The organism is Sporosarcina sp. OR05 (assembly GCF_041414805.1).
Lineage (GTDB): Bacteria > Bacillota > Bacilli > Bacillales_A > Planococcaceae > Sporosarcina > Sporosarcina saromensis.
Genome location: NZ_JANKJL010000002.1, coordinates 229733 through 345075, shown reverse-complemented (window position 1 = coordinate 345075; position 115343 = coordinate 229733). Strand labels below are relative to the sequence as shown.

Genomic DNA, 115343 nt, shown 5'->3' with positions numbered 1-115343 from the left:
CAATTTTTTTTGTTTCGTCGTAAAGGACAACACCGACGCAAGAGCCTAAACCGGATGTTCTAATCGTATGTGGTGTTTTGGCAATATTCATGTCGGCAATGCCTACTCTTATAACGTTTTTTAACATGTTCATGTTATAGCACACCTAACGAGCGGAAAATTGTCACATACGATTCAGGATCAGGCAACAGGAAGAAATGACCATCTACTGTTGAAGTTTTTTCATCTGCGTCATCATTTATGCGTGTATCGATAACGATAACATCATCACTGTAATGCGATACTTCTATGAGCCCAAAACTGACAATTGCGCCGACCATATCAACACTTAAGGACGGTACCGTCGGGTGTATATGTAAACCCGTAAAATCTGATAGAGCAGATAAATAGGAACCTGACAAAATATTTCCCAATTCCTGCATAGCTGAAATCCCCATAGCCGCTATCGGATTCGCATGAAAATCAAACGTATCATCATGAATTAATTTGCGAATGAAATGATTAGCGGAGTCCACTGGCAAGACGAAAAACATGCTACCTGATAGATCCCCTTGTATACGTAGAAAAATGCCCGCAACAATCTTTTCTGCACCACCCGCCAATTCAAACATCTCGTCAAAAGACACAAGTTTGACATCCGGGACGAGCATGTCAATTTTTCTACCTAACAATTGAGATAGAGCAGTTGCTGCATGCGCTGCACCAATGTTGCCAATTTCTTTTAGTACATCTAAATGCATATCCGAAATATGCTGATCAGAACTCATCTGTCGTCACTCGTTTCAACGGCTCTAACACTTTTTCAAGATTCAACATGACTAACAATCGTTTTTCTAGTTTCGCGACGCCTGCAATGAATTCTGATTCAATCGCACCTACAACTTCTGGTTGAGGCTCGATTGCTGTAATCGGAATGTCAATCACATCATTTGCGTTGTCCACGATAATTCCCACTTCATAATCGTCCAACGAAACGATGATAATACTGCTCGTCTCATCAAAAGGTTTTAGTTCTAAACCGAAACGCTCACGAAGATCCACAATCGGCGTCACGACTCCTCGCAAATTTATAACACCGTACACATATGAAGGAGTTCTTGGTACTTTTGTAATTGACAATACTTTTTCAATCGATTCAACACAGTTAATATCGATTGCATATTCTTTGTCCATCAGTTGAAAGGCAATCACTTTCGTTGCTTCTTCGGAATTTAAACTATTTACACTAGCCATCTGTATTCCTCCTCAATTACTTAATCAATGAATTGCAGTCGACAATTAACGCAACTTGTCCATTACCAAGTATAGTAGCTCCCGAAATGGCAAATACGCTCTGTAAATAGTTCCCTAATGATTTCAAGACAATTTCTTGTTGACCAATGAAAGAATCAACTAGAAGTCCCGCCAGTTTGTCACCTTTTCTAACAATGACGACTGATTGAAATTCGTCGATTGTCTGTGCATTTTCCATTTCAAAAATAGTTTTCAAATTGACAATTGGGACAATGTTCCCTCTAAAATCAATCACTTGCTGATTATGAGCTTGCAATATGTCGGATTTCTTAATAATCGCTGTTTCAATAATCGATGAAAGTGGGATTGCATAAATATCTTTTTCAAGATTCACAAGCATAACCGAAATAATGGACAACGTAAGTGGCAATTGTACTTGGAATAAAGAACCTTTGCCTTCTTTTGAATCAATTGAAATGTAACCACCAAGAGATTCAATCGTACTCTTTACGACATCCAATCCGACTCCTCGGCCGGATACATCCGTAATCTTCTCAGCGGTCGAGAAGCCTGAAGCCAAAATAAGTTCTGCGACTTGCTTATCAGTCATCGTCGGAACCATGTCTTCAGTAATGATGCCCCTATCCAATGCTTTTTTGAGCACGCGCTCTTTATTAACCCCTGCTCCATCATCTTCAAGTTCAATAAATACATGGTTTCCTGAATGATACGCTCTTAACGTAACCGTACCTGTTTCTGGCTTTCCTTTTGCAACCCGTTCAGCTGGAGTTTCAATTCCGTGATCCAAGGCATTTCGGATTAGATGAACAAGTGGATCTCCGATTTCATCAATAACCGTTCGATCCAATTCAGTTTCTGCCCCAATGATTTCAAGGTTAATTTTCTTGTCCAAATCTCTTGCAAGTTGGCGAACCATCTTAGGGAATCGATTAAACACTGTTTCAACAGGGATCATTCGCATATTTAGAATAATGTTCTGTAAGTCACCGGATACCCGCGTCATCCGTTCAACCGTTTCGTTCAAATCTGGATTATGTAATTCTGTCGCAATCGATTGTAAACGACCACGATCGATAACAAGTTCTTCAAACAGATTCATCAAAACGTCTAATCGATCAATATTGACACGAATCGTCTTATTGGCATGTTGTCCATTACTCGTCCGTTTGTTCTTATCAGCGGCTTTGTCGTTTTTATCATTTACTGCTTTTTCGGATGGAGAAGCTACTTTCGTTTCAACAACTTCTTCAGCGCGTTTATTTGCTAAGAGCGACTCATCTGTTAGTGATGATACTTGAACTCTGTCCACTTCAGATACTTTTAGCACTTTCGCTTCAATCGTATTCGCTTCTTCATTCGTTAAAAGAACGACCGTAAATTGTGAATCAAATTCTTCATTTTCAAGTAATTCGACACTTGGTTTTGTTTTAATGATTTCGCCTGACTTCTCTAGGATTTCAAAGACCATAAAGACACGAGCCGCTTTCAACAGACAATCTTCTCTCAAGCTTACCGACACTTCAAACGCATTAAATCCTTGCTCTTTCGATTGGCTAATAACTGTCATCTCATAATCATCATACGTCAGCATTACTTCAGAATGAGTAGGAGCAAGGGAGGCATGTTCTACAGTTGCAGCGGATTCCACTGATTGTAATGGAACGATGCCGTGTCCAGCTTCAATTTGATTTAATAATGAAACCAGTTGTTGGACGTCTTTTTTCCCTGATCCACCTGCTTCAATATCCATCACCATTTCTTCCAGTTCATCCACTGCTTTGAAGACTACATCTAAAAGTTCAGTCGTAACCCGGATCTTAGCATTTCGAATTGCATCAAGCACGTTCTCCATCTTATGTGTCAAGTCGGCAATATCTTCATATCCCATCGTCGCAGACATGCCTTTTAACGTATGAGCGGAACGAAAAACTTCATTCACAATTGCCAAGTCTTCCGGATTCTTTTCGAGTTTCAGTAAAAACTCGTTACAAGATTGGAGGTGCTCTTTACTTTCGTCTAAAAACATTTCAAGGTATTGATTTGTATCCATACTTATGACGCCTCCTTAGGAATGTAAACTATTCATGATTACGGTTGGAATTTCTTCCAAATCAACGACTTGGTCAGCGAGACCAGCATCTCGGATCGCTTTCGGCATACCATATACAATTGAAGTGCGTTCTGATTCCGCGATGGCAATTGTGTTGCATGAGGCTTTTAATGTTTGTAAGCCTTCTTTACCATCGTGCCCCATTCCTGTCATGATGACCGAAAGAAATTGTATAGCTGGGAAATTTGAAGCTGACTCCAACAATACGTCTACAGCTGGACGATGACCTTTGCGAGGGGGTTCTATTTCATCTAGCCGCACATTATACCCATTCGAACCAGCATCGATTATCAAATGTTTTCCCCCAGGTGCGATATAGGCAGTACCATTAACAAATGGTTCCCCGTCTTCTGCTTCCTTTACATGAATCTCACTTAGGCCATCTAGTCTTTGTGCAAGAGATTTAGTAAAGCCTGGAGGCATATGTTGGACGACGAGAATAGGCGCAGGGATCGATTTAGGTAGTTCTGTTAGCACAGCTTGTAGCGCTCGTGGTCCCCCTGTCGATGTACCTATTATAACAAATGAAGTGAGTTGTTTGGACATTTTTTTTCCGCTACCGTAAAAGGGTTGAAAGTCTTGTTTCATCGATTGCTTTCGTTGCTGACGCACATTCATATTGAATTGAGGTGAAGAATTTTTTTGGACCTCTCGTTTCTTTGTTAACGCGGCAACTTTAATTGTTGAAGCTTGTACAACCTTTTGGACGATTTCTGCTTCTACATCAGAAAGATTTAATGAAATTGGACCACCTGGTTTTGCAACAAAATCGACGGCACCATACTCCATCGCAAGCATCGTGTTTTTGGCTCCGATTTCGGTCGTACTTGATAACATGACAATCGGTGTCGGGGTTGTTTTCATGATTTGTTGCAATGCTTCTAATCCATTCATTACTGGCATTTCTATATCCATCGTAATAACGTCTGGACAGAGCTGTTCAACTTTTGCAAGGGCATCTTGACCATTTCGAGCAGTCGCAACGACAGTAAGAGATGAATGGTTGGAAAGCATATCCGAAATAAGCTTTCGCATAAATGCAGAATCATCGACGACTAGCACTTTTTTACGTTGTATGTCTGGCGACAAGTCAATCACGCCCTTTCAAAAATATCCCCTTAAGTTTTTGTATGAATTTCGTCTTTTCGATTGGTTCCAATTGATTATCAGTAACATACATATCTGCGATTGCCAACAGTCGTTTGGATATTAACGCATTTGGATATTCGAGTATGAACGGCTTTTGGGCAATGACCGATTTATGAACAACAGCGTCTTCAGGTAGAAAACCTAGCAGTGTTGTTTCTTTTGCTAGAAACTTTTTCATGGCATACTGTAATCTTGTAGCGGATTCATTGCCATCCTGACCTTTTGAAACACGATTTGTCACAATGCTAAATTTCTTGTCAGCGTCTTGTAAACAGATGAATTTCATCATCGAATAAGCATCTGTAATAGATGTAGGTTCCGTCGTAGAGATGACAATGACCTCATCGACCGCAACAATCAAATCGATAGAGCGCTGTGTTGCGCCTGCACCCATATCAAACAAAATCACATCATAATCCTGTTGAAGACGTTCAAACGCTAAAAGCAAGCGCTCAAACATTGGCTCAGTCCAATCAAGAATTGTATCAAGTCCAGACCCGCCAGATATGAATGCCAATCCATGCATGTCACGATTCAATACGGCATCCAACGATTGCTCCCCTAACAAATAATCTTTTAAACTATATCGAGGCGTCACTCCTAATAAAATATGGATATTGCCCATCCCTAAATCCATATCCACTACAATGACTTTCTTCCCTTTCAACTGTAAGGAATAGGCGAAGTTTGTGGAGAAGTTGGACTTACCGACTCCTCCTTTTCCACTGACGATAGCAATGGACTTTGCAAGTCGACCTTGACCTTTCAACATTTTCAGCCTAAGTTCTTCTGCTTGGTCACGCATCGTCAACACCTGCCAGTAGTCGGTCAATTAACAATTTTACAGTTGCTTCTGTTAGATCTTCAGGTACTTCTTGTCCATCTGTGAAATAGGCGGCTCCAATTTGGAATTGTTTCATCAAGTTAAACATGGGCCCGATGGAACTTGTTTCATCCACTTTTGTAAAGATGAATTTTTCAATTGGAAAGGAAGTAAATTTCTCAACGACGGCCTTCATATCATCTTCTTTCGCTGTCACAGATAATACAAGAAACGTTTCCATATCGAGCGAGAAGTCAATTAACTGTTTAACATCTTCTACATACTTTGTTTCTTTATAGTTCCTGCCCGCTGTATCGATGAAAACAAGATCTACGTCTTTCAACTTATCAATAGCCACCTTGAAATCTTCACGATTATACGCGATTTCGACTGGGGCTTGAAGTAGATTTGCATAGGTACGAAGTTGTTCGATTGCCGCAATTCTGTATGTATCTGTTGTAATGAATCCGACCTTCTTTTTGTTTTCCAACAATGCTCTTGCTGCGATTTTTGCAATTGTTGTCGTTTTGCCGACACCGGTTGGACCTAATACGTTAATATATTTTTTGGTCGTATCAATTCCACCAAACGGTAAGTCGGCAAACAACTCTGCTAGCACTGCTGCTGCTTTTTGTTTTTGTTCAACCGTCGTTAAATCTTTTTTGTCTTCTTTCATCGTTGTAAATAGTAGATTTCCAATGTGATAGATTGTTTCTTTCGATAATCCTTGTGCCTCCAATGTCGTTAACAATGGGGAAAGACTATCCGGAAAGTTCGCAAAAGAAGTAGCCTGTTTCATTTCTTGCAACAATTTCTTCATGTCATGCATTTCTTTTTTCAGATCGGATTCGATAGGACTAATTTGTGCTGCTTCCTTTTCAAACAAAGTCGTTTTTTGAATTTTCGATTGTGGAGGTTCATCAAAACCTGCTACAACTTCGACCATTTTTCGCTTGAACAATCCAAGGAAACCCGTAGTTTTCACTACATTTGAACTTAGAATGACAGCATCATCTCCGAAGTCAGAGCGAACTTTCTTCATCGCTTCTACCATCGTATCAGCTGTATATTTTTTCATCTTCATCAACTATCCACCACCCCGACACTTTGTACTTCAATTGAAGCTTCAAGTTCATTGTAAGATAACACAGGGATTTGAGGGAAATACCGTTCTGTTATTTGCCGTAAGTACATACGTATTGCTGGAGAACATAAGAGTATTGGAGACTGATCCAATAAAGCGACTCTCTCGACTTCTTTTGCAATCGATTCTAAAATTGCTTGTGAATCATTAGGATCAATGGATAAATAGCTCCCTTGTTCCGTTTGTTGGATATGATCAGCAATCAGTTTTTCCACTCTTCCTGAAACCGTTAGTACTTTTAAAGAATCTACACTTGAAGAATACTGTGCCGTGATTTGTCTTGCTAGCGATTGACGTACATATTCCGTGAGCAAATCGATATCGGACGAGTATTTTGAGTAGTCTGCGAGTGTTTCAAAAATGACAGGCAAGTTTCTGATTGATACATTTTCACTAAGCAACTTCGCAAGAACTTTCTGAATCTCACCAATCGATAATGGTGTCGGAGTTAATTCGTCGACTAATATTGGATACGTTTCTCGAACATGATCGACGAGTTGTTTTGTTTCCTGACGACCAATTAAGTCAGATGCGTTGGCACGGATTACTTCTGTTAAATGAGTAGAGACCACACTCGGCGGGTCTACAACTGTATACCCCATAATTTCCGCATCTTCTTTCACGTCTTCTGTAATCCATTTTGCCGGAAGACCAAATGACGGTTCTACCGTATCAATGCCTATAATTGAATCTTCTCCCCCAGGACTCATGGCAAGGTAATGATCAAGCAACAGCTCACCACGTGCAAGTTCACTTCCTTTAATTTTGATTCGGTACTCGTTTGGCTGAAGTTGGATATTATCCCTGATGCGCACGACTGGAATGACAAGGCCTAATTCCAACGCAAGTTGTCTACGAATCATAACGACGCGATCTAGCAAATCTCCTCCTTGCTGTGCATCTACAAGTGGAATAAGGCCATAGCCAAATTCAAATTCAATAGGGTCTACATTGAGCAAGTTCACGACATTTTCGGGACTCTTCATCCCTTCTGTTTCAACCTCTTCCTCCATTTCCATTAGTTCATGAGGATCTTCTTCCGATTTACGACTCATGACGTATGCACCTGTAGCAAGAGCAATCGCTACAGGTACTGTTAGGATGTCATTAATCGGTGTGAATAAGCCTAATAGAAATACAGTAGCTGCAGCGACATATAACAGTTTCGGTTGACCTAATAGTTGCTTTGTAATATCTGTCCCAAGATTTCCTTCAGATGCTGCACGTGTGACAACGATTCCAGTGGCTGTCGAAATGAGCAGTGCAGGGATTTGAGAAACAATTCCATCACCGACTGTCAACATTGAGAACTTTGTTGCAGCTTCAGCAAAAGGTAAATCCATTTGAACAACACCGATGATCATTCCCACGAGGAGATTGATCATAACAATGATAATACCGGCAATTGCATCCCCTTTGACAAATTTTGTCGCCCCATCCATTGCACCATAAAAATCCGCTTCATTACTCACTTTTTCTCGTCGAACTCGTGCTTCCGTTTCAGAAATCATACCAGCGTTCAAATCTGCGTCAATACTCATTTGCTTTCCGGGCATTGCGTCAAGTGTAAAGCGGGCTGCTACTTCGGAAACACGTTCAGACCCTTTTGTGATGACGATGAACTGGATAATGATAAGGATGACGAATACAACAAGACCGACGACAATGTTCCCACCTGTTACAAACGTACCGAACGTTTCGACAACTCCCCCAGCATCCCCTTTGGAAAGAATTGCACGCGTCGTGGAAACATTCAATCCAAGTCTGAACAACGTAAGAAGCAGTAGCAATGATGGAAAAATCGAAAATTGCAGTGCTTCTTGCATATTCATAGACGTTAACAACACCATCAAAGCCAGTGTAATGTTAATAATGATCAAAAAGCTCAACAACCATGGCGGTAATGGGATGACGAGCATCGCGACAATCATGATGACAGATGCTAATACACCTATATCCCTAAATTGCATGTCATCCCTTCTTTCTCATTTTTTCTTAAATCTTTTTTTGAATCCGATAAACATACGCTAAAATTTCAGCGACGGTTTTAAAGAATTGGTCAGGAATCCTATCCCCGATTTCAACCTCATCATATAACGCACGAGCTAGTGGTCTATTCTCCACCATGACAATGTCGTGTTCTTTGGCAATCAATTTAATCTTTTGAGCGACAAAGTCTGCACCTTTTGCCAGAACAATCGGCGCATCCATTTTTTCATCGTCATATTTCAAGGCAATCGCAAAATGGGTTGGATTTGTAATGACTACATCCGCTTGGGGCACTTCTTGCATCATCCGCCTCATTGCCATTTCCCGTTGACGTTGTTTAATACGGGATTTAATGATTGGATCCCCTTCAGTGTTTTTATATTCATCCTTAATATCCTGTTTGGACATCCGCAGGTTTTTTTCATAATCATATTTCTGATAAAAATAATCCAAAATTGATATACATAAAAGTACAAGAGATGCTATGATCCCCATGATAGCGACCAATTGTCCAACGATTACGAGCGTATCATGTGGTGTTTTAAAAGCTAAACCGAGTACTTTTTCGATATTCATGACAAGAATAATGGTTGTCACGGAACCGATGAAAGAGATTTTTAATAAAGATTTCATCAATTCCACTAATGCACGAACTGAAAAGATTCTTTTCAATCCTTTGATCGGATCAATTTTTTTCAAGTCAAATTTTAATGGTTCAGTCGTAAAGAGCAGACCGAACTGAAATAGATTGCCGGCTATTCCGGCAATGACCGCAATCACCATGATTGGAAGCAAGATGAAAGCCATTTCGGCTACCATCGTTCGATACATCTCCATCGTTGTATGAATATCTAATACATCTTTTGAGAAGTATTCAGTGAACGAGTGGGTAAAGAAAACAAAAAAGCGATCTTTCATAAAACCAGAAGCAAAATAGAGAAATAGGAACACAACAAGCATAACAATGGCACTTGTAACATCTTGACTTTTTAACACTTGTCCTTTTTTTCGTGAATCAAGTCTTTTCTTCGGGGTGGCTTTTTCAGTTTTTTCACCTGCGAAAAACTGTAAGTCCAACGTTAACCTCATATTAGCCACCCCCTAAGATGATCATCAAGTCTCTCATTGCTGCTAGCATGATCTCAAAAAGTTTCTGCATCATCGCAATCATGACCGTAAACGTCGTCACGAGGACGAGGAAGCTAACGCCGATTTTTATCGGAAAACCAACAACAAATATATTTAATTGCGGAACAGTCCTAGCTGTAATACCGAGTGCTAAATCGACAAGAAATAATGTCGCAACAATTGGAATCGACATTTGAAAAGCAATCGCAAAAGTTGCCATAAATGTTTTTGCTATGAATTCGACCAATCGCTCTTCTCCAAAAGATGGCCATAGTACATCGATTGGTACAAAACGATAGCTATAGAAAATACCATCTAACAACATGTGATGAGCATTTAATGTTAATAACAACAATAGAGCGAGAACATTAAAAAATTGACCTAATAGTGGTGATTGTGCACCTGTTTGAGGATCAATCACATTGGCAATGGCAAAGCCCATTTGAAAATCGATAAAGCCTCCTGCAATCTGAATTGCTGACATGACAATATAAGCAATAAGACCAATAAACAAACCGACAGTTGCTTCTTTTAACACCAAAAGTATGTATGTACCATCTATCTCAAGGGTTGGTGCTTCAATCGTGTAGACCATCACCCATGCTAGTATTGCAGCAAAAATGACTCTTTGAGTAGTCGGGATTGTGCGATATGAAAAGAACGGAACAGTGACAATAAATGCCGTCACTCTCGTCAACACAAGTAAATAGACGGCCATTGATGGGATTAATGCTTCCATTCATTCACCCAATATACCGGACAAGATTATCAAAAATATCGGATGCATAGGCAGTGACTTTTGAAAGCATCCAAGGTCCAAAGAATACAATCGCAACAAGTACAGCAACAATCTTTGGTACGAATGCTAATGTCTGTTCTTGGATTTGTGTAGTTGCTTGAAATATACTAACAAGCAAACCTGATACTAATGCGACAATCAACAACGGTCCGGATGCTAATAAAATGACCCATACTGCCCGTTCAGCAATCGAGATGACTACTTCACCTGTCATGTTTTACCACTCCTAAATTGGAAAATACCACTTTGCTCATAAAGAATACCTATAAACTTTCGCTAAAAACTTTGTAACAATGATTTCATGATGAGGTACCAACCATCCACCAAAACGAATAGCAGGATTTTAAATGGCAATGAAATCATGACCGGCGGCAACATCATCATCCCCATTGACATCAATACACTTGCGACAATCATATCGATGACGAGAAATGGGATGAAAATCATAAAGCCCATTTGAAAAGCTGTTTTAATCTCACTTAACGCGAACGCAGGTACAAGCATCGTCAAAGGAATATCCTCTAACGATTCCGGTCGTTCTGCTTCGTTGTACCGAAGAAACAATTCCAAGTCTTTTTGTCTCGTATGTTTGCTCATGAACTCCTTAAAGGGCATACTTGCTTCCTCATATGCTTGTTCAAGTGAAATTTCTTCAGCGAACAACGGTGTCAGCGCTTTTTCATTTACCTCTTGAAAAGTTGGGGCCATAATGAAAAATGTTAAAAACAGAGCAAGACCGACAATTACTTGATTCGGTGGCATTTGTTGTGTCGCGAGCGCTGTTCGAACAAACGAAAGCACAATTACAATACGAGCAAACGAAGTCATCAGAATTAGAATTGCAGGAGCAAGTGATAACACTGTTAGTAGCAGCAGTAATTTGATAGATGTTGAGACATTCGTTGCGTCGCTGTCCGAAAAAAACTGGACGAAATCATTCATCTTGTCTGCGCTCCTTTTCTTCCAATCTTCTTAAATGTTTCTTTCGTTCCTCTTTAAGCTCGTTAATTTTGTCTTTAAAGAGATGGCCGAATTCTACCTGCTCTTCTGTTTTCTCAAGTGAGCGATTCGGATTGACATATTTCGAAACAACTTTAGCGACAAGGCCAGCCGGTGGTTGAATGTCACCTTCTCGAATATAGTCTTCTAGTTTCGCAATTTCATTTGCATCGGTTATTTCTTTTAATAGTTGTACTTCATTGCCAACACCAACCAAGTAATAGGAGTTTCCTATATGGACGAGTTGAATGGACTTTTGTTGACCGAGTGATAGTCCGCCGATATTTTTCATGAGACGATGTTGGTCAAACATTCGATTACGACGGTTCAAAAATTTTAATAGCGCAAGTAAAAGCCCGATGACAAACAGAAAGGCTAAAATCATCCGAATATAGTCACCAAAAGAAGAACTCCCAGCTGTCAATTCCTTTGAAGGTTCAACAGCCGGTTGGTTTTGTTCTTTGTCAGGTGTTTCTTCTTTCACATCTTTTCCCGGTTTTAAATTATCGATGACATACGTGTTCGGGTCGGTTTCAGCTGTAACCACTTGTGTGCATACTGTAATAGCTAACATGCTGACAACTACAAGCAACATCCATTTTCTTACACTAGTTATTCCGATCATCCGCTTACCCTAGTGCTTTTTGAATTGCTTCAACAACTCGATCTGCTTGGAACGGCTTTACGATGAAATCTTTTGCACCTGCTTGAATGGCATCAATCACCATTGCCTGTTGGCCCATTGCCGAGCACATAATAATCGTCGCAGATGGATCTTTTGCTTTAATTGACTTCAGTGCTGCAATACCATCCATTTCCGGCATTGTAATGTCCATTGTTACTAAATCCGGTTTCAGCTCGAAATACTTTTCGACTGCTTGTGCACCATCAGCAGCTTCTCCTACTACTTCAAAATTGTTTTTAGTTAAAATGTCCTTGATCATCATGCGCATAAATGCTGCGTCGTCTACAATTAAAATTCTTTTTCCCATTTCCTTTTTACCTCCTGGATACTAGCGTAAATTGTTTAGTCGTTCTTTTTGACTTAAAATGTCTGTAATTCGCACACCGAAATTCTCATCGATGACGACAACTTCTCCTCTGGCAATATGTCGATTATTTACTAGAATATCGACAGGTTCACCTGCCAGCTTATCCAATTCTATAATTGAACCACTCGACATTTCAAGAATTTCTTTTACGGAACGTTTTGTCCGACCGAGTTCCACCGTCACTTGCAAAGGGATGTCCAGCAACATATTCAAATTGTTGGACTCTGCTTTGTTCAAAGATGGACTATCAAAACTCGCAAACTTCGCTTCTTGAACGTGCACAGTTGGTCGCTGTTGTCTAGGTGGCAATTGCTGTGTTATAGGTTGGTCCCAAGCCGTTTGTTGTTGGTCGTTCATGGATGCATATGGATCTTGATGAACGGACTCATTATGACTCTGATCATAAGCAAATGTTGAAGTAGGTTCACTCTTTGTTGGAGCTTCCATCGTGACAGCCGCTTCCTCTTCTGCCCCCATGCCCATTAATGAAGTGACGAGATTCTTTCCGAACTGCAACGGAAACAATTGCATAATATTTGAGTCGATGAGTTCGCCGACTTTCAGTTCAAATGATACTTTAATCATTAATTCGTCGTTAGGTATCTGTTCTGTATGGCCTTCGTTTTGTAAATCCATTAGATCGATAGAAGGTGGAGAGATATCCACTTTCTTATTGAAGACGGTTGACATGGACGTCGCTGCAGACCCCATCATTTGGTTCATTGCTTCTTGGACAGCACTTAAATGGATTTCATTCAATGCTTCACTTGGCGCAAGGCCATCTCCGCCTAGCATTAAATCCGCAATAATCGCTGCATCACTTTGTTTAATGACAAGTAAGTTCGTACCATTCAGCCCTTCTGTATATTCCACTTGGACCGCTACATAAGGATGTATGAATTCCGTTTCCAACAAGCTACGGTCAACAACAGTTATTGCAGGAGTAGTGATTTCAACCTTCTGTCCAAGCAAGGACGAAAGAGCTGTCGCAGAACTTCCAAATGAAATATTTCCTACTTCACCAAGTGCGTCTTTTTCCATTTCACTTAAGTGATTATCTAAATCTTCTTTCTCAGAAGAGGATGTAGCGGGTTCATCAACAGACAGCGGTTCCCCACGCAATAAAGCTTCAATTTCTTCCTGAGACAACACATTATCACTCATCATCTTCATCCTCTCCGTTCATGATATCGAGTATTTGAACAGCCATTCGATTTCTAAGATGCCCTGGCTGAGCTGTGAATTTTGGGACATCCCCTACTTTAACTATGAGTGGATCTTCAATTTTCCGGTCAATAGGGATCACATCTCCAACTTGCAAATATAAGAAGTCTTCCACGGACATGAAACCTTGTCCTAATTCGGCCGTGATTGGCAAAGTTGCTTTCTTCAAGCGTTTCTCTAACACGACACTCTGTTCAGGAGAAGGCTCTTTTTTATTCGTTTGCATCCAATAACGAACAGATAAGTTTGGCACAATCGGTTCAAGAACGACATGCGGAATACAAATATTGATCATTCCGCTCGACTCACCGATAACAATATTAAATGAGATAACGACTACTGTTTCATTCGGTGAAATCATTTGCAAAAACTGCGGATTCACTTCCATTTCAGATAAAAATGGATCGATCTCGATAATGCCTGACCATGCTTCCCGTAAATTATCAAATGATCGTTCAAAAAGATTTGTCAATATTTTCGTTTCAATCTCAGTCATATTGTCCACTTTTCCGGGGCCATCTCCACCGCCACCCATTAGACGATCAAGCATGGAATAGGCGACATTTGGATTTACTTCCATAATTATGTTACCTTCGAGTGGTGGAACTTCAAAAATATTAAGCAAAGTCATATTCGGAATCGAACGTAAAAACTCCTCAAACGGAATCTGGTCGACCGATGCGACGTTAATTTGTACATAAGTCCGTAACTGAGCAGAGAAATAAGTCGTTAACAATCTAGCAAAGTTTTCATGAATTCGTGTCAAACTTCGAATCTGGTCTTTTGAAAAACGGAGAGCCCGTTTGAAATCATATACTTTTACTTTCCGGGTCTCTTCTTCTTTTTTCATATCATCTGCAGACATCTCACCTGTTGACAAGGCGGATAACAATGCATCTATTTCATTTTGGGATAAAATATCTCCCGACATAAGGTCACCTCCCGAACGGTTTAGTACTTCGCGCCGTCATTATTGAATGATATAAGAAACGATATACACTTTCTCAATTTCACCCTCTTGCATGAGCGGATTCAATTGTGCTTTAATCGATTCTTCAAATGCCTGCTTACCGGCTTTTCCTTCAAAATCTTCTGCAGTCATTTCAGATAGCTCCTGAATGACGATGTTATTAATTTGAAAATCTCTTTTTGCTAATTCTTCTGCTGCTTTTTTATCATCTGTTTGGATTTTTAAAGATAGTTTAATATATTGTCGGCCCGATAAGTTTGTCATAATTTCAGGAACATCTACCGACGCTTCAAGAATTTCGTCAATTGTTGGTTCGGTATCTCCTACATTCCCTTTGAACTGCAAAGATAGAATGAGTACGACAATTCCTACTAACGTTAATGAAACAACTGTTATTAATGCAATCGTCAAAGCTTTATTCTTCATTTTCTTCACCTCGAATATGCGGATTCGATAATAATTGGATGGAGCGATAAAAATCGATAATTTGTTTTTGTACGTCTTCAACATCCTCTAAAACGACGTATTTTGTCCCAGTTGTCAACGTAATCGTCGTATCAGGGAATGATTCAACTTTCTCTATGTAAAGTGCATTCAGTATGAATACCGTACCATTGAGACGTTTAACTTTAATCATATGTAAGGGGCCGGGCACAGAGCCGGCCCGACCCTCCTTTGCAATAACAATTCTTACTATAAGATGTTTACCAAGTTGGCGATCTGGGTAACTATGATTGTGTGCGTGAAAAAGTATGCGAGTAACCTTATCGTTTTAAGTTAACCAGTTCCTGCAAGATTTCATCTGATGTCGTAATAATACGCGTGTTCGCTTGGAATCCACGTTGTGCAACGATCATATCCGTAAACTCTTCGGATAAATCGACGTTGGACATTTCAAGGAAGCCTGATTCGACGGAAGCTAATCCCTCTTTTGTTGCAACTTGGATTAATGGATCACCGGAGTTCGCAGTTGATTGGAAGTAGTTCCCTCCAACTTTCCCTAAACCACCCGGATTTGAGAATTTCGCTAACACAAGTTGCCCTGCCCACTTCAATGTTCCTTCACCATCAACAAACGTAACGGTACCGTCTTGTCCGATACTCATAGATTGTGCGTTTTTAGGGATTCGGATTGGTGTATAGCTTGCTTGTTGTCCCCCATCAATTATGACTGGATCTTCATCTGCGACACCATTATTATCAGAATCAAGATTACCTGTTGCTGCTGGATTACCTGATACAGCATTAGCATTCGGATAATCTGTTGATACCGAAGCTGGATCGCCATCCCATCCAGTTACCGCATAACCAACAAGAAACTTCCCATCTGAATTTACTAAGTAGCCATTGTTATCCATATAGAAATTACCAGCTCTTGTATACAGTGTATTGGTAAATGTTCCTGCCCCGGTTGCTGGATCTACACCTAGACCGTCCGCAACTTGGAAAAAGCCGTCACCAGACAATGCAAGGTCCAACGTATTACCTGTAAACTGGGATGCTCCACCACTTTGAATGACGTCGATTGCTGCTAATTGAGAGCCTAAACCGACTTGCTTCGGATTTACACCGCCTCGCACATCGCTTGAACCGGATGCACCCGCAACGGTCTGGGATACTAAGTCTTTAAAAATCGTCCGGCTCTTTTTGAAACCGTACGTATTCACATTCGAAATATTATTCCCAATGACATCTAACTTTGTTTGGAAGTTTTTCAACCCTGAAATTCCTGCGTACATAGAACGTAACATATTTATTTTCCCCTCTCGGATAATGAGTGTATCTGCCTCTGTCAGTCGGCAGTACGTTGGCATCCTCTTTTAGAGGTCCTGCCTATTCAACTTAAAATGATTGTTCCGTCGATATTTGTAAATAACTGATCTTTCATTTCTTTGCGATCCATCGCTGTTATGACTGTCGAGTTTTTAACGCTGACAATCAAGGCAGCTTGATCCAAAAGTACAAGCGACTCTTTGATCCCTTTCACTTTAGCCTCATTCACCTTATCAAATATACGCGTCCATTCATGTTCGGTAATTTGAATTTTTCGCTCTCTCAATCGACCGGATGCATGTTTACTGATTTTCAATTGCGTCGGCATCATTGCCTGATTCAGTTGCTCCGAAAATGATTGCGGAATACTTGGCGACGTTTTAGCCTGTTGTCCGTGACGTATGAATGGTTGCGATGGAACGCGATGTATGTTCAATTGCTCCATACATTTCGCCCCTTTTCTTCGTTACTGACTAATCGATGTAAATGATTTGCCGTCGATTCTTGTGCCATCCTCTAACACATATTCCAGCTTCCCATCTTTATTTGAAACAGAAACAACTTTACCGCTTTTCTCTTCCTCTCCGTCCATATAGCCAACAGTTTTACCGATGAGCATACTTGCTTCTAGCAAACTGTTCGTGTTGCCTGTGCCAGCTAATACTTCCGAAATGTTGCCTGGTGTCAGTTCTTTGCCGTCTTCCATAATAAAAATTACAGATCCATCGACAAACTTCGCAGCTTTAATGACGCCTGTTCCTTCATGAATGACCGGTTTGCCGTCTTCACCTTTTTCATCCGTCACTTCATGCCAACGGACATTTTTTCCAACAAATTGATTATATTGAATTAACTGCGTCTGATTTTGAGCAATAGCGAATTTTTCAAATGCGTTCGCTAGATTCATTGTCTGTTCCAAAGAAGAAAACTGCGCCATTTGTGCAATGAATTCGTTGTCTTTCATCGGATTTGTCGGATCTTGGTTTTGCAGTTGTGCAATGAGAATTTTCATGAAAGCGTCTTTTCCCATCGTATCGGGCCCAGTTTTACGTTGTTCCCGTTGCTTATTAAGCAAAAACATCGATTCCGTTATCGGTTTTTGGCTTTCTACCAATTGCCTACACCTCTAATTCAATTAAATATTCTTCAAAAGAAGTTTCATCTTCTCGAGTATTGTTCTGTTGTTGTTCACTAGGCTGTTGCCTTTGTCTAAATTGCTCATTGAACGATTGTTCCCGATCACTACGTGAAGGATCTTGAATGGACTGTGAAATATCAATACGGTCAACTTGCAAATTCTGTTGGGTGAACGCGTGTCTGAGCTGATGCAATTGGCTATCTAACATCCCTTTTGCAAGTGAAGTGGAGGCCAGTATTCTTGCGGACAATACCCCATTTGCTTCATGTAACTCAATACGTATTTGCCCTAAATGTTCAGGGTACAACTTGATCAGCATCCTCGTTGACCCACCTACTTGTCCGAAGTTCGAGCGTTTCAACAGTAGTTGCATTTCTCGCATTAACGTTTCACTTCTATTTGAAGTGTTTGGTTCTTGAGACAACGAAAATTCCGTTTTTATTGATGCATGCGTCGTCGACGAAACATTTCCTTGAGATGTCGTATCCGGTTGTTTACTAGATGACCCATTGTCAGTAGATGAAGACTCATTCGACCGAACGATTTGTACATTTACTTTATCTTGCAACAACTGCATGTACCCCTGTTTACTTATAGGCGTAGTTTGCAATCTTGTCTGCAACTGTTCCAATGTCAGCTGATACATGGTTGTGAAACTAGACAATTTCTGTTCCATTGTGACGGTCATATCCGAATGAGCAGCGAGAAACTCTACCATTTTAAGGAAAGATACAACAGATACCTTTTCGTTAGGAGTTAGGTTCTTATCCATCGTCTCGCCTAGTTTTTCATAAAATGCAACTCCAACCTCTTCTAGAAAACCGATCATTGTCCAAACATCAACCGTCTCTAACTGATGATTGAATTCTTCTTCAGGAAGTCCAGCTTCTACGAACAATTTTTTTAAGTCGTCAAGAAACTGTTCTGGTTCCACCATAAGTGTAGCGAGGATTTCTTCGACACTCGATGCACTTGTTAACGAATTGATTGTTTCTGTCAATTCCGTTGAATCAAAACCTGGTATTGCGCTTAGTGCTTCTTTCAAATCTTCCAACGTATTCGCCTGTAGTACATCTTTCAAATAGTGCACGTCAATATTTCCACTTGATTGGCTACCAGACGAGTCTTTAGGTGTAGCCATCATCTGGCCAAATACTGATCCAAAGGATTTTGTAGAAGAACTTGATTGTTCATTCCCCAACTTTACGGTCGTTTGATTTCCAATAACGAGTGACTGTAGTGCGCTGATGTTCAATTTTTCACCCCCTTTCAATGTGTAAACTACTCAACTATTTCGTCATAAGGCTCGTATATTTTGCAGCATCTTCAGCAGACATCTTCTCTAAAATAGGCGCTAGCACTTCAGGTTTTAATGCAGTAAGGATTTGTATCGCTTCAGCATCATTCATATTCGTAATGACGGGTGCTGCAGATTTAGCAGACATTTTCTCGAACGTCGAAATAATTTCCTTTACATCCCTTTTGTTATCTTCTTTCGCACGTTGCAAAGCTTCAATTTGACGTTGAAGATTTTCTTGTTCAGTTAACCATGCGTTCTTTTCGTCTTTGAACTGCTCCAGTTCTTCTTGTAACTTGTACACTTGTGACTCTTTTTCTTTGATTTCGGCTTGTAAAGATACAACGCGTTCTTCTATATCTGCAGCTAGTTCTTCATCATCCTCAGACTTCTTCTCAGTAGAGAATGGAAGAGAGGACGACATTTTTTTCATTTCGTCCAACACATTAATGTCTGCTACAAATGCAATGATTAATAGAACCATTGTTGTGAATAATAAAGGAATGAGTGTCCACATTAAGAGTGTTTGAAAAAGATTCGCTTTTTTAGCACCTTTTTCTACTTCATTCTTTGCTGCTAATTGTTTCGGTTTATTTACCACATTACCACCCTGTTTCTTTTCTATGGAACTTCATAGTCGACAATTCATCCAACAAGCTAGCTTCCACTTGTTCCAGTTCAGCTTGATAATGTTCTTGATCTTTTTCTTTCATTTTTTCAAATTTCTTTACTTCTATCGATCGCTCAAGCAGTTTCTCTTCAAACCATTTCATTTTTGAACGAGCTTTCATAACGGTCATTTGAAGACTGGCTATGCGTTTTTCAAGCGTATCGATGAATCGCACATAATGATGCACCTCGTTTATCATAAAACCTTGCTTCATTTTTTCTTGGTGCGCTTCGGAAACATCTTCTTTCTTCTTAAGCAGTTCATAAAGTTCAGTCGCAACTTTCTCAAACGATTCAACTGCTTTTTTATATTCGATTTCCGTTTCCGTTTTCTCCTGCTCCCGAAAACTGAGCACTTTGTCAAATCGATAGACATAAGGTTTCATCGTGTACCTCCTCCTGTTGCAAGTGAGATCAATTCCCCGATACTGTCTTCCATTCGAATATTATCTTTGTAACTCTGTTTCAAATAGGTCGTTATACGAGGTTCAAAGTCAATCGCATCATCGATTTCTTTTGACGTACCCCGTTTATAAGCACCAATATTAATGAGGTCTTCGGATTTATTGAATGTATAGTATAATTCCCTCAATTTTTCAGCGGCTCTCACATGTTCTGGTGAAGCGATATGGTTCATAAGTCGGCTGACACTTTTTAACACGTTGATTGCTGGGTATTGTCCTTTATTTGCTAACGTACGATCTAATACGATATGACCATCGAGAATACCACGAACAGCGTCTGCAATCGGTTCATTCATATCATCGCCGTCGACAAGAACGGTGTAAAAAGCTGTAATGGCTCCCACTTCATTTGTCCCAGTACGCTCAAGAAGCTTTGGCAATATTGAAAAGACGGAGGGTGTATATCCTCTTGTCGCAGGTGGCTCACCAACTGCTAAACCAATTTCCCTCTGAGCCATTGCTACACGTGTAACAGAATCCATCATCAGCATGACATTCATGCCTTTGTCACGAAAATATTCCGCGATAGCTGTCGCAGTCAGCGCGCCTTTTATGCGCATTAACGCGGGTTGGTCGGATGTTGCTGCTACAACAATTGTGCGACTGAGTCCTTCAGGTCCCAAGTCCCTCTCAATGAATTCGCGAACTTCCCTTCCACGTTCACCAATGAGTGCAATCACATTTAAATCTGCTGTCGTATTGCGGGCAATCATGCCTAGCAACGTACTTTTCCCGACACCAGAGCCTGCAAATATCCCTACCCTTTGTCCATTCCCTACCGTTAACATGCCATCAATTGCCTTTACACCTACTGCAAGCTGATCTTGAATCGGCAATCGGGACAAGACACTCGGCGGATCCTGTTCCGTTCTTACAGAAGTTAAACCTTTAGGCAGTGGATACTGATCGATTGGATTGCCCATCGAATCGACGACCCTACCAATCAGCTCCATTCCAACCTTCACTTCAAGCGGTTTCCCTGTGCATTCAACTAAACACCCACTTGAAATATCACTAATTTTCGTGTAGGGCATTAAAATGACAATTTCTTCACGAAAACCGACGACTTCCGCCAAAATCGTGTCGTTTTTCCGCTCATTGTTTAAGTGGATGCGACAAACATCACCTATGGCACTTACCGGTCCTTGTGATTCGATCATGAGACCAACAACACGGACAACTCGTCCGAACTTCTTGAAAGTATGTAATTGCGGTATGACTTCAAGCAATTCTTCGGCTTTTTTCATCATCAGTCACCACTTTCCAACAGTTCGACAAGCTTTTCTTTCAGTTCGGATAATTGGTCTTTCACACTCGCAACAATTCGCCCTTGATTCGTTTCAATCATGCAATCATTACTTTGCAAATCTTCATCAGCAAAGATGAAAAACGGTATATCAGGTGGAAAAATTGCCATTAGTTCTGTACGATTTGACGATACAAGTTCAAAGTCTTCGAGCGAAACGAATAGCTTAATTTCTTTTGACTCTCTCGCTTCTTTTAATCCTTTTTTTACAATTGATAAAAATGATTCGTGATCTTCTTCTAGTACCCTTCCAAGAATTCGGCTTGCTGAGCGGATTGCTAGTTCCAGTATGAGTCTTTCTTGGGAGGCTAAATATTTCTGTGCATTTTCCTTGGAAGTCATCGTCACTTCATTCGCAATTTCGACAGCCGCATGCATATCCGAAAGGGCTTTGTTGCGCCCTTCTTCAAACCCTAATTGGAAAGCTTCCTCATAAGCTTGTTGCTGTAGTGCATTCTTTTCATGTTCCCACGCTTCTTTAAGTGCGTCGATTTCCTGTTGTACAATACGTTTTTGCTCAAACCATTCATTTTGCTCATTTTCGATTGTCTGTCGAGCTTCTTTCAACAATCGATCCCGTTCAACGAAAAGGACTTCCTTCGTTAATGGCTCTTCTTCTATTTCTGACAGTGGATTGTGCAAGTTTCTTATTGTAATTTCTCTAGGGTTGCTATTCGTTGCAACCGTTTGAGAAGGACGAAAGATTTTAGACAATTACATCATCTCCCCCACCACGGGCTATAATGATTTCTCCAGAGTCTTCTAGTCTTCGAATGATGGAAACAATTCTTGCTTGCGCCTCTTCTACATCGCGCAATCGAACAGGACCCATGACTTCCATTTCCTCTTGGAATGATTCCGCCATACGTTGGGACATGTTTTTGAAGAGAATATTCCGTACTTCTTCACTTGATACTTTCATTGACAGAATAAGATCTTCGTTTTCACATTCACGTACAATACGCTGAATGGATCGATTGTCGAGTGTAACGATATCTTCAAATACAAACATTCTTTTTCGAATTTCTTCTGCAAGCTCTGGGTCTTGAATTTCAAGTGCATCGAGAATGGTTTTTTCCGTCGCACGATCAACACCATTCAATACTTGAACAACTGCGTCAACGCCGCCTGTTTCAGTAAAGTCTTGTGTTACCGTCGATGACAGTTTTCGTTCAAGTACCGCTTCAATTTCACTAATGACTTCCGGTGAAGTCGATTCCATCGTGGCAATTCTTTTTGCAATGTCTGCCTGTACTTCTTGTGGAAGCGACGATAAAATCATTCCGGCTTGTTCTGCTTCTAAATAGGACAAGATTAATGCAATTGTTTGCGGGTGTTCGTTCTGGATGAAATTTAATATTTGACCAGGATCTGCTCTTCGTGCAAAGTCAAACGGGCGCACTTGCAATGAAGATGTAAGTCGATTAATAATAGCTTGCGCGTGGTCTTTTCCGAGCGCTTTTTCAAGAACCGTCTTGGCATAGCCAATCCCTCCTTGAGAAATATAATCCTGCGCAAGTGCAATATTATGAAATTCCTCAATGATTTCATCTTTAATCGTTGCATCCACTTTTTTCACACTGGAAATTTCAAGTGTTAACCGCTCGATCTCCTCTTCCGTCAAATGTTTGTAAACTGCCGCTGAAACTTCAGGACCTAAAGAAATAAGGAGGAGTGCAGCTTTTTGTTTGCCATTCATACCTTTGTCTTTTTTTACCACTGTATTTCCTCCTTAATCCTCTGCAATCCAAGTACGTAATAATTTCGCAAATTCCTCAGGTTTGTCTTTCGCCATCTTCTCAAGCTGTTTTTTGCGTAAAGAAGATTCCGTTTCTTGTTCTTTATTAATATCTTCCACTTGTAGCGCTTCTCGTTGTTCTTCCATAATCAACTCATCTTCCATTGCACGTTCCTGCTTTTTGTTACGGAAATAAGCGATTAACAGGAAGACGATTACGATTATTAGGACTGCACCAATTGCATAAACCCACCAAGGAATAGCTGGCGAAGTCGATTGTGGAACATTTGCCATTTTCCCATTAAACACTTGTGTTGAGATGGCGATTTTACTGTCCCAATACTCATCTGTCACATCTTGAGGTACGTAACTTTTGTCGATGGACGTCCGGACGATTGTTTCTAGAATTGATGTGATGTCATCTTCCACTTCTGGTGTTAACGAAGAAAGATCATTAACGTTTGGTGGTTCAACCATGACTTGGATGCCAATGTCCCTTATCTTGTAAGGACTTTCCACAATATCTTTATGAATTCTGTTTACTTCGTTGTTAATGGTTTCTTCTAATCGTTCATAATCTCCATTTGCTGTATCCCCTTCTACATAAGAAGTTCGGTTATCTGATGGGTCTTCGCCCTCAGGCACACCGCCAGCAATCACTCCGTTCCCGGTAAACGATTCGGTAATTCTTTGGACACTAATCGCTAAACTGTCTAAATCTTCATCGACACGCTCTACTAAATCTTCTTGTCGTTTTTCTTGTTTAAAGTCGATATCTGTCGTTACAGAAACGACGACTTTATCTTGACCGACCATTGTACCAAGCATCGTCTGAACTTTTCTTTGCAAATCCCGTTCAAGTGTTTTCTTTAATTCCATTTGATCCACAACTACTGTTCCTGTCGATTCAGGTTGTAAATCAAAATACTCAGAGTACTGATTCATAATTGAAATATCTTCAGTCGATAAGTTTGGTATACTTTTTGACACCAAGTTATACAACGCTTTTATTTGTGCTTCTGTAAATTGGTGACCAGGTTCGGTATTCAACATAATGGCGGCACTAGCGTTTTGAACTGATTCATTGAGGAATACACTTTGTGTAGGCAGTGTAAGCATGACATTTGCATCCTTAACGCCTTCTACGCCTTTGATCAAATTGGCGAGTTCCGTTTGCATTGAAGCGAGCTTGATCATATTAAACTCGTTATCTGTCGTCCCGAAACCAGCGTTTTGAGAGAAAAAGGAATAGTCGATTTTCCCTGTATTCGGATAGCCTTCAGCAGCAAGTGTAACGAGCAAATCGTCTACACGATTTTTCGGGACAAGTATGGACGTCCCTCCAGGAGCAATTTTACTTGGCACCCCTAATACGTCCAACTCCTCTTTGATTCTGCCAATTTCAGCTCTGGAAACATCAGAATAGAGCGCGGCATATTCAGTCCTTGATAAGAAATAGGTTAGAACTGCGGCTAATGCGATGATTACAACTGCAGAGCCGATATAAGTCGTTTTTTGTCTTTTTGTGCGACTTGACCAGAACTGTTTGAGATCAGTTCCAATTTTCGTCATTCGTTCTTTCATTCTAATCCTCCGGTCTGCTTACTTAGTCAATAAATCCTTCATGAGTAAACGGGTTGTATTATACAGGCATCCGGATGATTTCCTGATAGGCTTCTACAACTTTGTTCCGCACTTCCATTGTTGCATTTAATGCAATTGAAGCTTTCTGAGCAGTGATCATCACATTGTGTAAATCGACATTTTCACCACGAATCAGTTTTTGTGTCATCCCGTCCGACTCGATTTGTTTTGTATTCACATCTTGTATTGCATTCTTTAAATATGTACCAAAGCTTTGTTGCGCTTCGAATGGTGTCTGTTGAACAGGTTGAAACGATTTAACTTGGCTTGCAAGGTTCCCTGTACTAAGTATTGATTGGATTGACATATGCACCGCTTCCTTTCTACTTCGTTATTTTCCAATTTCAAGAGCTTTCATTAACATCGATTTATTCGCATTGAGCACAGTGACGTTCGCTTCATAAGATCTCGTTGCAGACATGAGGTCAATCATTTCCCTTAAAGGATCAACATTCGGCATTTGGACATACCCTTCTTCGTTAGCATCAGGATGTGTTGGATCGAAAACAAGTTTAAAAGGCGTTTCACGGTCCTCCTTAATACTTGTGATCGTAACGCCGTTCCCAATTGACCTGCTCCTGTGATCGCGGCTTCCCATTGCTACATTCAACATGGAAGAGAACGCATTCTCTTGCGGCTTAAAACTAACCATTTTTCTACGGTATGGCTCCCATTCGCCATCTACCATTTTCCCGCGTGTTGTTTCGACATTCGCCATATTGGAAGATATGACATCCATACGAAGACGCTGTGCCGTCAAAGCTGAAGCAGACGTATTCAGACTATGAAAAATTGACACTTTTAACGGCCTCCTTTAATGACATTTTGCAATGAATTAAATTTGCTGTTAATGCGGTCGACCAAAGCATTGTAGTAAATTTGATTCGCTGCTAAATCCGCCTGTTCCTTATCCATATCCACACCATTGCCGTCTTGTCGATACTTTAGGCTAGATAATTTTGATACACCAGGTTGATATACTTTTGTTGAGAAATTAATATGACGTTCATTAGTCCGATAGGCATGAATCGGTTCGCTTTGTGCATTCTTTAGAACTTCATTGAAGCTTACTGTTTTCGCCCTGTAATTCGGCGTGTCGATATTTGCGCTATTTTGCGCGATCATTTTCCCTTTGGTGGAGGAGTAATCTAATCCCTTCTCAAGCATCGAAATGGTTGAGCCGTACATATTCATCTGTTTTCACCTCATAGTTTCATAGAATGAACCTACTATTAATCTCGCAATTTTTTTCTTCATTCATTAAATCATATATCCTATTGTAGCGGATTTTGCCGAACTTTGTCTATCTTATATAGTAAGTTTCATTAGTTCAAAACAACCTTTTTATATCCATAAAAAATCCTTGTAACTAGTATTTAGGACTAAATACATAATCTTGAGTTTTGAATTATTTAATTATCATGATATCCAAGATTCCTTCTCAAAAAAATAACACTCCAACCAAAAATGGTTGAAGTGTTATTTTCACGAGCATAATCAGTTCTTTTGGTTTTCTAATTCCTCTAAGAACTTGCTGTTTAGTACCTTAATGTACGTTCCTTTCATACCAAGGGAACGCGACTCAATTACGCCTGCACTTTCAAGTTTACGTAGTGCGTTGACAATTACCGAACGAGTGATTCCAACACGATCAGCAATTTTTGAAGCTACTAATAGACCTTCGTTGCCATCAAGTTCTTTGAAGATGTGCTCAATTGCTTCATGCTCACTGTATGATAATGAATTAATCGCCATTTGAACAACCGCTTTGCTGCGTGCTTCCATTTCGATTTCTTCAGCACGCTCACGAAGGATTTCCATGCCAACTACAGTTGCTCCGTACTCAGCAAGGATTAAATCGTCTTCTGTGAACTTTTGTTGCAAACGTGCTAGCACAAGTGTTCCAAGACGTTCTCCACCACCGATGATCGGAACGATTGTCGTTAAGCCTTCTTTGAAGATTTCGCGCTCTTCTTCTGGGAATACTGTGTAATCGCTATATACATCGATATTCGAAGAAGTTTCATTCACTTCCGCTAATTTACGTGTATAGTCTTCAGGGAATTTACGGTCTTCAAACATTTTTTTCATACGCTCGTTTTCGATTTGCTGGTGGATTTCTAAACCAAGCAACTTACCTTTTCGACTAACGATAAACGCATTACACTCGATAACTGAACTTAATTTTTCAGCCATTTCTTTGAAGTTAACCGGTTTCCCTGCTGTTTCTTGTAACATTGCATTGATTTTTCTTGTTTTCGCTAATAGTGCCATGACTATTTCCTCCTCTAAATTTCAAATGTGTTTAAGAATATTCTAAAGCTTTTCAATCATTAAATAAACCAAAATGTCTCATTTACAAGATAAAATGTGACAAATTTTTGTTCTTTGCGATTGTTTTCAACTTCTCATCGACATATGTCAACGTTATGGTAATCGACGTTGGACCAATTTCAGCCGCCTCATAAGAAAGTTCTTCTAACAATTTTTCTAAAATAGTATGCAACCGTCGAGCACCAATATTTTCTGTATTGTCATTTACATCAAAAGCAATTTCAGCAATTCTTTCAATTGCTTCATCTGTAAACTCTATACGTACATCTTCTGTAGCTAACAACTTTTTATACTGTGTTAGCAACGAAAAATCAGGTTCTTTCAAGATTCGAACAAAATCCTCTTTCGTAAGCTTATCCAATTCTACCCGAATCGGGAAACGCCCTTGCAACTCAGGTATGATATCAGATGGCTTTGACATATGAAAAGCCCCAGCCGCAATGAAAAGAATATAATCGGTTTTGACAGTACCGTATTTCGTCGTCACAGAAGAGCCTTCCACTATCGGTAAAATATCTCTTTGCACACCTTCTCGGGAAACATCTGCAGAAGAAGAACCACCATTCGAGCGACTCGCAATCTTATCCATTTCGTCAATGAAGATAATACCTGATTGCTCCGTAAGTTCAACTGCTCTTCTCGCAATTTCCTCTTGGTCAATCAATTTGTCCGCCTCTTCTGCTTGCAAATGCTTTCTTGCATCTTTTACACGCATTTTCCGCTTCACTGTTTTCTTCGGCATGAAGGATGAAAACGCGTCTTGCATACTTGCGCCCATCTGTTCCATACCCGAACCTTGCAAAGCATCAAACATGGAAGGCTGCTGGGAAGTGACTTCAATCGTAATCATTTCCTCTTCCAATTCACCTGCAGCGAGTCTACGAGCAATTTCCGATCGTTTACGACTCAACTCTTGCTTGTCAGAATCATCGCTAACATCCTCATCCGCCTTTTGACCAAACAGCATCTCAAACGGATTTTGCATGTTCCCTTTTCGTTTCTTCTCTGGAACTAAATATTCGACTAATCGTTCTTCTGCAAGGCCCTCCGCCTGTCCTTTTACGGATTCACGCATTTCCTCGCGAACGATACGGACTCCTGCTTCAGTCAAATCCCTAATCATCGATTCGACATCTCTACCGACGTATCCGACTTCAGTAAATTTTGTCGCTTCCACTTTAACAAAAGGGGCATTCACCAACTTTGCAATCCTTCTTGCAATTTCAGTCTTCCCAACACCGGTAGGTCCAATCATTAAAATGTTTTTAGGAATAATTTCACTTTTCTCTTCATGTGTCAAAAGACTCCTGCGGTACCGGTTACGCATCGCTACCGCAACAGCTCTTTTTGCTGCATGTTGGCCAACAATGTACCGATCGAGAAACATCGTCAGTTCTCGAGGTGACATCTCCTGTTTCTTGTTCATGAAAGCACCTCCACAATAATTCTGTCATTTGTGTACACACACAATTCAGAAGCAGTTTCAAGTGCCGCTTTTGCAATTTGCTCAGCCGTGAGAGCATTACCACTGTACTTCTTTAACGCACGGCCAGCAGCTAAGGCATAATTGCCACCGGAACCAATTGCTAATATGCCATCATCCGGTTCAATCACTTCCCCAGTTCCTGAAACAAGTAATAGGCGCTCTTTATCCATGACAAGTAGCATCGCTTCCAACTTTCTTAAAATACGGTCTCCGCGCCATTCCTTCGCAAGTTCCACGGAAGCACGCTCCAAATTCCCATTGAACTCCGCTAATTTCCCCTCGAACAGTTCAAACAGCGTAAAAGCGTCAGCTACCGAACCAGCGAATCCAGCAAGTATCTTATCATTGTAAAGTCTTCTTACTTTTTTAGCAGAATGTTTCATGACAACCGCTTCACCCATTGTCACTTGTCCATCACCTGACATTGCACATTCACCATTATGTCGAATGGCAAATATCGTCGTTGCGTGAAATTTCATATATCCATCCTCCTACGCTCGCGGATGAGTGTTCATATACGTTTTCCGCAAGTGTTCTTTTGTGATATGTGTATAAACTTGTGTCGAAGATAACTGACTATGTCCAAGAAGCTCCTGTACCGTTCTCATATCAGCGCCATTTGCCAATAAATGCGTGGCAAATGAATGGCGTATCATATGCGGGTATACCTTACCTTGTATAGCGGCATCCTTCATCACACTATCCAATACATGGCGAATTCCCCGAGCTGTAATTGGATCGCCTCGCAAATTGACAAACAAAGAGTAGTGCTTTTTTTGTTTCATCAATAAAGGACGACTGATTTCCAAATAGGATTCAAGAGCTTGTTGTGCAAAACTGCCAAATGGGATATAACGTTCTTTTCGACCTTTTCCCATAACTTTGACAATTCCCAATCCATTATCAATATCACCAAGTTTAATGGAAACTAATTCACTAACACGGACACCTGTCGCATAAAGCATTTCAAGAATCGCTTTATCTCTAACAGATTTCGGATGATCGCCTTCGCAAGCTGCAAAAAGTGCATCAAGTTCTTTCTCATAAAAAAAAGCCGGAAGCCGCTGTTCCTTCTTTGGATGGTGCAATAATCGGAAAGCATGATCTTTCATACCATACCGAGCGTTGCAAAACTTGTATAAAGACCGGATTGACGAAATTTTTCTCGATATCGTAACCCTCGATAATCCTCTATCATACAATCTCGTTACATACAGTCGAGCTTCAGGATAATCGACATTTGCTAAATCAACAATCCCTTCTTCACTTAAAAAAGCATAAAACTCTTCGATATCATGTTTGTACTCAGAGACTGTCAAAGATGAATAATTCTTTTCAAGTCGAATATAGGATATGTATTCATCAAGAAATAACGTCAATTCATTTTTTTGTTGCAAGTGTTTCACCCCCAACATGAATCACTTCATCCATCATACAGAATTTGAACACATTTGAAAAGTGGTTATTTTTTCTTTTATCAAAAAACAACTCCCCCGACTTCCTTATCTAAAGAATAGGAAATCTACTTAGGAAGTTCCAAAATCGTCCACGCTTCACTATACCGAATGTATTTCCATTGAGCAACCGATTTGTATCAAGAAGTAAGACGTCAAACAATATTTTGTACAAACCAGACACATTTTGTTCATTTTTTGGATAAATCCCAAAAGAGTCACTTGGTTAAGTATTAGTACCTTAATCCAAGTGACTCATTTTCATGTTAATTTTTCATATTGCAATACTGTTAACAAAGAAAATCAAAAGCACACATACTTCTTTCTCCACTTATTCTTGTGCATCCTCTTTATAGTCACATTCCGTACATTGGATCTGTACACCTTTCTTAAGTCGCTTTTCGACGAGGGTGTGCTGACATTTAGGACAAGGTCTTGCAATTGGCTTATCCCATGATACGTATTCACACTCAGGGTATCGGTCACAACCATAGAAAATCCTTTTCGTCTTGCTCTTCCGCTCAATTACTTGACCTTCTTTACAAGAAGGACATGTAACACCAATCGGTTTCACGATCGCTTTCGTATTTCTGCAATCAGGGAAGTTTGAACAAGCCATGAATTTCCCGTAACGCCCCATCTTGAACACCATCGGATTGCCACATAGTTCACAATCTTCTCCTGCCGGCTCATCTTTGATTTCAATTTTTTCCATCTCTTCGTCTGCAACTTTAACATGTTTCTCGAATTCTTTATAGAAATCATCAATGACTTGTACCCATCGAACTTTCCCATCTTCTACATCATCTAAGTTCTTTTCCATTTCTGCCGTAAATTCAATGTCGATAATATCCGGGAAATATTGATGAACGGCTTGGTGTACAATTTCACCGAGCTCCGTCGGTACAAATCGCTTTGCATCCAACGTGACGTAGCCACGCTTTTGAATCGTATCCAATGTAGGTGCGTAAGTCGATGGCCGGCCAATCCCAAGCTCTTCAAGCGTTTTAACAAGTCTCGCTTCTGTGTAACGTGGCGGTGGCTGGGTAAAGTGCTGTTTCGGTTCAATCGCAGTGCCTTTGATCCGTTCACCTTTTTCCAAAGGTGGTAAAATACCATCTTTTTTCTCTTCATGATCATCTTCACCTTCAATGTAGACTTTCATGAAACCTGGAAATTTCACTTCGGAGCCTGTTGCCCTGAATTTCACATCGCCATTCATAAGATCAGCAGTTACTGTGTCCAATACGGCAGGAGCCATTTGGCTTGCAACAAAGCGTTCCCAAATCAATTTGTATAGTCTGAGCTGGTCTCTCGATAAAAACGCTTTCATCGCATCAGGTGGCCTTAAAACTGATGTCGGTCTGACCGCTTCATGCGCATCTTGTGTATTTGCTGATTCCTTGGCTTTCACTTTAGATGTTGCAACGAACTCATTGCCGTACATCTTTTCGATATACTCCACTGCTTCGCCTTTTGCAGTATCAGATATTCTCGTCGAATCCGTTCTCATATACGTAATTAGACCGACAATGCCTTCTTTACCGGTATTGATTCCTTCGTACAATTGCTGAGCGAGCATCATCGTTTTCCGCGCTCTAAAATTCAGCTTTCGGGCCGCTTCTTGTTGCAAGGAAGATGTGGTAAACGGTGGCGCAGGATTTCTTCTTCTTTCCTTTTTGACGAGATTGACGATTGTAAATTCATCCTCTGTCATCCTGGAGAGTATCTCATCAACTTGTTGTCTATTTTCAAGCTTTATTTTTTTGTTTTCATCACCGTAAAATGTCGCTTCAAACACCTTGCCATGTTTCGAAAACTGGCCAGTGATGCTCCAGTACTCTTCAGGTGTAAATCCTTTAATTTCGTTTTCACGGTCAATAATCATCCGCAAAGCGACGGATTGGACGCGACCAGCTGACAGCCCTTTTTTTACTTTCTTCCAAAGGATTGGGCTAATGTTGTAACCTACAAGTCTATCCAACACCCTTCTCGCTTGCTGAGCATCCACACGATGCATATCAATTGGGCGTGGATTTTTAAATGAACCTTTAATTGCATCTTTTGTGATTTCATTAAACACCACTCGACAATCAGATTCGATATCTACGCCTAACTGATGTGCCAAGTGCCACGCAATCGCTTCCCCTTCTCTATCGGGGTCGGCTGCAAGAAAGATTTTCTTTGCTTTTTTTGCGTCCTTTTTCAACTCTTGTAAAATTGGACCTTTCCCACGAATCGTAATGTATTTCGGTTCATAGTTATTTTCTGTATCTACACCCATTTGGCTACGCGGTAAGTCTCTAAGGTGTCCGATCGAAGCTCTAACTTTATACTTCTTTCCTAAATAACGTTCAATAGTTTTCGCCTTTGCCGGCGATTCAACGATAACTAAGTAATCTGCCATTTTTCATGCTCCTCCTCATAGAGGTTCCTATTTATCCACCCGGTGGACAGTTTCATTCAATTTTGCCAATCTGTTAACCGAGAGTGCGGATGTAAAAGAATATCTGTTGCAAAATGTATAACAGATTTGAATTAAAATCAACCTTTTCAATATGAGGAACATTTTTCAACTCATTTAAACAGGCATGATTCAAGCGCTTGATAGCCGTTCCATATAGGTTTTGCCCCTTCTTCAATTAATTTATTCGGTCCGATAGACAAAGGCGAATGAATAGGGCCAGGCACCGCAAATACCGTTTTCCCATGATCTAGTGCATGGTCCACTGTACTCATCGTACCACTTTTCTCTTCAGATTCGGTAATGATGACAGCATTCGACAAGCCACTAATGATCCGGTTTCTCATCGGAAATGTCCATTTTGCTGGTCGCATGTACGGAGGATACTCTGTAACTAACAAATGATTTAAAGCAAGTTCATCTGCCAAGGTACGGTTTTCATAAGGATAAAGGTGAAACAAACCATGGCCAAGTACTGCTATTGTTTTACCGTTGTAGAACATTGTCGATTTGTGCGCCATTGTGTCTGCACCTTTTGCAAGACCAGAAACAATGACTGTTTCATTTGCAACGAGAGGAGGGATGATTTGCGACATCGCTTTTCTTGAGTACTCAGTCGCTTTCCGAGAACCGATAATAGCGATTTTTTTAGGCACATCAAGAAGGCGTTTGTCACCTTTTACATATAAAACTGAAGGAGGATCGACTAACCATTTCAGCGAACTCGGGTAAGTTGTATTCGTTATTGGAATCGGGATGATTTGCTCTTGTTGATAAAGTAGGGGGAAGGGGGTGTTTTCGTGTTGTAGTAATTGTTGATTCAACCGAGCTGCCTTTGAATGGGGGATTTGTAGCAGCCTTTGTAATTCTGATGTTCGAAAGCAAAATAGGTTTTCAAGAAACGGATCTTGGTCGATAATCAGCGCAATCTTGTTGTAAGGTACCGGGTAAACATAATGGAGTACAAGCATCCTACGATCAGTCTCTGACAGCATTATCATATTCTCCTCCATGTAAAATAGCAGCATGCAGATTCCTGCATGCTGCTCGTTTTACTTAATGTGTTTTACATTTTTCGTAAAGACCTTTTTCTTTAATCACTTTAATAAGCGTTTCACCAATCACAGATGGCGTATCAGCAACTTCGATACCTGCAGCATTCATCGCTTTGATTTTTTCCGCAGCAGTTCCTTTACCACCGGAGATAATCGCTCCTGCATGGCCCATACGCTTCCCTGGAGGTGCAGTTTGACCACCGATGAAGCCGACAACAGGTTTTGTCATGTTTGCTTTCACCCATTCAGCAGCCTCTTCTTCAGCCGTACCACCAATTTCACCGATCATGACGACCGCATAAGTTTCAGGGTCTTCATTGAAAGCTTTTAATACATCAATGAAATTCGTTCCGTTTACAGGATCCCCACCAATACCGACAGCAGTCGTTTGACCGATACCCGCTTGGCTTAATTGGTGTGTCGCTTCGTATGTCAATGTTCCAGAACGAGATACGACGCCAACATGACCTTTTGTATGGATGTAGCCTGGCATAATACCGATTTTACATTCATCTGCCGTAATGACACCTGGGCAGTTTGGTCCGACAAGACGCGTTTTCTTACCTTCCATGTAGCGCTTGACATTGATCATGTCGATTACCGGAATATGTTCTGTAATACAGATTGTCATATCCAATTCTGCGTCAACAGCTTCTAAAATCGCATCAGCAGCGAAAGGAGCTGGAACATAGATGACCGATACGTTAGCACCTGTCGCTTTTACCGCTTCTTCAACAGTATTAAAAACAGGCACTCCTTCAACTTCAGTTCCGCCTTTGCCCGGAGTGACTCCGCCGACGATTTTTGTACCATATTCAAGCATTTGTTTCGTATGGAAAAGTGCTGTAGACCCAGTAATACCTTGTACAATCACTTTTGTATCTTTATTAATATAAATTGCCATCGTTTGTCCCTGCCTTTCTTAGCCTACGAGTTCAACAATCTTTTGTGCACCGTCTGCCATCGTGTCAGCAGCGATGATGTTCAAACCTGATTCATTCAACAAAGCTTTACCTTTTTCGACATTTGTACCTTCCAAACGTACGACAAGTGGCACTTCAAGACCAACTTCTTTTGCAGCTGCAATAACACCTTCAGCAATGACGTCACATTTCATGATGCCACCGAAAATGTTAACGAAAATTCCTTTAACAGCTTCGTCGGAAAGAATGATTTTGAAAGCTTCAGTTACTTTTTCAGCAGTTGCACCGCCCCCAACATCAAGGAAGTTCGCCGGTGTTCCGCCATAGTAATTGATTGTATCCATTGTAGCCATCGCAAGACCCGCACCGTTAACCATGCAACCGATGTTTCCATCGAGGGAAATGTAGCTCAAGTCATACTTGGATGCTTCGATTTCCTTAGGATCTTCTTCATCAAAATCACGAAGTTCAACGATGTCTTTATGGCGATAAAGTGCATTATCGTCAAAGTTGAATTTTGCATCCAACGCTAATACGTTGTCATCACCTGTAACAACAAGTGGATTGATTTCAACGATTGAAGCGTCTTTTTCGACGAATACTTTATAAAGACCTAACATGAATTTAGCAGCCTTATTGACAAGGTGTGAAGGGATATTCATGTTGAATGCCATACGACGTGCTTGGTAACCTGTTAAGCCAACTACTGGATCAACAACTTCTTTAAAGATTTTTTCAGGCGTGTTTTCTGCAACTTCTTCGATGTCCATTCCGCCTTCTTCAGAACCCATTAATGTAATGCGATCTGTTGCACGGTCAACTACTAGACCAATATAGTATTCTTTTTTAATATCTGATCCTTCTTCAATAAGAAGACGTTTCACTTCTTTACCTTCGGGACCTGTTTGATGAGTGACAAGCGTTTTACCTAATAGCTCTTTTGCATACGCACGTACTTCGTCAAGATTTTTAGCGATTTTTACACCGCCAGCTTTACCGCGTCCACCAGCGTGGATTTGTGCTTTCACGACGATTACATCCGTAGTGAGCTCCTTTGCCGCTTTTACAGCTTCATCGGGAGAAAATGCTACCCGACCGTTTGAAACAGCTACACCATAATCGCGAAGCAACTGCTTTCCTTGATATTCATGGATATTCATCTTACATCCTCCAATCGAACTTGTAGCTAATAATTTACTGCCGTATCTATTGTAGACACAATGTCAAAGAATGTCCACAATTGTCTGCTACTCTTTTAGGTTTTTTTTGACACCATTCGTCATCCGCTTACTTATTTCGCCTTCACCATGCGCTCGATCTATATGGTAGATGTACGCAAACACTTCTGCAACAGCTTGGTACAGTTCTTCGGGTATCGATTCATTGACATTCAACTGACCGAGTAATTCGACCAATGTCGGGTCCTCTTGAATCGGAATGTTATGCTCTTGTGCCTTTGATAGGATATTTTCCGCAATTCTGCCTTTACCTTTCGCAATCAACTTTGGGGCTTCACCTGCTGCCGGATCATACGTGAGGGCAATGGCTTCCTTCCTAGTATGCTTCTTTTCAGTCATATCCGAAAGTCAACTCCTTGGTGCTCTTGAATGATTTCTTGCTGTCGTATAGCAGTTTCAGTCGACTCCTCGAACTTCTTGAACGATACTCCGGAAAGGATATACTTACTAGACGCCAGTCCTTCTTTCAGTCGTTCTCGGAAAAGGTCCCCAATCATTTTCAATCGTTCTTCCTCGTTGTAAATTGTGAGTGTAACAATTCGGTTTTGCACTTGCATATCAACTACTGTTTTGTCTAATGATGACAACTCAAGGTAAAACATGATTCTAGCAAATTCCGGATCAATTTTTCCATCATCCTTCATTCTCCCATTCCACTGCAATGTTGCATCGATCCGTTGTCCCAGTATTGACATAGGTAGTTGCATTACAATTTGCTGGTTTAGTCCCACTTCACCCGAATGCAACAAATGTCCATTCATTCTCGTCACAATCATCTCAGCTACATCACGTGTTTTGGTTGAGATAGAGGGATCTTGCAATAAAGCAACTAGTTGCGGTTTTAGCCACTCCGAGCTTTTTTGGAAATCACCTTGTTGATGACCAATCGTAGCTTCATAATTCACTCCAAGTGAAGCGGTAATTGACTGCATCACCATTTGCATTGTTTTGCCGTCTATCGCGTTACTCACACTCGTTTGAGCTTCTTGAAGCAGTTGGTTCGTAATTGGTATATTCAGTTGTGCAATCCGTTGACTAATTAATGAGGCGTTTCCTAGCGCATTCTCACCAAACATTTTATGAAGAGCATTGGGAATGTTCACATCGAATGGCTGTTTTTGGCCTTGCTCGGCCATATGCTTTACAAGAATCTTTGTCAATTGTGCAGTGATTGGAGATGATGGCAATTCCGTAACAGAAAGTTTCTCAAGCGCTACTAGCAACTTCATCATTTGTTGTTTTTGCGGCTGTTCTAGAACAGTGTCTTGTTGGACTTCCGTCACGAATTGTCGAATGCTTTGAAAAAGCTCTGTTGAATGGTGCAGCTTAGCATATTTAATGATCGTTTCCAAGCGATCAATGATTGTTTGATTTGTTGAGAGGACATCTTTGTTTATTACTTTTTCTTGTCTGTTTAATTGACCATTCGGACTATGAATTTGGCTTTCTACTTGTCCTATAAGTTGATTCGTAAGTGTCGTTTGCAAATTTGCCATCGATGCTTGTTTCGGTAACAGTCCTACTGATTTCAGTAATTGCAGGATTTGAAAACGCTCTTGCTGTGGTACATTGTCATCCAATAACTTCACAACTGCGTGATGCAATAATGCATTGTCCATCGCCATCTTTGTAACTCCACTCAACGACTCTAAAGTAGAGAGGATCGAATGCTTCACAGCGGGTTGCAACCCTAGTTCTTCATCAAGCGCAACTTGCAAAGCTTGCAGCAGCTGGTGGAAACCTTCTTTCATTTCTACAGACATCAGTGAAGAGAAATGTTTTGACGTAAGTGGCAGGCGAAGCTGCATCAATTTTTGTATCATCTGTAATGCTTCTCCACGAACTGCAACTGGTACTGACTTGAGAAGTTTCGTCGCGTCAATCAAGTTTTCACGGGTGAATGGAATTTTGTTTTTAATGAAATGAGCGAGTACGCTTTGCATCTCTTTTGACTGTTGAAGTTGCATCCGATCCACAAGATTAGCCAATTGCTTTGACTGGTTATCTTGCGCTTGAATAGGCCCTGAAATGATTTTCAGTTGCAATTCAGGTTCGACAGCTTTCACTTGAAAATAATAGGCGTCTCCCGCTTTCATAGACACTTCCAGTTTGGCCATCAACTTATGCTGTCCAATTTGAACTTCTGCAAGGTTACCAGGAAAGAATTGTTTAATATGCCCTTTAAACATCTGCCCTTCTCTCAACGTTAATGGGGTTTGTAACCGAATAGGCGGCTGAGGAGCTATTTGCGGGATGAAAGGATGCGTCAATCTACTAGACCTCCTTCCAACATCGTCTTAACAGGCTCAAACGTCTTTCTATGGTGTTTACAAGGCCCATACATCTGCAGTGCCTCTAAGTGGTCAGCTGTTCCATATCCAGCGTTTTTCGCAAAGTTATACATCGGAAACTCTATATTCAGCTCATCAAGTAATGCATCACGAGTCGTCTTCGCCAAGATGGATGCAGCTGCAATTGCCAAGCTTTTTGCATCCCCTTTAATAATGGACTCGGTTTGACAAGGAACTTGCAACGCCATCGCATCTGCCAGAACGATTGTCGGAGATGTGTCGAGTTGCAAAACTGCACGTTCCATTGATTCTTTCGTCGCTTGGTAAATGTTCACTTCATCAATACGTTCTGCGGATTGTATGTGAACAGCATAACTGAGTGCAATCTCTTTTATGACTTCCGCTAGTCTTTCTCTCTCTCGTTTCGCAATCTTCTTAGAGTCGTCCAATCCGATCAATTCTATAGGGTTCTTAGGTAATATGACAGCTGCACAAACGACAGGTCCAGCTAAAGGACCCCTTCCTGCTTCGTCCACTCCAGCTACAAGAGCGCCTTGAAACAATTTGTAGTTGTCATCAAACGCGATCTTTTCTTGTAAAGCTTGCTGTCTCAGTAGCTTTTTCTTATAATTCGCGTTCCAACGATCTAGCGCTTTCTTCACACCAGCCCGTTCATCCATTTCAAGTTTTTTCATCCATGCCGACGGTTCTTCTTGGTCCATTAATAATTGTGTTATTTCTTTCACAGTCTTCACTCGATCACCCTGCCTGTTTATTTCAACGCACTTTTTCTTTATATCGGCTCTATTATGTAAATGTAACACCCCAGTAACAAGAAAAGGCCGAACGTCACGGATCAATCCGTGATAGTATCGACCTTTTCTGTACTGTTTTCTTCAGATACGAAGTCAAATGTCAACTTCCCTAAAAGCTCACTTCTAATATCTTGCACGATTAACTCCGACACTTTGTCGTAATCAATCTCTCCGCCTTGTGTGTACGTTTTTCGCGCTTCACCAATTTTCGTGAAAATTGCTTGAATGTCCTCATCGACTGTTGTGATGCCGTATCTCGCTTCAAGTCGATCCGGGTAATGATTTTCCAAAAAGCGTAGCCCAAAGACTGCTAAATTCTCCATGTTCACGATCGTGTCTTTTATGGCACCGGTTAACGCTAGTTTGTACCCTACAGCGGGATCTTCAAATTTTGGCCAAAGAATTCCCGGTGTATCTAACAGTTCCAATTCTTTTTCAAACTTTATCCATTGCTGTGCTTTCGTAACACCTGGCTTATTACCGGTTTTCGCAATGTTTTTCTTTGCTAAGCGATTAATTAATGTAGACTTTCCGACGTTCGGTATTCCAACGATCATAGCGCGAATTGCACCAGGCCGAATCCCTCTTTTTTTCATCCGTTCAATTTTGGGCGCAAGAATTTCCTTTGCAGCTTTTGTAACCGTTTGAAGTCCTTTTCCTTCAAACGAATTGATGGCAACGGCACGAATCCCTTTGGCGTCAAAATAACGTATCCATCGTTCCGTTTCTTTATCATCCGCCAAATCCATTTTGTTTAAGATGAGCAATCTTGGTTTTTGTTGAATGACTTCATCGATCATCGGATTTCGTGAGGATAAAGGTAATCGTGCATCAATTAATTCAAATACGATGTCTACTAGCTTCAATTGTTCTGTAACTTCACGTCGTGCTTTGGCCATGTGCCCTGGAAACCATTGAATGGTCATCGGAACTCTCTCCTTTCATCAGTCAACGATTCCGAAATCTTTTATTGGCCAAAATACAAATTTTGTACTACCAATAATTTCATCGATTGATACTGCTCCAATATGTCTAGAGTCTTTACTTTTTCGACGGTTATCCCCCATTACAAATACATAGCCTTCAGGGACGGTTTGTCGATTAATTTTTTCTTCAAGTGTAAAATCCTCTGTCAGCGGTCCATCGTTCACTTCCGCTTTGTATTTATCCAAATAAGGCTCTTCTACCGCTTTACCGTTAATGTATAACGTATCGTCCCGATATTCCACTTCATCGCCCGGAAGACCGATGACGCGTTTAATATAGTCCTTTTTCTCGAGTGCATGGAAAACGACGATATCAAATCGATCAGGCTTACCGATTGTGTACCCGATTTTGTTCACAATCATTTTATCTCCATGTTCCAACGTCGGCATCATCGATACACCATCAACGACAATAGGTGTAAATAAAAATATACGAATAATCGCCGCCAAGCCAAATGCGATTAATAACGCCTTAATCCATTCCCATGTTTCATTTTTCTTTTTCTCTTCGTTCATCACCAAAGCCTCCCGCCAACCTACTATATCTATTGTACATTCTAATGTTCATGGACGCAAAAAGAAACAGCGGAGATCGGCTCTCCGCTGTTTGCATTTTATCGAATTTCTTTAATACGTGCAGCTTTTCCGCGTAGGTTGCGAAGGTAGTACAATTTCGCACGGCGTACTTTACCACGACGAGTTACTTCAAGTTTAGCGATTTTTGGTGTGTGTACAGGGAATGTACGCTCAACACCTACACCGTTAGAGATTTTACGGACAGTGAAAGTTTCGCTAATTCCGCCTCCACGACGTTTAATGACAACACCTTCAAAGATTTGGATACGCTCACGCGTGCCCTCAACGATTTTAACGTGCAAGCGGACTGTGTCCCCAGGACGGAAATCAGGATGATCTGTACGAAGTTGTTCTTTTGTTACTTCTGCAATAATGTTTTGCATATTTTTCTCTCCTTATTCACAGATGCTCTTGCAGTTCAATCCTTTGCAGCGGAACACCAGTTAGTATGTACTCCCCATAGAAGTACATAGTCGATAATAGCACAAAGGACTGCGAATTACAAGTTGCATCAGTTGTTTTTTTCTTCTATTAACCGTTTTAACACTTGTTGTTGGTGTGGCGTCAACGGCGCGTGTTCCAATAAGTCTTTCCGTCGTTCAAAGGTACGGATGACAGCTTGTTCCTCTCTCCACTTGTCAATCGCCGCATGGTTACCGGACAACAAGACTTCTGGAACTTTCATCCCTCTGAATTCAGACGGCCTTGTATATTGGGGATGCTCTAACAAACCTGTGGAGAACGAGTCGAGCACCGGTGAGTCAGTATTGCCCAGTACATTCGGCAATAGCCTGACGACACTATCAATCATCGCCATTGCAGCGATTTCTCCCCCTGTCAAAACAAAGTCACCTAACGATAGCTCATCTGTCACAAGGTGTTCCCGTATACGTTCATCGTACCCTTCATAATGGCCACAAAGGAAAACAAGATGCTCTTCCTGCGCAAGTTCTTCTGCCCTTTTTTGGTTGAAACGCTCGCCTTGTGGACACATGAGGATGACACGCGGTTTCTTCGATGCATCGAGGGAGAGAGCATCTACGGCCGCAAAGAGCGGTTCTGCTTTAAGCACCATTCCCGCACCACCACCATAGGGATAGTCATCCACTTTGTGGTGTTTATTACCGGAGAACGATCTGAAATCAGTAACTGCAAAAGAAACAGCCTCGTTTTCTTGTGCCTTTTTCATAATGGACGTATGAAGTACTCCTTCAAACATTTCAGGGAACAACGATAAAACATCAATCTTCATCATGAAAGGAGCCCTTCCATCGGTTCGATCACAATCCGTTTTTCGTCTACATCGACTTCTTTGACAATATCATCGATAAATGGAATGTACTGTGGTTTCCCCTCTTCAGGTGTTACAGTCCACACGTCATTCGCGCCAGTCTCTAATATATCCGTAACTTTCCCAATTACATCGCCTGTGTTTGTCATTACTGTACAGCCGATGATTTCGTGGTAGTAAAACTCACCTTCATCCAAATCACCTAGCTGCTTTTCCGATACTTTTAAAATCCCGTCTCGATATTTCTCTACATCGCCTATTGAATAATGATGTTCGAATGTAAGGAGATCGAAATTCTTGTGGCGACGGTGACTGGCGACAGTCAATTGGATCGGCTTTTTTTCATTCGGCATGAACAAAGATAACTCACTGCCTATCGCATATCTTTCTTCTGGAAAGTGCGTACGGGAGATGACGCGTACTTCCCCATTTATGCCGTGCGTATTTACGATCTTACCAACATTAAACCATTGCATCCATTGCACCTTCCTTTACACTACGTTTAGTATTGCACAAATCTCGATGAATAGACAAAAAAGGAAGGAACATGAGCTCCCTCCTTCTTTACAGGTTGTGATGATACGGCAACTCTTGCTACCGATCAATCAATGATATCAAGGTAAACTTTCTTACCATGGTGACTGCCTGCTGCTGAATAAACAATAGTTCGTATCGCTTTGGCAACACGACCCTGCTTTCCGATCACTTTCCCCATATCCTCAGGGTTGACGGAAAGTTTGTAAGTGACGCGATGAGGTTGTTCATCTTTGTCGACCTGTACATCTCCGGGATGATCGACTAACGGTTTGACAATCGTTTCAATCAGCTGCTTCATGTCCACCCCTCCTGTTTAACCTGCATTCGCAGGCATTTAAACGTGATTATTTTCCAAGTTTAGCGTTGTGGAATTTCTCCATAATGCCTTGTTCAGAAAACAGGTTACGTACTGTATCAGATGGTTTAGCACCAGTTTGTAGCCATTTTAGAGCCAACTCTTCGTTGATTTTAATTTCAGCTGGTTTTGTTAACGGGTTGTACGTACCAACTGTTTCGATTTGACGACCATCACGTGGTGAACGTGAATCTGCTACTACAATACGATAGAAAGGAGTTTTCTTTGCTCCCATACGTTTAAGACGAATTTTTACTGACATTTTTTCTTGCACCTCCGAATAGTTTCACACAAGATAGTATATTATCAAGGTTTCTCATGTTTGTAAAGTGTTTTTTCTTAACACCTAAAAATAATGTTGGAAAATCGTTCGATTATCTAAAGAACGAGTCGAATCCAGGCATTTTCATTTTCTTTTTACCTTTTTGTTGCATATTGGTCATTTGTTTGACCATTTTCTTCATTTCATCAAATTGCTTTAACAACCGGTTCACTTCTTGGATCGTCGTACCGGAACCTTTAGCAATTCGCTTTCTCCTACTTGCATTAATGATTTCTGGTGTTGTACGTTCAGCCGTCGTCATCGATTTTATGACCGCTTCGACTCTACCCATCTGACTTTCATCCACTTTAGCATTTTCGAGGCCTTTAATCTTTCCGGCACCAGGCATCATTTTAAGGATTTCATCAAGCGGACCCATCTTCTTCACTTGTTGTAGCTGGTCAAGGAAGTCGTCAAGCGTGAACGTTTGTGTTCTGAATTTCTGTTCCAACTCTTTCGCTTTTTCTTCATCGACGGACTCTTGCGCTTTTTCAATAAGCGACATGACGTCGCCCATCCCTAAAATCCTTGAAGCCATGCGTTCAGGATGGAAAGGTTCCAATGCGTCCATCTTTTCGCCCATCCCGACAAATTTAATCGGTTTTTCGGTAACAGAACGGATGGACAATGCTGCTCCACCACGTGTATCACCGTCCAACTTGGTCAATACGACTCCCGTAATACCGATCGCTTCATCGAATGATTTTGCAACATTGACTGCATCTTGACCTGTCATTGCGTCGACAACTAGGAATACTTCGTCCGGTTTGCTCAATGCACGAATGTCTTTCAATTCCTGCATAAGCGCTTCATCGACATGCAAACGACCCGCTGTATCGATGATCACCACGTCATGGTGTTCCTTCTCCGCTTCCGCAAGCGCTTGGCGTGCAATTTCCACAGGTGAAACTTCAGTCCCTAACGAAAAGACTGGTAATGTTAATTGTTTGCCTAGGGTCTCCAGCTGTTGAATCGCCGCCGGACGATAGACGTCAGCTGCGACAAGTAACGGCTTTTTGTTGTGCCGTTTCCGAAGTACAGTGGCCAATTTCCCTGTCGTCGTTGTCTTACCCGCACCTTGCAAACCGACCATCATGATGACTGTAGGAGACTTACGCGCAAACTGGATCGGATTTTGTTCTCCGCCCATCAGTGCAGTTAATTCATCCTTTACGATCTTCACGACTTGTTGGCCTGGTGTCAAACTTTTCATGACATCTTGCCCAACTGCCCGTTCACTGACAGTTTTAATGAATTCTTTTACGACTTTTAAATTGACGTCTGCTTCGATGAGCGCAAAACGTACTTCTCGCATCATCTCTTTAACGTCTGCTTCAGTTATTTTTCCCTTGCCCTTTATCTTTTGAAGCGTCCCTTGCAGGCGCTGGGCTAATCCTTCAAATGCCATGCACAGAGCCCCCTACTCATGATCTTTTAACGTTTTCAACAGAGCACGCATTTTCTTCGCAATCTCATCATCTCCGCAGACGAGCTGCTCCAGTTGTTCCACAATTTCCATTCTATCTTGGAATTTAGAGAAAAGATTCAATTTGTTTTCATAGTCTTCCAACATCGCTTCTGTTCTTCGGACATTATCGTATACAGCTTGCCTAGATACATTATATTCCTCGGCAATCTCACCAAGTGAAAGATCATCCAAGTAATACAATTGCATGTAGACTCGTTGTTTTTCAGTTAATAGTGTCTGATAGAAATCATAGAGGAAGTTGACGCGTGTCGTTTTTTCAAGCATCTCTTCGCCTCCTCTTGTCATCTTAGTATGAGTTGTATGAACTGTCAAGTATTTTTACTTTAAAGCACAAACTGATCTGTTCAAGGACTCATAAGAATTACTCGTCCGCCTCTTTTTCCAATCCTTCAGCAAAAAGTCCGTACACATATTTTTCTGGATCGAACGGTTGTAAATCGTCCATTCCTTCACCTAGTCCAACAAATTTCACAGGAATGTTCAATTTGTTGCGTATCGCCAAAACAATCCCGCCTTTTGCTGTTCCGTCCAATTTCGTCAACACGATACCTGTTACATTTGTTGCTTCTTTGAAAGTTTGTGCTTGGATAAGCGCATTTTGACCTGTTGTCGCATCTAAAGCTAGAAGGACTTCATGCGGCGCCCCTTCGATCTCTTTACCAATGACGCGGTGCACTTTTTCCAACTCATTCATCAAGTTCACTTTATTTTGCAATCGGCCAGCTGTATCGCAAATCAGCACGTCCACCTTCCGATTTTTAGCCGCACGGATTGCATCATACATGACAGCAGCAGGATCTGAACCTTCCGACTGTCTAATCACTTCTACGCCTACACGTTCACCCCATACGACAAGTTGGTCGATCGCGCCAGCTCGAAACGTATCACCCGCAGCAAGCATAACCGTTTTCCCTTCTGCCTTCAGACGAGCAGCCAACTTACCAATTGTCGTTGTCTTCCCGACACCATTGACACCTACCATCAAAATGACAGACAACTCGTTATCAAGGTTCAACTCGGTATCCAACTCTTCACCGTCTTTATAGATGTCCACAAGCTTTTCAGATATGACGGACTGGATACCTTCCGTGTTCTTAATGTTCTTTCGCTGTACTTCCCATCTTAGTTGATCGACGAGTTCCATTACCGTCTCAACACCGACATCCGCTTGTAACAGAAGTTCTTCAAGCTCTTCAAAGAAATCCTCATCCACTTCGCGGAAACGCGCTACAAGATCATTCACTTTGGAAGTAAATGATTGACGTGTTTTGGATAAACCATCTTTAAACTTTTCAGTTACGGTAACTGTTTCATTCGAACCTGTAATTTTCTCTTTCAATTTCTTGAAAAATGACATCTCAATTCTCTCCTATTCAATCGTTCGTTCTTTCATTCACCCTAACTGAGCATCTCAGCTGGCACTTCTGATAGCTTAACCGATATTAATTTCGATACACCTGATTCCTGCATGGTGATGCCGTAAAGCACATCCGCACCTTCCATCGTCCCTTTCCGATGTGTGATGACGATGAATTGAGTGTTATCGGAGAAACGCTTTAAGTATTTACTATAGCGGATGACATTCGCTTCATCCAATGCCGCTTCCACTTCGTCCAAAATACAAAATGGCACGGGTCTTACTTCAATAATTGAAAACAATAGTGTGATAGCAGTCAACGCACGCTCCCCACCTGATAAAAGACTTAAATTCTGAAGTTTTTTTCCTGGCGGTCGTGCAATGATGTCGACACCTGTCTCAAGTAGATTGTCTGGTTGTGTAAGAATGAGATCCGCTTCGCCACCACCGAACATTTCTTTGAACACATGGTGGAAACGACTTTTCACCGCGTTAAACGTCGCACCAAAGCGGACTTCCATTTCCCTGTCCATCTCAGACATCGCTTCATTCAGTGTATTTTTCGCTTCCACAAGGTCATTCCGTTGTTCAGTGAGGAATGCGTGCCGTTGAGCAACTTCTTCATATTCCTCAATTGCACTCGGATTAATTGGACCTAAAGTGTAAAGCTCTTCTTTCAGTTTGTCGACACGGATCCTTGCCTGCTCAACATCGAATTGAACCTCTTCATCGAAATCAGGATATAAACCGTATTCATCCAATAATCGGTTTGTAATCGTTTCGTACTTTACTTCAAGCCTAGATAATGCAACATGGAGCGCATTGAGGGAAGAAACGAGCTCAGCTTCTTCGTGCCGTAAATCTTTTAAATGTTCTTCTTGTTGTAAGAGTAATCCAGAAATGCGAGCTTTGTTTTCCCTTTCTTGTGTTAAAGATGCTTCTACTGTTGATTTTTTGGTGGTCGCAATGTGAAGCTGTTCATTTATTTCTTCAGGGGTACTGTCAATTCCTTTTTCATGCTCCGTATAGAGAGCTAAATCTTTCTCTAAGGTATGAATTTTAGTTTCAAGCTGTTGTTGCGTAACTTCCATGTCGTTAAGCAATGATTGCTGGTGTGTTTTCTGTTCACGTAACACCGCCAACTGTTCGCGCAGATCATTGTTTCGATTCATCAATGTTTCTTCTTCGTTGCGTCTATCTGTCGCTAAACGCTCCAATGTCGATACTTCTTGTTGGATTGACTGTAATTTCCCTTGAACAGATTGATGACGGTTGAGTAGTTCCTCTTTTTCATTTGCCAATTGAGCACCGATATTCGCTGAACCGAGTTGGCCTTTTTGCACGATAGAGAGTTCAGACTCCACGCTTCTGATTTCCACGTCAAACTCACGAATAATTGAATCGGTTCTAAAGAGTACTTGTTGAAGTTGTTCGAGCTCGCGACGAAGCTTTTCGACATCATGCATGTGCTGAGCGACAAGCATTTTCGAATCTCCAATTTTTGTTTGAGCAGAATCGATGGAACGAGCCATCTTGCTCACTTGTGTGCGTAACATCTCTAGTTCAGCCTTCCGGGAAAAGACTGTTGACTGCCCTTTTGCTCCACCACCTGTTAGAGAACCACCTGCATTTACCACATCGCCGTCCAACGTAACAATCCGATATTTATAACCAATCGATTTTGCAATCAAAGATGCACCTGCTAATGATTTAGCCACAATCGTCATGCCGAGAAGATTTTCTAAGATTGCTGTAAATTCTGGAGCCGTTTTTACGAGTGTATTTGCTGTACCGATGAACTCCTCGTTTTGAGCTGCAATTCGTAATTGTGCGGGTTGAAGCATGCGTGATTTAATGACATCACGTGGCAAAAAAGTCGCTCGCCCAGCATTTTTCTTTTTCAGGTAACCGATCGCTTGACGTGCCTGAGCTTCTGAAGCTGTCACGATATGTTGCATTGCGCCACCTAATGCAGTTTCAATTGCCTTTATGTAGGTGTCTTCAACAGTTATCAATTCTGCAACTGCACCGTCAATCCCTTGCAAGTTACCTTCTTTGTTTGCAATCAATACCGCTTTAACACCTGAAAAGAAACCTGAAAAATCAGCTTCCAAACTTTCAATTGCACGTAACCGCCCTTGCATTTCTGATTGCTTGTTTAATGCTGTTTGCATGAACTGCTGTTGTGTACGTAAGTCTTCTTCTGCTGTTCGGTATGCATTTTCTACTGTTTGCAAACTTGCTTCGACTTGTTTTTTCTTTTCATTCACGGTTTGAAGTTCTTGTAAATGAATCGCTTTCTTTTCCGTAAGTTCAGATCGTTTTTCGCTTAATAAAATTGTTTGCTTAGAATTTCGATCTGTTGATAATTTTTCACCTTGCAACCGTTCGTCAATATGCTTTAAATCATTTCGGATGGTTGCCTCTTCATTTAATAAATCAATATACGTAGACTTTAACTCATCAATTTCCATCTCTGTCTCTTTTACTGACCGCTTCAAAATTTGAGTGATTTCATTCATCTCTGTTTGTAACGTCAACATTTGAGAGGAGGTAACGGCTAATTTCTCTTTCGTTGCCGCTACTTTTTCGCTAATGAGTTCCTTCTCTTGCAGTTCAATGCTTAGGTCATGCTGAATTCGTTTGATTTGTTGTTCGGAATTTTTTTGTTTCTCAAGTGTTAGTAGACGTCGCCCTTCCCACTTTTCAGCTTGTGCACTTATTTCAACGAGTTGTTTTTGGAGATTCTCAATCCTCGTTTCAGAATTGGATAGCTCCATTTTATAACTTTTCGACAGTTCTTCCACTGAAGTGAGTGTATTGACCAATTGGGTTCTTTGTTCTTTCATACTTTCCAATTGATGCGTTTTTTCGGTTATGTCTTTACGTAATCTAGACCCATCATAGTTCAGTAAACGAACATCCACTTCACGGATTTCCTCAGATAGTACATGGTGCCTCTTTGCCGCCCCTGCATTTTTCTCGAGTGGACCAATTCTAGTGTCTAATTCATTCAGAATGTCTAGCACACGGTGTAAATTATCTTCGGTTTCAAAAAGCTTATGCTCCGCTTTTTTCTTTCGCGTTTTATACTTTAAAACCCCAGCTGCTTCATCAAAAATACTTCTACGATCTTCAGGTCGACTATTTAATATTTCATCAACACGACCTTGAGAAATAATAGAAAATGCTTCTTTCCCAAGACCGGAATCCATGAATACGTCATTGATATCTTTTAATCTACATTGTTGACCATTCAATAAATAGTTACTTTCGCCCGAACGGAATACGCGGCGCGTTACGCTGATTTCAGTATAATCTAACGGAAAGAGACCATTCGTATTATCTAAGATGAGGGTTACTTCCGCAAAGTTCAGTGGTTTACGGGAATCACTTCCTGCAAAAATGACATCTTCCATTTTTGCACCACGCAATGATTTAGCGGATTGTTCACCAAGCACCCAGCGAATGGCATCTGTCACATTACTCTTTCCACTGCCGTTCGGACCAACAATTGCAGTTACTCCAGGAACGAAGTCGATACCGATTCGTTCCGCAAACGATTTAAATCCAATGATTTCAACTCTTTTTAGAAACACAATTAGCTCTCCCCTTCGGCCACTTTTCCTGTTAACACATCGATGGCTTGACGGGCCGCTTCCTGCTCGGCTTCTTTTTTTGATTTTCCCGTACCAGTACCAAGTTCACGATTTTCAAGTTTTACAACGGTTACAAACTTTTTCGCATGCGCAGGACCGTTCTCACTAATTATCTCATATTGTAGGCTACCACTATTCGTTTGTTGAACAATTTCCTGCAGCCGACTTTTATAATCCATCACATGCGAAAAAGCACCGTTTCCGATTTTAGGGAAAACCACATTCTCCAAAAACTTTGTTACTTGTTCCATGCCTTGATCTAAAAATAACGCACCTATGTAAGCTTCAAAAACATCTGCGAGCAGCGCGGGACGTAATCTTCCTCCCGTTTGCTCTTCCCCTTTCCCTAACAAAATGTATTCACCAAACCGGAGTTCATTTGATAGTTTTACAAGGGATGGTTCACAAACGATCGCAGCACGTAATTTTGTCAGCTCACCTTCACTCATAGTTGGTTCCGTTGCGTAAAGGTAACGCGAGACACCTAATTCCAGCACCGCATCCCCGAGAAATTCCAAGCGTTCATTGTCTGTAAAATTTTTACGGCGATGCTCATTTACATAAGACGAATGTGTAAATGCATGGTATAGGAGGTTCTCATCGTTGAAAACGACACCTAACTGTTTTTGGAGCTCTTCAAATTTTCTTTTCACTTCCACAGAAATGGTAGAAGCGTATTTACCTTTTGTATGTCGTTTGTTGTTATGCATGCAGACTCTACCTTTCAATTCATAGTGCTTCTAATTTTACATGGTTATGCGCCGACTTGCAAAACCGAAAAGAGATACTTTCATTCCTTTTCTTAACAAAAGAAAGGATGAAAGCATCTCATCGGGTTTCATTCAATAAGACATGAGTAATGAATAGCATTTACAGCAATTCACTAGCCTATGCTTTATTAGTTCACTTTTTCTTCGATATACTTCACAGCATCACCGACAGTGCCGATCTTTTCAGCATCGTCATCTGAAATTTCCATATCGAACTCATCTTCCAATTCCATTACTAACTCAACAACATCCAAAGAATCTGCGCCGAGATCGTCTTTGAAAGATGCTTCTGGTTTCACTTCACTCTCATCGACACCTAAACGGTCGACAACAACTTTCGTTACTCGTTCTAGTACTGACAACATAGTCACCTCCTCTCAAAGAAATGCGGAGGGCGCTTGCACAGCCCCGACAAGCGCTGGAGGGCTTGAAATAAAGGCGCTCTTTGCCTTTATCTTCAAGACCGAAGCGACTCGAGGGGCTAGCGCCCGAAGCTGGACAAAAAGAAATGCGGAGTGTGGCGGTTAGACCCGACAAGCGCTGGAGGGCTTGAACGAAAGGCGCTCTTTGCCTTTTGCTTCAAGACCGAAGCGACTCGAGGGTCTGCCACACGCAGCTGGACAACAAGAAATGCGGAGGGCGGCGTTTAGCTGCGACAGGCGCTGGCCGACTAAAATCGCCACGTCCTGTGGCAACGTCGGCACTTGTACTTCCTGTACGGCGAAGGGCAGAAGTTAAAGGCGCTCTTTGCCTTTACCTTCTGACCGAAGCGACCCGAGCAGCTGCCGCCCGTAGCTGGACAAAAAGAAATGCGGAGGGCGCTTGCACAGCCCCGACAAGCGCTGGCCGACTAAAAGTGCCACGTCCTGTGGCAACGTCGGCACTTGTACTTCCTGTACGGCGGAGGGCTTGAAATAAAGGCGCTCTTTGCCTTTATCTTCAAGACCGAAGCGACTCGAGGGGCTAGCGCCCGAAGCTGGACACTAAAGGAACGCAACCTAAGTTCGCCGCGTCCTGCGGCAACGGTTGCATGACCCACTTCCTGTGGGCCCATGCGGAGTGTGGCGGTTAGACCCGACTTCCCGCACCAATAACCCCTAGAGTACAAATCTTTAGTAGACCTATACAGGTTATTACATCACCATACCACCGTCAACATGTATTGTTTGACCTGTTATATAATCTGCATCGCTCGACAACAAGAATGCAACAGCGCCAGCAACATCTTCTGAAGAACCAAGTTTGCCTAATGGAATTGCAGACAACATTTGTTCCTTCACATCTTCCGGCAGGGCGTCAGTCATGTCTGTCGTAATGAAACCTGGTGCAACCGCATTGACTGTAATATTACGTGTCGCCAGTTCCTTAGCAGTCGTCTTCGTTAACCCGATGACTCCCGCTTTAGCAGCTACGTAGTTCGCTTGTCCGGGATTTCCTGTAACCCCGACGATCGATGCAAGGTTCACAATCTTCCCAGAGCGTTGCTTCATCATTTGACGTGTAACAGCTTTCGTACATAAGAAAACACCTTTTAGATTGATGTTGATGACATCATCCCATTCGTCTTCTTTCATACGCATTAACAGATTGTCACGCGTGATGCCTGCATTGTTTACGAGCATATCAATCGAGCCAAATGCTTCCATTGTCGCGTCAATCATCGCTTTCACTTGATCAGTTTCGGAAATATTTGCTTGAAACGCAATCGCCTCTCCACCAGCTTTTGTTATGGTTTCCACAACTTCAGCCGCTTTCGCTTCACTGCCGCTATAATTGACAACGACTTTTGCTCCTTCTTCACCAAGCAACAATGCAATTGCACGTCCAATGCCACGCGATGCACCTGTAACGATTGCTGTTTTCCCTGTAAATCTTCCCATACTTACCACCCTTTCGCTGCCTCAATAGCCGTTTGTAACGTTTCTTCGTCGTAAACAGGCAATACAGTTACAGAACGGTCAATCTTTTTAACGAGACCACTCAACACTTTGCCTGGACCACATTCAATAAAATGTGTGACGCCAAAATCAAGTAACGTCCGAACCGAATCTTCCCATCGTACTGGTGAATACAATTGTTCAACGAGTAATTCCTTAATCGTCTCTTTGTCAGAAACCGCTTGTGCATTCACATTCGCAATGACAGGAATGGATGCATCCTTCATCTCCAACTGATCTAAAGCTTCACGTAAATGTTCAGCTGCTGGTTGCATGAGTGACGAATGGAATGGACCACTAACGTCTAATGGAATTGCTCTTTTTGCGCCAGCCTCTTTTAGTGCTACACACGCTTTGTCCACGCCTTCTTTTGTTCCAGAAATAACGATTTGTCCAGGACAGTTCAAGTTGGCAGGTTGTACTGGATATCCTTCTGCCGTAATTGCATCCGTTACTTCAGCCAACTTCTCACCATCTAATCCAAGGATGGCTGCCATCGCGCCTTCTCCAGCAGGAACCGTTTCATTCATGAATAAACCGCGTTTACGCACAACTGCTACACCATTTTCAAATGAAAGTGCACCTGACGCTACAAGTGCTGTGTATTCACCCAAACTATGTCCAGCCGTATAAGCAGGGACAATTCCCGCATCATTTAATCTTGCAGCGATCATTGCGCCAACCGTCAGCAATGCCGGCTGGGCGTTATACGTCACAGTAAGCTCTTCTTGCGGTCCTTCTTTCATTAAACGGCTCAAGTCTCCACCAAGCACTTTATCCGCACCATCAAAGTACTGGCGACTCTCTTCCTTTGCTGCCAATTCAACGCCCATTCCAACTGATTGGGAGCCTTGCCCTGGAAAAATAAATGCAATTTTACTCATCCCATATCCACCTTTCCAACTGTCTGCCGTATCGTTTCACAAACATCGTATTCCACCATGGTTCTTGCTTGTCTAACCGCATTATAGATTGCATTCGCATTGGACGAGCCATGCGCTTTAATAACTGGCGAGTTTAAACCGAAAAGGCCTGCTCCCCCATACTCCGTATAATCCATTTTCTTCTTTAATCCACGAAGATCGTCTTTTACTAATGCAGCAGACAATTTGGATTTTAATGATGTACCGTAAACTTCTTTTAACATCGTAAAGAAGCTAGATGCCGTACCTTCAATCGTTTTTAACGCCATATTGCCTGTAAATCCGTCCGTTACGACGACATCTGCAACACCATTCAACAGTTCTCTAGACTCCACATTTCCAACAAAATGTATCGGAGCTTCAGCAAGCAATTGATAAGCAGCTTTTGTCAATTCGTTCCCTTTTCCTTCTTCGGTACCGATATTTAATAGGCCAACACGTGGTTTACTAATACCACGGACTTTTTCCGCGTAAATACTGCCCATAATCGCATATTGCTGTAAGTGCACAGGCTTAGCATCTGCATTCGCCCCAACGTCCAAAAAAACGAACCCTTGTCCGTCGACAGTCGGTAATGTCGGAGATAATGCCGGTCGATCAATGCCATCTATGCGTCCTACGATGAACAGTCCGGCAGCCATAAGCGCACCTGTATTACCTGCTGATACACACGCATGTGCAGAACCCTCTTTTACAGCTTGCGCCATCTTCACCATCGAAGCATCTTTTTTACGGCGTATCGCACGTACCGGTTCATCTTCCGATTCGATTTTCTCCGTGCAATGAATGACGGTTATGCGTTCCTGCTCCTTCAAAAAGGGACCCATCTTCGCTTCGTCTCCATAAATATGTATATGTATATCATTCAATTCCATTACGCTTTTATAGGCACCCTCAATAATTTCACGAGGCGCATTGTCCCCACCCATACCATCTAAAGCAATAATCATTTTGTGTCCCTCCTGCCAAGTTCGGTTGTGTGGTACATTTGGAATTCACCCGTAAAAACCGTTTCATCTCCAACTGTAGACATAACCTCTACAAACATCCGCTTCCCACTTGACCGTCCTTTGTCAACAATAGCACGTGCAATGACACGGTCTCCGGCTTTCACCGGCTTTAGAAAATTGATAGTAGAAGTAACGGTCAATGCAAGTTCATCATCGAGTACAGCGACAGCTAATGAATTGGCTTGTGCAAAAAGATGATGCCCTCTCGCAATTCCATTACGTTGGAACACATGGTCTTCCGTCACATCAAAAATAGAAATCGCACGCTTGTCCAATTCAATATCGACAATTTCACCGATCACTTCGTCTGATTGCAGCGATTTGACTTCAGCTTCAATTGTTCTAGAGGCAACCGTCTTTAACCGTTCACGTAATTCTGGTATTCCACACTCCAAGCGATCTAACCGGATCGTCTGTACACTTACGTTAAATTGTTTCGACAATTCTTCATCTGTCATAAAAGGATTCTGTTCAAGACTTGCAGCAAGTTGACGTTGCCTTTCCCTCTTTGGAACTCTCACAAAATTCACCCTTCCGGATTAGCACTTGGTACTAATACCAGTATATTATCACAGTTCATCATAGATTTCTACAAAACATTCATGAATTGGTCACTCTTTTCACGAAGATGGTCACGTATACATTCCCCGATCTGAATTCACAATACTAAGGCAGTAATAATCAGAATAAATTTATCACCTTCACGGTGGAAAGACTATCAGACTGTAGACAAACTCTAGAAATCAAGGGGTTGCCTACATTTTTTCCTTCACAATCGTATTTACTAGGAAAAGTTGAATTCCGCTACGAGCGGAATTCAACTGCTCTTGATCGGTTAAAGTTTTATACGTTCAAACACAAAAGGAGTGAAAATCATTTCGATTTCCGCCCCTTTTGTCTACAGTCTGTGGCGAGCTTCTGTGTATTGAAGCTCGCCTATAGTATTCTAAACTCAGTCTTCAAGAATGAATGTTCATTTAATCCATCCGCTCTTGTGAAAGCGCGCCGGATTGTTCCAAGTCTTCCCTAAGGAATTTATATTCTGGAGAGGTCCAAAAGCTGTCCGATGATAGCATTTTCTCAGCATCTTGACGGGCCGTTTCAAGTGCACGGTAGTCATGGACTAGATCTGCCATTTTAAATTCAGGCATCCCACTTTGCTTTTTGCCGAAGAAATCGCCAGCCCCTCTTAGCTCGAGGTCCTTTTCGGCAAGGAGGAAACCATCATTCGTTTCCGTCATCGATTGCATTCGTTCTTTGCCTTCTTCGTTTTTCGGATCAGCAAGAAGGACACAGTATGATTGATCAGCACCCCGCCCTACCCTTCCCCGTAATTGGTGGAGTTGTGCTAATCCGAAACGGGTTGCATCGTAAATGAGCATAAATGTCGCATTCGGAACGTTTACACCGACTTCGACAACTGTTGTTGAAACGAGGCAATCGATTTTCCCGTCGCTGAAATCTCGCATAATCTCGTCCTTTTCATCGGGATGCAGTCGCCCATGCATCAGCCCGACTGTATATCTGCCTGAAAAATGATGGGTGAGCTGCGCATGGACATCGACTGCATTTTGCACATCAAGCTTGTCCGATTCCTCTATCAGTGGACAAATTACATAAGCTTGGCGTCCCGCATGCAATTCTTTTTCCATCTTCCTTAAAACCGGCAATAATGATTCTTCTTTCAACCAATACGTTTCGATTTGCTTACGCCCTGCTGGCATTTCATCCAATATCGAAACATCCATTTCACCGAATGCCGTGATTGCCAAAGTTCTTGGGATTGGGGTGGCTGTCATGAAGAGTACATCTGGATTCAATCCTTTTTCCCTAAGGACACGACGTTGTTCTACTCCGAACCGATGTTGCTCATCTGTTATGACAAGACCCAATTTGGTGAAACTGACATCTGGTTGAATAAGGGCATGGGTACCAATTAAAAGATCGATTTCTCCGCTCGCTAAATTCTCCAATATATGTCTTCTCGCCTTTCCTTTTGTTGAACCCGAAAGAAAAGCGACTCGTACTCCAAATGGCTCTAACCAGGCAGAAAGCGAATCAGCATGCTGTTCAGCAAGAATTTCGGTTGGCGCCATCAGGGCCCCTTGAAAGCCTGCGGTGATGGCAGCATAAAGAGCAATTGCAGCAACGACAGTCTTGCCCGAACCAACATCCCCTTGTAGAAGACGATTCATCCGACTTGAACTTTTCAATTCAGCACAAAGTTCGTTGACAACTCTTTTTTGTGCAACTGTTAACTCAAACGGCAAGGAAGAAATAAATGCTTTCAACCGCTCCAAATCATATTGGATAGTTGTTCCTTTTTCCGCATCCTTACGAATTTTCTTCATCCCTATCATCTTCAATTGGAATTTAAGCAATTCTTCATAGACAAACCTTCTTCTCGCCTGTTTGACATCTGTTGGTGTCTTTGGGAAATGAACCATTTCCAATGCTTCTTGAAGAGAAGGTAACATATACGTCTCAAGCAACTCACTAGGCAGAATGTCTTTCATTTCTGCTCCATACAAATCCAAAGCTTGTCGCATATATTTTCTAAATGTCTTTTGATGCATAACATTTTTCAAACTGTAGACCGGTTCAAAGTCTGCTTGATCGGTTTTCGGTCCTTCTGAGAAGTTACTGACATTGATCACTTGTCGACCGCGATCCCATTTTCCTGTAACTGTAACAGTCATGCCGATACTTAGGCGATCTTTTAAGTAATGTTGATTGAAAAAAACAGCTTTTACAAGGTGGGGGCCGACGAGTAGATGAATTTGTAAGCGAGATTTATTCTTACCTAAAAAAAGAACGGAAGGCTCACTTTGGACCCTTCCTTCAATCGTTACGCGTTCATTATGTGGAGTTTCAGCTAAGTCCTTCAATCGAAAATCTTCGTGTCGATACGGAAATGTATGGAGTAACTGTTCTACTGTTTCAATGCCGAGCTTTTGAAACTGTCCAGTAGCCGCTTTTCCAACACCTTTCAATACTTGGACAGAATCATGAATGGACGGTGTCATGGACCGCTTTGTCCTTCCCGAAAATCTCAGCTTCCAACCTTTTACCCGTCGGTGTAGCTGCCAAGCCACCTTTTGCTGTTTCTCGCAGTGCAGAAGGCATTGTTTGTCCGATCCGATACATGGCATCGATTACTTCATCCGTAGGAATTTTACTGACTACACCTGCTAACGCCATGTCCGCGCCAACTAATGCTTTTGCTGCACCCATCGCATTCCGTTTTACACACGGGACTTCAACCAGTCCAGCAACCGGATCACAAACAAGTCCAAGCATATTTTTCATGACGATCGAAAATGCTTCTGCGCTTTGTTGTGGCGTCCCTCCTGCCATTTCAACAATTGCAGCCGCAGCCATCGAAGCAGCTGAACCCGTTTCCGCCTGGCATCCGCCTGCAGCTCCGGAAATAGAAGCATTGTTCGCAACGACAAATCCAAAAGCACCTGATGTGAATAAATAATTCACCATCTGTTCACGAGTTGGATTCAACTTATCTTTCACGGCAAATAACGTACCTGGAACGATACCGGCCGCACCAGCAGTTGGCGTTGCGCAAATCATTCCCATTGCGGCATTTACTTCATTCGTCGCGACCGCTTTACTGACTGCATCCAATAACAAGTCACCTGATAGAGATTTACCCGTTTTAATGTATTGTTGCAACAATACTGCGTCTCCACCAGTCAAGCCAGAAGTCGATTTCACGCCTTGAAGTCCTTGTTCTACAGCACTTTCCATCACGGTTAAATTGTTCTCCATTTGCGCAACAATCTCTTCACGCGAACGTCTAGTAATGAGCATTTCTTGTTCAATCATAATTTCTGAAATTGGTTTGTTTTGCTGTTCAGCGATGTCCACCAATTCTTTCACCGTTCCAAATAGAACTTCCATGTATTTGAACCTCCTTAATTTGCCAATGTGGATACTTGTGTTACGTTCGGTAAGGCTTGTAACTCATTTGTTAAAGATTCATCGAACATTTGGTCAACCTCAATAACCATGAGCGCCATCTTGCCCTTTTCTTTTCGTCCAACTTCCATATGGGCGATATTCATCCCTTGTGAAGCAATGACATTAGACACACTTGCAATGACGCCTGAACGATCATCATGTACTACGAGCAATGCTGGAAAATGGCCTGATAAGCGCAATGGAAAGCCATTTAACTCGGTCACTTCCATCGTTCCACCGCCAATTGAAATTCCGACGAGTTCCATTTGCCCTTTGCTATCGCCAATAATAATCTTCGCTGTATTCGGATGATCCGCTTCTTCCTCTTCAGGTATGAACTCAAACGTCATGCCTAGAGCTGTTGCATCTTCAAAAGAAGTCTTTATTCGTTCATCAAATGTATCGTAATCTAATAAACCACCAATAATGGCCACATCCGTCCCATGCCCTTTATACGTCTCTGCAAACGATCCATAGAGATGGATTTTTGCCCATTCTGGCTGTCTACCGAATAGATCCCTGGCAACACGGCCAATTCTAGCGGCACCTGCAGTATGGGATGACGATGGTCCAATCATAACTGGTCCAATAATTTCAAACACCGATCTATACTTCAATCAAACTACCCCCTTCTTACAAGCAAAGCGCTTTCATCCATTCTACAATAAAGTATTCATAAAGACAAAAAGACAAAACAGGGCTGTTCGGCAATCATTGAACTTGATTACCAGTAACAGCCCTGTGATGCATGTAAAATCACTCAACAGAAAGAATATATGGATAAAGTGGTTGTTTCCCGTTATACAATTCGACTTCCGTATGACTATAAGTCGACTCGACATAAGTCGCCATCGCGGTCGCTTCGTCTTCAGATACACCTTCTCCATAGATGATCGTCACAATCTCATCGTCTTCATCAATCAACGATGCAAGCAATGTTTTCATGACACTTTCTAACGAAGGTTCAGAAATGATGATTTTATTGCCCGCAAGGCCCATGAAGTCATCCTTCTTAATGTCTATCCCGTCAATAGATGTGTCCCGGATTGAATGGGTCACTTGACCAGTTTTCACACCGGAAGCGGCTACTGTCATCGACTTCTCATTGTCTTGTACAGTCGCTTCAGGGTTAAAAGCAAGAATCGCCGCGAGACCTTCAGGAACCGATTTCGTTTCAACAACTGCTGCTTCAATGCCACACACTTCTGCAGCTTGTTTTGCAGCCATGATAATGTTTTTGTTGTTTGGTAAAATAATGACGCGTTCAGCTTGTACATCTTTTATCGCTTTAACGATATCTTCAGTAGAAGGATTCATCGTTTGTCCACCTTCTATAACTGCGGACGCACCGATGCTCTTTAACAGTTGTGCAATCCCTGAACCCATTGCAACCGTAACGAGGGCATACGGGTGTGCAACTGTTTCGTTTTTAGCAGAAAGATCTGCCCCGACGATATCAATATGCTGTTGGCGCATATTCTCGATTTTAATGTTAATGAGTGAACCGTATTGTTGGGCATAATTCATTGCATCACCAGGTTGTTCTGTATGGATATGTACTTTCGCAATTTCATCATCTGAAATGACGAGCAATGAATCACCAAACTGACTGAGGTCTTGTCGGAAATCAGTTTCTACAAATGGCTTATTCACAGTCTTTTCCTCTTCGAATTTCACCATGAATTCCGTACAATAGCCGAACTCAATATCTTCGGTATTCATGAAGCCTTGCACACCACGATGATGCTCAGCATTCACTAATTCATCCATTGAATCGACCACAATGCGTTCTGGTAGCGCTTCCCCTTTTAAACATGCGAGGAATCCTTCATACACGTACACGAGTCCTTGGCCACCACTATCTACGACACCTACCTCTTTTAAAACAGGCAATAAATCAGGCGTCCTTTTTAATGAAGCCTTAGACTCCTCTACGATCGCTTCCATTACGACAATCAAATCATCTGTCGTTTTAGCCACTTCCACACCTTTGTTGGCAGCATCCTTCGCAACAGTCAAAATCGTCCCTTCAACCGGCTTCATGACAGCTTTGTATGCCGTTTGAACACCAAATTCCAAGGACTCAGCGAATTTTACACTTGTCAGCTTGTCTTCAGATTCAACAGCTTTCCCGAAACCACGGAATAACTGAGAAAGGATGACACCTGAGTTTCCACGCGCACCCATTAACAATCCTTTAGATAATGCTTGTGCAGTCTTACCAATATGTTCAGAAACATTCGCTGCAGTCTCTTTCGCACCGGATGTCATCGACAAGTTCATATTTGTTCCTGTATCACCATCGGGTACTGGAAACACGTTTAGTGAATCGACATAGTCTGCGTTTTGATGAAGATGATGTGCACCCATCTTTACCATATCCGCAAATGTAACACCATCAATAAATTTCATTGATCTGTTTTCCTCCTTCTATCAGTTCGTCACCCGAACTCCTTGAACAAATACATTCACTGAAGCCACTGTTAACGATAAGATCTTTTTCAATGTATACATGACTTTGGATTGCACTTGGTATGCAACCTCTGAGATTTTTGTGCCATATCCTACGATGACATACATATCAATATGTGTCTCATCCCCAATATTTCGCACAATGACCCCTTTTGCATAATTCTCTTTTCCAAGGATATCAGTAAGACCATCCCGAATCTGATGCCGTGAAGCCATGCCGACAATTCCGTAACATTCGATTGTCGCCTCTCCTACCACTTGGGCTATGACGTCATTCGTAATATCTATCGTACCGTAATCGTTTTTTAACTCAATGGACATGAAACTTCCCCTCCTGCAACCGTAATCATACCAACATTGTACTATACACAAGGGCCGATGAAAAGCGGAAGTCGCCGTTTAGCTCCGACAAGCGCTGGAAGGATTGAAATTAATCGGTGTTATTACATGAACAACGACAAATTCTTCAAATTTAAGGCACATTCAATCATGTAAAGGCAATTCACTTGAAAGCAGCGCGAAAAAAGGTTGCAAGCCCTTATTTCCTGTGATAAAGTATTATGGTATGCGAATTAGATAGTGAATCGCTTAATCAATATTAGCGAGGAGGTCATAAAAATGGCTAAAGAATGTGCAATTACTGGTCGCAAAGCACGTGCGGGTAACGCTCGTTCACACGCAATGAATGCTAACAGACGTACTTGGGGAGCAAACCTTCAAAAAGTCCGTATTCTTGTTAATGGTAAACCTAAACGTGTTTGGGTTTCTACAAGAGCACTCAAATCAGGTAAAGTACAACGCGTTTAATGAACATGAAAAAAATGACCACTACAGAATTCGTTGGACTGCTTGAAATGACAGTAGATGTCTCACTTCAAAAAATCCAATGACATAATGTGTGGGTCATTCATGTAATGCGATAGTTATGTACGAACCGACTATACTTCAAAAGAAATGAAACGCCAGGCCGAATTCTTCAGCCTGACGTTTTTTCTTTTTTCTTTTTTCTGTTCCGTTGACTCGCTGTTGCAGTCGCCTGGCTTTTCGACTTATCATCTTTCTGAAACACAACCATGCACTTACGGACAAAGCTACTGAGAAACTTCGGCATTGTAAACGTATAAACTCGCAATTCCCTGGCTCCTTTCAGGAATCTGAACTCCTTACCATTAAACATATGCCTTGGCGGAATGAGATAGTACAAACTTCTGCAATTGGTTCATTGCTTGTGAATCTTGTCATTCCCATTTCCAATGTCGCATTGACAGTCTCATACTTAAAGCCTGTTAACGTCAATCCCTCAACAGTCCGACCATACGAGAAAAATGACATATAAGGAAGTTCATCTTTTCTCTTCACCCTATGCACGCCAGGACGATAAAATGACAGTTCGTTTACACGATTACGAACAGAAAACCTAATTCCTTCATTTTGCTGTTGCATTCGATACATGAGGTGCATGGCCGATTCAAAATGATCCAATCTTCCACCTGTCACCCCAATTAAAACAATTTCTTCAGGAGCATAGGCAATCGCTCTTTCCACTGCCAACTCTGTATCCGTTTCGTCTTTTTCAGCTTGAAACGTACCAACCTGTTCAACAACTGTTGCAATCTCCTGAAATTCCTCTGCATTTACAGAATCAAAATCTCCAACTGCTTCGATAGGGATAATACCGTTCCGTACAAGTTGAAGCGCACCTCGATCGACTCCGATAAAAATCGTTTCTGCACGCGCAAATTGCTGAAAATCAGGTAATTCTTCCCGAGGCCCCCCTGCACAAACGACGACCCTCTTCATCAGCCGATTACACTTTCCCCAGCAGTTTTGATGCGCTGTAAGGCTTCCGCACGATCTTCTGCATTATAAATTGCCGAGCCTGCAACAAAGATGGTTGCACCTGCTTCAACACAAGGAACGATTGTCTCCTCATTAATACCACCATCAATTTCTATTTCGATAGATAGTTCTCTTTCCTTAATAATCGCAGCAAGTTGACGGACTTTTGGGAGCACCGAGTGAATGAATTGCTGACCACCAAATCCGGGATTGACAGTCATAAATAAAACCATATCAATGTCTTCCAAGATATGCAGTATATGTTCCACAGGCGTATGTGGATTCAAAACTACGCCAGGTTTAACACCGAAAGAACGGATTAGCTGAATGGTACGGTGTAGATGTCTGCACGCTTCCACGTGAACTGTAATATAATCAGCACCCGCTTTTGCAAACTGCTCAATGTATGCATCCGGATTTTCAATCATAAGATGGACGTCAAGTGGTAATGTAGTAACTGGTCTTAATGCCTCTACAACAATCGGCCCCATCGTAATATTGGGAACGAAATGACCATCCATTACATCGATATGGATCAATTCTGCTCCTGCTTTTTCTACTTCTACGACTTCCTGAGCAAGCTTCGAAAAATTAGCTGCTAAAATGGACGGTGCAATTTTAATCATATTATGAATACCTCGGCTTTCGGTCAGTGATTTCTTGTAAAAATTGAACATAGTTGTCATATCGGGAACGAAGGATTTCTCCACTTTCCACTTTCGCTTTCACAGCACATCCCGGCTCTTTCATATGCATGCATCCTCTGAATTTACAAGCATGTGCACTGCTGGCCATCTCAATGAAATAGTCCTTCAGTTCTTCTTTTTCGATATGATCAAAATCAAGTGAACTGAAGCCAGGTGTATCTGCAATAAGACCTCCTGCCACTTCGATTAGCTCCACATGTCGCGTCGTATGTTTACCTCGCCCTAACGCTTCTGAAATGGCACCAGTTTTGAGCGCAAGTTCAGGAATCAGCGTATTTAATAAAGTAGACTTACCAACCCCTGATTGCCCAGCCAACACACTTGTTTTTTCAGTTACGAAGGGTTGCAACACGTCAAACAATGTAGCATCTTCAATAAAGGTCTGTATGATGTCATAGCCAATCGATTGATAGTAGTTGAGTGCTTCATTCGTTTGTAGCAGGCTTTCGTTATCCGCAATGTCCTTTTTTGTAGTGCATATAATCGGTTGAATGCCATAGGATTCAATGACAACAAGGAATCTGTCCAGCAAATGGAGACTGAAATCAGGTTCAACGATGGAAAAGACGAGCAACGCTTGGTCGATGTTTGAAACCGGTGGACGAACTAATTCATTCTTTCTTTCATGCACTTCAGTAATTGTAGCATCATTTGCTCCATCCGTGACAATCGTCACAAAATCCCCGACGAGCGGCGAGATACCACGATTCCGAAAGACACCTCGTCCTTTACATTGAATGAGTTCCCCATCTATTTCTACATAGTAGAAACCACTAATTGCTTTTCTAATTTGACCTTTTGGCATCCAATCCCTCTTCCTTAATCGATATCTTCGTAATTGATTGTTTCCTCTGCGATTTTAATATCATCCCTAAAGATCATATAACCGCCACGTTGACCTTCTTCCAATTCAATTGTTATTTTCTTCTTTGTATCTTCAATGATTTTAAATTCGTCTGCTGCATCTGTCATGGAATTGTTCAGGTCTTGTATATAGATTTTTATCACTTGAGGCACTGGCTCAGAGTCGCTATCCTCTTCTTCTGAACCTTCTTTTTGTTCATATGGAATTTCAATCGTACGGACTGCATATTTCACCAGTTTCTTTTCAGGTCCTTTCGACAATGCAACTTCAATTGTTGCGCCGATTTCCAAATTGGTATTTACGGATGGTTTTTGCCAAATGACATGCCCTTCTTCCACTGTATCATGGTGTTCCGCTTTCACAATTTTAATGGTGAATCCTGATTCTCTTTCATACGCTTTCAGTTCATCCTCTGTGTAATTCCTCAGATCAGCTACTGAACGTTTCTCTTTGCCCATGCTCACTTTAAAAACAATAGCTGTCTCTTCAGGAACAATATTCGTTCCGGCTACGGGGCTTTGTTCCACAATCCGTCCAACCGGTTCTTCGGAGTAGACAGGCTGAGGATCAATCGATTTAAAGTTGAAGCCTTGAAGGATACTTTCAATATCGTCATAATCCCTATTTACATAGTCATCCAATTCAATCGTTTCTTTCCCTTTACTCACATAGAGCGTAACAGAGGAGCCGACTTCCCTCATTTTCTCAGCTTCCGGAATTGTTCTAAATACCTGACCTGCTACAAATTCATCTGAATAATCTTCAATCTTTTCATTTACAACGAAGCCTTTGTCTTCTAATGCAGAAGCTGCTTCCACTTCATCCATGCCGACAACGTTCGGAACCACTTCTTTTTTCGGACCTAACAAACCTGGCAAAAAGACAATAAGCAGGGCGATTACCAATAAGGCAGAAAGGACCCCAACGATGATCGGCCATTTCTTCCTCTTCTTTTTAGGCACTTCAACAGGTGTCGGATTGACAGGTTCAATCACTTTCGTTTTTTCGTATTCCTCTGTAGGTTTAAGATCTGTTATGACTGGGATTGCTTTTGTTTTATCATCATCAAAAGGTACAGTGAATTTTTCTTCATGTTGCCTTTCTGGCAATAAGACGGTTAACAGATCATCGTACATTTCATCCGCTGACTGATAGCGATATGTAGCATCTTTCGCAGTAGCTTTTAATATGACATTCTCCACACTTTGGGGAATGTTTGGAAACGTTAAACGAACCGACGGTGTCTCTTCTTGAAGATGCTTCAGTGCAATGGCAACAGCTGTTTCAGCAGAAAATGGCAGCTTGCCAGTCAGTAATTCATAAAAAACAATCCCTAACGAATAAATATCCGATTTTTTTGTCGCCATACCGCCGCGCGCTTGTTCTGGAGATAAATAATGGACTGTTCCAATGACAGAGTTCGTCTTTGTATGGGATGTTGCACTTAACGCCATCGCAATGCCAAAGTCCGTAATTTTCACATCTCCGTCTGTATCCATTAAAATATTTTGCGGTTTTATGTCGCGGTGGATAATTCCATTGTGATGGGCATTTGCAATTGCCGAAACTAATTGCCTCATAATGCTGACTGCCTGTTCAGGATTCAACGGACCATTTGTATGAATGAATTTCTTTAATGTCTGGCCCTCGATATATTCCATCACAAAGTAATGAAGCTCCTCATCCTCACCGACATCGAAAATATTGACGATATGTGGATGTGTCAAACTCGTTGCTGATAACGCTTCACGTTGAAATCTTTTTTTCATATCTTGCTCATTGACAAAATCATAGTTTAATACTTTAATGGCTACATCCCGACCCAAAATGATATCATGCGCCAAATAGACTTTGGACATGCCACCTTCGCCGATTCCTCTAATAACTTCGTACCGGCCACCAATTCTCTTACCAATCATTGTGTACTCACCTCCACCTTTGAAGGTCCGGCCAATATGACGGAAATATTATCTTCGCCACCCATTTCGTTGGCAAGCTCAATCATTTTGACCGCTTTACTATGGAGGTCTCCATCACTTCTAACAATTGCATGAAGTTGTTCATTTGTCACTTTGTTACTCAATCCATCTGTGCAGATTAACAAGTAGGTATTGTCTTGTAAATCTAATTGATAAAAATCCGGTGATATCGTTCTTTCTGAACCAATTGCTCGCATAATCCAATTGCGCTGAGGATGATTCGCTGCTTCTTGTTCGGTGATTTCACCAGAATCCAACAAAACATTTACAAATGAATGATCTTTCGTCACTTGGACAATTGCAGACTCTGTAATTGTATAGACCCGACTATCCCCAATATGTGTCACAAGCCCTTTGTTACCATGCATGAGAACTGCATCCAAAGTGGTTCCCATTCCTTTGAAGTCTACATCGTTTTCTGCCGTTTCAAAAATCGTTCGATTAATGTCTAACACCGCTTCTTGAAGCCATTCGTTCCAATCTTCATGTGTCATGTCGATTGGATTTTCCACTTTCAAGAATAGCTCGCCAAGCATACGGACAGCGGTGGAACTGGCATAATCCCCACCACGATGCCCACCCATTCCATCCGCAATGACCGCTAATATGGGGCCTTCTTCTATCGTAAAAACTGCTGCACTATCTTCATTGACCGTACGTTTCTTCCCTATGTCCGACAGCACTTCGAATTGCACCACTCATTCCCCCCTTTTTAAGGTGCTGCACATTACTTTTTCTCGAATGCAGCTACAAAAAAACCGTCTCCACCAAAATGTTGTGGCAATACTTGCAACAAATGATTGTTCACTTTTACAGCTTCAATTTCCTTAAATGTCTCCAATGGTAGTAACGATACATCATCATGTTTCGCGAGGAACTTTTGCACCATGCCCTCATTTTCATCATAGTCGACCGTACAAGTACTATAGACGACTACGCCCCCTCTTTTCACTAAACGATAAGCCGTTTCAAGAAGCTCTTCTTGAATAGTGGTAAGCGCATGGATGTCCTTTTCAGTCTTGTTATATTTTATTTCCGGCTTTCGTCGGATGACTCCTAAACCACTGCAAGGTGCGTCAACAAGAATTCGATCGAACGATTCTGGTTCATATACTTCATCCAACTTACGGCTATCTCCACTTTTTGTATGAATGGATTGGATGCCTAGCCGTTTTGCATTTGATTCGATAAGCGTCAGTTTATGATCATGTAAATCATGTGCGTAGATTTCCCCACGATCACCCATTTTTTCTGCGATGAACGTCGTTTTACCACCAGGGGCTGCGCACATATCGAGCACTTTCATATCAGGTCGCACATCAAGTGCAAGCACGGGTAACATGGAGCTTTCATCTTGAATGGATAGGAGTCCGTTCGTGTACGCTTCCGTGTTCGCCAAGCTACCTGAAGGTGATTGAATACTTTCTGGAATAATTTCACCTTTCTTCACTTCAACACCTTCACGAGCTAATGCTGCAATCGCATCAGGTACATTCCCTTTAAGTGTATTCACTCTTGCTGTCATACGGGCGGGATGATTGTTTTCATGGGCCATTGCCAACGCTTCGTCTCTCCCGTACTGCTCTATCCAGCGACGGATCAGCCACGTCGGATGACTTGTCTCAATTGACATTCTTTCCACTTCATCCGTTATTTCCTCGATTGGTCGGACACCTTCTCGCAACACTGACCGTAATATACCGTTCACTGTAGGTGCGATTCTTTTATGTCCCCGTCTTTTTGCAATTTCCACAGCTTCATGAACAACGGCATGAGGCGGGATCTTTGTCAAATAAACAATTTGATAGATGGACAGCCGCAACAATTCACGAACCCAATGATCCAATTTCCCTCTCACAAACGGTTCCAAATAGTAATCCAACGTTATCCGGTGTTGCAATGTACCATATGTCAATTCAGTGAGTAAGCCACGATCTTTCGAATCAATATTGTATTTCTTGATCGTGCGGTTGAGCAGTAAATTACTGTATGCCTGATTTTCGTGGATTTCCAGTAAAATTGATAACGCGGCATCCCGTACATTACCGTTCCAGATTTTCTTTTTGTTCATCATTCGAATGTATTCCCTTCAACCCATTTGGCGCCTACACCATTCATGAATTCTTCAGCAGTTAGTCGCTTTTTACCTGCAGGCTGTAACTCTGTAATAGCAATCGCTACGTCATCACCCGTTTTGATTATCAGTTTGTCCTTTAACCGTTTAACAATCTCACCTGGAGCTTTCCCTTCGACATCCGTTTGCATGTCCATTTTTTCAGCAGACCAAATTTTCACATTGTCCCCTTGGAAAACAGAGTATGCACCTGGCCACGGATATAATCCTCTAATCTGATTGTAAATCTCTACGCCGCTTCGGTTCCAATCAATTCGTTCTTGTTCCCTTGAAATATTGCTTGCAAATGTGACACGTTGCTCATCTTGAGGAATCCGGTCATTCGTACCGTTAATAATTGAAGGCAATGTATCTTTCAATAACTTCGTGCCTGCCACTGATAACTTTTCAAATAAGAGTCCTGTGTGGTCTTTTTCATCGATTGGTACGGTCACTTGGGAAATAATGTCCCCCGCATCCAATTTTTCTACCATATACATGATTGTCACACCAGTTTCGATTTCACCATCCATCACTGCTTGATGGATTGGCGCACCACCTCGATATTTTGGCAATAATGAAGCATGTACATTGACACAACCTAAGCGTGGAGCATCTAGCAATTCTTTCGGTAGAATTTGTCCATAAGCAGCGGTAACGATCAAGTCTGGCTGCATTCGAATGATTGAATCCAGCTCAGCTGATTTTCGCAGTTTTTCAGGTTGCAGTACGGGTAACCCTAACCGAAGTGCTTCTTGTTTGACAGGCGGTGGAGTAAGTACCCGTTTCCTTCCGACAGGTCGATCAGGTTGGGTGACGACCGCAATGACGTCATATCCATCATTATGGAGCATCGTCAAGACAGGTACCGAAAAATCCGGTGTCCCCATAAATACGATTTTAGTCATTCAACTCATCCTCTCCATCAACCGATTCGAACTCAGAAGGATCGACAATACGTTTAATTTTCGAATCAAAAAGGATACCATCCAAATGATCGATTTCATGTAAAATCGCTCGCGCTTCGTAATCTTCTGCTTCTAACTCATAAAGTGAGCCATCACGCTCTTGTGCTTCGATGCGTACAAAAAACGGCCGTTCCACTTCCCCATATAATCCTGGAAAGCTTAAGCAGCCTTCTACTTCAATCTCAGATCCTCCGACCGCTGTCACGACTGGGTTAACCATTTCGATGACCGGATCTCCTTCGCCCATATCCACAATTGCGACGCGGACCAATTCACCGATTTGTGGAGCAGCTAAACCGATCCCATCAGCAGCGATCATCGTTTCGTGCATATCGTCAAGTAGCTCTCCAAGTTTTTCATCGAACGTATCGACTTCCTTACATCTTTGCATCAATAACGGAGATGGTGTTTCTACAATTTTTCGTATTGCCATGTAAATTCCTCATTTCTATGCTGTTTAATAAATCGTAGAAGGGTCGACGTCGACAGACATGAGTAACCCTTCTTTTATCCAGTCTGTTCTGTACATTTTTATCAGTTGCTGAAGTGTATCGATCAGTTTCGGTTCTTTTTTGTATTTTATCAAACATTGGTAACGATATCTATTGTTCACGCGACTGATTGCCGCAGCTGCAGGACCGATGACAATTGTTTCTGGTGAAAGGGAACCTTTTAAAAAAGTTGTCCCTTTATCTGCAAACGCAACGACTTTCATTAAATCTTCATGAGAAAATTGGATTAATGTAATGTAAAAGAAAGGCGGGTAGCCGTATTGCTTCCTTGCTGTCATCTCCAATTGATAGAACGGTTCATAGTGCTGTGATTTTGACAATTCAATAGCGTAATGTTCAGGAGAATACGTTTGGATGAACACTTCTCCTGCTAGTTCATGCCGTCCAGCACGTCCGCTTACTTGCGTCATTAACTGGAACGTTTTTTCAGCTGCACGGAAATCAGCGAGATGCAAAGTTGTATCCGCTGCGAGTACACCGACTAAAGTGATATTTGGAAAGTCCAACCCTTTTGCAATCATTTGAGTGCCGAGTAAAATATCCGCTTTCCCTTCACTAAATTGGCGTAAAATCCTTTCATGTGCGCCCTTTTGCCGCGTTGTATCCACGTCCATCCGTAAGACGCGGGCGGTAGGAAAAAGCTTTGCAATCTCTTCTTCTGCTTTTTGAGTACCTGTACCAAAGAAACGGATATGTTCGCTTTCGCATTGGGGACAAACGAGCGGAACTTTCTCTTCATGCCCACAATAGTGACATTTTAATGACTCGTTCGCACGATGGTAGGTCAATGAAATATCACAGTTCGGACACTCGACCACCGTGCCGCAATCCCTGCATAATACGAAAGAAGAGAAGCCGCGTTTATTAAGAAACAGGACGATCTGCTCGTTCTTCTCCAAACGGATATGCATGGCATCCGCTAATTGTCTAGAAAACATTGAACGGTTTCCCTCTTTCAGTTCTTCTCGCATATCAACAACTGAAACGGCAGGCAATTGTTGGTTCTTTGCTCTCTTAGACAATTGCAATAATGTATAAACTCCTTTTGAGGCCCTAGCGTACGACTCCAAAGAAGGTGTTGCACTTCCTAGGACAACGGGACAATGAAAGGATTCCGACCTCCAGATCGCAACATCTCTCGCATGGTAACGAGGAGTGTCTTCTTGCTTATAAGTGGATTCGTGTTCTTCATCTAATATGATGATGCCGACATTTTCAAACGGAGCAAAAATAGCAGATCGTGCGCCAACTACTACCTTTACTTCTTTCCGATGAATTTTTCGCCATTCATCGTATTTTTCTCCAGCTGACAATCCGCTATGCATAACGGCTACAAGACCTCCAAAACGAGCTTGGAACCGCGCTGTCATTTGTGGTGTTAATGAAATCTCAGGTACAAGCACGATCGCTTCTTTCCCTTGTTTCAACACATGGCTGATTGCTTGTAAGTATACTTCCGTTTTACCACTTCCCGTAATACCATGGAGTAAAAATGTCTCTGCCTTGTTAGTAGTGGACGCAGCATTCACTTTATCCAGTGCTAGCTGTTGTTCCTCTGTCAGTTCATAGGGAATCTGTGCTTCTTGTAATTGGGATACACCCGGATCACGGTATGTTTCTTCATGACTTTCCGTTGCAGCCCCTTTTTCAATAACTGTCTTCAGTACTGCTTGTTGCACACCTGAAGCCTCGATGACTTTACTGGCTTCCATTGATTTACCTGCATGGTCTTTCATCCACTGAATGAGTTGAAGTTGTTTTTTTGCATTCGAAGGAATTGTATCGAGTAAAGATGCTAAAGTGGATGAATCCTCAATATGAATCATTCGCACTTTTTTTACTTTTGTCTGTTGGCTGACAGAATTGTCAACAGTGATTATTCCTTGTGCAACATAATTCTTAATCATTTTCAACAATGAGGAACTGGTTACTTGCTTCAGGGGAATTCGTGTACGACCTTGCATCAAGTTTCGAAGATCTTCATCAATGATCGCATCCGGCTCTACAATGGTTATGAATTTCTCATACTTTGCACGCATTGCTGCAGGCAGCATGACTTGTAATGCGTCAATTTCATAGGAAAGTGTTTCACGCGCAACTATCTTCGCAATTGCGAGGAGCTCAGTCGAAAGGACCGGTTCTAAGTCAAGCAATTCATCGATTGCCTTCATTTTACTATTGGCGAGGTCTGTTTCCTGCTTCAAACGTGTGACATAGCCTACGACTTTCCGGGGTCCGAATGGAACTTTCACTCTTGCTCCACACTCAATGACGGAACGCATTTCTTCCGGGACGACATAATCAAAAGGACGATCGATTGGATAAGCAGATACATCCACTATCACTTCAGCGATCATCGGTATGAAGTCCTTCTTCCTTTATGATCGTTTGAAGGAGAATCTTTGCTAATTCTCTTTTTTGCATCGCTTCAAATGCAATCGATTGTCCTGTATGTGTCAACAATGTTACTACATTCGTATCATTTCCAAATCCACCGGCCGGATCGGTTACATCGTTAACAATTATGTAATCCAAATTCTTTTTGTTCAATTTTGATTGACCATATGCCAATGCATCATTCGTTTCCGCAGCGAAACCAACGAGCAATTGATTTTTTTTTCGCTCCCCAAGTGTTTTCAAAATATCTGTCGTACGGACGAGCTCAATTTGTGTCTCCCCGTCATTCTTCTTCATCTTTTGAGGATGCTGATCTTTCGGCTTATAGTCTGCCACAGCTGCTGACTTTATAACGATGGATGCATCCTCGTAATGCGTCAAGACAGCATCCAACATGTCAGCCGCACTTTCAACCGGAATTCTTTGTACGCCTGCTGGTACTGGCAAATCGACCGGCCCACTGATTAATACAGTTGTTGCCCCCATTGCAGCTGCAGCTTCCGCCATTGCGTAGCCCATTTTCCCACTTGAGAAATTGGATATGTATCGGACAGGGTCTATCCTTTCACGTGTCGGCCCGGCAGTTACGACAACTTTCTTCCCCTTTAACGGAAGATCAACTTTCTTTGCAAAGTGTTGTTTGAGTAATTCAACGATTTTTTCAGGTTCTTCCAGTCTGCCTTTGCCAACATATCCACACGCTAAAAAACCTTCTGCAGGCTCAATGAATTGATAACCGTCATCGTGCAATTGCTGAATGTTGCGAATGACTGATTTCTTCTCATACATGTGTACATTCATTGCCGGTGCAATCCATACCTGTGCAGTCGTAGCAAGCAATGTGGACGTCACCATATCATCTGCAATGCCATTTGCAATTTTCCCGATGGCATTGGCAGTTGCTGGAGCGACAATGACAAGATCCGCCCAATCCGCAAGATCAATATGTGCGATGACACGTGAATCCTTTTCATCAAACGTATCAAAATACACATCGTTACGAGAGAGGACTTGAAAAGAAAGTGGTGTAACAAATTCCATCGCTGATTTCGTCATGATTACTCTCACTTCCGCACCAGCTTGAGACAATTTACTTACGAGTGCAACGGCCTTATACACAGCAATGCCACCTGTCACACAGACAAGAATTTTTTTAGCCAACAACATACTCATCCTTTCTAGAAAATGCTTTGAGGACTTGTCCCCACACAAACTGCCATTTTTCCATCTCACATCAACTATACGATAAAAAACGAGAAACTCCCTGTGAAATTCTGTTTCAGAGGGAGTTTCACACAATTATGGCGAGATGCTTAGATTTCATCCTCGTAAACAATTGAAGCATCTTGTTGTTGTTTTGATAACGTACCCGCAGCGACTTCTTCCAATGCTTTGCCGACATTTTTGTGCGATTTGTACGTGTGAAGCAATTCGTTTTTGCTTTCTTGCATCTCCCGTGCACGTTTCGCAGCAAGCGTTACGAGCGTGTATTTTGAATCAATTTTACTTTTTAATGAATCGACTGATGGATATAACATCTTTTATTCCCCTTCCAACATAAGTAAGTAGCGTTTTTCTACGCGTTCACGGCGACAATGTTCTGCAGTGACGATGGCATTGATGCGATCGCATGCTTTTGTCACTTCGTCATTTTCAACAACATAGTCATATAAGTTCATCATTTCAAGCTCATCGCGCGCCTTCAGGACACGGCTTGCGATGACATCTGCTTCCTCCGTCCCTCTGCCGACTAAACGGTCTTCAAGTTCAGACAAGCTAGGTGGAGCGAGGAAAATGAATAAGCCATCAGGTACCTTTTGGCGTACTTGCGCAGCGCCGACGACTTCTATTTCAAGAAAGACGTCCCTACCCGCATCAAGTGTCGCATTGACATAGTCGAGGGGCGTACCGTAGTAGTTCCCGACATACTCGGCATATTCTAATAGTTTTCCTTGTTCAATCAACCCTTCGAATTCGTCGCGCGACTTAAAAAAATAATCGACGCCATCCTGTTCACCTTCTCGCGGACTTCTCGTCGTCATCGATATCGAATATTCGTAGTTTGTATCCGGTTGTTGAAAGAGCTCTTTTCTGACTGTCCCTTTCCCTACACCGGAAGGACCGGACAGGACAATCAGGAGTCCACGTTGTTTGTACATGCAATCCCTCTTCTATATGTAGTTTTTCGCTAGTAATGGTTCCTTCATCATAGCAAACATTCTTATCATATTATAACATATCTACTCGTGAGAGTGCTAAAATGGAACAAAACGTTTGAAAGAGGAATATACAATGGCATTTGACGGATTATTCACGGCAGCAATCGTAGAAGAGCTGCAAAAATTAAAAAACGGACGCATTTCTAAAATACATCAACCCAATACACAAGAAGTCATTATGCTCGTTAGGGCTGGAAAAAACAACTGTAAACTTCTCTTTTCCACACACCCTTCGTATTCACGTGTACAGTTGACGGATGAAACAATTACGAATCCACCTGAACCTCCGATGTTTTGTATGGTGTTACGCAAACATCTCGAAGGAGGCCTGATCCAGTCTATCGAACAAGCGGGTAATGACCGAATTATCACCTTTAACATTCGGGCAAAGAATGAAATCGGCGACGATATTAATCGGCAGCTAGTCATTGAAATCATGGGGAGACATAGCAATATGATTCTCGTAGACCCTGACCGAAGCATGATTATCGATAGTATTAAACATTTACCGCCTTCAGTCAACAGCTACAGAACGATTATGCCTGGGCAGCCATTTATCCCTGCCCCGCATCAAGACAAATTGAATCCGTTTAATGTGGATGAAGCGACTTTTCTGCAACTGCATCCTACATTGAACAGTGCAAAAGATTTTGTGACGAAATTCTCAGGATTTTCACCTACTCATGGAGAAGAACTCGTTCATCGACTACATGGCCATGAACCACATGAGGCATTCTTGCGTTTCAAAGAATTCCTTGGTTCATTCAAAGGTAGCGAACAGACTCCTTCAATCGCACAGATTGGTACGAAAACAGTTTTCTCGGCTACTCAATTGACATATGCAGACCAAACCATTGCCACTTTTTCAACAGTGGGCGAACTGCTAGACAAAGTATATTTTGCACGCGCTGAACGGGAGCGCGTAAAATCGCAAGCAGCAGACTTGGAACGTTGGTTGGACAATGAAGTGGCGAAATTGAAACTAAAAATGGAAAAACTATCAAAAGAGCAAAAAGCTGCCGAAAAGCTGGATACTTTCCAATTATACGGAGAGCTGTTGACAGCGAATAGCTACGCAATTCAAAAAGGCGATGTTGAAGCAATCGTTGACAATTACTACGAGGAAGGAACAACCGTTACGATTCCTCTTGATCCTCGGAAAACACCGATCGAGAATGCTCAACGCTATTACGCCCGCTATACAAAAGCGAAAAATGCGCTTATTATGATTGCCGAACAACTTCAAAAAGCACAAGAGGACATTGCGTATTTTGAAATGATCAAACAGCAAGTGTTACAAGCATCGCCAAATGATATCGACGAAATACGTGAAGAGTTAGCAGAATTAGGCTTCATGCGCGCAAGACGTGGAAAGAAAAAATTGAAACCGAAAAAACCAACACCTGAATCGTATGTTTCTTCATCAGGAATAGCGATTTCAGTCGGCAAAAATAATAAACAAAATGATTATTTGACATTCAAAATTGCATCTAGGGATCATGTATGGCTCCATACAAAGGATATTCCCGGATCACATGTTGTCATCCATGCAGCGAGTCCAGACGAACAGACAATTGAAGAAGCTGCTGTTCTTTCTGCCTACTTTAGTAAAGCAAGAGGGTCTTCTTCCGTACCTGTTGATTTTACAGAAATCAGGCATGTGAAGAAGCCGAATGGCTCTAAACCCGGCTTTGTCATTTATTTTGAACAAAAGACATTGTTTGTTACCCCAGATGAAGATATCGTGCGGAAATTAAAGAAATAACAACACTATTTAAAAAGGAGCTGCTCGAATCATAGTGATTCAAGCGCTCCTTTTTAGTATGAACTTATTTCAACAATCCTGCTTTTAACTTCCCGTGCCAATCAAGCAGTTCAGCAATTGAACCTTCAGCTATGGCACCACTTTCTTTCGCGGCATCTGTCAACGCCGCAAAATTTGTTAGACTTTCATAACGTAAATCTGCTTCAGCAAATGCCTGATCTGCACTTTCGAGTTCATATGTAAAGATGGAAACGACACCTGTCACAGCAACTTCCTCTGTACGAAGTGCTTCAACTGCATTCAAGCTGCTCCCACCTGTAGAAATTAAATCTTCGATAATAATTGCTTTGTCTGTCGGATGTACTTTCCCTTCAATTTGACGGCTACGGCCATGCCCTTTCGCTTTTGAACGGATATACACCATAGGCAAACCAAGAATATCCGCAACCCATGCCGCATGTGGAATTCCAGCTGTTGCCGTACCAGCAATCAATGTTGTTTCAGGAAAATGTTCTTTTATAAGCTCGGCTAACCCTTCAGCAATCTTTTTACGCCCAACCGGGTCAGACATCGTCAATCGGTTATCACAATAGATAGGCGATTGAATACCTGACGCCCAAGTAAATGGATCCGCAGGGCTTAACTCAACTGCCCCAACTTCTAATAAAATTTTCGCAATCTCTTTTTTATTCATCTTTACTCCATTCCTTTCCATCGAGCGTTAATCAGTTCATATGCTTCTCGAGGGTTATCTGCGCCAGTAATTGCTCTTCCAACAACAATGTGTGTGGATCCTTCTTTTCTCGCCTCTTCAGGTGTCGCAATCCTTTTTTGGTCGTGCGCACCACTTTCCGGCAAACGAATACCAGGTGTTACTTTTAAAAATTCAGGTCCACAAATTTCTGAGATGACCGCTGCCTCGTGCACCGAACAAACGACTCCATCTAGCCCAGCTTGCTTCGTAAGTTTCGCATAGTGCAAAACAGAATCTTGCAAAGTCGCTTGAATTAATTGCTCTTCTTGAACTTGTCTCTCATCAGTGGACGTCAATTGCGTCACACCGATGATGGACGGCCGTTTCATGCCTGCAGGCGTCCCTTTATCAAGTCCTTCAAGTGCGGCTTCCATCATTGTTTTCCCGCCAGCCGCATGCACATTGACCAAATCGACGCCTAAACCAGCCAAAACTTCCATAGCCGATTTCACCGTGTTTGGTATGTCATGGAGCTTCAAATCTAAGAAGATGTCAAAACCGCGTTCCTTTAATTTCGCAATCATCGCGGGACCTTCTTTGTAGTAAAGCTGCATGCCAACTTTCACGTTGACATCGCCTTCAAATGCACGAAGGAAATCCATCGTTTTTTGTGCGGATTCAAAATCTAATGCAATAATAGGGGATGTTTTCATAAACGATGACTCCTTCCAATTAAATCTGTAATGTGTTCAATGCCTAACGCATCCATTTTAGCAGGCAGTTCTTCTATAATCGTCGGACAAACAAATGGATCGACAAAATTGGCAGTTCCAACTGCAACGGCACTTGCACCAACAGAAAGAAAATCGATGACATCTTCCGCATTTGAAACGCCTCCCATACCGATAATCGGTATGTTGACGACTTGACTTACTTCATACACCATGCGAATTGCAACTGGTTTCACTGCAGGACCCGACAAACCGCCTGTAACATTCGCAATGATGGGCCGCCCTGTTTTCTGATCTAAGCGCATACCGACTAATGTGTTAATCATCGTTATGCCGTCTGCTCCGCCTTCTTCAACCGCTTTAGCGATTGCTTTAATGTCTGTTACATTCGGTGAAAGTTTCACATACACCGGCACTTCAGAAACAGCCTTTACTGCAGCAGTCAAATCATGGGCTTGTTGAGGGTCTGTTCCGAATGTAATCCCACCACATTTAACGTTCGGACAGGAAATGTTAAGTTCCAATGCTTTGACGTTTGGTGCAGTTGATATTGTTTTCGCCACTTCAACATAATCAGCTGTCTCTGTTCCTGCAACGTTCGCGATAATTGGTACATCAAATTGTTCGAGCCACGGCAGTTCAGCTTCCATGACACCTTGCAAGCCGGGGTTTTGAAGACCGATTGCGTTTAACATGCCGGCAGCCGTTTCAGCAACACGAGGTGTAGGATTGCCAAATCGTGTTTCCAATGTTGTCGCCTTTATCATAATAGCCCCTAATTGCGATAAATCATACAAGTTTCCGTATTCTTTACCGAATCCGAAGCAGCCAGATGCCGGCATGATTGGATTTTTCAACTGTAAACCTGGCAATTCAATTGACAATCGATTCATATTGACACCACCCCTGCAGGAAATACTGGCCCATCTGAGCAGACCTTAATGTATGCTTTGTCCGTTTGATCGGTCGTTTGACATACACATGCAAAGCAAGCACCAATGCCACAACCCATCCGCTGTTCGAATGACAAGAACCCTTTTTTACCCGTATAAGCCGTTTGAACCGCGTTCAGCATCGGCATGGGACCACAACTATAGTAGGTCGCAAATTCTTCATCCAAGTTTTCCATAACATTCGTGACAAAACCTCCAGTCCCTAAGGAACCGTCGACAGTCGCAATATACGTATCACCGAGTTGCTTGAATTCTTCCTCATAAAAAGCGACATCTGCCGATTGGAACCCTAGCACATGTACACATTTTACTCCTTTAGCTGTCAACTGTTTGGACAGCTCATATAATGGCGGAACACCAATTCCTCCACCAATTAAAATAGCCGTTTCACCTGGAGCTGTTTCGTCTACTGGAAAGCCGTTTCCTAACGGGCCGAGCACGTCAACTTCATCGCCTTCTCGTTTCTTCGCGAGCATTGTAGTACCACGGCCTTCTGCACGGTAAATTATTGTCATCTCATTCAACTCATTACAAATTGAAGCAATGGAAATCGGCCTCCTTAACAATGGTTCGAACGAATCCGCTACACGGACATGGACAAACTGGCCAGGGGAAGTGATTTCCCCGACCAGCTTTCCAGTTAGTCTCATTTCAAAAATACCTTGAGCAATTTGACGTTGCGCCTTCACGATCATCTTATCTTGAAGGATCATACCGTCACCTGCTGTTTCGGCATTTCATCCGTTTGGAAGGTCATCGACTCGATTACACGTAACATCGCTTCTGCTGTATCAATCGATGTCAAACAAGGGATGCCGTTTTCGACGGATTCACGACGAATTCGGAAACCATCACGTTCAGGTTGTTTACCCTTCGTCAACGTGTTAATGACTAGTTGCGCATCGCCTTTTTGAATCACGTCAATCAACGTCGGCCCATTCGAACCGATTTTACCGACTGTTTTCACTTGAATTTGTGCTTCCTCTAACGTTCTTGCTGTACCTTCTGTTGCAAGGATTCGATAGCCGATGTTGATAAAACGCTTAGCCAAATCGACAATTTCTTCTTTATCTTTATCAGAAACTGTCATAAGCACAGAACCGTATTCTTTAATTTCCATTCCGGCTGCTACGAGTCCTTTATACAACGCTTTTTCTAAAGTGACATCTTTCCCCATGACTTCTCCTGTAGATTTCATTTCAGGTCCAAGCGTTATGTCTACACGGCGAAGTTTTGCGAAAGAGAATACAGGTACTTTTACATAGACACCAGCAGGTGCTTGTGCAAGCCCTGTCTCATATCCTTGATCGACGATTGATTGGCCAAGAATCGCTTTGGTTGCAATGTTAGCCATCGGTATATTTGTAATTTTGCTCATAAAAGGAACTGTACGACTTGAACGAGGGTTCACTTCAATGACGTATACTTGTCCTTCAGAGATGACAAATTGGATATTCAGTAATCCTTTGATGTTTAATCCGATTGCTAACCGTTTTGTATAATCCACGATCGTTTCTACCATCGCAGCTGAAAGGTTTTGCGGTGGATAGACAGCAATTGAGTCTCCAGAGTGGACACCAGCACGTTCAATATGCTCCATGATGCCAGGAATCACGACATTTTCTCCATCGCATATGCCATCCACTTCAATTTCAGTGCCCGTCAAATAACGATCGATGAGTACGGGATGTTCTGGACTTGCTTCCACTGCGTGTTCCATATAGTGCAACAATTCGTTTTCATGATAAACGATTTCCATTGCACGGCCACCAAGAACATACGATGGTCTTACGAGAACTGGATAACCAATTTCGTTTGCAATTGCTACGGCTTCAGACACTGACACAGCTGTTTTGCCAAGTGGCTGCGGAATACCAATTTCGTGTAATGCACGTTCGAATTTATCTCTGTTTTCCGCGCGATCGATATCTTCTAAGGACGTTCCTAAAATTTTCACGCCACGTTCTTCAAGACCTGCCGCTAAGTTAATTGCGGTTTGACCACCGAATTGCACGATGACGCCTTCCGGCTGCTCCAAATCAATGATATGCATGACGTCTTCAATCGTCAAAGGTTCAAAATACAGTTTATCGGAGATTGAAAAGTCTGTAGAAACCGTTTCTGGATTGTTGTTGATGATAATTGCTTCATAGCCCGCCTGTTGGATCGCCCAAACAGAGTGAACAGTAGCATAATCAAATTCCACTCCTTGCCCGATTCGAATTGGACCTGAACCGAGTACGACCACACTCTTTTTATCAGACTTGATCGACTCATTCTCCTCTTCGTACGTTCCATAGAAATACGGCGTATCGGACTCATACTCACCTGCACATGTATCGACTTTCTTATAAACTGGTACAATCCCATGCTCTTTTCGTAATGCATAGATTGAACGCTCTGATGTGTTCCAAAGTTGCGCAATCGTGACATCTGCAAAGCCCATACGCTTAGCTTTGTATAGAACTTCAATATCTTGTGGATTTGCTTTTAATTGCTCTTCAAACTGAACAATCTTCTCAAGTTTGCGAAGGAAGAATACATCAATCATACTCCATTCATGCAACGTTTCAACGGATACTCCTCTGCGTAAAGCCTCTCCGATGAAGAAGAGACGTTCATCACCAGCTCGACGAATCCGTTTTTCAATCCACTCATTCGTCATATCTTCAGCATGTTTCAAAGTCAGACCAAATTGCCCAGTCTCGAGTGAGCGAACAGCTTTTAGGATGGATTCTTCAAACGAACGGCCCATCGCCATTACTTCGCCTGTCGCTTTCATTTGTGTTCCAAGGTTCCGTTTAGCCGATTCAAATTTATCAAATGGCCAGCGAGGAATTTTTGTCACAACGTAATCGATCGTCGGCTCGAAGCATGCATATGTGGAACCTGTAACCGGGTTCATCATTTCATCCAGTGTCAAGCCGACCGCAATTTTTGCAGCAAGTTTAGCAATCGGATACCCCGTCGCTTTTGAAGCAAGTGCTGACGAACGACTAACCCTCGGGTTCACTTCGATAATGTAGTACTTAAAGCTATGTGGATCTAGTGCAAGCTGAACGTTACAACCGCCTTCAATTTTCAAAGCACGGATAATCTTCAACGATACATTTCGTAGCATCTGATTTTCACGGTCTGTCATTGTCTGGCAAGGTGCTGTAACAATTGAGTCCCCTGTATGGATTCCAACCGCATCAACATTTTCCATATTGCATACGACAATTGCGTTATCTGCTGAATCGCGCATCACTTCATATTCGATTTCTTTGTATCCTGCGATTGATTTTTCTAAAAGACATTGTGTGACCGGGCTATATTTCAGTCCGCTTGCAACAATCTCCGTCAAATCTTTATCGTTATAGCAAATTCCGCCTCCTGTTCCACCTAACGTGAAGGCAGGTCGGACAATCACTGGATAGCCGATTTTTTCAACAAATGCGTATGCTTCGTCAAGGTTATGAATAATGTCACTTTCAGGAACAGGTTCTCCTAATTCATTCATAAGGGAACGGAATAGATCACGATCTTCGGCTTGGTGAATTGCATCAAGTTTTGTCCCTAGGATTTCGACATTTAACTCATCTAAAATACCGGATTCTTGTAGCTCAATCGCCATGTTCAGTCCTGTTTGCCCGCCAAGAGTTGGAAGGAGTGCATCCGGACGTTCTTTACGGATGATACGGCTGACAAAGTCAAGCGTGATTGGTTCAATATAAACTTTATCTGCAATTTCTGTATCGGTCATGATCGTTGCAGGGTTTGAGTTGATGAGGATAACACGGTATCCTTCTTCTTTTAGCGATAGGCAAGCTTGCGTACCCGCATAATCGAATTCTGCTGCTTGTCCGATAACAATTGGTCCTGATCCAATTACGAGAATCGTTTGTATGTCTTGTCTTTTAGGCATTGGTATTCTCCTCTCCATTACGTGCATTCATTAATTCAGCGAATCGATCAAACAAATGATTTGCATCTTCCGGTCCAGGCGATGCTTCCGGATGGAATTGGACGGAGAATGCTGCATCTGTTTTACTTTGGATTCCCTCAATCGAACGGTCATTTAGTGCTCGATGCGTGATTTCAAGGGCCGTCCCTTCTATAGATGTTTCATCAATGCAGTAACCGTGACTTTGTGATGTCAATTCGGTTCTTCCTGTCAGTAAATCTTTCACAGGATAATTCCCACCACTATGGCCAATCTTCATTTTCATTGTTTTTGCACCATAGGATAGAGCTAATAACTGGTGGCCTAACCCAATGCCAAAAATAGGAGTCTTGCCGAGCAATTGCTTAATTGTTTCAACTGCCCCTTCAACGTCTTCCGGATTTCCAGGTCCGTTTGACAAAAGAATGCCATCTGGCACTAACGCCATAATAACTTCTTTAGAAGTGTTATACGGAACAACGATGACATCATAATCACGTTTGTTCAACTCGCGGAGAATGCCGTGTTTTAATCCATAATCGATGACAACTACTCGTTTCCCTCGTCCCGGACTAGGATATGGTTTTTTCGTAGAAATCATTTCGACTACATTAGTAGGCGTCGTGAAATCAGCTACCTCTTTCACAACTGCCTCCATGTCTAACTCTTCACCTGCGGCAGTCAGCTTACCTTTTAGGGAACCTTTTTGGCGTAAAATACGCGTCAACTTTCTCGTATCAATTCCTTCGATTCCCGGAATCCCTTTGAGCACAAGTAAATCACCAAGTGTCATCGAGCTGCGGAAGTTAGACGGTTCTTCACTTAGTTCCCGAACGACCAGACCGTTGATAGCGGGTTCAATAGATTCATAGTCGTCGCGGTTGATGCCATAGTTTCCGATAAGAGGATATGTCATGACGACGATTTGACCAAAACCTGATGGATTCGAAATGGTTTCTTGGTAACCCGTCATACCCGTTGAAAATACGGTTTCACCAATTGAAGCATTGTCTGATCCGAAAGCTGCACCTTCAAAAATTGTTCCATCTTCTAAAACCAAATATCTTTTCTTCATCATTGACCATCCTTCCAGACGATTGATCCGCCATAAATTGTTGTAACCGGCCATCCAAAACATGTCCAGCCATCAAATGGTGTATTTTTCCCTTTAGACAAAAATGTTGTCCGATCAATTTGTTGCTCTTTGTTCAAATCAATTAACACAAGATCTGCAGTTGCTCCGATATCAATTTTCCCATACGGCATGCCAAACACATTCGCTGGCTTTGCAGTCATCCAATCTATCAATTGTTTTAAAGACCATTTCCCTTCCTTCACGAAATGCGTGTATAGAAGTGGGAAGGCTGTTTCAAATCCAGTGATGCCAAATGGCGCTTTTGCAATTCCGGCACTTTTCTCCTCAGCCGTATGTGGCGCATGATCCGTTGCAATGAAATCTAACGTGCCATCCAGTAGGCCATCTCGCAATGCTTGTAGATCTTCTGTCCCTCGTAACGGTGGATTCATCTTCCAATCTGCGTCATCTCCAGGAATATCATGTTCTGTAAGAAGCAAATGGTGAGGACTCACTTCTGCAGTGACATGGATACCGGCTTTTTTCGCATCACGGATCACTCGCACCGACTCTTTCGTACTAACATGGCATACATGATAATGCGCCCCTGCTGCCTCGGCCAATAACACATCTCTTGCAATATGGACCGATTCCGCAATGGAAGGAATTCCAGGAAGTCCAAGTTCTTTATTGCGTGTACCTTCATGCATTGCACCGCCATATATGAGTGTATTATCCTCACAATGAGCCACGATCGGCATGTTTTGCTTAGCAGCATCTTGCATTGCTTCGTACATCATGCCAGCTTCTTGAACCCCTACTCCATCATCTGTAAAGGCAAAAGCGCCATGCTCTTTTAACTCTGTTAAGTTCGTCCGTTCTTTACCCGCTTCACGAATTGTGATCGATGCGTAAGGCAATACTCGGATTAACGCTTTTTCTTCAATCAATTGATTAACATGTGCTAAATTTTCTTTTGTATCTGGAACTGGACGCGTGTTAGGCATCGCACAAATTGTCGTATAACCGCCTTTTGCAGCAGCTAACGTACCTGTTTCGATTGTTTCTTTATGCTCACCGCCCGGTTCACGTAAATGGACATGGACATCTATAAAACCAGGTGCAAGAAATAAACCTTGCCCATCTATTACTTGTGCATCTTCAATCGATAAATCCTTGCCAATTTCAGCAATTTTATCACCGCTTATTCTTACGTCAGAAACGTATAATTCACCTGCATCGTTCAATAACTGCGCACCTTGTATGATTTTGTCCATGTCAATTCCTCCCTTTCAATACAGCTTCTAAAATCGCTGCCCGTATGTATACGCCATTTTCTACTTGCTTAAAAATCCTTGAACGCGCACATTCAATTAAACAATCTGCAATTTCCACATCGCGATTTACCGGCGCAGGATGCATAATGATTGCTCGCTCTTTCATCATTCTTTCCCGTTCTACTGTGAGCCCGAATTGACGATGATATTCTTCTTTTGAAAAACTCGTTCCTTCTTCATGACGTTCGTGTTGCACCCGCAACAACATGACAACATCACTTTGCTCAAGCACGTCATCCCATTGATCCGTAGCGTCAACGTCGCCTGCCCATTCTTTCGGACAGAGGAATGTCACATTCGCACCGAGCCTTGTTAATGCATCTGCGTTAGACTTTGCGACTCGACTATGAGAAAAGTCCCCTGCGATTAATACGTTCAACCCTTTAAAGCTTCCAAATTCCTCTTGGATCGTAAACAGATCCAGTAACGATTGTGTTGGATGTTGGCCTGATCCATCCCCTGCATTGACGATGGCAACTTTTGTCTTTCCTTTAAGTTGATCATAGTATTTTTCTTCTGAATGTCGAATGACCACCGCGTCGAGTCCAATTTCTTCTAACGTTCGTACCGTATCGTATAGCGTTTCGCCTTTTAAAGCACTTGAAAATCCTGCTTCAAAAGGAATCACCTCAAGTCCAAGTTTTCGTTCTGCAACTTCAAAACTTGTCTTTGTACGTGTACTTGGTTCAAAAAACAAGTTGCTTACCATATAGTTACCCGGCAATTCACGCACCCCTAGGTGTTTGAATGTCTTTGCCCGTTCCAATAGACTATCGATTTCTTCAACTGATAAATCGCTCATCGCTACCAAATGGTTCATTCCGATGTCCCCTTCCTTGTAAAAAAAGAGCCTTTCCATGTACCGGAAAGGCTCGATGTGCATGACTGAACAATCGTCATCCATTGGAATGACAGTTCATCAACCGAACCTTTCCTTGTCTCACAGGACAATATTAAAAGGTCTATCTATTCTGTTGCTTCGTCTGCTAATGTTTCGTTTTTTCTACCTGGTAATAGGAGATTAAGCAAGACACCTACGATTGCCGCGAGTGCCATTCCACCTACTTGGAATGTTTCACTTACGTGAATGGAAGCTCCACCGATTCCAATCACGAGGATGACCGAGCAGATGACTAAATTTCGTTGTTCCCCAAAGTCCACTTTGTGATCGACGAGCATCCGTAGTCCTGAAGAAGCGATGATTCCAAAAAGCAGGATTGAGATGCCACCAAGTACTGCTTGAGGAATCGTTGATATAAGTGCCATCAACTTACCAACAAAAGAGAACCCGATTGCAAACACTGCTGCACCGATGATGACATAGACACTATACACACGTGTTATCGCCATGACACCAATATTTTCTCCGTAAGTCGTTTTCGGCGGTCCGCCAAGGAAACCACTTAGCAATGTTCCAAGCCCGTCACCGAGGAGGGAACGATTTAAACCAGGATCTTTAATCAAGTCCTTTTCCACTACCCGTCCTAATACTAGCTGGTGACCGATATGCTCTGAAATCGTGACGATAGATATCGGTACCATAATTGCCAGGAGTGTTGGTGTAATGACAAAGTCATAGTGGATTCCTGGTACTAAAAACGCGGGAATTTCAATCCAATCCGCTTTTACAACTGCTGTAAAGTCTACAATCCCTACTGCAGCTGAGTAGATGTAGCCTACAATGATACCGATGAGGACCGGCATCAAACTGACAACTCCTCTAAAAAACATGAGGCAGATGATTGCTGCAGCTAATGTGACAATTGCAGCCGAGAAGTGAAGGAGGTTATACACAGGTTCAGGGTTCCCTTCCACTTTAATCGTACTTGCCATCTGTACAGCAATCGGTGCCACTGCGAGACCGATTACCATGATGACAGGTCCAACTACGACTGGTGGTAATACTTTCATAATCCAATCTGAGCCCGTTGTCCAAATGAGAAGGGAGACGAGGGCGTAGACTAAGGCAACGAACATGCTGCCAATCATTGCACTTCCTATGCCTCCGGTGTCAGTCGCTGCTAGTATTGGTGCAATGAACGCGAAAGATGATCCTAAATAGGCTGGAACTTTAAATCGTGTTACAACAACAAAGATGAGCGTTGCGAGTCCACTAGTCAGTAATGCGATTGCTGGGCTTAACCCGACTAACTGCGGAACTAAAATTGTCGCGCCGAACATGGCAAACATATGCTGGAGGCTTAAGGCCAGCCATTTCCCTACTGGCGGCTTATCTTGAATATCTAATACTTTGTTGTCATTCATATGGTTGCCTCCGAAAAATTGATATTATTTAGTATGAATCGTTACGCCGTCTTTTCCATCTTCTTCACTGACACTAACAACTACACGTTCTTCACTTGAAGTAGGGATATTCTTTCCAACAAAGTCAGGTCTGATCGGCAGTTCACGGTGACCACGGTCGACTAACACAGCGAGTTGAATTGCCGCCGGTCTGCCTAAATCAATCACCGCATCCATTGCCGCACGCACCGTACGTCCTGTGTAGAGTACATCATCGACAAGGATGACTTTCTTTTCCGTTACATCATGTTGGATGTCAACTTGTTGGACAAGAGGCTCCTGATTGTGATGTTTCATCTGTAAATCATCGCGATATAAAGTGATATCTAATTCCCCGGTAAGAATTGCTTTTCCTTCAATTTGCGCGATTTTGTCTGCTAGGCGTTTTGCTAGGATGGCGCCTCTCGTCTTAATGCCTACTAAAATACATTGATCGATCCCCTTATTCTTCTCAATGATTTCATGGGCTATTCTCGTCACTGCACGAGTAATCGCTTGTTCGTCAAGGATTATCGCTTTTTCCGTCATGTCTTCCCCTCCATTATTTTCTGGTATCAGGTATACAGGATTTCTGCTTTTGCATCTGAGGTCTGCAGGATGCAGATTATGCAGTCGTTGCCACACGACGTGGCGAACTTAGACTGCGTTCCTCTACTGTGCAAGCGCCCTCCGCTTTTGCATCGGCTAGCTCCGGGCGCTAGATGCTCGGGTCATAAGCCAGCCCTGCTGCACGGCAAAGTGCGCCGTTTCGCATGTCCGTCTTATGCCTGAGGTCTGCAAGATGCAGATCATGCAGTCGTTGCCACACGACGTGGCGAACTTAGACTGCGCTCCTCTACTGTGCAAGCGCCCTCCGCTTTTGCATCGGCTAGCTCCGGGCACTAGATGCTCGGGGTCATAAGCCAGCCCTGCTGCACGGCAAAGTGCGCCGTTTCGCATGTCTGTCTTATGCCTGAGGTCTGCAGGATGCAGATCATGCAGTCGTTGCCACACGAGGTGGCGAACTTAGACTGCGTTCCTCTACTGAGCAAGCGCCCTTCGCTTTTGCATAAAAAAAACCTCCTGCCGGAATGGCGGGAGGTTTATGTGCAGAAAAAAGCATACAATGGATAGACGTATAGCCAGGTATCCAATCGTACTTCCGTGCAACCTTCCCAGCCTCTCTGGACTGTCTTTAAAGGTATCGCTATTCAATTTCTGTTATTAGTATAGTGGGCAGTTTGAACTTTGTCAACGCTTTTCATTTTGCAATTGCGTAAGGAGTGTTTGAAAATCCTCAGGCAATGGTTGTGTGAATTCATAGTACTGCCCATTACGCGGATGCTCAAATCCGATTGTTCCTGCATGTAACGCTTGTCCATTAAATTCTATCGTCTTCTTAGGACCGTATTTTGGATCACCCGCTAATGGATAACCAATATATTTCATATGCACACGAATTTGGTGTGTTCTACCTGTTTCCAACTTACATTCTACAAGTGTAAAATTACCAAATCGCTCAAGCACTTTGAAGTGGGTTACGGCATGTTTCCCATTATCGACGATTGTCATACTTTGTCGGTCTTTTACATCCCGACCAATCGGCGCATCTATCGTTCCTTGATCATGTGGAATATGACCGTGGACAAGCGCTGTATAGACACGCGTCACTGTTTTGTTAACCAATTGGTTGACGAGTGACACATGTGCAAGATCATTTTTCGCTACCATTAACAAACCTGACGTATCTTTATCAATACGATGAACGATTCCTGGACGCATGACACCATTTATGCCCGAAAGGTCTTTCACTTGATACATGAGTCCATTTACTAGTGTCCCGGTAACATGCCCTGGCGCAGGATGGACAACCATTCCACGTGGTTTATTCACGACCAGAACATCCTCATCCTCATAGACAATATCCAAGGAGAGGTCTTCTGCAACGATATCTAGCTCTTCCGGTTCAGGTTCGATAATTACGATATGATCGCCTATTTTTACTTTGTAATTTTGTTTTACTGAATGTTCATTCACTAACACAGCACCATCTTTTACCCATTGCTGTATTTGGGTGCGTGACCACTCGGGATTGACTGTCGATAACACTTTGTCAATCCGCCCATTTCCGTTTTCCTCTGTAATTACAACTTCAATTGGTTCCATTATGTCACCTTTTTCTTCTTTTTTTCATCTACAAACACATGAATAATCATTAAAACGACACCAATTGTTAACGCGGCATCCGCTACATTGAAAATCGGGAAATCGTAGTTGATGACAGGAATGAGTACATCCACGAAATCGACGACTTCCTTCCTCCATAACCGATCGATGAAGTTACCAACTGCCCCACCTAACAGAAGCATGAGACTACTGCTGAGTAAAGGAGAGCCTTTCGCTTCTTTGTGAAAGAAATATATGATACCGGCAACTACTACAACCGTTACAATGTAAAATAACCACATTTGACCTTCCAACATCCCCCATGCCGCTCCTTTATTGCGATGAGAAAGGAGCCCAACATACGGTTCAACAATCGATATTTTTTCACCTAAGTTCATATTTTGTACGACCAGCCATTTTGTCCATTGATCAATTAGAATAATGACAATCGCGATTCCATAATAGATTAACACTCCAAAAACCCCCGTCCGCCAGTTTCTGTTCCATTTTACCACAAATAGAGTCACATGATGAAATTGCGACTACCTGGTCAGCTCGCTATCAAGGTAACAACAAAAAAGGCTGTTGTACCAATGGCATTAAGCCATGGTTACATACAGCCTTACCTTAATTGATTAGGAATAATATTCTTTTACAACGTTTGCACAGCGCGTACAAAGTGTTGGATGATCTACATCAGTATTCACAGTTTCTGAAATTGTCCAGCAACGTTCACATTTCTCTCCATCTGCTTTCTCAACAAGAACAGTCGCCGCATCCAGTTTTAACGCATCAGCAGCAATATCACTTGCTTCTACTTCAACAAACTTTGAAACGATGAAGAACTGTGCATAGTCGATATCTGTTGCCTTTAAGACGTCTGCGTATTTCTCTGGCAATGCAAGTGTCACTTTCGCTTCAAGCGATTTTCCGATTACTTTTGCATTCCGTGCTTCCTCTAGCGCTTTCAACACATCGTCACGGACTACCATTAAGACGTTGAAGCGTTCACGGAGCGCACTCGCCACTTCCCCGTATTCAATTGCTTCAGGCATATCTGTCAATTGAACACTTTCTTCTTCCACATCGGCTAAATAAGACCATAATTCATCTGTCGTATGTGGGATGATTGGTGTTAACAACTTCAAGAGTGCAAGTAACGCATCATACATAACCGTTTGCATTGCACGACGGTGAGGATGGTCTGCCCCTTCAATATACACAACATCTTTTGCGATATCTAAGTAGAATGAGCTGAGCTCTCCCGTACAGAAATTGTTCACGGCATGATAAACACCTGCAAACTCATAGTTTTCATAAGCTGCTAGGACATCTTTAATCATATCCTGAAGCTTCACATACACATATTGGTCAATCGGACGCATTTGTTCAAATGCCACGCGGTCCTTCGATGGTGAGAAATCAGCGACGTTTCCGTGTAGGAAGCGCAGTGTATTTCTAATTTTACGGTATACTTCTGAAACTTGTTTAAAGTTCGAGTCTGACACTCGTACATCTGCCGTATAATCGACGGATGATACCCATAGACGAAGAATGTCTGCACCGAGTTGGTTCATCACTTTCGCTGGAACAATTGTATTTCCAAGTGATTTACTCATTTTACGCCCTTCTCCATCTAACGTGAAACCATGGCTTAACAAGCCTTTGTATGGAGCAATTCCATTAATGGCAACGCTTGTTGTCAAGGAAGAGTTAAACCAACCACGGTATTGGTCAGATCCTTCTAGATAGAGATCAGCAGGATAGACAAGATCTTCTCTTTCTTCTAACACGCCTTGGTGGGTAGATCCAGAATCGAACCACACGTCCATGATGTCCGTCTCTTTCGTGAAGAGACCATTCGGACTACCACTATGTGTGAAGCCTTCTGGTAACAAATCTTTTGCATCTTTTTCAAACCAGATGTTCGATCCATGTTCACGGAACAGTTTAGAGACATGGGCAATCGTTTCATCTGTAATAATTTCTTCGCCGTTTTCAGCGTAGAATACAGGAATCGGAACACCCCAAACACGTTGACGGGAAATACACCAATCACCACGATCACGGACCATGTTATAGAGGCGCGTTTCACCCCAAGCTGGCGTGAACTTCGTATTGCGAATCGCCTCAAGCAATTCATCACGGAATGATTGAATGGAAGCAAACCATTGCGCTGTTGCCCGGTAAATGACCGGTTTCTTCGTGCGCCAATCATGCGGATAGGAGTGAGTAATGAAAGATAGCTTTAATAACGCTCCGACTTCTTCCAACTTTTTCGTCACTTCTTTGTTTGCATCTTCATAGAACAATCCTTCAAAACCAGGTGCTTCGTCTGTCATGACACCACGGTCGTTCACAGGAGATAAAGCGTCAATCCCATATTGTTTTGACACATAGAAGTCGTCTTCACCATGACCCGGTGCTGTATGGACACATCCTGTACCCGCTTCAGCCGTTACGTGTTCACCTAACATAACAAGTGAATCGCGGTCATACAATGGATGTTTCGCAACGACGCGATCTAGCTCAGAACCTTTTAATTCACTGACAACTTCATATGATTCCCAACCGATTTCTTTTGCAACAAATTCGACGAGGTCTTTTGCTAATAAAAACTTGTTTCCTTCCACTTCAACAATTACATATTGGAAATCAGGGTGGACAGAAATACCGAGGTTCGCAGGAATCGTCCATGGTGTTGTCGTCCAAATGATAATCCGCACATCTTCCGCAACGACGCCGCGACCATCATGAACTGGAAATGCTACATAAATGGAAGGTGATTTCTTATCCTTGTATTCAATTTCCGCTTCTGCAAGAGCAGATTCACTGGAAGGAGACCAATAAACCGGCTTCAATCCTTTATAGATGTATCCTTTTTTCGCCATTTCACCAAACACTTCAATTTGTCGTGCTTCAAATGCTGGTTTTAATGTGATATATGGATTTTCCCAATCTCCACGCACACCAATCCGTTTGAATTGTGTACGTTGGTTATCGATCTGACTGTACGCATATTCCTCACACATTTTCCGGAACTCTGCAACTGATAGTTCTTTACGGTTTACCCCTTTGTTTACTAACGCTTGCTCAATCGGTAAACCGTGAGTGTCCCAACCTGGAACGTATGGCGCATGGTAGCCTGACATCGACTTATGACGGACAATCATATCCTTCAATACTTTGTTTAGAGCGTGCCCCATGTGAAGATCGCCGTTTGCATACGGAGGACCATCGTGAAGCACGAAAAATGGACGACCCTTCGTTCGCTCCTGGACTTTTGTATAAATGTCCATTTCTTCCCACTTCGCTTGCATATCCGGTTCTTTGTTCGGTAGGTTTCCACGCATCGGGAAATCCGTTTTAGGCATTAATAATGTGTCTTTGTAATCCATCCATGTTTCCTCCTTCATGTCTTGGCAAAAATACGAATCGTTGTTTCACGTGCATCGAAGAAAACAAAAAATCCCCATCCCAATAAAGGGACGAGGACTTCTGCTCGCGTTACCACCCTAGTTGCAGCACAGTTGTGCTACCTCTCAGAACACCATAACGGGGTGTTTCCGGGATTGCTTTTCTTCAATCCGGCTCTAGAGTGATTTTCGTCTTCGATGCATCGACCAGGCTTTCACCATCCCCGGCTCGCTTTAACAAGTTATCGAAAAGTACTCTCTCTATCATTGCCTGTCTTTACATATATGGTACTCATTATATGCGTGCTTGAAAAGAAATGTCAAGCACGTATACGAACAACAATTTGTTCATTGCAACAGTTGCCTTAATAGACAATTACCGATTGAAAACTCATGTGTTGATGAACCCGTTTGCTTGCGTTCCGGCGCACGCTTTCCGCGGGGCACGGGTGAGCCTCCTCGTCCGCTTCGCTCCCTGCGGGGTCTCACCATTCGTGCTATACCCCCGCAGGAGTCGGCGCCTGCACTCCAGCCAACTAGCTTGTGCTGACAACTTATTTTCCTCTCAACTTAAAAAATGCTCATCAGGATTGGAGCAAAAGGCGGCGAAGTGCAAAGACGTGCTCTCAACGTTCCGCTTTTGTTCACCAAAAGCTGTTCTCCGTTAAGAATATTTCTTGCAGGAACAACGGGAGCACAAGACCCTGGACTGGGCGAAGCGAGGGAATAAATTGCTCAGTTGGTTACTCAACAAACCGATTGCATTTAGTCTTTTATCACTCTTCATCTGCTGCAGTTTCCAACAGCTCAGATTCAGGTTCATATTCCATCAATTTGTCCCAGTCGTCCATTTTGATCATGTCCAGTTGCGCTTCAACTAACATTCTGAAACGGTTGCGGAAAACTTTGGATTGCTTCTTCAAATCTTCAATATCGATCGCAATTTTCCGCGCACGAGACAATGCTTCATTGACAATACGATCAGCGTTCTTTTCAGCTTCTTTAATAATTAACTTTGACTCTTGCAGTGAATTCCGGCGAACGTCTTCTGCAGCTTCTTGTGCAATCAATATGGATTTCTGTAGTGTCCCCTCAATTGTATTGAAATGGGAAATCTGTTCTTTCGTTTCTTTTAGGTTGTTTTTCAGTACTTTATTTTCTTCTAAGACATTTTCGTAGTCTTTCATGATTTGTTCTAAAAACTCATTTACTTCATCTTCATCATAACCGCGAAAGCCACGGCTAAATTCTTTGTTATGTATATCGAGTGGTGACAAAGCCATTCGTACGTTCTCCCCTTTCAATTGCTATAGTTCCATTATACATATCCTGTTTAGATAAAACAGCAGTTTTTAACCACTTTCAGAAAAATCATTCTAACTTACCAATAAGCAGACGAATTTTATCTTTTTTCGTACGGCCTTCAATAGACAACACTTTAAATCGCCCAAAGCCCCTTACTGAAAGGCTGTCCAATTCGTTCAACTCAAAGGCTTGCGTACTTCGGATGACATGATTCACTTTCACTTTATCGCCTTGAATAAGTGCTACCGCTTTTTGTCGCGGACTCTTAATAAGTGACGCGACAACTGTATCTAAACGCAATGAACTGATGATATGGAGTTCTTCCTTCCACTCTTCATTCATTTCAAGTAATGGTACAGCATCTTCCAGTAGTTCAAGTCGAATTTTTGATTTTCCGATAGCTGTAAAGTTTGCCTTCATATAGTCTTTCAATTCAGATGCAACTGCCATTTGGACTTGGTCTTCGTGCAATCGAATATCCCCAAATTTAGATCGATCAATGCCAAGTGACATGAGTGATCCTAAAATATCTCGATGTTCTAATTGCATAAACTTAGCAGGGTACTTCACTTGAAAAACGACAATTTGAAAATCATCTTCCGTTGGGACAAAATAATCCGGATAGATTAATACCCGTTTACGTTCCGCACTTGCGAAAGTTCCAAAGCCTTCAACTGACAATCCGGCACCTTTTACAACCGATTCCACGATAAACTGCTGTCTCGGATCGAGAAAGCCCGTAAGTTTAGGCGAATATGTATCTTCCACTTCACGTGTCCATCCGATTACGGTTTCAATGAAAGGCTGCTCGTCTTTTCTGAAATGTTGTATAATTGCATCCATCGTTTACGACTCCTTGTTCTGTATAGAAAAAACCTCACACTAGTGAGGCAATGATTACGTATACTTGACGGACTCCCGCACGAATCAAATAGTTGAGTACGAAAATCGCAACGATCGGTGAAATATCAATCATACCAATCGGTGGAATAAATTTACGGAAAAACCCTAAGTATGGTTCTGTTATTTTCCCAAGAAACCTTCCAAAAGTCGTTTCCCTCGTTGAAGGTACCCATGACATCAAAATATAGATGATGAGGAGTATGGAGTAGATATCGATTACATTCATAATCACATTAAAGAACATTGCTAAAAAAAGTTGCATATTTATTATTACACCTCATCCGATTCTATCGTTCAAAAAAATCCGAAATGGACCCTGCCACTTCTACGTTCTCCGGTACGCATAAGAAAATATCCGTACCGACGCGTTGAATATCGCCGCCGAGCGCATAAACAGTTCCACTTAAGAAATCTACTATGCGAATTCCTTGGTCACGCTCTATTCTTTGCAAGTTGACGACTACTGCACGCTTGTTTTTCAGGTGTTCTGAAATATCTTGTGCTTCAGCGTATACACGCGGTTCAAACAACACAACTTTTGAAGATTTTTGCAGACTTTGCAAACTTACAACCGTTCCAGGTTGTTGCGTTTCCGTCGACTGTTGCTTTCTTGCAGGTGTCCTCTTCGGCTGTTGAGGGACAGGCTGCTGCAATTGCTGTTGTTGCTCTCGCACCGGTTGTTCTTGTTCATACGCTTCTTCTTCATCTAAATAAAACCACTTTTCGAATCTTCTTTTAATGCTCATTGTTCTCCCTCACTCTCCGTTCCGACTAATGCGGTACCGATTCTAACATGAGTTGCACCTTCTTCAATCGCTATGGCAAAATCATTGGACATACCCATTGACAACTGTGTACACGGAGCATGTTCCATATTGGCAGCTGCCATTTCATCTCGTAATTGACGAAGCGAACTAAATACAGATTTTAGAACATCCTGATCTTCTGTAAAAGGAGCCATTGTCATTAACCCGATCACTCGGATTTTATCAAAAGTAGCAAGTTGTTGTAAAAAAGCCCGCAGTTCATCTGGAGAGACACCTGACTTTGACTGTTCACCCGAAACATTTACTTGAACAAAACAGTCGATCGGTGCACTTGCTCGTTTTTGAATTTCTTTTGCTAAACTGATTCTGTCCAATGAGTGAAGGCAATGAATATCATGAATGACATCTTTCACTTTTCTACTTTGGACATTGCCGATATAGTGCCAACAAACAGCTGAGGATTGGATATCCTGACGTTTTGCCAGCAAGCCTTCTGGGCGATTTTCTCCAACATGTAAAATCCCTAAATCAATCACTTCTTTTGTTCTCTCAGTAGAAACTTGCTTTGTAACAGCAATGACAGTAATATCTTCCCGGTTTCTTCCCGAGCGTTCACATGCTGCTTGAATCTCTCTTTCAATATGTTGGATGCGCTCTTGAAGTTTTCCCATTTGCAATCACTACTTTTCTGCTTACTTTGCTTTATTGTACCAAGTGAGTGCATACTAATCAATGATAAGCCACTAATTATCAAGCTTTTTGCCTACTAAAATGATATCTTTTCCAATCGTTACAACATCGTTATACTTAATTTGTTTATAATCTTTCATTTTGGGCTCAAACAACAAACTACGCTCTGCTCCACCTACTTGGAGCATATCCAACTTCCCGTTCTTCATATCAATTGTGGCATCTTGCACAAATCCAAGAAAAGCGCCTCTTTTGACTTCAATAACTTCTTTTTTTTGCAACTCTGAAAAACGCATATTGTTCCCCTCCCTTTTTAACAAGATATGCTCAACGACAGAAAAAAACGCAATGCACAAGAAGCTGTGCGTTACGTTTTTCTCAACAGTCATTCGTTTTCCATACCTTCTTTAATAATTTGAATTGCATTTTTCTCCAACCTCGATATTTGAGCTTGAGAAATACCGAGTTCTTTTGCGATTTCAGTTTGTGTCTGCCCTAAATAAAATCTTTTTGACAGAATCATTTGCTGTCGTTCTGTCATGCCAGATACCGTTTCTTTTACCGAAACATACGTTAACCAACGATCTTCCGAAACTTTTTTATCCTGTAATTGATCCATAATATAGACGGGGTCACCGCCATCCCCATTCATTGGTTCGTGCAAGGACATTGGATCTTGAATTGCGTCTAGTGAAAATAAAATATCGTCTTCAGGAATTCCCGTAATTTCTGCCAAATCGGATATTTTAGGCTCCTTTTGGTGATCATTGATAAATTGTTCTTTTGCTCTAATCGCTTTATAAGCTATATCTCTTAGAGATCTGGACACCCTAATGGCATGGTGATCCCTTAAATGTCTTTTGATTTCACCAATGATCATTGGAACAGCGTACGTCGAAAAACGAACGTTATGTTTCAAATCAAAATTGTCGATGGACTTTAGCAAGCCGATGCAACCGACTTGAAAAAGATCGTCTGCCTGCTCTCCTCTGTAAGCAAATCGTTGAACAAGGCTAAGGACTAGGCGCAGATTCCCGATGACTAACTCTTCCCTAGCTGATTCGTCACCACTTTGTAATCGGATAAACGTTTCCTTCATCACTTCGTTTGTCAGTAATGGCAAATTGGACGTATCGATTCCGCAAATCTCAACTCTTGTACGCATCATTCGCTTTTCCTCCACATTCTGTAGATGACTGTACGAAATAGTTTGTCCTCAGACATGTGGAATATGCGAAACTCGAATCGCCAATTTCAACCATCAGGCAATTGGATGATTTAATCGATCACGAAGTTCTGAGATGATTTTCTTTTCTAAGCGCGAAATATAGGACTGTGAAATTCCAAGTAATTCTGCAACTTCTTTCTGTGTCATTTCCAATTCCCCCGTTAAGCCAAAGCGACATTCCATAATATATTTTTCTCGCTCATCAAGCGTACTTATTGCCTCAATCATATGTTGTCTTTCCAATTTCTTCTCAACATCATCCAAAATAATGTGCTCATCAGTACCTAATATGTCGGAAAGTAATAATTCATTGCCATCTGCATCTGAATTCAGCGGTTCATCAAAAGAGATTTCCGATTTGGTTCGATTGGTTTTTCTCAAATGCATAAGAATTTCATTTTCAATACATCTTGATGCATATGTCGCCAGTTTAATATTGCGATCACTTTTAAATGTTTCAATCGCTTTTATAAGGCCAATTGTTCCGATACTAATTAAATCTTCAATATGTGTATTCGTATTATCAAAACGACGTGCAATATAAACGACGAGTCGGAGATTTTTTTCGATTAACGTATCGCGGGCATCCATATCCCCTTCCATAAATGCTCGGATTGTTTTCGCTTCATCTTCACGTGATAATGGTTTCGGTAGCGATTCATGGCCGCCTATATAATAGGTACCACCTTTTCTTCTAAAGAGACTTTTAATGACCGACAACCATTTTTTCATTTCATGCCACATAACTAGTTCCCCTTTCGTTTGTGATAAACTCCAGTGCAGATACATGCAAAATGGCTTGAGCACCTTCCGGATAACGACGATCTTGTTTCGTCAGCACAAGATAACCAGCTGGCAATTCACATCCTTCCGTAATCGTCCAACGATCGAATTTAAACCCTACTGCCCATGAATTTCCCTGAACGGTTTGAAGTCGTATTAACCGGACCATCTGCTGATAATGCTTCGGAAAAACGGATAATTGCGGTACGCCTTTAGGGTCCCATGCTTGTAGAGGTTCAAGCAATTCGCTTGGGATTATCGTTTTCACAGCTTGAAAGGAAACAAAATGAACGGCTTCGCCTGTGAGGGGCTCCGTACAACGATTCCCAGTATCAACAAAAACGGATACCGGCACATCTTTGTCCCATATCGTGAGCATCGATTCTGCTGCATACGTAGATAATTTACGAGCTAGTCGAACATCCAACCACTTCGTCTTAAAGACAGCTAACGCTGCATAAGCTAAGATTGCGCTGACAAAAATCATAGAAGGACCGGTCACAAAAATAAATCGTTCCGTAAAAACGGTCAGCAATCCGCCCGCAAACAGCGCTCCAATCAATACGATGAAAGCTTTGTTTCCCCAAGCAGTAAACGACACCCCAAAAGCACAGAACACCATGAAAGCAAATGCGATAAAAAGAGCAATCCAGGAGTCGGGGAATAGCGTGACGGGTACAGCACCAACGAGAGACGCCAATAAGAGACGTTTCCAGGAAGCTTGTGCCGTGCCCATCCGATCTGCAAAAGATAAGATCGCGAAATTAAATAGCATGTTGATCGCTATGATGATTTCCCCATACATCCAATCGCCCTCCTTGAACGTAAGGATAACATTGTAGTCGTGCAATGTTTGTCGGAACGAGGATAAAAATTACGTAAAAATTCGACAACATCTTAAAGTTCTTTATGGAAACCACAGCCGGAAGGAAGTTTTGCATTTGCGATTTGTAACCTGAAGCCCTCGTAGCGTTGTGATGCGACGGCTTTACATTGTGGTGCGATTTGTTTACGTTGCGATGCGAGCTCTTTACGTTGTGATACGCTCGGAGCGTTGTGATGCGACGGCTTTACATTGTGGTGCGATGCATTTACGTTGTGATGCGAGCTCTTTACGTTGTGATACGCTCGGAGCATTGAGATGCGACGGCTTTACATTGTGTTGCGATGCATTTACGTTGCGTTGCGAGCTCTTTACGTTGTGATACGCTCGGAGCTTTGAGATGCGATGCGGTTACGTTGTCATGCATGGCTCTTTTTCTTTACAAACGAAAAAACTCCCCAGTCTCCATAGTAGGAAACTGAAGAGTTCTATCAATTTAATTATCGACGACGGTTGCGAAGGAATGTTGGAATATCGAGTGCGTCGTCCTGTTGGTTCGTTTGTTGCTGTCTTGCCGGTTCGGATTGTTGGAACTGTTGGGTTTCTTCTCTACGCGAATGCGTTGGTTGCGCTGGTTGTTGCGTTTCGCGTTGGCGAGTTGCTCCAAATCCTGGATTTCTTGTTGTTTTTGATGGATTCAACTGCTCTTCGTTAAAACCTGTTGCAATAACCGTTACAACGATTTCATCTTTTAAGGAATCATTGATAACCGATCCAAAAATCATATTTACATCTTCATCAGAAGCAGATGCGACGATGTCAGCAGCTTCTTGGACTTCGAACAAGCTTAAGTTAGAACCGCCTGTAATGTTCATCAGTACACCTTTCGCGCCATCGATTGACGTTTCAAGCAACGGGCTTGATATTGCCTTCTTGGCAGCTTCTGCAGCACGATTTTCCCCTGTAGACATACCGATTCCCATGAGGGCAGAGCCTTTATTCGACATAATTGTTTTCACGTCAGCAAAGTCTAAGTTAATTAAACCTGGTACGGCGATTAAATCTGAAATACCTTGTACACCTTGACGCAACACGTTGTCCGCTTCTCTGAAAGCTTCCAACATTGGCGTGTTCTTGTCCACAATTTCAAGAAGTTTATCATTCGGAATGACAATCAATGTGTCAACAGATTCTTTCATCGCTGCAATTCCACCGATTGCTTGCGTTGAACGCTTACGGCCTTCAAATGTGAATGGACGAGTAACAACGCCAACAGTCAATGCACCTAAGTCTTTTGCAACTTGAGCGATAACAGGAGCTGCACCAGTACCCGTACCGCCTCCCATACCAGCTGTTACGAAGACCATGTCTGCTCCGCGTAACGCTTCTTCAATTTGCTCACGGCTTTCTTCAGCCGCTTTCTTACCGACGTCTGGATTTGCACCTGCTCCTAACCCTCTCGTCAACTTACCACCAATTTGCAATTTCACTTCAGCTTCCGATAAGTTAAGTGCTTGTGCATCTGTATTCACAGCAATGAATTCGACACCTTGCACACCATGTTCTATCATTCTATTAACAGCGTTATTCCCGCCGCCACCGACACCAATCACCTTAATTACGGCAAGTGCATCGATATTCGTATCAAAATCCAGCATTGTCTCTCCTCCTAATCCCTACTGAAAATACTCTCTTTTTACTCAAAGAATCCATCAAAAAATCTTTTTGTTTTACTCATTAAACTCGGTTTTTTCTCTTTGTCTGGCACTGCCACCTTCTTTTTAGGAGCAGAAGGATAATCCATCTCGCGATTAGCCGGAACAGTTGTAGATTCCGTTGAAATACCAAAATACGTATCTTCCATATTAGCATAACGGATAAGGCCTACAGCAGTCGAATACATTGGTTCGCGTACACCGATATATTCTGGTGTATGTATCCGAACCCTCGTTTTCAACACGTGTCTAGCCAATTGAAGAATACCTTCGAGTTTTGTCGTACCACCTGTCAATACGATACCACCCGGTAAATCTTGAATACCCATCCGATAGAGTTCTTCCAACACCAGTTCAAACAATTCTTCTAATCGGACACCAATGATTTCCGATATGTATCTTTGACTATATTGATCTTTTGAATCCGCACCGATAACAGGTACCTCAAACAATTCGTCGTCCGAAGCATCGTCATAGAAGGCATGTCCATACTGGTGCTTAATCTTTCTTGCTTGCTCTGTCGGGGTCTTTAATATGATTGACAAGTCTTTCGTGATATGGTCACCCCCTACAGGAATGACAGCAGTGGATACAAACCGATTATCGCCGAAAACAGCAATTGTCGTGGACCCGCCACCAATGTCAATGAAAGCTGTTCCGTGATTCACTTCATCATCCGTCAATGCAAACGTTCCAGAAGCTAAAGGTTGCAAATAGATTTCACGTATCACAAGACCTGCTCTTTCCACACAGCGCAAAATATTATGCACTAACGTTTTAGAGGTTGTAATGAGTGTTCCATCCATTTCAAGACGGACCCCAATCATCCCTCGAGGGTCTTTAATTTCATCGTAATCATCCACGATGAATTGTTTTGGAATGATATTGACGATTTCCCGTTCAGGTGGCACGGACATGACTTGTGCAGATTTCATGACACGGTCTAAATCGTCATCCGTAATTTCCCTGTTCTCCGAGTTAACAGCTACAACACCTTTTACGTCTTGTAGCAATACGCCGTTTGCAGGAATTCCGAGGACGACATCTCTAATTTGCATCCCTGTCATCCGTTCCGCCTGCTCTACTGCTTTTTTAATAGACTGGACAGTCGCATCGATATCAATAATTGTTCCTTTTCGAATACCCGCAGATTGTACATTACCAACCCCGATTACGTGGAGGGAACCACCATCCACTTCTCCAATCAGCACTTTGACTGAAGAAGATCCTATATCCAATGATACGTATGTTGTAGATTGACTCAATTCCCGGCACCCCCTATTTCGATCCTTACCTTACATTCTATTGTATAATCGCCATATTGTCTAAATATTTTCTCCATCCTATTCTCAATCCTTTCATTCCTGCTCCTGAACTTCAGGAGACTTGTTGCGCGCAGACCATTTCGTCAATAAAAGTCTTCGTATGACGGCAATGTTTTGGAACAACCTTACACCAAATGCGAAGATGGCTGCCAAGTAGAGATCTACTCCTAAATGGACACCTAAAAATGCGAGACAAGCGGCCAATAGGATATTGAAAAAGAAGCCCGATATGAACACCTTGTCATCGTAGATTTGCTGTAAATGTGCTCGTATGCCTCCGAATAATGTGTCTAGCGCAGCGAGTACAGCAATGGATAAATAATTACTATACACTTGGGGAATTTGAATATCGGATAATAATCCTAGCGAAACTCCTAATAGTAAGCCTAAAAGTGGCAACCACATCGTCAATCCCCCTTCGATAACTCATTCAAATAGAGATTTTCAAACTGTTCTGGCCAACCTCTAATCATGATATCTTCTTCAGGAGGATGGATATCCAGCACTAAGTTATCAAGGTAAAAATCATCATGAATAGAAGAAGCCAATAAATAATTGTACAGTTTTTCACTATCCGTTACTGTTTGTGAAATGATTTTAATTGTAAACGGTGGCGTCGATACATTCAAACCATTTACAGACGTGTACCCATTGATAACTCGAATTGAACTTAGAATATTGTAGCGTTTGCCGTCAATTTCCATATCAATTCCTTTGAAGCGATTTACATCATTGACAAAACGAGTGAGTAAATCAGATGAAATACTCGTGATTGGTATTCCATACGCTACACTTTCCGCAGATGGTCGTACTTCAATTACAATACCAGGGCCGACTATGTCCGTCGTACCTGCTTTTTCACGTAATTTATCAACGGTTTCTTTTAAAGCTTGTCCAGCACTCGTTTCCTCTAATGAACGGTAAGAAGATATTGTCCGGTCCAGTTCACGCACTTCGGACAACAATTCTACATGCATTTTTTTCTCTTCTGCCAATTCTTGCCTGATCGCCCAAATATCCCTCGTATCACGTTTCTCAGGATTTTCTAAAGAATTATATTGTACAGCAATCATAAAACCGATGAGCAGGAGGACAAGTGTAAATTTCATATTGATCCTCTTCTTCATCTTACACGCTCCTTCGACACTGACATTTCCTTTACGATTCGTTCCGTAACGCAGGCAACTTCAATTCTTTCAACTGTTCGACCGAGACTACGATGTTATCGTGAACTAAGCCGTCAATTACTCCACCCCTTAATTGCAAAGAAGTTGTGAGCACTTCTGAATCCCCAACCGCCTCTATGACAAACGGTGCAGGATACGTTCTCCCGTCAATTTTAATGACAGGGCCTGTACATTTAATATTGGAGTTGGCAGAGATTCGTTGTCCATTTATAGCAATTCCTTGTGCGCCAGATATTTTCAATTCATTCACTACTTGTAGGACATGACTTTCGTGGACGATATACTCATTCGGATTTTGCTCGACAGGATCGTAATCACCGTCTTTCAAGGTAATCCGGACACCTGGCCCGATTGCAGGAATAACCCCTAGCAATAGCCGTAGATTTTTCGCTTCTTCTACCAATCCAGCATGATTATTTTCATTTTCAGAAATGGATTGTTCAAATTCACGTATTTCGTTTTGCTTCATAAAGATTTCATCGGTAAGTTCTTTATTGCGCTCTTTTTGAGCAATCAGTTCTTCACGATACTGTTCCTCTTTCTGCAAACTGGGATTTTGGGCAACATCCACTTTATCTTTCCCAAGTGTTCGATAAGAAAAAGCAAATATAAAACCGAGTACTAGAAAGACGATGGCATATAATACATACCTTCCTCGATCCTTTCTTCCCTTACTCACTTTCTTCATCAACAACTTCACCTTCCTCTTCTTCCACTACCTCACTTCCATATACTTCGCTATAAGGCGAGAAGAACGTACCAACTTCCATATCAATTATACCCTTTTCATAGCCGTCTAATTGAGTAACAATCTCTGGATAGTATTCCATATTCTCTGCGAAAGCAGGAATGAGTGCATGTACCTCATACCCATCATCCATATAAACCGTAATTGTATCAGCATCATCGTCTTCGCCCGTATAAATGATTTCAGAAATCAGTTGCAACACATTCTTGTCCATTTTCACTAATTGACTTGTTAATTTTTTCAATACTTTTTTGTTAACAACATTGTTCAGAATGGGTACATTCGGTGTAATACTCTTAGCGGAAAATACTTCGCCATTGGCAAGAAGGAGCGAAAACTCCCCTTCTTTCTCAACATAAGCAACAGTGTCCCATTCTGTAATTTCTATTTCAATATCTCTTAACCACTTTCTAGAAACCGTTACTTCCTTGACGCCCTCAACGCTAGAAAGTTCTTTTTCTAGTTGATTTGTCGTAAATTTCCAGTATGCATCCCCAGAAGCAATGCCACTTCTTTCAACGTAATACGATTGATCGTGAAGAGCTGCACCTTTCACATGAATTGAGTCCACCTTACTGAAAGGAGATTGAAAATACAATAGCAAAAGGAGAGCAATGCAAAAAACAGCTAGTATAAACAAGAACTTTTTATTTGTTTTCTTACGCCGTTTTTCTCGCATGGATGGTATCCGCTCTTCAATATCAATAACTTTATCCATCTGCTCTCCTCCCCTCAATTTCTTTTTTGATAAAAAGCAAAATGTAAAATGACTCCTGCAGCCATCCAAGTTGTAAGCAAAGACGAACCTCCATAACTAATGAACGGTAACGTTACACCTGTTACGGGTAATAATCCTGAGACAACGCCGACATTTAAAAAGGTCTGAAAAGTAATCATAGAAGCCATTCCTGAAGTCATAAGAAATGAGCGATAGTCTTTTGTCCGGATTGCAATACCAAAAGCTGTAACAAGTAGCATAACGAATAGAAGCAATACGAATGTTGCACCGATAAAACCCGTTTCTTCTGCAATAATCGAGAATATGAAATCATTTTGCGGTTCCGGTAAGTAGAGGAACTTCTGTCGACTATTGCCGTAGCCATGGCCAAACAAACCACCAGGTGCAATTGCAAATAACGATTGGATACCTTGAAAACCTGTGCCTAGCGGATCATTCCACGGATCAATATAGGATTTGATCCGATCGAGTCGGTATGGCGCCGCCGCGATTAGCGCAATAATCCCACCAATACCTGATAGTCCTAGAAAAGCAAAGAAGGACAACGGATATCCAGCGATGAACAAAATGACAAATGCAGAAACAATCATAATGACTGCAGAACCTAAATCAGGTTGTAACATGATCAATACAGCAGGCAATAAAATCAACACAAAATGTTGCACGTTAAAAGGTCGTCTTCCTGATGACTGTTTCATACTACATGCAAGTTTTCCAATTAAAGCGACTTTCACAAATTCAGCAGGTTGCAAGCTAAACGGTCCAAGTGCAATCCAACTTTGCGAGCCATTTCGAACAACCCCGATGCCCGGAATCATGACAGCTACTAACATGATGATTGCTATGTAATAAAAAGCAGTCCAAAATGTTTGGTTGGAAGTCCATGGCCCTTTCATCAAAAATAATGCAGCTGCGATCGATACTGCCATATAAATTGCTTGCTTTACAATGAATGGTGAAGAGTCTGCGTAGTGAACTTGCCCCCAATAGGAGCCAGCAGAATGGACAAACGCCAAACCGATCAATGATAATAATGCCGCTGCTACAATAAATCCGGCTTTTAACTTCTGATCCAGAGAACGCATCCTTCCCTCTTAATAGTTCCTCCATTACTACCCTAACGTAAGACCTGACGACGAACAAAGTCAAAGTCCAATTTAACTTTTTGCATTTTTACGATTTATTCATCCAACAATCGTTACGATAACTTCATGATGGCCTCAATGAATGCATCGCCACGTTTTTCAAAACTTTCGTATTGATCCCAACTAGCGCAAGCCGGAGATAATAAAATTTGATCCCCAATCGTTGATTTTGTATACGCCTTTTCGACAGCTTCAACCATCGAATCGGCAGCATACACATCCGTTACTCCACACGAAACAGCAAATTCCATGAACCGTTCACGCGTCTCTCCAATCGCGATAACTGCTTTCACTTTACCCATATGTGGACGTAGCTCTTCAAAGGAATGGCCGCGATCCAATCCTCCAGCTAGAAGAATAACTGGCGGTCCAAACGATGACAATGCACTTTTCGTCGCAAGCGTATTCGTCGCTTTTGAGTCATTATAAAATGCACGACCATTCAGTTCCTTCACAAACTGCATCCGATGACGAACTCCAGTAAATGAACTTAATACATCTTCGATTGTCGATTTATCACAATCCAGTAAAATAGCTGTTGCAGTCGCTGCTACTATATTTTCCAAATTATGCTGACCGAGTAATTTGATAATTGACCTTTTCACATAAGGTTCACCTTGCCAATAGATCATTTCACTATCAGCTGAGATTCCTTCTTCCTTTCTACCTTGCAAAGAGAAAGGAATTTTGATTGCCTTCGTATTTATATAAGGTTGCATCTCAACTTGGTCCGCATTGTATATGAAGTAATCTTCAGCCTCTTGGTTCATAGTAATCCTCGATTTAGCTGAAGCGTATTCTTCAAAAGTACCATGATAGTCAATGTGGGCATCGTACAAATTTGTCCAGACTGCTATTTTTGGTCGATACTTCTCAATACCTGCTAATTGAAAAGACGAGACTTCCATAACGATAACTTCATCCGCAGTCGCTTTTTCTGCAACAGAACAAGCGACCGTTCCTATATTCCCGGCAATCAAAGGTTTCTTGCCACCAATATTTAGCATGTGATACAAAAGCGTCGTCGTCGTTGTTTTACCGTTTGAACCAGTAATAGCAACAATAGGCGCTTCACTGATCAAGTAAGCCAACTCAATCTCCGTCCAAATGGGGATCCCTTTTTCAACTGCCTGTTGGAGCACTTGGTTTTGGTAAGGAATACCTGGGTTTTTTACGATACTATCAAAACCCGCGTCTAAGATATCAGATGGGTGTCCTCCGCAAATTACTGTTATTCCTTTTGAGCGAAGAAGCGCAACGTCAGAATTCCCATCTTCCGGTGATGCATCATTCACAACAACATTCGCTCCGAGAGAATGGAGCAAGTCGGCTGCCGCAAAACCGCTTTTCGCCAGTCCAAGCACTAAAACGTTCTTGTCTTTAAATCCGTCCCACGTAATCAATTACAACACCTCCAACAGTAACGGAACAATTGCCGCAAGAAATGCGACTCCCCAAAACACAATAACGATCTTTCGTTCAGACCATCCGGATAGTTCAAAATGATGATGAATAGGGCTCATTTTAAATACCCGTTTTCCGGTCAATTTAAAGCTTGTCACTTGAATCATGACAGATAATGTTTCAACGACATACACAATCCCGATAATGAGGAGCAGAAGTTCCTGCTTAACCAAAATTGACAACATGGCCAGCACACCACCAAGTGCTAACGAACCTGTGTCTCCCATAAATACTTTAGCGGGTTTCATATTAAATAATAAAAACCCTAGCATAGCGCCTGCCACAACGAAGGAAAAGATTGCAATGTCCACTTGCTCGTAAACTAAACCGTATACACCAAACACAGCAAAAGCGATTGTGGATGTACCCGCAACAAGTCCATCGAGTCCATCTGTCAAATTCACTGCATTGGAAAAACCAACGAGCCAGAACACGAGGAATGCCACATAGAAAATTCCTAAATCAATGGAGAGATCAGTGAATGAAATACCGACCGTTGTGTCAAAAGGTCCCATCTTTAAAAGGAAATACGCAATAATAGCTATAATGATTTGTCCAATGAGTTTTTGTATGGATGTAAGGCCCAAATTTCTTTTCATGACAACGATAATAAAATCATCCAGAAAACCGATGACACCGAATCCTGCAAGAACGATCATAAGGACAATCGTTTGTGTCGTTAATACATCTTCAACTATGTATGATAGGGCAAGCATCGTAATGATGATGGAGCTCAGGAAAATAAGGCCGCCCATTGTAGGCGTGCCTGCTTTTTTCTTATGAGCGTCCGGCCCTTCCTCCCGAATGCTCTGACCGAATTTCAGTCTTCTGAGCAACGGAATGATTGCCATTCCTATCAATGCTGTGAGTATAAATGCAACGGCAATAACCGTTATTGTTGTGACGAGTGTCATAAACTATTCTCCTTACCTCATTCAATCTTTAAGAATTATTCTTCTGTATATACATGGATGATATCGTCCACATTCATTAATGAATCGGGAGCAGGCATTTGATATTTAATCACGTCACCTTCCCCGTGCCACTGAATTCGATACGTATGCAGCTGACGAGCAACCATTCCTTTTGTCATTCCCGTTAAATCCGGTACACGATGCGTAATTGGATCGCCCCAACGATATTCTTTCTCAAGTTGGTCCACACGTTTTTCAACACCAGCTAAAGGAGCAATTTCTTCAATGATGCGGCCAACAATTGGAGCGGCAATGACACCTCCGAATTGTACGGAATTCTTCGGACTATCCACCGCCACGTATACAAGCAATTCAGGGTCGTCCGCTGGAGCAAAGCCGATGAAAGAAACAATATAATCTCCATCACTATAGCCACCGTCAACGACTTTTTGAGCAGTTCCTGTTTTCCCACCTACGCGCAGGCCGTCGTTAAATGCATTCCGCCCAGAACCATTTGCGACAACTGATTCCAACGCTTCTCTTACTTGCGCGGATGTTTCTTCACTGATGACCCTTCGTTTCATCTCAGGTTCAAAAGATTGAAGTGTTTCACCCTTATCATTCTTTATTTCCTTCACAATATACGGACGATATAAAAATCCACCATTGATTGCCGCAGCGACTGCTTGCACTTGTTGAATCGGCGTCACAGAAATACCTTGGCCAAAAGCCGTAGTCGCTTGTTCAACGGGACCAAACGCTTCTTTTGAAAAAAGAATCCCTTTTGCTTCGCCCGCAATGCCCGATCCAGTTGATTCACCGAAACCGAAATCACGAATGTATTGATCCAACTTTTCGCTTCCTAACCGTTGACCAATTTCGATAAAGCCTGGGTTACAGGAATTTTCAACAACTTCAAGAAACGATTGATGGCCATGACCTGACCTTTTCCAACAACGTAATCGGGCATTTGCAACCATTGCATATCCGGGATCGTGAAAATGTTCATCATGCAAATCAATCAATTTTTCTTCAAGCCCCGCCGCCAATGTGACAATTTTAAATGTTGAACCTGGTTCAAACGTCATCCATACCGGCAAATTCCGATTATAAATGGACGGATCGACATCTTGATAGTCTGCCGGATGGAAAGACGGCATCGATGCAAGTGCAAGGATTTCACCGGTCTTTGGATTCATAATGATTCCAACCGCTTGTGTAGAATCGTACTTTTCCATTGCTTGAAGTAATTCTCGTTCCATAATTTTTTGCATTTCCACATCGATTGTCAATTCGACTGTTGCGCCGTTGTCACCTGTTTGAAACCCGTCGTCCACATGTGGGAGCGGAATGGCGCGAGCATCTGTGTATAAACGGATTTTGTCACCGGTCCCTTGTAGGATTTCATCGTAAGCATATTCTATCCCTGCTAGACCTTGACCGTCATAACCAGTAAAACCGATTAGCCGGGATAACAATTCGCCGTTTGGGTAATTCCGGATGAAATCGACGCCTGTATACAATCCTTCAATTTGAAGCTTTGCAATTTCATCAGCTTGCTCTTTCGAAATGTTTTTTCCTTCGGGTGCAATTTTTACCATATAAGCTTTTTCAGAGAGCTTTTTTAGTAACTTATCAGCGTCTGTTTGCAGAATTCCCGCTAATGTCGCAGCTACTTTTTCAGGTTCATTGTTTTGAGAGGGCATATAGTAAAGTGTAGGTGCAAGTTGATTCCCTACAATTAATTCACCATTTCGATCATTAATTTCTCCTCGTATAGCCCCAAAAGGAATTTCACGGTCCCAATTTTCTTCAGCACGCACCTTTAACCATTCGTGTTTAACAATTTGTACGTGAAATAGTTTTCCAGCTACCATGACCATTGCAATGATAAAGAGAACGAATACTGCGCGCAATCTTTTTTTAGATTGCAAGTCGGTATATTTACGCAGTGTTCCACACCTTTCTTTTTTTCTATCAACTTATGAATTGATGTGGATGGCTATACATCATCCTCCAATTATCTCTGTTTCATCCTCTTTCTCACTGGGCTTCATTTTACTTTGTGGTGACTGAAATTGGAGAACTACTGGTTCATCTGCGTTAATGACTGTTCCTTCAGTAAGACTCTGCTCTGTCACATAACCATCACCGACAAGACGGATATCGAGCCCTGATAACATTTTAAAGGATAAAACCATTTTTTTCGACCATCCAGAAAAATTTGGCAGTGTTATTTTTCCTTTTGTTTCAAGTAGTACAATAGATCCTTTGGATAATTTCGTTCCCGCTGTAGGGTATTGACTACTTACTTCGCCGCCTTCACCAATTAAAACAGGTTTAAATCCTTGTTGTTCCAATTCTTCCATTCCATCTGACGCCTCTTTACCTACATAATCTGTAATAGAGATCGCCGAGGAAGTTTCTGTGTTTTCCGGAACAATATTCATATACTTTAAGCTACTTTCCATAATGGAAGTAAAAAGCTGTGCAACAGGGTCCGCACCATATTGACCAATTTCTAATTTCGGTTGTTGAACAAGCACATACGTTAAGAGCTGTGGGTCATCAATTGGCGCCATTCCTAAGAAAGAATACAAGTAATTCCCATCACCACTCATGTAGCCGGGGCCATTCGTATTTGGAATTTCGGCTGTCCCAGTTTTCCCACCAACAGAATAACCGGTTAACGCAAATTTCCGTCCAGTTCCCACTTCAGACGTCACCGTAGATGCCAATATCTCTCGTACTTGTTTGGCAGTTTCCTTTGAAATAGGCGACTTCCGCTCTTCTGGTTCGTGATTCTCAACCGTTTCCTCCGTATTAGGGTCTATGATTCTATCAATGACATATGGTTTCATCATCTTACCATCATTTGCAATTGCAGTCGCTGCTTGAATCATTTGTAAAGGCGTAACGGTCGATCCCTGTCCGTAAGATGTCGTTAGACGTTCACTCGGATTGATATCTAATAGAATCCCAGGCGCTTCATGCGGCAAATCTATCCCCACTCTTTCACCAAAACCAAAGCCTTTCAAATACTCAATGAACGTTCGATCGCCCATTCTTTCCAATAAATACGCCATAGAGACGTTAGATGAGCGTTGAAAGCCTTCCAAGAAGGAGATTCTCCCCCATCCTCCTCTTTTAACATCCCGAATCGTTTTATCATAAATCGTATACTGACCTGATTGGTATTCTGCAAATGGATCCCACTTGCCTTCTTCAATTGCAGCTGCGAGGGTAAACATTTTCATAGTAGAGCCTGGCTCAATCGTATTCTCCACTGCATCATTCAACCAGTTTTCAGTTAACCCTTCACGGGTACCCGGATGAAATGACGGTCGCTGACTCATTGCATAAATTTCACCTGTTTTTGGATTTGCAACGACGACAAGCATCTTTGCGGGTGAATACTTTTCGTCTACTTGATTCATTGCATCTTCAACAAAGTTTTGAATCGTCTTGTCTAGTGTCAATTGAATCGTCATGCCATCTTTGGCAGGGACAATCTGTTTTTCCGTTTTCGGTAGTATATACCCCCAAATGTCGGTTTGAAAATCCATTTTGCCATTTGTACCTGTCAGCTGTTCGTTAAATGTTTTTTCCAAACCCATTTTTCCGACGGTGGACACTTTCTTCTCTTTGTTTTCTTCCCGCATTGCAAAACCAATCAGATAGGAAGCAAAATTACCGTTCGGATAAAATCTTTTTTTATCTTCAATGAATTGCAGGCCAGTTACGCCTTCTTTATCGGCTGCTTCTTTAATCGCTAACATCGTTTCATGATTAATGTCACGACCCGCTTTTCCAAACTCAGTTTGATAGACTTTAGAGTTATTTTCTTTCGCCTTATACATAATACTTGCTATTTTTTCTTTTTCTATCGGTATGTATCGACTTAACAACTCCGCCGTTTTATCATAATCGACGACGTGTCTCGGCTTTTTCGCTCCTTTTTCGGTCGCTTTTTCCGATAACACTGCGATAAGGCGATAACTTAAAGTGTCTGAAGCAATGACTTCCCCATTACGGTCGACAATTTTCCCTCGCTCCGCTTGCAAAACTGCTTCTCTTGCATATTGCGCTTGTGCCATCATTGCGAGTTGTTTCCCCTCTGCCTCACCAGTAATTTGAATACTGAGCATACGACCGAATAATAGTAAAAAGAGCCCTCCGAAAAATATGAACATCAGAAAGGCTCCCCATTGAAATCGAAACTTTTTTTTCATCGTCCAGGCACGACCTTTACGTTCTTCTCATTTAGATTCAAGCCGAGCTCCTTCGCTTTATTCCAAATCACTTCGTACGTAGATTTCTCGCTCACTTGGATGGACAATTCTGTATTTTGTTTTGTGATTTCCACAATCTCCTTATTTACATCTTGCACTTCTTTATTCATGTCATTAATTTGCGTTTGCTTATGTAAAATCATTGTAGCAAAAACAACGGCAATTGCCGTTAATAGCACGAATAAGAGCTTTTCTCCTTTTGAGAAAAGTTTTCCTGAACGTTGATTGGTTTGTTTTGGAAAATCTTTTTTTGGTTGTTGCGGCGTTTGAATTTCATGTACCGTATTCATTTGGAATGATCTCTGCTCCAATGCCATTTCACAATTGCCTCCTTTATTTTTTCTCAATGATTCGTAATTTTGATGAACGGGATCGCTTATTTCCTGCTATTTCTTGATCAGTTGGTACAATCGGTTTTCGGGTCACTAATTTATATTCCGGCTCCATGCCAGCAGGAATTACTGGTAGATTTGGTGGTAATTCAGGCATAGAAGATGCTTCTTTAAAAATCGTCTTGCAAAGCCTGTCTTCCAACGAATGGAAAGTAATAACAGCAACTCGTCCACCTTTGTTGAGTAAGGTTAAAGCATCACTCAACGATTCTTCAGCAGCTCCAAGTTCGTCATTGACCGCAATACGTATCGCTTGGAAAACTCGTTTTGCAGGGTGTCCGCCAGTTCTTCTCGCTGCCGCAGGAATTCCTTCTTTAATCAGTTCCGCCAACTCACCTGTTGTGCGGATCGGTGCAATCTTTCTCGCATCCTCAATTTTACGAGCAATTCCTTTTGAAAATTTTTCTTCCCCATATCTGAAGAAAATACGCACAAGGTCTTCATATGCCCAATCATTGACCACGTCAAATGCCGATAGCGCCGCATCCGTGTTCATGCGCATGTCTAGTGGCGCATCATGGTTGTAGCTAAACCCTCTTTCCGGTGTATCCAATTGAGGAGAGGAAACCCCAAGGTCATATAAAATTCCGTCAACAGATTGAATGCCAATCGCATACAGTTCACTCTTTACGTTTCGGAAATTCGAATGAATGAATGTCACTTTTTCGATATGATCCTTTAGTTTGTCTTTCGCTGCGTTAATTGCCGTCATGTCCTGGTCAAAGCAAATCAATCGACCTTCAGCTGACAGTTTTTTTGCTATTTCTAAGCTGTGCCCTGCGCCACCGAGTGTACAGTCCACATATATACCATTTTCCTTTATAGCTAGCCCGTCGACGGCTTCATGAAGTAACACCGTAATATGATCGAACAAGGAAACCGCCCTCTTTCTCATAAAATTAATCGCTTATCGTTAAAAATCAAAGTCAATAATGTTTTCTGCAATTTCATTGAAGGATTGCTCAGATTCATCATAGTAAGCATCCCAAGCACTTTTCGCCCAAATCTCAATTCGACTTGATACTCCGATGACGACACAATCTTTTTCAACTTTCGCATAATCAAGTAAGGATGATGGAATATTAACACGGCCTTGTTTGTCTATTTCAACTTCAGTTGCACCAGAGAAGAAGAATCGTGCAAAGGCTCGAGCATCTTTTTTCGTGACCGGAAGAGCTTTTAACTTTTCCTCAAGACGCTTCCATTCCTCCATAGGGTAACCGAATAGGCAATTATCCAATCCACGAGTCAACACAAAACCATCCGTCAAATATTCCCTGAATTTTGATGGGACAATTAAACGGCCTTTCGTATCAACAGTGTGCTGGTATTCGCCCATGAACATACTCTTCACCCCACTATATGAATTTAATGTACCACATCCCTCCACATTCCTCCACTTATATTCCATGTTACTTGTAAAATGTGTCATTAGTACTTGTTTCATTGAGATAGGTTCACATTTTTCATCAAAAACTAGGACTATAAAGTCATTAACTGTAAATTTTCTTTAAAAAAGCAAATAACAAAACACCTTACATATCTATGCGGAATGTAAGGTGTTCAAGTGCAACTCTATTTAATCGAACAATGTACAGGTAATAGCTTGGTTTGATTTTTATAAATAGACAATTTTATGGTTACCGTCCGGCTCGAGCGGCAATTGAAGTAGTTTTTGTACTAAATCTGGACCGAATTCATTCATGAACAGGTAAGGTGTATAGAGACGTTCCTGTAAAGAACCGTTTGGAAGGATTTCATTTTCTATTTTTCTGTATTTCCGAAGTGTCGCTTCATGTTGAATGAACACTTCTTCTTCCGCCTTTTTTCGAAGAAAACCGAATTGTTGTTTATGGTACCTTACGTTTTTCGATAGTAATTGTTGCATTCCCGCGCTGGCATGTCGGGAGAGCTCTTGATAACTCTCGTCCAAATGGTGTTCTATTTGGCATAACGCTAGTTCGAATGCTTCATCCTTTTGAGTGGTGATAAACTGCTCGCGCGTTTCATGTACAGCGCCCGCTAATACATCTTCAATAGAAAATGAACATTCTTTCAGTAGTTGTTGGGTAGTTTGTGAGACAAGTGTAATCGAAATTCGAGGTACAAGTATCGGCATTTTTACATTGAGATGATGAAATGCTTCTTTCAATTGTGCCCAGTACGCAATTTCGCCAGGACCACCAACAAATGCAAGTACAGGGAACACTAAATCTTGCATAATTGGCCTTGTGGCAACATTATTACTAAGCAACCACGGCTGTTCCCTTGCGATTTCCAGCAATTGTTCTTCAGTGTACCGGATCCCAGCGCTTTCATTGATAAAGATTCCATCCACTTTCGACAACAAAAATCGACCTGTTTCGTGGACGAAAAATAAATTAGCCGCATCTTCTTCCAATTGAATAGGTCTATCAAACCCTAGCGATTCAAACTGCTTTTCCTTTTGGATAATGGATGCGGTTAAAGTGCTTGCTTCACGAATAAATGCTTGAAAGGACTTGCTTTCCAATTGACGAAGAGGTTTAAACGCAGAATCGATGAACAATAAACCTTGTTCCTTGAACAGTCCATTCATCAATCTAACAAA

115 protein-coding genes and 1 other annotated feature (2 of these 116 running past the window's edge) are annotated in these 115343 nt (G+C 42.0%); of the genes, 2 read left to right on the top strand and 113 right to left on the bottom strand.

Features of this window, described 5'->3' with window-relative positions; all coding sequences use genetic code 11:
* The 64 genes from NRI27_RS05965 to NRI27_RS05650 all read right to left on the bottom strand — a co-directional run.
* On the bottom strand, nucleotides 1–133 hold the start of the coding sequence (locus NRI27_RS05965; protein WP_371389914.1) for a chemotaxis protein CheD. The gene continues 362 nt to the left of window position 1, outside the view; the window shows 133 of its 495 coding nt (coding positions 1–133); it begins with the start codon at nucleotides 131–133; its stop codon lies beyond the left edge, outside the window.
* 1 nt (nucleotide 134) lies between these two features.
* Nucleotides 135–767 carry a chemotaxis protein CheC gene (locus NRI27_RS05960; RefSeq protein ID WP_317941640.1) on the bottom strand — a complete coding sequence of 211 codons (633 nt, stop codon included), beginning with the start codon at nucleotides 765–767 and terminating at the stop codon, nucleotides 135–137.
* Nucleotides 757–1233: a chemotaxis protein CheW gene (locus tag NRI27_RS05955; RefSeq protein ID WP_371389913.1), complete on the bottom strand. Its 477-nt coding sequence runs from the start codon at nucleotides 1231–1233 to the stop codon at nucleotides 757–759. The genes NRI27_RS05960 and NRI27_RS05955 overlap by 11 nt, the downstream gene beginning before the upstream one ends.
* Before the next feature lie 16 nt (nucleotides 1234–1249).
* A complete protein-coding gene (locus NRI27_RS05950; protein WP_371389912.1) occupies nucleotides 1250–3304 on the bottom strand; it encodes a chemotaxis protein CheW in 2055 nt (684 codons plus the stop codon).
* A gap of 15 nt (nucleotides 3305–3319) precedes the next feature.
* A complete protein-coding gene (locus NRI27_RS05945; protein ID WP_371389911.1) occupies nucleotides 3320–4453 on the bottom strand; it encodes a protein-glutamate methylesterase/protein-glutamine glutaminase in 1134 nt (377 codons plus the stop codon).
* Between the two features lies 1 nt (nucleotide 4454).
* A complete protein-coding gene (locus tag NRI27_RS05940) occupies nucleotides 4455–5318 on the bottom strand; it encodes a MinD/ParA family protein (protein ID WP_371389910.1) in 864 nt (287 codons plus the stop codon).
* A complete protein-coding gene (flhF, locus tag NRI27_RS05935; RefSeq protein ID WP_371389909.1) occupies nucleotides 5311–6420 on the bottom strand; it encodes a flagellar biosynthesis GTPase FlhF in 1110 nt (369 codons plus the stop codon). The genes NRI27_RS05940 and flhF overlap by 8 nt, the downstream gene beginning before the upstream one ends.
* On the bottom strand, nucleotides 6420–8450 hold the full coding sequence (flhA, locus tag NRI27_RS05930; RefSeq protein WP_371389907.1) for a flagellar biosynthesis protein FlhA: 2031 nt from the start codon (nucleotides 8448–8450) through the stop codon (nucleotides 6420–6422). The genes flhF and flhA overlap by 1 nt, the downstream gene beginning before the upstream one ends.
* A gap of 25 nt (nucleotides 8451–8475) precedes the next feature.
* A complete protein-coding gene (gene flhB / locus NRI27_RS05925; protein WP_371389906.1) occupies nucleotides 8476–9558 on the bottom strand; it encodes a flagellar biosynthesis protein FlhB in 1083 nt (360 codons plus the stop codon).
* A gap of 1 nt (nucleotide 9559) precedes the next feature.
* Nucleotides 9560–10336: a flagellar biosynthetic protein FliR gene (gene fliR / locus NRI27_RS05920; protein WP_371389905.1), complete on the bottom strand. Its 777-nt coding sequence runs from the start codon at nucleotides 10334–10336 to the stop codon at nucleotides 9560–9562.
* Between the two features lie 4 nt (nucleotides 10337–10340).
* Entirely contained in the window at nucleotides 10341–10610 is a 270-nt protein-coding gene (fliQ, locus tag NRI27_RS05915) for a flagellar biosynthesis protein FliQ (protein ID WP_317941648.1), read from the bottom strand.
* Nucleotides 10611–10672: 62 nt separating this feature from the next.
* Nucleotides 10673–11338 carry a flagellar type III secretion system pore protein FliP gene (gene fliP / locus NRI27_RS05910; protein ID WP_317941649.1) on the bottom strand — a complete coding sequence of 222 codons (666 nt, stop codon included), beginning with the start codon at nucleotides 11336–11338 and terminating at the stop codon, nucleotides 10673–10675.
* Entirely contained in the window at nucleotides 11331–12020 is a 690-nt protein-coding gene (locus tag NRI27_RS05905) for a flagellar biosynthetic protein FliO (protein ID WP_371389904.1), read from the bottom strand. Before NRI27_RS05905 ends, fliP begins: the two co-directional genes overlap by 8 nt.
* Before the next feature lie 4 nt (nucleotides 12021–12024).
* The gene (locus NRI27_RS05900; protein WP_317941651.1) at nucleotides 12025–12387 is read right to left on the bottom strand and encodes a response regulator; all 363 of its coding nucleotides are present in this window, start codon (nucleotides 12385–12387) and stop codon (nucleotides 12025–12027) included.
* Nucleotides 12388–12408: 21 nt separating this feature from the next.
* The gene (fliY, locus tag NRI27_RS05895) at nucleotides 12409–13611 is read right to left on the bottom strand and encodes a flagellar motor switch phosphatase FliY (RefSeq protein WP_371389903.1); all 1203 of its coding nucleotides are present in this window, start codon (nucleotides 13609–13611) and stop codon (nucleotides 12409–12411) included.
* Entirely contained in the window at nucleotides 13604–14602 is a 999-nt protein-coding gene (fliM, locus tag NRI27_RS05890; protein WP_317941653.1) for a flagellar motor switch protein FliM, read from the bottom strand. Before fliM ends, fliY begins: the two co-directional genes overlap by 8 nt.
* Nucleotides 14603–14641: 39 nt before the next feature.
* Entirely contained in the window at nucleotides 14642–15067 is a 426-nt protein-coding gene (gene fliL / locus NRI27_RS05885) for a flagellar basal body-associated protein FliL (protein WP_317941654.1), read from the bottom strand.
* Nucleotides 15057–15278 carry a flagellar FlbD family protein gene (locus tag NRI27_RS05880; protein WP_371389902.1) on the bottom strand — a complete coding sequence of 74 codons (222 nt, stop codon included), beginning with the start codon at nucleotides 15276–15278 and terminating at the stop codon, nucleotides 15057–15059. Before NRI27_RS05880 ends, fliL begins: the two co-directional genes overlap by 11 nt.
* A 127-nt stretch (nucleotides 15279–15405) precedes the next feature.
* Nucleotides 15406–16392 (bottom strand): flagellar hook-basal body complex protein, encoded by a 987-nt coding sequence (locus NRI27_RS05875; protein ID WP_371389901.1) that lies wholly within the window; start codon nucleotides 16390–16392, stop codon nucleotides 15406–15408.
* Nucleotides 16393–16478: 86 nt separating this feature from the next.
* Complete coding sequence (locus NRI27_RS05870; RefSeq protein ID WP_371389900.1) at nucleotides 16479–16859, bottom strand: TIGR02530 family flagellar biosynthesis protein; 381 nt, start codon at nucleotides 16857–16859, stop codon at nucleotides 16479–16481.
* A 21-nt stretch (nucleotides 16860–16880) separates the two neighbouring features.
* Nucleotides 16881–17528, bottom strand: coding sequence for a flagellar hook assembly protein FlgD (gene flgD, locus NRI27_RS05865; protein WP_371389899.1), 648 nt, complete (start codon nucleotides 17526–17528; stop codon nucleotides 16881–16883).
* A 4-nt stretch (nucleotides 17529–17532) separates the two neighbouring features.
* On the bottom strand, nucleotides 17533–18807 hold the full coding sequence (locus NRI27_RS05860) for a flagellar hook-length control protein FliK (protein ID WP_371389898.1): 1275 nt from the start codon (nucleotides 18805–18807) through the stop codon (nucleotides 17533–17535).
* 34 nt (nucleotides 18808–18841) lie between these two features.
* Entirely contained in the window at nucleotides 18842–19450 is a 609-nt protein-coding gene (locus NRI27_RS05855; RefSeq protein WP_371389897.1) for a MotE family protein, read from the bottom strand.
* A 1-nt stretch (nucleotide 19451) separates the two neighbouring features.
* Complete coding sequence (gene fliJ / locus NRI27_RS05850) at nucleotides 19452–19904, bottom strand: flagellar export protein FliJ (protein ID WP_317941661.1); 453 nt, start codon at nucleotides 19902–19904, stop codon at nucleotides 19452–19454.
* Nucleotides 19901–21229 carry a flagellar protein export ATPase FliI gene (fliI, locus tag NRI27_RS05845; RefSeq protein WP_371390060.1) on the bottom strand — a complete coding sequence of 443 codons (1329 nt, stop codon included), beginning with the start codon at nucleotides 21227–21229 and terminating at the stop codon, nucleotides 19901–19903. The genes fliJ and fliI overlap by 4 nt, the downstream gene beginning before the upstream one ends.
* 2 nt (nucleotides 21230–21231) lie before the next feature.
* Nucleotides 21232–22002, bottom strand: a complete 771-nt coding sequence (gene fliH, locus NRI27_RS05840; RefSeq protein ID WP_371389896.1) for a flagellar assembly protein FliH — start codon at nucleotides 22000–22002, stop codon at nucleotides 21232–21234.
* On the bottom strand, nucleotides 21995–23008 hold the full coding sequence (gene fliG, locus NRI27_RS05835; protein WP_371389895.1) for a flagellar motor switch protein FliG: 1014 nt from the start codon (nucleotides 23006–23008) through the stop codon (nucleotides 21995–21997). Before fliG ends, fliH begins: the two co-directional genes overlap by 8 nt.
* 12 nt (nucleotides 23009–23020) lie before the next feature.
* Nucleotides 23021–24610 (bottom strand): flagellar basal-body MS-ring/collar protein FliF, encoded by a 1590-nt coding sequence (gene fliF / locus NRI27_RS05830; RefSeq protein WP_371389894.1) that lies wholly within the window; start codon nucleotides 24608–24610, stop codon nucleotides 23021–23023.
* A gap of 58 nt (nucleotides 24611–24668) precedes the next feature.
* On the bottom strand, nucleotides 24669–24977 hold the full coding sequence (fliE, locus tag NRI27_RS05825) for a flagellar hook-basal body complex protein FliE (protein WP_317941665.1): 309 nt from the start codon (nucleotides 24975–24977) through the stop codon (nucleotides 24669–24671).
* Nucleotides 24978–25001: 24 nt separating this feature from the next.
* The gene (gene flgC, locus NRI27_RS05820; RefSeq protein ID WP_317941666.1) at nucleotides 25002–25469 is read right to left on the bottom strand and encodes a flagellar basal body rod protein FlgC; all 468 of its coding nucleotides are present in this window, start codon (nucleotides 25467–25469) and stop codon (nucleotides 25002–25004) included.
* 2 nt (nucleotides 25470–25471) lie between these two features.
* A complete protein-coding gene (gene flgB, locus NRI27_RS05815; RefSeq protein ID WP_371389892.1) occupies nucleotides 25472–25864 on the bottom strand; it encodes a flagellar basal body rod protein FlgB in 393 nt (130 codons plus the stop codon).
* Nucleotides 25865–26167: 303 nt separating this feature from the next.
* The gene (codY, locus tag NRI27_RS05810; protein ID WP_371389891.1) at nucleotides 26168–26944 is read right to left on the bottom strand and encodes a GTP-sensing pleiotropic transcriptional regulator CodY; all 777 of its coding nucleotides are present in this window, start codon (nucleotides 26942–26944) and stop codon (nucleotides 26168–26170) included.
* 82 nt (nucleotides 26945–27026) lie between these two features.
* Nucleotides 27027–28430: an ATP-dependent protease ATPase subunit HslU gene (gene hslU, locus NRI27_RS05805; RefSeq protein ID WP_371389890.1), complete on the bottom strand. Its 1404-nt coding sequence runs from the start codon at nucleotides 28428–28430 to the stop codon at nucleotides 27027–27029.
* Entirely contained in the window at nucleotides 28427–28969 is a 543-nt protein-coding gene (gene hslV, locus NRI27_RS05800) for an ATP-dependent protease subunit HslV (RefSeq protein WP_317941670.1), read from the bottom strand. The genes hslU and hslV overlap by 4 nt, the downstream gene beginning before the upstream one ends.
* A gap of 12 nt (nucleotides 28970–28981) precedes the next feature.
* On the bottom strand, nucleotides 28982–29887 hold the full coding sequence (gene xerC, locus NRI27_RS05795; protein ID WP_371389889.1) for a tyrosine recombinase XerC: 906 nt from the start codon (nucleotides 29885–29887) through the stop codon (nucleotides 28982–28984).
* A 388-nt stretch (nucleotides 29888–30275) separates the two neighbouring features.
* Nucleotides 30276–32351, bottom strand: coding sequence for a type I DNA topoisomerase (gene topA / locus NRI27_RS05790; protein WP_371389888.1), 2076 nt, complete (start codon nucleotides 32349–32351; stop codon nucleotides 30276–30278).
* Nucleotides 32352–32521: 170 nt separating this feature from the next.
* Nucleotides 32522–33403: a DNA-processing protein DprA gene (gene dprA, locus NRI27_RS05785; RefSeq protein ID WP_371389887.1), complete on the bottom strand. Its 882-nt coding sequence runs from the start codon at nucleotides 33401–33403 to the stop codon at nucleotides 32522–32524.
* Between the two features lie 61 nt (nucleotides 33404–33464).
* Nucleotides 33465–34367, bottom strand: a complete 903-nt coding sequence (gene sucD, locus NRI27_RS05780) for a succinate--CoA ligase subunit alpha (RefSeq protein WP_317941674.1) — start codon at nucleotides 34365–34367, stop codon at nucleotides 33465–33467.
* Nucleotides 34368–34385: 18 nt separating this feature from the next.
* A complete protein-coding gene (sucC, locus tag NRI27_RS05775) occupies nucleotides 34386–35546 on the bottom strand; it encodes an ADP-forming succinate--CoA ligase subunit beta (protein WP_371389886.1) in 1161 nt (386 codons plus the stop codon).
* A gap of 87 nt (nucleotides 35547–35633) precedes the next feature.
* Nucleotides 35634–35963: an EscU/YscU/HrcU family type III secretion system export apparatus switch protein gene (locus tag NRI27_RS05770; protein ID WP_317941676.1), complete on the bottom strand. Its 330-nt coding sequence runs from the start codon at nucleotides 35961–35963 to the stop codon at nucleotides 35634–35636.
* On the bottom strand, nucleotides 35960–37894 hold the full coding sequence (locus tag NRI27_RS05765) for a hypothetical protein (RefSeq protein WP_371389885.1): 1935 nt from the start codon (nucleotides 37892–37894) through the stop codon (nucleotides 35960–35962). Before NRI27_RS05765 ends, NRI27_RS05770 begins: the two co-directional genes overlap by 4 nt.
* Nucleotides 37891–38670, bottom strand: coding sequence for a ribonuclease HII (locus NRI27_RS05760; RefSeq protein ID WP_371389884.1), 780 nt, complete (start codon nucleotides 38668–38670; stop codon nucleotides 37891–37893). The genes NRI27_RS05765 and NRI27_RS05760 overlap by 4 nt, the downstream gene beginning before the upstream one ends.
* A 101-nt stretch (nucleotides 38671–38771) precedes the next feature.
* On the bottom strand, nucleotides 38772–39656 hold the full coding sequence (ylqF, locus tag NRI27_RS05755) for a ribosome biogenesis GTPase YlqF (RefSeq protein WP_371389883.1): 885 nt from the start codon (nucleotides 39654–39656) through the stop codon (nucleotides 38772–38774).
* 18 nt (nucleotides 39657–39674) lie between these two features.
* Nucleotides 39675–40232, bottom strand: coding sequence for a signal peptidase I (lepB, locus tag NRI27_RS05750; RefSeq protein ID WP_371389882.1), 558 nt, complete (start codon nucleotides 40230–40232; stop codon nucleotides 39675–39677).
* A gap of 98 nt (nucleotides 40233–40330) precedes the next feature.
* On the bottom strand, nucleotides 40331–40675 hold the full coding sequence (gene rplS / locus NRI27_RS05745; RefSeq protein WP_317941681.1) for a 50S ribosomal protein L19: 345 nt from the start codon (nucleotides 40673–40675) through the stop codon (nucleotides 40331–40333).
* 128 nt (nucleotides 40676–40803) lie between these two features.
* A complete protein-coding gene (trmD, locus tag NRI27_RS05740; RefSeq protein ID WP_371390059.1) occupies nucleotides 40804–41544 on the bottom strand; it encodes a tRNA (guanosine(37)-N1)-methyltransferase TrmD in 741 nt (246 codons plus the stop codon).
* Nucleotides 41544–42059 carry a ribosome maturation factor RimM gene (rimM, locus tag NRI27_RS05735; RefSeq protein WP_371389881.1) on the bottom strand — a complete coding sequence of 172 codons (516 nt, stop codon included), beginning with the start codon at nucleotides 42057–42059 and terminating at the stop codon, nucleotides 41544–41546. The genes trmD and rimM overlap by 1 nt, the downstream gene beginning before the upstream one ends.
* A gap of 125 nt (nucleotides 42060–42184) precedes the next feature.
* Nucleotides 42185–42418: a KH domain-containing protein gene (locus tag NRI27_RS05730; protein WP_317941683.1), complete on the bottom strand. Its 234-nt coding sequence runs from the start codon at nucleotides 42416–42418 to the stop codon at nucleotides 42185–42187.
* A gap of 46 nt (nucleotides 42419–42464) precedes the next feature.
* On the bottom strand, nucleotides 42465–42737 hold the full coding sequence (gene rpsP, locus NRI27_RS05725; protein ID WP_371389880.1) for a 30S ribosomal protein S16: 273 nt from the start codon (nucleotides 42735–42737) through the stop codon (nucleotides 42465–42467).
* Between the two features lie 112 nt (nucleotides 42738–42849).
* Entirely contained in the window at nucleotides 42850–44205 is a 1356-nt protein-coding gene (ffh, locus tag NRI27_RS05720; protein ID WP_317941685.1) for a signal recognition particle protein, read from the bottom strand.
* Between the two features lie 12 nt (nucleotides 44206–44217).
* Nucleotides 44218–44550 (bottom strand): putative DNA-binding protein, encoded by a 333-nt coding sequence (locus NRI27_RS05715; RefSeq protein ID WP_371389879.1) that lies wholly within the window; start codon nucleotides 44548–44550, stop codon nucleotides 44218–44220.
* Between the two features lie 97 nt (nucleotides 44551–44647).
* Complete coding sequence (gene ftsY, locus NRI27_RS05710; protein WP_317941687.1) at nucleotides 44648–45643, bottom strand: signal recognition particle-docking protein FtsY; 996 nt, start codon at nucleotides 45641–45643, stop codon at nucleotides 44648–44650.
* Nucleotides 45644–45684: 41 nt separating this feature from the next.
* A complete protein-coding gene (gene smc / locus NRI27_RS05705) occupies nucleotides 45685–49242 on the bottom strand; it encodes a chromosome segregation protein SMC (protein WP_371389878.1) in 3558 nt (1185 codons plus the stop codon).
* A 2-nt stretch (nucleotides 49243–49244) separates the two neighbouring features.
* The gene (gene rnc / locus NRI27_RS05700) at nucleotides 49245–50012 is read right to left on the bottom strand and encodes a ribonuclease III (RefSeq protein WP_371389877.1); all 768 of its coding nucleotides are present in this window, start codon (nucleotides 50010–50012) and stop codon (nucleotides 49245–49247) included.
* A 188-nt stretch (nucleotides 50013–50200) separates the two neighbouring features.
* A complete protein-coding gene (locus tag NRI27_RS05695; protein WP_060209057.1) occupies nucleotides 50201–50437 on the bottom strand; it encodes an acyl carrier protein in 237 nt (78 codons plus the stop codon).
* Nucleotides 50438–51205: 768 nt separating this feature from the next.
* Nucleotides 51206–51952: a 3-oxoacyl-[acyl-carrier-protein] reductase gene (fabG, locus tag NRI27_RS05690; RefSeq protein WP_371389876.1), complete on the bottom strand. Its 747-nt coding sequence runs from the start codon at nucleotides 51950–51952 to the stop codon at nucleotides 51206–51208.
* A 2-nt stretch (nucleotides 51953–51954) separates the two neighbouring features.
* On the bottom strand, nucleotides 51955–52893 hold the full coding sequence (gene fabD, locus NRI27_RS05685) for an ACP S-malonyltransferase (RefSeq protein WP_371389875.1): 939 nt from the start codon (nucleotides 52891–52893) through the stop codon (nucleotides 51955–51957).
* On the bottom strand, nucleotides 52890–53882 hold the full coding sequence (gene plsX / locus NRI27_RS05680; protein WP_371389874.1) for a phosphate acyltransferase PlsX: 993 nt from the start codon (nucleotides 53880–53882) through the stop codon (nucleotides 52890–52892). Before plsX ends, fabD begins: the two co-directional genes overlap by 4 nt.
* Nucleotides 53879–54463 (bottom strand): transcription factor FapR, encoded by a 585-nt coding sequence (fapR, locus tag NRI27_RS05675; RefSeq protein ID WP_371389873.1) that lies wholly within the window; start codon nucleotides 54461–54463, stop codon nucleotides 53879–53881. The genes plsX and fapR overlap by 4 nt, the downstream gene beginning before the upstream one ends.
* Nucleotides 54464–54919: 456 nt before the next feature.
* Nucleotides 54920–56968 (bottom strand): ATP-dependent DNA helicase RecG, encoded by a 2049-nt coding sequence (gene recG / locus NRI27_RS05670; protein WP_371389872.1) that lies wholly within the window; start codon nucleotides 56966–56968, stop codon nucleotides 54920–54922.
* Nucleotides 56949–57857 carry an L-serine ammonia-lyase, iron-sulfur-dependent, subunit alpha gene (gene sdaAA / locus NRI27_RS05665; RefSeq protein ID WP_371389871.1) on the bottom strand — a complete coding sequence of 303 codons (909 nt, stop codon included), beginning with the start codon at nucleotides 57855–57857 and terminating at the stop codon, nucleotides 56949–56951. Before sdaAA ends, recG begins: the two co-directional genes overlap by 20 nt.
* Nucleotides 57858–57871: 14 nt before the next feature.
* A complete protein-coding gene (gene sdaAB, locus NRI27_RS05660) occupies nucleotides 57872–58534 on the bottom strand; it encodes an L-serine ammonia-lyase, iron-sulfur-dependent subunit beta (protein WP_371389870.1) in 663 nt (220 codons plus the stop codon).
* 139 nt (nucleotides 58535–58673) lie between these two features.
* The gene (locus NRI27_RS05655) at nucleotides 58674–60329 is read right to left on the bottom strand and encodes a DAK2 domain-containing protein (protein WP_371389869.1); all 1656 of its coding nucleotides are present in this window, start codon (nucleotides 60327–60329) and stop codon (nucleotides 58674–58676) included.
* 21 nt (nucleotides 60330–60350) lie between these two features.
* Nucleotides 60351–60710, bottom strand: coding sequence for an Asp23/Gls24 family envelope stress response protein (locus NRI27_RS05650; protein ID WP_317941698.1), 360 nt, complete (start codon nucleotides 60708–60710; stop codon nucleotides 60351–60353).
* A gap of 297 nt (nucleotides 60711–61007) precedes the next feature.
* Between NRI27_RS05650 and rpmB the strand changes: the two genes are divergently transcribed.
* Nucleotides 61008–61196: a 50S ribosomal protein L28 gene (rpmB, locus tag NRI27_RS05645; RefSeq protein ID WP_317941701.1), complete on the top strand. Its 189-nt coding sequence runs from the start codon at nucleotides 61008–61010 to the stop codon at nucleotides 61194–61196.
* Nucleotides 61197–61535: 339 nt separating this feature from the next.
* On the opposite strand, the gene NRI27_RS05640 is transcribed toward rpmB, so the two are convergent.
* The 12 genes from NRI27_RS05640 to gmk all read right to left on the bottom strand — a co-directional run bounded on the left by NRI27_RS05640 (nucleotide 61536) and on the right by gmk (nucleotide 73928).
* On the bottom strand, nucleotides 61536–62189 hold the full coding sequence (locus NRI27_RS05640) for a thiamine diphosphokinase (protein ID WP_317941702.1): 654 nt from the start codon (nucleotides 62187–62189) through the stop codon (nucleotides 61536–61538).
* The gene (gene rpe / locus NRI27_RS05635) at nucleotides 62189–62854 is read right to left on the bottom strand and encodes a ribulose-phosphate 3-epimerase (RefSeq protein WP_317941703.1); all 666 of its coding nucleotides are present in this window, start codon (nucleotides 62852–62854) and stop codon (nucleotides 62189–62191) included. The genes NRI27_RS05640 and rpe overlap by 1 nt, the downstream gene beginning before the upstream one ends.
* A gap of 1 nt (nucleotide 62855) precedes the next feature.
* Nucleotides 62856–63740: a ribosome small subunit-dependent GTPase A gene (gene rsgA / locus NRI27_RS05630; protein ID WP_317941704.1), complete on the bottom strand. Its 885-nt coding sequence runs from the start codon at nucleotides 63738–63740 to the stop codon at nucleotides 62856–62858.
* Nucleotides 63741–63754: 14 nt separating this feature from the next.
* Nucleotides 63755–65719 (bottom strand): Stk1 family PASTA domain-containing Ser/Thr kinase, encoded by a 1965-nt coding sequence (gene pknB, locus NRI27_RS05625; RefSeq protein ID WP_371389868.1) that lies wholly within the window; start codon nucleotides 65717–65719, stop codon nucleotides 63755–63757.
* On the bottom strand, nucleotides 65716–66477 hold the full coding sequence (locus NRI27_RS05620) for a Stp1/IreP family PP2C-type Ser/Thr phosphatase (protein WP_317941706.1): 762 nt from the start codon (nucleotides 66475–66477) through the stop codon (nucleotides 65716–65718). The genes pknB and NRI27_RS05620 overlap by 4 nt, the downstream gene beginning before the upstream one ends.
* Before the next feature lie 29 nt (nucleotides 66478–66506).
* Entirely contained in the window at nucleotides 66507–67850 is a 1344-nt protein-coding gene (rsmB, locus tag NRI27_RS05615; protein WP_317941945.1) for a 16S rRNA (cytosine(967)-C(5))-methyltransferase RsmB, read from the bottom strand.
* A complete protein-coding gene (gene fmt, locus NRI27_RS05610) occupies nucleotides 67850–68800 on the bottom strand; it encodes a methionyl-tRNA formyltransferase (RefSeq protein ID WP_371389867.1) in 951 nt (316 codons plus the stop codon). Before fmt ends, rsmB begins: the two co-directional genes overlap by 1 nt.
* Nucleotides 68793–69293, bottom strand: coding sequence for a peptide deformylase (gene def, locus NRI27_RS05605; protein WP_317941708.1), 501 nt, complete (start codon nucleotides 69291–69293; stop codon nucleotides 68793–68795). The genes fmt and def overlap by 8 nt, the downstream gene beginning before the upstream one ends.
* A gap of 24 nt (nucleotides 69294–69317) precedes the next feature.
* The gene (gene priA / locus NRI27_RS05600; protein WP_371389866.1) at nucleotides 69318–71729 is read right to left on the bottom strand and encodes a primosomal protein N'; all 2412 of its coding nucleotides are present in this window, start codon (nucleotides 71727–71729) and stop codon (nucleotides 69318–69320) included.
* Nucleotides 71719–72936 carry a bifunctional phosphopantothenoylcysteine decarboxylase/phosphopantothenate--cysteine ligase CoaBC gene (coaBC, locus tag NRI27_RS05595; protein ID WP_371389865.1) on the bottom strand — a complete coding sequence of 406 codons (1218 nt, stop codon included), beginning with the start codon at nucleotides 72934–72936 and terminating at the stop codon, nucleotides 71719–71721. Before coaBC ends, priA begins: the two co-directional genes overlap by 11 nt.
* A gap of 146 nt (nucleotides 72937–73082) precedes the next feature.
* On the bottom strand, nucleotides 73083–73307 hold the full coding sequence (gene rpoZ, locus NRI27_RS05590; RefSeq protein WP_317941710.1) for a DNA-directed RNA polymerase subunit omega: 225 nt from the start codon (nucleotides 73305–73307) through the stop codon (nucleotides 73083–73085).
* Nucleotides 73308–73310: 3 nt separating this feature from the next.
* Nucleotides 73311–73928, bottom strand: a complete 618-nt coding sequence (gene gmk / locus NRI27_RS05585) for a guanylate kinase (RefSeq protein ID WP_317941711.1) — start codon at nucleotides 73926–73928, stop codon at nucleotides 73311–73313.
* A gap of 133 nt (nucleotides 73929–74061) precedes the next feature.
* On the opposite strand from gmk, the gene NRI27_RS05580 reads away from it, so the two are divergent.
* Nucleotides 74062–75753, top strand: coding sequence for an Rqc2 family fibronectin-binding protein (locus tag NRI27_RS05580; protein ID WP_371389864.1), 1692 nt, complete (start codon nucleotides 74062–74064; stop codon nucleotides 75751–75753).
* Between the two features lie 64 nt (nucleotides 75754–75817).
* On the opposite strand, the gene pyrE is transcribed toward NRI27_RS05580, so the two are convergent.
* The 37 genes from pyrE to bshC all read right to left on the bottom strand — a co-directional run.
* Nucleotides 75818–76447, bottom strand: a complete 630-nt coding sequence (gene pyrE, locus NRI27_RS05575) for an orotate phosphoribosyltransferase (protein WP_371389863.1) — start codon at nucleotides 76445–76447, stop codon at nucleotides 75818–75820.
* A gap of 2 nt (nucleotides 76448–76449) precedes the next feature.
* Nucleotides 76450–77160 (bottom strand): orotidine-5'-phosphate decarboxylase, encoded by a 711-nt coding sequence (gene pyrF, locus NRI27_RS05570; protein ID WP_371389862.1) that lies wholly within the window; start codon nucleotides 77158–77160, stop codon nucleotides 76450–76452.
* A complete protein-coding gene (locus NRI27_RS05565) occupies nucleotides 77157–78071 on the bottom strand; it encodes a dihydroorotate dehydrogenase (RefSeq protein ID WP_317941715.1) in 915 nt (304 codons plus the stop codon). The genes pyrF and NRI27_RS05565 overlap by 4 nt, the downstream gene beginning before the upstream one ends.
* Nucleotides 78068–78844 (bottom strand): dihydroorotate dehydrogenase electron transfer subunit, encoded by a 777-nt coding sequence (locus tag NRI27_RS05560; RefSeq protein WP_371389860.1) that lies wholly within the window; start codon nucleotides 78842–78844, stop codon nucleotides 78068–78070. The genes NRI27_RS05565 and NRI27_RS05560 overlap by 4 nt, the downstream gene beginning before the upstream one ends.
* Nucleotides 78841–82038: a carbamoyl-phosphate synthase large subunit gene (gene carB / locus NRI27_RS05555; RefSeq protein WP_371389859.1), complete on the bottom strand. Its 3198-nt coding sequence runs from the start codon at nucleotides 82036–82038 to the stop codon at nucleotides 78841–78843. The genes NRI27_RS05560 and carB overlap by 4 nt, the downstream gene beginning before the upstream one ends.
* Entirely contained in the window at nucleotides 82031–83131 is a 1101-nt protein-coding gene (locus NRI27_RS05550; RefSeq protein ID WP_371389857.1) for a carbamoyl phosphate synthase small subunit, read from the bottom strand. The genes carB and NRI27_RS05550 overlap by 8 nt, the downstream gene beginning before the upstream one ends.
* Entirely contained in the window at nucleotides 83131–84408 is a 1278-nt protein-coding gene (locus NRI27_RS05545; protein ID WP_371389856.1) for a dihydroorotase, read from the bottom strand. The genes NRI27_RS05550 and NRI27_RS05545 overlap by 1 nt, the downstream gene beginning before the upstream one ends.
* A gap of 1 nt (nucleotide 84409) precedes the next feature.
* Nucleotides 84410–85288 (bottom strand): aspartate carbamoyltransferase catalytic subunit, encoded by an 879-nt coding sequence (locus NRI27_RS05540; RefSeq protein WP_371389855.1) that lies wholly within the window; start codon nucleotides 85286–85288, stop codon nucleotides 84410–84412.
* 146 nt (nucleotides 85289–85434) lie between these two features.
* Nucleotides 85435–86733, bottom strand: coding sequence for a solute carrier family 23 protein (locus NRI27_RS05535; protein WP_371389854.1), 1299 nt, complete (start codon nucleotides 86731–86733; stop codon nucleotides 85435–85437).
* A 24-nt stretch (nucleotides 86734–86757) separates the two neighbouring features.
* On the bottom strand, nucleotides 86758–87300 hold the full coding sequence (gene pyrR / locus NRI27_RS05530) for a bifunctional pyr operon transcriptional regulator/uracil phosphoribosyltransferase PyrR (RefSeq protein ID WP_317941722.1): 543 nt from the start codon (nucleotides 87298–87300) through the stop codon (nucleotides 86758–86760).
* Between the two features lie 702 nt (nucleotides 87301–88002).
* The gene (locus NRI27_RS05525; protein ID WP_371389853.1) at nucleotides 88003–88917 is read right to left on the bottom strand and encodes an RluA family pseudouridine synthase; all 915 of its coding nucleotides are present in this window, start codon (nucleotides 88915–88917) and stop codon (nucleotides 88003–88005) included.
* Complete coding sequence (gene lspA / locus NRI27_RS05520; protein WP_371389852.1) at nucleotides 88917–89390, bottom strand: signal peptidase II; 474 nt, start codon at nucleotides 89388–89390, stop codon at nucleotides 88917–88919. The genes NRI27_RS05525 and lspA overlap by 1 nt, the downstream gene beginning before the upstream one ends.
* A 162-nt stretch (nucleotides 89391–89552) precedes the next feature.
* A complete protein-coding gene (ileS, locus tag NRI27_RS05515) occupies nucleotides 89553–92315 on the bottom strand; it encodes an isoleucine--tRNA ligase (protein WP_371389851.1) in 2763 nt (920 codons plus the stop codon).
* Between the two features lie 83 nt (nucleotides 92316–92398).
* Nucleotides 92399–92610, bottom strand: a binding site (T-box leader).
* 499 nt (nucleotides 92611–93109) lie between these two features.
* A complete protein-coding gene (locus NRI27_RS05510; protein ID WP_317941726.1) occupies nucleotides 93110–93616 on the bottom strand; it encodes a DivIVA domain-containing protein in 507 nt (168 codons plus the stop codon).
* Nucleotides 93617–93704: 88 nt separating this feature from the next.
* On the bottom strand, nucleotides 93705–94481 hold the full coding sequence (locus tag NRI27_RS05505; RefSeq protein WP_371389850.1) for a YlmH family RNA-binding protein: 777 nt from the start codon (nucleotides 94479–94481) through the stop codon (nucleotides 93705–93707).
* A 34-nt stretch (nucleotides 94482–94515) separates the two neighbouring features.
* On the bottom strand, nucleotides 94516–94803 hold the full coding sequence (locus tag NRI27_RS05500) for a YggT family protein (protein ID WP_371389849.1): 288 nt from the start codon (nucleotides 94801–94803) through the stop codon (nucleotides 94516–94518).
* Nucleotides 94804–94828: 25 nt separating this feature from the next.
* A complete protein-coding gene (locus tag NRI27_RS05495; RefSeq protein ID WP_371389848.1) occupies nucleotides 94829–95287 on the bottom strand; it encodes a cell division protein SepF in 459 nt (152 codons plus the stop codon).
* On the bottom strand, nucleotides 95284–95979 hold the full coding sequence (locus tag NRI27_RS05490) for a YggS family pyridoxal phosphate-dependent enzyme (protein WP_371389847.1): 696 nt from the start codon (nucleotides 95977–95979) through the stop codon (nucleotides 95284–95286). Before NRI27_RS05490 ends, NRI27_RS05495 begins: the two co-directional genes overlap by 4 nt.
* Before the next feature lie 72 nt (nucleotides 95980–96051).
* Nucleotides 96052–96294, bottom strand: coding sequence for a PRC-barrel domain-containing protein (locus tag NRI27_RS05485; RefSeq protein WP_317941731.1), 243 nt, complete (start codon nucleotides 96292–96294; stop codon nucleotides 96052–96054).
* Nucleotides 96295–96383: 89 nt separating this feature from the next.
* The gene (gene sigG, locus NRI27_RS05480; protein ID WP_317941947.1) at nucleotides 96384–97163 is read right to left on the bottom strand and encodes an RNA polymerase sporulation sigma factor SigG; all 780 of its coding nucleotides are present in this window, start codon (nucleotides 97161–97163) and stop codon (nucleotides 96384–96386) included.
* 96 nt (nucleotides 97164–97259) lie between these two features.
* A complete protein-coding gene (sigE, locus tag NRI27_RS05475) occupies nucleotides 97260–97970 on the bottom strand; it encodes an RNA polymerase sporulation sigma factor SigE (protein ID WP_371389846.1) in 711 nt (236 codons plus the stop codon).
* On the bottom strand, nucleotides 97960–98814 hold the full coding sequence (locus tag NRI27_RS05470; RefSeq protein WP_371389845.1) for a sigma-E processing peptidase SpoIIGA: 855 nt from the start codon (nucleotides 98812–98814) through the stop codon (nucleotides 97960–97962). The genes sigE and NRI27_RS05470 overlap by 11 nt, the downstream gene beginning before the upstream one ends.
* Nucleotides 98815–99332: 518 nt before the next feature.
* Entirely contained in the window at nucleotides 99333–100490 is a 1158-nt protein-coding gene (gene ftsZ / locus NRI27_RS05465; RefSeq protein WP_317941734.1) for a cell division protein FtsZ, read from the bottom strand.
* Nucleotides 100491–100528: 38 nt separating this feature from the next.
* Nucleotides 100529–101812: a cell division protein FtsA gene (ftsA, locus tag NRI27_RS05460; RefSeq protein WP_317941735.1), complete on the bottom strand. Its 1284-nt coding sequence runs from the start codon at nucleotides 101810–101812 to the stop codon at nucleotides 100529–100531.
* Between the two features lie 93 nt (nucleotides 101813–101905).
* Entirely contained in the window at nucleotides 101906–102277 is a 372-nt protein-coding gene (locus NRI27_RS05455) for a small basic family protein (protein ID WP_317941736.1), read from the bottom strand.
* 2 nt (nucleotides 102278–102279) lie between these two features.
* Nucleotides 102280–102999, bottom strand: a complete 720-nt coding sequence (locus tag NRI27_RS05450) for a DUF881 domain-containing protein (protein WP_371389844.1) — start codon at nucleotides 102997–102999, stop codon at nucleotides 102280–102282.
* 31 nt (nucleotides 103000–103030) lie between these two features.
* On the bottom strand, nucleotides 103031–103747 hold the full coding sequence (locus tag NRI27_RS05445; RefSeq protein WP_371389843.1) for a DUF881 domain-containing protein: 717 nt from the start codon (nucleotides 103745–103747) through the stop codon (nucleotides 103031–103033).
* Nucleotides 103731–104525: a cell division protein FtsQ/DivIB gene (locus NRI27_RS05440; protein WP_317941739.1), complete on the bottom strand. Its 795-nt coding sequence runs from the start codon at nucleotides 104523–104525 to the stop codon at nucleotides 103731–103733. The genes NRI27_RS05445 and NRI27_RS05440 overlap by 17 nt, the downstream gene beginning before the upstream one ends.
* A gap of 14 nt (nucleotides 104526–104539) precedes the next feature.
* Nucleotides 104540–105631 carry a putative lipid II flippase FtsW gene (ftsW, locus tag NRI27_RS05435; RefSeq protein ID WP_317941740.1) on the bottom strand — a complete coding sequence of 364 codons (1092 nt, stop codon included), beginning with the start codon at nucleotides 105629–105631 and terminating at the stop codon, nucleotides 104540–104542.
* A 113-nt stretch (nucleotides 105632–105744) separates the two neighbouring features.
* A complete protein-coding gene (gene murD, locus NRI27_RS05430) occupies nucleotides 105745–107094 on the bottom strand; it encodes a UDP-N-acetylmuramoyl-L-alanine--D-glutamate ligase (protein ID WP_371389842.1) in 1350 nt (449 codons plus the stop codon).
* Nucleotides 107095–108069: a phospho-N-acetylmuramoyl-pentapeptide-transferase gene (gene mraY / locus NRI27_RS05425; protein WP_317941742.1), complete on the bottom strand. Its 975-nt coding sequence runs from the start codon at nucleotides 108067–108069 to the stop codon at nucleotides 107095–107097.
* A 35-nt stretch (nucleotides 108070–108104) separates the two neighbouring features.
* Nucleotides 108105–109952 carry a penicillin-binding transpeptidase domain-containing protein gene (locus tag NRI27_RS05420; RefSeq protein WP_317941948.1) on the bottom strand — a complete coding sequence of 616 codons (1848 nt, stop codon included), beginning with the start codon at nucleotides 109950–109952 and terminating at the stop codon, nucleotides 108105–108107.
* 126 nt (nucleotides 109953–110078) lie between these two features.
* Nucleotides 110079–112262, bottom strand: coding sequence for a penicillin-binding protein (locus NRI27_RS05415; protein ID WP_371389839.1), 2184 nt, complete (start codon nucleotides 112260–112262; stop codon nucleotides 110079–110081).
* Between the two features lie 35 nt (nucleotides 112263–112297).
* The gene (gene ftsL / locus NRI27_RS05410) at nucleotides 112298–112678 is read right to left on the bottom strand and encodes a cell division protein FtsL (RefSeq protein WP_317941744.1); all 381 of its coding nucleotides are present in this window, start codon (nucleotides 112676–112678) and stop codon (nucleotides 112298–112300) included.
* A 16-nt stretch (nucleotides 112679–112694) separates the two neighbouring features.
* Nucleotides 112695–113627 (bottom strand): 16S rRNA (cytosine(1402)-N(4))-methyltransferase RsmH, encoded by a 933-nt coding sequence (gene rsmH / locus NRI27_RS05405; RefSeq protein ID WP_317941949.1) that lies wholly within the window; start codon nucleotides 113625–113627, stop codon nucleotides 112695–112697.
* 39 nt (nucleotides 113628–113666) lie between these two features.
* Nucleotides 113667–114098, bottom strand: coding sequence for a division/cell wall cluster transcriptional repressor MraZ (gene mraZ / locus NRI27_RS05400; RefSeq protein ID WP_317941950.1), 432 nt, complete (start codon nucleotides 114096–114098; stop codon nucleotides 113667–113669).
* Nucleotides 114099–114371: 273 nt separating this feature from the next.
* A protein-coding gene (gene bshC / locus NRI27_RS05395; protein WP_317941745.1) for a bacillithiol biosynthesis cysteine-adding enzyme BshC crosses the window boundary here: on the bottom strand, nucleotides 114372–115343 show its 3' portion. Its footprint extends 636 nt past the window's final position; the window shows 972 of its 1608 coding nt (coding positions 637–1608); its start codon lies off the right edge, out of view — the gene reads right to left on this strand; the stop codon is at nucleotides 114372–114374.

Coding starts and splice junctions, on each gene's coding strand:
- NRI27_RS05505 (WP_371389850.1), bottom strand. CDS start 94,481: ATGGATGCAATTATACAACATTTCAGAAAAGACGAGCAGCCTTTCATT.
- ftsL (WP_317941744.1), bottom strand. CDS start 112,678: ATGGCATTGGAGCAGAGATCATTCCAAATGAATACGGTACATGAAATT.
- rpmB (WP_317941701.1), top strand. CDS start 61,008: ATGGCTAAAGAATGTGCAATTACTGGTCGCAAAGCACGTGCGGGTAAC.
- flgB (WP_371389892.1), bottom strand. CDS start 25,864: ATGAATATGTACGGCTCAACCATTTCGATGCTTGAGAAGGGATTAGAT.
- priA (WP_371389866.1), bottom strand. CDS start 71,729: ATGATCGCTGAAGTGATAGTGGATGTATCTGCTTATCCAATCGATCGT.
- fliF (WP_371389894.1), bottom strand. CDS start 24,610: ATGAAAGAACGAATGACGAAAATTGGAACTGATCTCAAACAGTTCTGG.
- NRI27_RS05495 (WP_371389848.1), bottom strand. CDS start 95,287: ATGAGCATTAAAAGAAGATTCGAAAAGTGGTTTTATTTAGATGAAGAA.
- ileS (WP_371389851.1), bottom strand. CDS start 92,315: ATGGATTACAAAGACACATTATTAATGCCTAAAACGGATTTCCCGATG.
- NRI27_RS05490 (WP_371389847.1), bottom strand. CDS start 95,979: ATGGGAAAACTTCAAGAGCGCATCCAACATATTGAAAGAGAGATTCAA.
- NRI27_RS05540 (WP_371389855.1), bottom strand. CDS start 85,288: ATGAACCATTTGGTAGCGATGAGCGATTTATCAGTTGAAGAAATCGAT.
- NRI27_RS05470 (WP_371389845.1), bottom strand. CDS start 98,814: ATGTATGGGGAAATCATCATAGCGATCAACATGCTATTTAATTTCGCG.
- NRI27_RS05870 (WP_371389900.1), bottom strand. CDS start 16,859: ATGGAGCAATTGAACATACATCGCGTTCCATCGCAACCATTCATACGT.
- fliP (WP_317941649.1), bottom strand. CDS start 11,338: ATGAATGATTTCGTCCAGTTTTTTTCGGACAGCGACGCAACGAATGTC.
- fabD (WP_371389875.1), bottom strand. CDS start 52,893: ATGAGTAAAATTGCATTTATTTTTCCAGGGCAAGGCTCCCAATCAGTT.
- rsmB (WP_317941945.1), bottom strand. CDS start 67,850: ATGAACAAAAAGAAAATCTGGAACGGTAATGTACGGGATGCCGCGTTA.
- mraZ (WP_317941950.1), bottom strand. CDS start 114,098: ATGTTCATGGGCGAATACCAGCACACTGTTGATACGAAAGGCCGTTTA.
- NRI27_RS05525 (WP_371389853.1), bottom strand. CDS start 88,917: ATGGAACCAATTGAAGTTGTAATTACAGAGGAAAACGGAAATGGGCGG.
- NRI27_RS05440 (WP_317941739.1), bottom strand. CDS start 104,525: ATGGATAAAGTTATTGATATTGAAGAGCGGATACCATCCATGCGAGAA.
- fmt (WP_371389867.1), bottom strand. CDS start 68,800: ATGACTAAAATCGTATTTATGGGGACACCGGATTTTTCGGTACCTGTC.
- rimM (WP_371389881.1), bottom strand. CDS start 42,059: ATGCAATGGTTTAATGTTGGTAAGATCGTAAATACGCACGGCATAAAT.
- NRI27_RS05535 (WP_371389854.1), bottom strand. CDS start 86,733: ATGAATGACAACAAAGTATTAGATATTCAAGATAAGCCGCCAGTAGGG.
- sigE (WP_371389846.1), bottom strand. CDS start 97,970: ATGTGGCATGAAATGAAAAAATGGTTGTCGGTCATTAAAAGTCTCTTT.
- flhF (WP_371389909.1), bottom strand. CDS start 6,420: ATGAAGATGAAAAAATATACAGCTGATACGATGGTAGAAGCGATGAAG.
- rpoZ (WP_317941710.1), bottom strand. CDS start 73,307: ATGTTATATCCATCAGTCGATTCATTAAAAAGTAAAATTGATTCAAAA.
- NRI27_RS05510 (WP_317941726.1), bottom strand. CDS start 93,616: ATGGCTTTGTCACCACTCGATATACATAACAAAGAATTTAGCCGTGGC.
- carB (WP_371389859.1), bottom strand. CDS start 82,038: ATGCCTAAAAGACAAGACATACAAACGATTCTCGTAATTGGATCAGGA.
- NRI27_RS05695 (WP_060209057.1), bottom strand. CDS start 50,437: ATGTTGTCAGTACTAGAACGAGTAACGAAAGTTGTTGTCGACCGTTTA.
- sucD (WP_317941674.1), bottom strand. CDS start 34,367: ATGGCAATTTATATTAATAAAGATACAAAAGTGATTGTACAAGGTATT.
- sdaAA (WP_371389871.1), bottom strand. CDS start 57,857: ATGGAAGTTCTATTTGGAACGGTGAAAGAATTGGTGGACATCGCTGAA.
- ftsY (WP_317941687.1), bottom strand. CDS start 45,643: ATGTCATTTTTCAAGAAATTGAAAGAGAAAATTACAGGTTCGAATGAA.
- NRI27_RS05880 (WP_371389902.1), bottom strand. CDS start 15,278: ATGATTAAAGTTAAACGTCTCAATGGTACGGTATTCATACTGAATGCA.
- topA (WP_371389888.1), bottom strand. CDS start 32,351: ATGGCAGATTACTTAGTTATCGTTGAATCGCCGGCAAAGGCGAAAACT.
- NRI27_RS05955 (WP_371389913.1), bottom strand. CDS start 1,233: ATGGCTAGTGTAAATAGTTTAAATTCCGAAGAAGCAACGAAAGTGATT.
- flhB (WP_371389906.1), bottom strand. CDS start 9,558: ATGAGGTTAACGTTGGACTTACAGTTTTTCGCAGGTGAAAAAACTGAA.
- NRI27_RS05640 (WP_317941702.1), bottom strand. CDS start 62,189: ATGAAGAGGGTCGTCGTTTGTGCAGGGGGGCCTCGGGAAGAATTACCT.
- rnc (WP_371389877.1), bottom strand. CDS start 50,012: ATGCATAACAACAAACGACATACAAAAGGTAAATACGCTTCTACCATT.
- fliM (WP_317941653.1), bottom strand. CDS start 14,602: ATGTCGGGAGATATTTTATCCCAAAATGAAATAGATGCATTGTTATCC.
- NRI27_RS05950 (WP_371389912.1), bottom strand. CDS start 3,304: ATGGATACAAATCAATACCTTGAAATGTTTTTAGACGAAAGTAAAGAG.
- recG (WP_371389872.1), bottom strand. CDS start 56,968: ATGACACCGTCCATTCATGATTCTGTCCAAGTATTGAAAGGTGTTGGA.
- NRI27_RS05730 (WP_317941683.1), bottom strand. CDS start 42,418: ATGAAGCAGCTGATTGAAACGATTGTCAAACCGTTAGTCGATCATCCC.
- NRI27_RS05770 (WP_317941676.1), bottom strand. CDS start 35,963: ATGACTGAAAAGAAGCATACTAGGAAGGAAGCCATTGCCCTCACGTAT.
- pknB (WP_371389868.1), bottom strand. CDS start 65,719: ATGATTGGTAAGAGAATTGGTGGCCGGTACGAAGTTATTAGAGGAATC.
- hslV (WP_317941670.1), bottom strand. CDS start 28,969: ATGAAATTTCACGCAACGACGATATTTGCCATTCGACATAATGGTGAA.
- rplS (WP_317941681.1), bottom strand. CDS start 40,675: ATGCAAAACATTATTGCAGAAGTAACAAAAGAACAACTTCGTACAGAT.
- NRI27_RS05580 (WP_371389864.1), top strand. CDS start 74,062: ATGGCATTTGACGGATTATTCACGGCAGCAATCGTAGAAGAGCTGCAA.
- NRI27_RS05415 (WP_371389839.1), bottom strand. CDS start 112,262: ATGTTCATATTTTTCGGAGGGCTCTTTTTACTATTATTCGGTCGTATG.
- NRI27_RS05445 (WP_371389843.1), bottom strand. CDS start 103,747: ATGAAGAAAGTGAGTAAGGGAAGAAAGGATCGAGGAAGGTATGTATTA.
- NRI27_RS05545 (WP_371389856.1), bottom strand. CDS start 84,408: ATGGACAAAATCATACAAGGTGCGCAGTTATTGAACGATGCAGGTGAA.
- ftsW (WP_317941740.1), bottom strand. CDS start 105,631: ATGCGTTCTCTGGATCAGAAGTTAAAAGCCGGATTTATTGTAGCAGCG.
- NRI27_RS05655 (WP_371389869.1), bottom strand. CDS start 60,329: ATGAAATTTATTGATGGTGTTACATTTGCGGATATGGTAAAGATGGGT.
- fliI (WP_371390060.1), bottom strand. CDS start 21,229: ATGAAAAAAGCCGAAGAATTGCTTGAAGTCATACCGCAATTACATACT.
- dprA (WP_371389887.1), bottom strand. CDS start 33,403: ATGCTGTCAGAGACTGATCGTAGGATGCTTGTACTCCATTATGTTTAC.
- fabG (WP_371389876.1), bottom strand. CDS start 51,952: ATGGGAAGATTTACAGGGAAAACAGCAATCGTTACAGGTGCATCGCGT.
- pyrF (WP_371389862.1), bottom strand. CDS start 77,160: ATGAAAACATCCCCTATTATTGCATTAGATTTTGAATCCGCACAAAAA.
- NRI27_RS05550 (WP_371389857.1), bottom strand. CDS start 83,131: ATGAAGAAAAGATATTTGGTTTTAGAAGATGGAACAATTTTTGAAGGT.
- ftsZ (WP_317941734.1), bottom strand. CDS start 100,490: ATGCTGGATTTTGATACGAATATCGATGCACTTGCCGTAATTAAGGTG.
- NRI27_RS05875 (WP_371389901.1), bottom strand. CDS start 16,392: ATGTTACGTTCTATGTACGCAGGAATTTCAGGGTTGAAAAACTTCCAA.
- ylqF (WP_371389883.1), bottom strand. CDS start 39,656: ATGACCATTCAATGGTTTCCAGGGCACATGGCCAAAGCACGACGTGAA.
- sucC (WP_371389886.1), bottom strand. CDS start 35,546: ATGAATATCCATGAATATCAAGGAAAGCAGTTGCTTCGCGATTATGGT.
- NRI27_RS05455 (WP_317941736.1), bottom strand. CDS start 102,277: ATGTGGTTGCCACTTTTAGGCTTACTATTAGGAGTTTCGCTAGGATTA.
- fliE (WP_317941665.1), bottom strand. CDS start 24,977: ATGTCAATCCAATCAATACTTAGTACAGGGAACCTTGCAAGCCAAGTT.
- hslU (WP_371389890.1), bottom strand. CDS start 28,430: ATGAACAAGAAACAGGAGATGTCACCTCGAGAACTGACGATGTTTCTC.
- fliR (WP_371389905.1), bottom strand. CDS start 10,336: ATGGAAGCATTAATCCCATCAATGGCCGTCTATTTACTTGTGTTGACG.
- trmD (WP_371390059.1), bottom strand. CDS start 41,544: ATGAAGATTGATGTTTTATCGTTGTTCCCTGAAATGTTTGAAGGAGTA.
- fliJ (WP_317941661.1), bottom strand. CDS start 19,904: ATGAAACCTTATGTCTATCGATTTGACAAAGTGCTCAGTTTTCGGGAG.
- NRI27_RS05420 (WP_317941948.1), bottom strand. CDS start 109,952: ATGGTCATGGTAGCTGGAAAACTATTTCACGTACAAATTGTTAAACAC.
- pyrE (WP_371389863.1), bottom strand. CDS start 76,447: ATGAATAAAAAAGAGATTGCGAAAATTTTATTAGAAGTTGGGGCAGTT.
- pyrR (WP_317941722.1), bottom strand. CDS start 87,300: ATGACGGAAAAAGCGATAATCCTTGACGAACAAGCGATTACTCGTGCA.
- fliL (WP_317941654.1), bottom strand. CDS start 15,067: ATGAAGAATAAAGCTTTGACGATTGCATTAATAACAGTTGTTTCATTA.
- NRI27_RS05650 (WP_317941698.1), bottom strand. CDS start 60,710: ATGTCCATTGAGTTAAAAAACGATTACGGTACGATAGATATTACGAAT.
- ffh (WP_317941685.1), bottom strand. CDS start 44,205: ATGGCATTTGAAGGATTAGCCCAGCGCCTGCAAGGGACGCTTCAAAAG.
- gmk (WP_317941711.1), bottom strand. CDS start 73,928: ATGTACAAACAACGTGGACTCCTGATTGTCCTGTCCGGTCCTTCCGGT.
- NRI27_RS05565 (WP_317941715.1), bottom strand. CDS start 78,071: ATGAATCGATTGTCAATTGAATTGCCAGGTTTACAGTTGAAAAATCCA.
- lepB (WP_371389882.1), bottom strand. CDS start 40,232: ATGAACGAAGAGAAAAAGAAAAATGAAACATGGGAATGGATTAAGGCG.
- plsX (WP_371389874.1), bottom strand. CDS start 53,882: ATGATTATTGCTTTAGATGGTATGGGTGGGGACAATGCGCCTCGTGAA.
- NRI27_RS05715 (WP_371389879.1), bottom strand. CDS start 44,550: ATGCTTGAAAAAACGACACGCGTCAACTTCCTCTATGATTTCTATCAG.
- rpe (WP_317941703.1), bottom strand. CDS start 62,854: ATGATTAAAATTGCACCGTCCATTTTAGCAGCTAATTTTTCGAAGCTT.
- NRI27_RS05560 (WP_371389860.1), bottom strand. CDS start 78,844: ATGATCCTTCAAGATAAGATGATCGTGAAGGCGCAACGTCAAATTGCT.
- NRI27_RS05940 (WP_371389910.1), bottom strand. CDS start 5,318: ATGCGTGACCAAGCAGAAGAACTTAGGCTGAAAATGTTGAAAGGTCAA.
- rsgA (WP_317941704.1), bottom strand. CDS start 63,740: ATGCCAAAAGGTCAAATTAGAAAAGCAATTAGTGGTTTCTACTATGTA.
- mraY (WP_317941742.1), bottom strand. CDS start 108,069: ATGACACTCGTCACAACAATAACGGTTATTGCCGTTGCATTTATACTC.
- NRI27_RS05960 (WP_317941640.1), bottom strand. CDS start 767: ATGAGTTCTGATCAGCATATTTCGGATATGCATTTAGATGTACTAAAA.
- flhA (WP_371389907.1), bottom strand. CDS start 8,450: ATGCAATTTAGGGATATAGGTGTATTAGCATCTGTCATCATGATTGTC.
- fliQ (WP_317941648.1), bottom strand. CDS start 10,610: ATGACAGGTGAAGTAGTCATCTCGATTGCTGAACGGGCAGTATGGGTC.
- NRI27_RS05900 (WP_317941651.1), bottom strand. CDS start 12,387: ATGGGAAAAAGAATTTTAATTGTAGACGACGCAGCATTTATGCGCATG.
- NRI27_RS05485 (WP_317941731.1), bottom strand. CDS start 96,294: ATGCGTTTTTCAGAGTTGCAAAAAAAAGAAGTTATTGAAGTCAAAAGA.
- NRI27_RS05500 (WP_371389849.1), bottom strand. CDS start 94,803: ATGCAACTTTTTTTAGCAATGTTCTTTAATGTGATTATGAATGTAATC.
- NRI27_RS05905 (WP_371389904.1), bottom strand. CDS start 12,020: ATGATCGGAATAACTAGTGTAAGAAAATGGATGTTGCTTGTAGTTGTC.
- fliY (WP_371389903.1), bottom strand. CDS start 13,611: ATGAGTGATAATGTGTTGTCTCAGGAAGAAATTGAAGCTTTATTGCGT.
- codY (WP_371389891.1), bottom strand. CDS start 26,944: ATGGCACTATTAGCGAAAACAAGAAAAATCAATGCAATGTTACAAGAA.
- coaBC (WP_371389865.1), bottom strand. CDS start 72,936: ATGTTGTTGGCTAAAAAAATTCTTGTCTGTGTGACAGGTGGCATTGCT.
- NRI27_RS05450 (WP_371389844.1), bottom strand. CDS start 102,999: ATGAAGAAGAGGATCAATATGAAATTTACACTTGTCCTCCTGCTCATC.
- sigG (WP_317941947.1), bottom strand. CDS start 97,163: ATGCGTACAAGAGTTGAGATTTGCGGAATCGATACGTCCAATTTGCCA.
- rpsP (WP_371389880.1), bottom strand. CDS start 42,737: ATGTCAGTAAAAATTCGTCTTAAACGTATGGGAGCAAAGAAAACTCCT.
- def (WP_317941708.1), bottom strand. CDS start 69,293: ATGGCAATACGAAAAATTGTAGAAACACCATCTCCGTTATTGATGCAA.